Here is a 112,421-nt window from a genome sequence, read left to right on the forward strand (position 1 = left end):
GTGACGCGCTGCCTCGACCTCGACCACGCCTTCCACGACCTGCTCGGCACGGTCCTCGCGGTGGAGCTGCTCGCGCTGTTCACGGTGACGGAGGGCGACGCGGCGGAGGCGGCCGTGCTCCAGGGCGTGGCCTCACGGATCTGGCCGTCGGTGGGGCTGCCGCTGTTCGGTTCGCAGTACTTCGGCGGCCCGCACGCGCTGTGCGAGGCGCGGGCCAGGGAGCGGCTGGGCGACGAGCTGTACGAGGCCCAGCTGCGGGCCGGGGCCCTGCTGCCGCCGGACGCGGCGGTGGCGCGGGCGCTCGGCCGGGGCGGCGCCGCGGCCCCGGGGCCGCGGCGCGGCAGGCGCGCGGCACGGGCCGAAGGACCGGCCCCCCACACGCGCGAACCCGCCGCCTCCCCGACCCGTAAGGGCGGGGAGACGGCGGGCTGAGCCAGGTGAGGCTACGTCCGGATCAGCGGGCGTAGTACTCGACGACGAGCTGCTCGTCGCAGATCACGGGGATCTCCTTGCGGTTCGGCTCGCGGTCCAGGCGGAAGGCCAGGGCCTTCAGGTTGACCTGGAGGTAGCGCGGGGTCTCGCCGTCGGCGGCGAAGCCACCCTCGCGCGCGACCTCGAACAGCGGCTTCTGGCGGCTGCGCTCGCGGACCATGACGACGTCGTCCGGCTTCACACGGAAGGACGGCTTGTCGACCTTGTGGCCGTTGACCTCGATGTGGCCGTGGACGACCATCTGACGGGCCTGGTAGATCGTGCGGGCGATGCCCGAACGCAGGACCAGGGCGTCGAGACGACGCTCCAGCTCGATGACCAGGGCCTCACCGGTCTTGCCCTGGGTCTTGGCGGCACGCTCGTAGGCGCGGACGAGCTGACGCTCGGACACGTCGTACTGCGCGCGCAGACGCTGCTTCTCGAGCAGACGGACCTTGTAGTCCGAGTTCTGCTTGCGGCCGCGGCCGTGCTCGCCCGGCGGGTAGGGGCGGGCCTCGAAGTACTTGACGGCCTTCGGGGTCAGCGCGATGCCGAGGGCACGCGACTTCTTGACCTTGGGGCGGGACTGGTTCGCCATGAACCAAACACCTCTGCTCTTCTGTACGAAATCGGCTTCACCAGGGTTAGGGGAGGTCACATCCGCAGCCCGGGAAACCCGGCGGGCCCCTGAGGGACACACCCGGCAGCCGCTCCTGGGTCTGGGCACTATGTGCAGCACGCGAGTGGCCCACCGACCGCTTCCCCTCGGGGGATGGTGGTGGGCTGCCCGCGACACCTTCGACGGTGCGCGACGCTCCTGGAGATCCCCGCCCGGGGGCCGGATCTCCGGCTGGATGTCCCGCTCTGGTGGTGCCGGTACGGGACCGGACACGGGACTCAGCACTTCGGGGAAGTCTACAGGCTGCTCAGGGCCGCTTGCGACCCAGGTGTTTCCTGGTCCACTCCACCGCGTCCGCGTAGCGCGCCTCAGTGCCGTGGCGGGTGGGGGTGTAGTACGTGCGGTCCTTGAGGGCGTCCGGGGCGTACTGCTGGGGGGCGATGCCCTCGGCCAGGTCGTGCGGGTAGACATAGCCCTGGGCGTGGCCCAGCTTGGCCGCGCCCTTGTAGTGGCCGTCGCGCAGATGGGGCGGGACCGGGCCCGCGTGGCCCTTGCGGACGTCTTCGAGGGCGGCGCCGATCGCCGTCGTCGCCGCGTTCGACTTCGGGGCGAGGGCGAGGGCGATGGTGGCGTGGCTCAGGGTCAGCGCGGCCTCGGGGAAGCCGATCATGGCGACGGCCTGGGCCGCGGCGACGGCGATGGGCAGGGCGTTGGGGTCGGCCAGGCCGATGTCCTCGCTCGCGGAGATCATCAGGCGGCGGGCGATGAACCGGGGGTCCTCGCCCGCCTCGATCATCCGGGCCAGATAGTGCAGGGCCGCGTCCACGTCCGAGCCCCGGATGGACTTGATGAGGGCGCTCGCGACGTCGTAGTGCTGGTCGCCCGCGCGGTCGTACTTCACCGCCGCGCGGTCGACGGACTCCTCCAGGGTCTGGAGCGTGATCTCCTTCTCGCCCTTGGCGAGGGCCGCGCCCGCGCCCGCCTCCAGGGCGGTCAGGGCCCGGCGCGCGTCACCGCCGGCGATCCGCAGGAGGTGCGCCTCGGCCTCCTCGGGCAGGGTGACCGCTCCCCCCAGGCCGCGCTCCTCGGTGAGGGCGCGCCGCAGCAGGCCGCGCAGGTCGTCGTCCGTGAGCGGCTCCAGGGTCAGGAGCAGGGAGCGGGACAGGAGCGGGGAGATCACCGAGAAGTACGGATTCTCGGTGGTCGCCGCGATCAGGGTCACCCAGCGGTTCTCGACGGCGGGGAGCAGGGAGTCCTGCTGGGCCTTGCTGAAGCGGTGGATCTCGTCGAGGAAGAGGACCGTCTCCTTGCCGTGGCCGCCCATGGCCCGGCGGGCGCCGTCGATGACCGCGCGGACCTCCTTGACGCCCGCGGTGATCGCGGACAGCTCCACGAAGCGCTTGTTCGTCGCCTTGGAGACCACGTACGCCAACGTCGTCTTGCCGATGCCGGGCGGGCCCCACAGGAACACCGAGGACGGTCCCGCGGGCCCGCCGCTGCCCTCGCCGACGAGGCGGCGCAGCGGCGAACCGGGCCGCAGCAGATGCTGCTGGCCGACGACTTCGTCGATCGTGCGCGGGCGCATGCGGACGGCCAGAGGACTGCTCGCCGGGTCCTTCTCCTGGCGGTCCTCTGCTGCGGCGGTGAACAGGTCGGGCTCCACGTCGAGAACCCTATGCCACCCCACTGACAATCGGTCCGGGGCCGCCGGTGCGCGGGCTCAGGCCCAGAGGTCGGTGCCCCAGCGCGTGAAGATCAGTACGGCGATCACGCCGACGTGCATGACCGGCAGCGCCCAGGTGAAGTCCTCGAAGAAGCTCTTCAGCCAGCGCGGGGCGGCCAGGAAGCCGTTGCGGACGTTGAAGGACGTCACGTACCAGAACATCAGGATCGTGGCGACCCACGCCAGGCAGCACCACAGGCACAGCGCGTTGATCCGGTACAGCGACTGGAACTGCAGCCACGTGCAGAACCCCACGCCGAACAGCGTGCCCGCGTTGAACGTGAGCCAGTACCACCGCGGGAACCGCGCCCCGGCCAGCAGGCTCATCCCCACGCCGATCACCACGGCGTAGGCCGCGAGCCCCAGCATCGGGTTCGGGAACCCGAACGCCTCCGCCTGGTCGCTCTTCATGATGCTGCCGCAGGCCACCACCGGGTTGATGCTGCATCCGGGCTGGAAGTTCGGGTCCTTCAACAGCTCGAACTTGTCGAGCGTGATGATCCACGAGGCCCACAGCCCCGCCACACCCGTGACCACCAGAAGCAGCGCGAACGCCCGGCTCCCGCCGACGGAACCGGACACGTCCGCACGGTCCTCGCCCGGAGCGGCGCCGTCCTTCACTGACTGCTGCACTGACATCGGTTTGCTCATCACGCCGTTTCCATCGCTCGTGGGTGGCCCGGGGCAGGGTCATTGTGCCGCAAGCTCCTGTGTGTCCACTGTCGGGTGGACATAAGGGGACACCTACGAGGGGGACGGCGTGCTGCGGTGACCATCACGTTGGACTGCGGCACCCGTGACCTTCAGCCGTACGGGCCGTTGAGCACCGCGCTTCCCTTTTCCCTGCTGACGCGGGGGTGATCCGGGCGCCATGAAAAACGCCAACCGGAGGGGAGCGTGCTCCCTGTTGCGGGGCGGGGCCGGAGGGCGCGTCGTCCTCCGGCCCCTCGGCCTCACGCGAGCCGCGTGCGCAGCTCCTCGACGACCGCGTCCAGCGCCACCGCCGTCTGCTCCCCCGTCGCCATCTCCTTCAGCTGGACCACGCCCTCGTCGAGGTCGCGCTCACCCGCGACGATCGCGAACCGCGCGCCGGAGCGGTTGGCCGCCTTCATCGCCGCCTTCAGGCCCTTCCCGCCGTACGAGAAGTCCGCCGCGATCCCGGCCTTGCGCAGCTCGGTGACCTTGCCGAAGAGCACCCGCCTCGCCTCCTCGCCGAGCGGCACCGCGAACACGCTGGTGGCCGCCGGCAGCTCCAGGGAGACGCCCTCCGCCTCCAGGGCGAGCACCGTGCGGTCCACGCCGAGCGCCCAGCCGACGGACGGCAGCGCGGGGCCGCCGATCATCTCGGACAGGCCGTCGTAGCGGCCGCCGCCGCCGACGGCGGACTGCGAGCCGAGGCCGTCGTGGACGAACTCGAAGGTCGTGCGCGTGTAGTAGTCGAGGCCGCGGACCAGCTTCGGGTCGTCCTCGTACACCACGCCCGCCGCCGTCAGGAGCTCGCGCACCTGCTCGTGGTACGCCTTGCAGCCGTCGCACAGGTAGTCGCGCAGGAGCGGGGCGCCGACGAGCTGCTGCTGCACCTCGGGACGCTTGTCGTCCAGGACGCGCAGCGGGTTGATGTCGATGCGGCGGCGCGTCTCCTCGTCCAGGTCGAGCGCGCGCAGGAAGTCCTGGAGCGCGGCGCGGTAGACGGGGCGGCACTCCTTGTCGCCGAGCGAGTTCAGCAGGATGCGGAACTGCTTCAGGCCGAGGGAGCGGTAGGCCTGGTCGGCCAGGATGATCAGCTCGGCGTCGAGCGCCGGGTCCTCGGCACCGATGGCCTCCGCGCCGACCTGCGAGAAGTGGCGGTAGCGGCCCTTCTGCGGGCGCTCGTAGCGGTAGTACGAGCCCGAGTACCAGAGCTTGACCGGGAGGTTGCCCGCCTTGTGCAGGTTGGCCTCCAGGGCGGCGCGCAGCACGGACGCGGTGCCTTCGGGGCGCAGGGCGAGCTTGTCGCCGCCCTTGGTCTCGAAGGCGTACATCTCCTTGGTGACGATGTCCGTGGACTCGCCGACGCCGCGCGCGAACAGCTCGACGTTCTCGAAGCCGGGGGTCTCCACATAGCCGTACCCGGAGTTGCGCAGGGGGGCCGCGATGGCCTCGCGCACCGCCAGATACGTCGCGGAGGCGGGCGGCAGCAGGTCGTACGTGCCCTTGGGGGCCTTGAAGGTGCTCACTTCAGCAGTCTCTCGTCACATTCCTCGTCGGGGTGCGGACGTCGGGTCCGCGCCCCGGCCTTGGCGGTCGGCGGCCACCTGCCGCAGATACGGGTTGGTGGCGCGCTCCTGGCCGATGGTCGTCTGGGGGCCGTGGCCCGAAAGCACCACGGTCGAGTCGTCGAGCGGCAGGCACACCCGGGCCAGCGACTCGAGGATCTCGGGGTGGGAGCCGCCGGGCAGGTCGGTGCGTCCGATGGAGCCGGCGAACAGCAGGTCGCCCGAGAAGAAGACCGACGGGATGTCGGCCGTCTCGGGCATCCTGAAGGTCACCGACCCCCTCGTATGGCCCGGCGCGTGCGCGACGGTGAGGTCGAGCCCGGCGAGGCTGAGGTTCGCCCCGTCCGTCAGCTCCCGCAGGTCGTCGGGCTCCCCGACCGTCAGCTCGCCCATGAGCTGGGCCCCGATGGAGCGGCCGAGGGCCTTCTCCGGGTCGCTCATCATGTACCGGTCCTCGGGGTGGATCCAGGCGGGCACGTCGTGCGCGCCGCAGACCGGGACGACCGAGGCGACGTGGTCGAGGTGGCCGTGGGTGAGGATCACGGCGACGGGCTTGAGCCGATGCTTCTTGAGCGCTTCCTCGACGCCCGGGGCGGCCTCGTGCCCCGGGTCGATGATCACGCACTCCTCGCCTGCGGCGGGGGCGACCAGATAGCAGTTGGTGCCCCAGGCTCCGGCGGGAAACCCGGCAATGAGCACGATCGTCCTTCGTTGTGGTCGTACGGCTGAGTGGCAGCGGAGATTGCGGCGGGTCAGAGCCTACCGGCGCTGCCGATTCCACAGCCAACCCATATACGGTACGGGGCACGCGCGGCCCCTCGTGCCGCGCGCCGACGACAGCAGACCGACAGCGGACGACGTACGTGTGCGTGCGGCACGTGCGCCCTCGCGTACGGCATGCACGAGCGGAATGTACGAGACGACGGATGAGACGTTCGAGGAGTGGGCCCGGTGGTCAGCCAGCAGCAGCGGCGTAAGCAGCTCGCACGGGAGAAGTACTTGCGGCAGCAGCAGCGGCGGGAGGTCGCCCAGCGCCGCCGACGCCTGCGCAACGGAGTCATCGCGGGCGCGCTCGCCCTGGTCGTGGCCGGAGGCGCCGCCTCCTACGCGGCGGGCGCCTTCGACGGCGGCGGCTCCACGAAGGACGACGCCGCGCCGAGCCCGTCGCCCAGCAAGCCCGCCGACCCCTGCCGCAAGGCGGCGCCGGGCAAGGTCAAGCCGCTCAGCTTCAAGAAGGAGCCGGCGCTGACCATCGACAAGTCGGCCGCGTACACGATGAAGCTGGGCACGACGTGCGGCGACATCGACCTCGCCCTGGACGCGGCGAAGGCCCCGCACACCGTCAACTCCTTCAACTTCCTGGTGAACAAGGGGTACTTGGACCACACCGCGTGCCACCGGCTCACCTCGGGCAACGTCAACGTGCTGCAGTGCGGCGACCCCGAGGGCACCGGCCAGGGCACCCCGGGCTACTCGATCCCGGACGAGAACCTGAAGGACAAGCGCCTGAAGGGCAATGTGTACCCGGCGGGTACGGTGGCGATGGCGAACCGCTACAAGGCCGACAAGAAGACGGGTCGTGACACCGGCGGCAGCCAGTTCTTCCTCGTCTACCAGGACAGTCAGCTGCCGCCCGACTACACGCCGTTCGGGACCGTCTCCGCCGCGGGCATGAAGGTCCTGAAGAAGATCGCCGCCGCGGGTGAGAGTTCCGGGCAGGGCGACGGGGCGCCGAACGCGACCGTGGTCATCGACAAGGCGACCGTACGGAAGTCCTGAGGCGGCACCGGAGAAGTCCGGAAGGCGACCCCGTGCGCGTCACGGGCACGGACGGTGAATTTCGCTCGTGCTGGATGCGGACAGCCGCCCCGCCGGTCGCCTATGTTGGCGGTGACGAAACTGTGGACGATGCCGGGGGCCCGTGGCCTTGTGCAGGCATCATGTGGAGGAGGCGCTGTGAGCAGCGACCCGTGGGGCCGCGTCGACGAGACGGGGACCGTGTACGTGCGTACGGCCGACGGCGGCGAGCGAGTGGTCGGTTCGTGGCAGGCAGGATCTCCCGACGAGGCCCTGGCCTATTTCGAGCGCAAGTACGACGGTCTGGTCGTCGAGATCGGACTTCTCGAGCGCCGGGTGCAGACGACCGATCTGTCGGCCAAGGACGCGACGGTCGCCATCGACCACCTGCGGCAGCAGGTCGACGAGGCGCACGCCGTGGGCGATCTGGACGCCCTGAGCAAGCGGCTTGACAAGCTCGTCGCGTCGGTCGACGCGCGCCGTGAGGAGCGCAAGGCCCAGAAGGCCAAGCAGTCGGACGAGGCGCGGCACGCCAAGGAGGCGCTGGTCGCGGAGGCCGAGGAGCTCGCGCAGAGCGAGCAGTGGCGGTCGGCGGGCGAGCGGCTGCGGGCGCTCGTGGACACCTGGAAGGGGCTGCCGCGCCTGGACCGCAAGTCCGACGACGAGCTGTGGCACCGCTTCTCGCACGCCCGCTCGGCGTTCTCCAAGCGCCGCAAGGCCCACTTCGCGCAGCTGGACGCGCAGCGCGAGGAGGCCCGCAAGGCCAAGGAGAAGCTGGTCGCGGAGGCCGAGGCCCTGTCGAACTCGACGGACTGGGGCCCGACGGCGGCGCGTTACCGCGAGCTGATGGCCGACTGGAAGGCGGCGGGCCGTGCCCAGCGCGAGCACGAGGACGACCTGTGGAACCGCTTCCGCGGCGCCCAGGACGTGTTCTTCGCGGCGCGCAGCTCGGTCTTCGCGGAGCGCGACGCGGAGCAGGGCGAGAACCTCAAGCTCAAGGAGGAGCTGGCGGACGAGGCCGAGAAGCTCGTCCCGGTGACGGATCTGAAGGCGGCCCGCGCGGCCTTCCGCTCCATCAACGAGCGCTGGGAGGCCATCGGCCACGTCCCGCGTGACGCCCGGCCCAAGGTCGAGGGCCGGATGCACGCCGTGGAGCGGGCCCTGCAGGAGTCCGAGGAAGCCGAGTGGCGCCGGACCAACCCCGAGGCGCGGGCGCGCGCCGCGGGCCTGACCGGTCAGCTCCAGGCCGCCGTGGACAAGTTGCGGGGCCAGATCGAGGCCGCGCGCACGGCGGGCAACAACTCCAAGGCCGACAAGCTCCAGAAGGAGCTCGACGGCCGCCAGGCGCTGCTGGACCAGGCCCTCAAGGGCCTGGAGGAGTTCGGCGGCTGAGCGGTTCTCCACCGCCTACGTAGAGGGGCTCCCGTACGCGACGTACGGGAGCCCCTCTGCGTGGAGCCCGGTTTCCGGGGGTGCGCTTACGGTCGGCGGGCCGACGTCACGCGGTACACGTCGTACACGCCCTCCACTCCCCTGACCGCCTTCAGGACGTGCCCCAGGTGCTTGGGGTCGCCCATCTCGAAGGTGAAGCGGGAGGTGGCGACGCGGTCGCGGGAGGTCTGGACGGCCGCCGACAGGATGTTCACGTGCTGGTCCGAGAGGATGCGCGTGACGTCCGAGAGCAGGCGCGAGCGGTCCAGGGCCTCGACCTGGATGGCGACGAGGAACACCGAGGACTGCGTGGGCGCCCACTCGACCTCGAGGATGCGCTCGGGCTCACGGGAGAGCGAGTCCACGTTCACACAGTCGCTGCGGTGAACCGATACGCCACTGCCGCGCGTGACGAAGCCGATGATCGGGTCGCCCGGCACCGGCGTACAGCAGCGGGCCAGCTTGACCCACACGTCGTCGACGCCCTTGACGACGACGCCCGGATCCGCGCTGGAGCGGCGCTTGGAGCGGCCCCTGCGGGCGGGCGGCGCGCTCTCGGCGATGTCCTCGTTGGCGGCCTCCTCGCCGCCGAGGGCCTGGACGAGCTTCTGCACCACGCTCTGCGCGGTGACGTGGCCCTCGCCGATCGCGGCGTACAGGGACGAGATGTCGGGGTAGCGCATCTCGTGCGCGAGCGTGACGAGCGAGTCGCCGGTGAGGATGCGCTGGATCGGCAGGTTCTGCTTGCGCATGGCCCGCACGATGGCGTCCTTGCCCTGCTCGATGGCCTCCTCGCGGCGCTCCTTGGAGAACCAGGCCCGGATCTTGTTGCGCGCGCGGGGCGACTTCACGAAGCCGAGCCAGTCGCGGCTGGGGCCCGCGCCCGCGGCCTTGGAGGTGAAGACCTCCACCAGGTCGCCGTTGTCGAGGGTCGATTCGAGCGGCACGAGCCGGCCGTTGACCCGGGCGCCTATGGTGCGGTGGCCGACCTCGGTGTGCACGGCGTAGGAGAAGTCCACGGGAGTGGCACCCGCGGGCAGCGCGATGACGTCGCCCTTGGGGGTGAAGACGAAGACCTCGTTGCGCGACAGGTCGAAGCGCAGGGACTCCAGGAACTCGCCCGGGTCCTCGGTCTCCTTCTGCCAGTCCAGGAGCTGGCGCAGCCACGCCATGTCATTGAGGTGGTCGTCCTTCTTGCCGGACGACTTGGGGGCGTCGGTGCGCACCTTGGAGGCGCCGGCGACGGCCTCCTGCTTGTACTTCCAGTGCGCGGCGATGCCGTACTCGGCGCGGCGGTGCATGTCGAACGTGCGGATCTGCAGCTCGACGGGCTTGCCGTTGGGGCCGATGACCGTCGTGTGCAGCGACTGGTACATGTTGAACTTGGGCATCGCGATGTAGTCCTTGAACCGGCCGGGGACCGGGTTCCATCGCGCGTGCACCGTGCCGAGGGCGGCGTAGCAGTCGCGGACCGTGTCGACGAGGACGCGGATGCCCACCAGGTCGTAGATCTCCGCGAAGTCACGGCCGCGGACGATCATCTTCTGGTAGACGCTGTAGTAGTGCTTCGGGCGGCCGGTGACGGTGGCCTTGATGCGCGCGGAGCGCAGGTCGGTCTGGACCTCGTCGGTCACTATGGCCAGGTACTCGTCGCGCTTGGGGGCGCGCTCGGCGACCAGGCGCACGATCTCGTCGTACATCTTGGGGTAGAGGATCGCGAAGGCGAGGTCCTCCAGCTCCCACTTGATGGTGTTCATGCCCAGGCGGTGCGCCAGCGGAGCGTAGATCTCCAGCGTCTCGCGGGCCTTCTTCTCCTGCTTCTCGCGCTTGAGGTAGCGCATGGTGCGCATGTTGTGCAGGCGGTCGGCGAGCTTGATGACCAGGACGCGGGGGTCCTTGGCCATGGCCACGACCATCTTGCGCACGGTCTCGGCCTGCGCGGCCTCGCCGAACTTGACCTTGTCGAGCTTGGTGACGCCGTCGACGAGGAGGGCGACCTGGTCGCCGAAGTCGCGGCGCAGCTGCTCCAGGCCGTACTCGGTGTCCTCGACGGTGTCGTGGAGGAGGCCCGCCATGAGCGTGGCCGGGTCCATCCCCAGCTCCGCCAGGATCGTGGTGACGGCCAGCGGATGGGTGATGTACGGATCGCCGCTCTTGCGCTTCTGGCCCCGGTGCCAGCGCTCGGCGACCTGGTAGGCCCGCTCGATCTGGCGCAGCGTGGCGGTCTCGATCTTGGGGTCGTTGCTGCGCACTATCCGCAGCAGGGGCTCCAGGACCGGGTTGTACGGGTTGGAGCGCTGTACGCCCAGGCGGGCCAGGCGGGCGCGCACGCGGTTGGAGGAGCCGGAGCGCTCCGGCTTGCCGGTGGCGGGCCGGGCCGCCGCGGGGGGCGGGGCGGGGCGCTCGGGCTGGGGCGCGGTGCGGGGCTGCCGCTCGGCCGCCCGCTCCGGCTTGTCGGCCCCGGCGGCCTGCTCGCTCTGCTCGCCGCGTGCCGGGGTGGCGCCGGGCGTGGTCGTCCCGCCCGGCGCGGGGGCCGCCGGCGCCGTGCCCGGCGCCCGGCGCGCGGACGTGGCGGCGGGCGCCGTGGCCCGCTCGGACTCATCGACGGGCTTGGCGGCGGCAAGTGGCTGGGACTCGTCTGGCAAGAGCGCTCCCTGTGCGCGATCGGGTCCCCCGGTGAGGTCCCGAAGTGCCCATGGTATCGATCCTGGGCCCGCGGCTCGCCCTCGGCCGGTGAGACGGCTCCGTACTGGAGAAACGCCAGAGGCGGGCGCCGGATTCCGCCGGGCCCGCCTCGAGGTCCTGTGGGGCCGCCCGGGCGGCCCCACAGGGTCCTCAGACCGTGAGGAGCGCCTCCAGGGGTGCGCCGTCCAGAGCGGGAACCAGCCGCTCACGGCCGCCCAGGAAGCCCAGCTCCATCAGGACCGCCACACCGGCCACCTCGGCGCCCGCCCGGCGGATGAGCCGCAGCGAGGCCTCGGCGGTGCCGCCGGTGGCCAGGACGTCGTCGATGACCATGACGCGGTCGCCCGCCACGAGGTCCTCGGCGTGCACCTCGATCTCGGCGCTGCCGTACTCCAGGTCGTAGGCCTGGCTGAGCGTGGCTCCGGGGAGCTTGCCCGCCTTGCGGACCGGGATGAAGCCGAGGCCTGCGCGCAGGGCCGCCGGGGCGCCCAGGATGAAGCCGCGGGCCTCCAGGCCGACGATCTTCGTGGCGCCGCTGCGCACGCTCAGGTCGGCGAGCGCGTCGGTGAGCGCCGCGAAGGCCGCCGGGTCGGCGAGCAGCGGCGTGATGTCCTTGAACATCACTCCGGGCGTCGGGTAGTCCGCCACGTCGCGGATGCGGCTGAGCAGCAGTTCCTTGATCTCGGTCATCGGCGTTTCCGTCTCCGTCATCGGCGCTTGCCCGAGGGGCGGCCCCGGCCGCGGTTGCGGACGGGCTGGGCGCGGGGACCCGAGCGCGGACCGACGACCGCGGGGGTGTCCTCGGCGTCCTCGCCGGCCTCGGCGGCGGGCGCCGGGGCCTCCTCGGACTCGCCCTTGGCGGCCGCGGCGCGGCGCTTGGCGAGCACCCGCTTCTTGAGCGCCTTCATCTGCGGGTCGGTCTCCTTGAAGTCCGCGACCAGCGGAGTGGCGATGAAGATCGACGAGTACGCGCCCGCGGCGAGGCCGACGAACAGCGAGAGCGAGATGTCGTTCAGCATGCCCGCGCCGAGGAAGCCGCCGCCGATGAACAGCAGACCGGCCACCGGGAGCAGCGCGACGACCGTGGTGTTGATCGACCGGACCAGGGTGCTGTTGATCGAGCGGTTGGCGACCTCGCTGTAGGTGAAGCGGGTCTGCTTGGCGAGGTCCTTCGACTGTTCCTTGAGGCTGTCGAAGACCACGACCGTGTCGTACAGCGAGTAGCCGAGGATCGTCAGGAGGCCGATGACCGTGCCCGGCGTCACCTCGAAGCCGACGAGGGCGTACACACCCACGGTGATGGTGAGGTCGTGGATGAGCGCGATGAGCGCGGCCAGGGCCATGCGCCACTCGAAGGCGATCGCCAGGTAGATCACCACGAGGATCATGAAGATCGCCAGGCCCTGCCAGGCCTTGTTGGCGATCTGGTCACCCCAGCTGGGACCCACCAGGTCGGCGTTGATGTCGTCCGCCTTCACGTCCAGCTCCTTGGCGAGCTCGGACTTGATGTGGTCGGACTTGTCGGTGTCCACGCCGCTGATCTGGATGCGCAGCGTGTCGTTGCCGAGCCGCTGGGCGATCGCCTGGTGGCCGGAGGCCTCCTCCGCGATCTCCTCGGCCTTGGCGGCGGAGACGCTGGTCTTGGGCGTGTTGAAGACGGCGCCGCCCTCGAACTCGATGCCCATGTGCAGGCCCCGCACCATCAGGGCCACGAAGGCCGTGATGGTGATGAGGATGGAGATGCCGTACCAGATCTTGCGCTTGCCGACGAAGTCGTAGCCGACCTCGCCGCGGTAGAGCCGGGCGCCGAGATTGCCGAGCTTCGACATCTCACGCCTCCTTCGGGTCGACGGGGGCGGCGGGGGCGCTCGCACGGCGTGCGCGGCGCAGCGGCGGAGTGACGCCGAGCCGCTTCGGGTCGAGACCGGACCACTTGTGGCCACCCGCGAAGAACTTCTTGCGGGCCATGATCGTCATCAGCGGCTTGGTGAAGAAGAACACCACCACGACGTCGAGCAGCGTGGTCAGACCCAGCGTGAACGCGAAGCCCTGGACCTTGCCGACGGTGACGACGAAGAGCACCGCGGCGGCGAGGAACGACACGAAGTCCGAGACCAGGATGGTGCGCCGGGCCCGCGGCCAGGCGCGCTCGACGGCGGGTCGCAGCGTACGGCCCTCGCGGATCTCGTCCCTTATGCGCTCGAAGTAGACGATGAAGGAGTCCGCGGTGATGCCGATGGCGACGATCGCGCCACAGACGGCCGGGAGGTTCAGCGCGAACTTAATCGTCGGGCCGAGCAGCGTCATGATCGTGTACGTCAGCGCCGCGGAGACGCCGAGGCTCGCGATGGCGATGAGCGCCAGGCCGCGGTAGTACGCCACCAGGTAGATGATGACGAGCGCGAGGCCGATGGCGCCGGCGATCAGACCGGCGTGCAGCTGCTCGCCGCCGAGGGCCGCGCTGACGGTGGTGACGCTCTGCTCCTTGAAGGTCAGCGGGAGGGCGCCGTAGGACAGGATGTTGGCCAGGTCCTTGGCCTCGTCCTGGTCGAAGCTGCCGGAGATCTCGGCCTGGCCGCCGGTGAGCGCCTGCTGGACGAAGGGCCAGGAGACGACCTCGCCGTCCATGACGATGCCGAACTCGTTCTGCGGGGACTGCTTGCCCGCGAGCTTGCCGGTGATCTCGCCGAACTGCTTGGTGCCGGTCTTGGAGAAGTCCATGGTGACCTTCCAGCCGGCGGCACCCGTGGTGTCGAAGACGGCCTTGGCGTCGTCGACCTCCTTGCCGCTGACCTCGGACGGGCCAAGGATGAACTTGTTCCAGTTGCCGTCGCTGTCCTTGCCGCAGGCCACGACCGGATCGGACGGCTTGACGCCTTCCTTGATCTTCGTGCGGACCTTGGGGTCGGTGCAGTCGAGCTTGGCGAACTGCTCCTGGAGCTTGGCGGAGGGGTCGCCGGTGGGGTCGGGCTTCGGCGTCTCGTCCTTCTTGTCCTGCGGCTTGTCGCTGGACTTGCCGGACGGGGTGGGCTCGTCCTTCAGGCCGTCGGTGACGGAACGGCCCTGGGTCGTGGGCGTCGGGGAGGGAGAGGTGGACTCGTCCTTGGACTTGTCGCCCTTGCCGTCCTTGTCGCCGTCCTTGTCCGTGCCCTTGTCGCCGGCACCCGGGGTCGGGGACGAACCCTGCTTGTCCTTCTTGTCCTTGTCGCCCTTGTCGCCCTTGTCCTTGCCGCCGTCCACCGGAGCACTGGGCTGACGGGCGATGACCGGCCGGAAGAACAGCTGCGCGGTCGTGCCGACCTGCTCGCGCGCCTGCTTGGCGTTCGTGCCCTTGGGGATGTTGACGATGATGTTCTCGGAGCCCTGGGTCTGGACCTCGGCCTCGGAGACACCCAGACCATTGACACGCTTGTTGATGATGTCAACAGCCGTGTTCATGTTGGTCTCGTTGATCGCGTTCTTCTGGCCCGGCTCGTTCTTCGCCTGGAGCGTGATGCTCGTACCACCGGCGAGGTCGATACCGAGGCGGGGCGTGGTGTGCCCGGAGAGGAACATCCCCCCGGTGAGCGCCACCAGGGCGATCAGGATGAAGACCAGGGTGCGACCCGGTTTCCCCTGGGTACCCTGCCTTCTGCCCTTCTTGGGTGCTGCCACCTTCTCGTTCTCCCTGTCCAACCGCCGGCCTGCGGGGTGCTCCCCTGGCCTTCGCTGAGCGGAGGGGGTCCCGGGCGGGCGGCCATGAAGTTGTGTCGAGACGCGGCGCGAAATCACCTGCGGCGGGGGCCGCGGTGCGCGAGCGGGCGCACGTCGGGCCCCCGGCTGTGACTACTTCGCGCCGGACTCGCCGTCGGTCTTCTTCGGCTCTGCGTCTGCGGCCTCGGGGGCCTCGTCGGCCGCGTCCTTCTTGCCGAGGTCGATGCGCGAGTCGTCGGACACGGGCTCGTCGGTCTCGTCGGTCTCGGTGAGGGAGGAGGCGTCGTCCGGCACCACCGGGGTCTCGTCCTCGGGCTCCGCGCCGTGCACGATGCGGTTGTACTCGTCGTCGTCCAGGACGGCGCCGATGGCGTTCTTCGCGTAAACCGCGTGGACGCCGGGGGCCACCTCAAGGAGGACCGAGTCGTCGTGAACCTCCTTGACGGTGGCGTACATGCCTCCGATGGTGCGGATGCCGGTGCCAGGCGTCATGTCGCTGCGCATCTGGGCGGCCGCCTGCTGCTTCTTCTTGGCGGACCGGGTCATCAGGAACATGGCCCCGATGAGCACGATGAACGGGAGGAGGGTCACGATATTCACGGGACGGAGTTTCCTTCGCACGACCGCGTGGTGAGGCGGCCTGATGGATGGGGGTGGGCGGCGCTGCCTATAGAGGCGGCATCGGCGGAGTCTAAGCGAGTCCGCGCCTAACGAACAACGCTCAGCATGGCACCGCAGTTCCTGACCGTGCGACTCTCCGCGCCGTCACCGTCCGTGTCACGTCCCGAACAGGTCCTGTTGGCCACTTCCCGTCGCCCGGCCCGGCGGGGTCAGGCCCAGATGCGCCCAGGCGGCGGGCGTGGCGACGCGGCCGCGGGGGGTGCGGGCGAGCAGGCCCTCGCGCACCAGGAACGGCTCGGCCACCTCCTCGACCGTCTCGCGCTCCTCCCCCACCGCCACGGCCAGTGTGGACAGGCCGACCGGGCCGCCGCCGAAGAGCTTCAGGAGGGCTTCGAGCACCGCGCGGTCGAGGCGGTCGAGGCCGCGCGAGTCGACCTCGTACACCCCGAGGGCGGCGCCCGCGATCTCGCGGTTGATCACGCCGTCCGCCTTGACCTGCGCATAGTCCCGTACGCGGCGCAGCAGGCGGTTGGCGATGCGCGGGGTGCCCCGGGAGCGGCCCGCGATCTCGGCGGCGCCCGCGGTGTCGATCTCCACGTCGAGGAGGTTCGCCGAGCGGTGGATCACCCGCTCCAGCTCGGCCGGTTCGTAGAACTCCATGTGCGCGGTGAAGCCGAAGCGGTCGCGCAGCGGCGGCGGCAGGAGCCCCGCGCGCGTGGTGGCGCCGACCAGGGTGAACGGCGGCAGCTCCAGGGGGATGGCGGTGGCGCCGGGGCCCTTGCCGACGATGACGTCGACGCGGAAGTCCTCCATCGCCATGTACAGCATCTCCTCGGCGGGCCGGGACATGCGGTGGATCTCGTCGAGGAAGAGGACCTCGCCCTCCTGGAGCGAGGACAGGATCGCCGCGAGGTCGCCCGCGTGCTGGATGGCCGGGCCGCTGGTGATGCGGATCGGGGCGCCCATCTCGGCGGCGATGATCATCGACAGGGTGGTCTTGCCGAGGCCGGGGGCGCCGGAGAGCAGCACGTGGTCGGCGGTCGCACCCCGGGCGCGGGCGGCGCGCAGGACCAGGTCGAGCTGCTCCCTGACCTTCTCCTGGCCGATGAACTCGCCCAGGTCCTTGGGGCGCAGGGCGGCCTCGACGGCCTGGTCCTCGCCGTCGGCGACGGCTTCCACCAGCCGCTCGGCGGCGGTCGCGGCCTCGGCGGTCGGGTCGTCCCAGTTCATGCGGTGTGCCTCGCGTAGGTCGTCGAAGGTCGTGCGGCCGTGGTCCGCGCGGGGGCGCGGAGGGCGGGGCCGGGGGCGGCGGATGCGGTCAGCGGGTGCGGTTCAGCGTCTGCAGGGCGGCCTTGAGGAGCTGGCCCACCTGCGGATTCCCCCCGGCGGCCGCGGCCTGCGGGGCGACGGCGGTGACGGCCTCGTCGGCCTCCCGGGTCGCGTACCCGAGGCCGATGAGCGCGGCGTGCAGCTGCTCGCGCCAGCCCTGGGTGACGGGTGTGCCGACGGCGGGGCCGCCGGTGCCGAGGGGCTCGCCGAGGCGGTCCTTCAGCTCCAGGAGCAGCTTCTGGGCGCCCTTCTTGCCGATGCCGGGCACGGCGGTGAGCGCCTTCTCGTCCCCGGTGGAGACCGCGCGGCGCAGGTCGTCGGGGCTGTGCACGGCGAGCATGGCCTGGGCCAGGCGCGGGCCGACTCCGCTGGCGGTCTGGAGCAGCTCGAAGGTCTGCCGCTCGTCGTCGTCGGCGAAGCCGTACAGCGTGAGGGAGTCCTCGCGGACGACCAGGGAGGTGGCGAGCTTGGCGGGCTTGCCGACACGGAGCGTGGACAGCGTGTTGGGCGTGCACTGGACGGCCATGCCGATGCCGCCCACTTCGACCACGGCGGTGTCCGGGGCGAGGGCGGCGACCGGGCCGCTGACGAAGGCGATCATGCCGTACGGCCTTTCCTAGCGTGCAGGGCTTGGGCCTGCTGGAGTCTGTTCTGCGCGGGGGCGCGCCAGATGTGGCAGATGGCGAGGGCGAGGGCGTCGGCGGCGTCGGCGGGCCTGGGCGGCGCGTCGAGCCGGAGCAGCCGCGTCACCATGGCCCCGACCTGGGCCTTGTCGGCCCGGCCCGAGCCGGTCACGGCGGCCTTGACCTCGCTGGGCGTGTGCAGGGCGACCGGGATGCCGCGCCGGGAGGCGCACAGCATGGCGACGGCGCTGGCCTGGGCCGTGCCCATGACCGTCCGCACGTTGTGCTGGCTGAACACGCGCTCCACGGCGAGGACTTCGGGGCTGTGCGCGTCCAGCCAGTGCTCGATGCCCTCCTCGATGGCGACGAGGCGGCTGCCGAGCTCCGCGTCGGCGGGGGTGCGGACGACTCCGACGCCGCGCATCGTCAGCGGGCGGCCCGCGGCGCCCTCGACGACGCCGACACCGCACCGGGTCAGCCCCGGGTCGACCCCCAGTACCCGCACCGCAGCATCCCCCTCAGTCGATCGCCTGTTTGTGCAGGCTATCGGGTGTCGCTGACAAAGCGACGGGCCGACGGGGTGTGTCCCGTCGGCCCGTGTGCCTCGTCCGCTCAGGCGTCGACCTTCTCCATGACCTCGTCGGAGACGTCGAAGTTGGCGAAGACGTTCTGCACGTCGTCGCTGTCCTCCAGCGCGTCGATCAGCTTGAAGATCTTGCGCGCGCCGTCCTCGTCCAGCTCGATCTGCATGGTCGGGACGAAGTTGGCGTCCGCCGAGTCGTAGTCGATCCCGGCCTCCTGGAGGGCGGTGCGGACCGCGACCAGGTCGGTGGCCTCGCTGAGCACCTCGAAGGACTCGCCCAGGTCGTTGACCTCTTCGGCGCCCGCGTCCAGGACGGCGCCCAGGACGTCGTCCTCGGAGAGCTCGCCCTTGGGGACGATCACGACGCCCTTGCGGTTGAACAGGTACGACACGGAGCCCGGGTCGGCCATGGAGCCGCCGTTGCGGGTCATGGCGACGCGGACCTCGGAGGCGGCGCGGTTGCGGTTGTCCGTCAGACACTCGATGAGCACCGCGACGCCGTTCGGGCCGTAGCCCTCGTACATGATCGTCTCGTAGTCGGCGCCGCCTGCCTCGAGGCCCGCGCCGCGCTTGAGCGCGGAGTCGATGTTCTTGTTGGGCACCGACTGCTTCTTGGCCTTCTGCACGGCGTCGAAGAGCGTCGGGTTGCCGTCCAGGTCGGCGCCGCCGGTGCGGGCCGCGACCTCGATGTTCTTGATCAGCTTCGCGAAGAGCTTGCCGCGCTTGGCGTCGATCACGGCCTTCTTGTGCTTCGTCGTAGCCCATTTAGAGTGGCCGGACATCTGCCTGTCTCCTTCGCGTAACCAACCTCGATAACGAACGTCAGAGATCCTACAAGGACCGCCGCCCCTGCTCGGCCCGGACCATGTCCACGAACAGTCCGTGCACCCGGTGGTCGCCCGTCAGCTCCGGGTGGAAGGACGTGGCGAGCGCGTTGCCCTGGCGTACGGCGACGATGTGGCCGCCGTGCTCGGCGAGCACCTCGGTCTCGGCGCCGACCGACTCCACCCACGGGGCGCGGATGAAGACGCCCTCTACAGGGTCGCCCTCGACGTCCTTCATGTCGACCGCGCTCTCGAAGGACTCGTTCTGCCGCCCGAAGGCGTTGCGCCGCACGATCATGTCGATGCCGCCGATCGTCTCCTGGCCCGAGCGCGGGTCGAGGATCTTGTCGGCGAGCATGATCATGCCCGCGCAGGTGCCGTAGACCGGCATCCCGGCACGCACGCGCGCGCGAAGGGGCTCCAGGAGGCCGAAGAGCACGGCCAGTTTGGAGATGGTGGTGGACTCGCCGCCGGGGATGACCAGGCCGTCGACCTCGGCGAGCTCCTCGGGGCGCCGGACCTCCCTGGCCACGGCGTCCGCCGTGGCCAGGGCGATCAAGTGCTCCCGTACGTCGCCCTGGAGGGCCAGGACGCCGATCACGGGTACGTCGTGCGCCATCGGTTACCAGCCGCGGTTCGCGTAGCGCTCGGCCTCGGGCAGGGTGTCGCAGTTGATGCCGACCATGGCCTCGCCGAGGTTGCGGGAGGCGTCCGCGATGACCTTGGGGTCGTCGTAGAAGGTGGTGGCCTTCACGATGGCGGCGGCGCGCTTGGCCGGGTCGCCGGACTTGAAGATGCCGGAGCCCACGAAGACGCCCTCGGCGCCGAGCTGGCGCATCAGCGCGGCGTCGGCCGGGGTGGCGACGCCACCGGCGGAGAACAGCACGACCGGCAGCTTGCCGAGCTCGGCGGTCTCCTTGACCAGCTCGTAGGGGGCGCGCAGCTCCTTGGCGGCGGCGTACAGCTCGTTGTTGTCGAAGCCGCGCAGCTTGGCGATCTCGTTCTTGATCTGGCGCAGGTGGCGCACGGCCTCGACGACGTTGCCGGTGCCGGCCTCGCCCTTGGAGCGGATCATGGCCGCGCCCTCGGCGATGCGGCGCAGGGCCTCGCCCAGGTTGGTGGCGCCGCACACGAAGGGGGTGGTGAAGGCGAACTTGTCGCTGTGGTTGACCTCGTCGGCCGGGGTGAGGACCTCGGACTCGTCGATGTAGTCGACGCCGAGCGACTGCAGGACCTGGGCCTCGACGAAGTGGCCGATGCGGGACTTGGCCATGACCGGGATGGAGACGGCCTCGATGATCTCTTCGATCATGTTCGGGTCGGACATCCGGGCCACGCCGCCGTCCTTGCGGATGTCGGCCGGGACCCGCTCCAGGGCCATGACGGCGACCGCGCCCGCGTCTTCGGCGATCTTCGCCTGCTCGGCGTTGACCACATCCATGATCACGCCGCCCTTGAGCTGCTCGGCCATGCCGCGCTTCACGCGGGCGGTGCCGGTGGCCGTGTTCTCGGCGGTCTGGGCGTTGCTGGAGAGCGTGCTGGACACGGGTTGACCTCACTCGGTGGAGACTCGGTGGAAGGCGAGCTGCTGAGAGCCGCTGACAGCGGGCTGCAGAGCGCTGCGTGTGGCGATTCCGCCGCCTTGAGCAAACGCCTTACGACCAGGCCACAGCAAGGGCCAATGGTGAGGTGGTGGATCGTTTTGCGGACCGCCGATTCGCTCCCGTGACGGCGCTACGACGCTCGGTGACCGGTCCCCCGCTAGGTCGTGGCCCGGTCCGGAAGGGCCAACGGGGGCTCGTCGTCTAGACCGTGGCGAGGCCCCGAGGGCCAGCGGAGGCTGGTCGTCCAGGCCGTGGCGAGGCCCCGGGGGCCACCGGAGGCTGGTCGTCTAGGCCGTGGCCCGGTCCGCGAGGGCCACCGGAGGCTCGTCGTCCATCTCCACCGCCATCGGGAACGGCGCGTGCCCGGCCAGGCGGAACCAGCGCACCTTGCGGTGGCGGCGCAGCGCCCGCGCCGCGCGCACCGCGTCGTTGTGGAAGCGCCGCGCCATCGGCACCCGGCGCACGGCCGCGGCCAGCTCCCGCGTGGCCTCCTCGCCGCCCGGCGCCTCCCGTACCGCCTCGACCTGCTGCGCCTCTCCGAAGACCGCGCGCAACGCCTGGCTCAGCTCGCTCTCGGCGACCTCGCGCTGCTCCTCCTCGGCCTGCCGGGCCGCGTGCGCCGCCTCGTACAGGACGATCGACGCGGCCGGATCGAGCACCCCGGAGGTGGCCAGCTCCTGGGCGACCGAGGCGCGGCGCAGCAGCTGCGCGTCGAGCGCGGCGCGGGCCGCGTCGATGCGCGCGTGCAGTCGGTCGAGACGGCCCGCGGTCCAGCTCAAGTAGAGGCCGATCGCGAACAGGGCGGCCGCGATCCAGATCAAAGTGGAGGTCACAGCGGCCTAGGCTACCGCCGGGGTTCGGCAGTGCCCGAAGGGGCGCGGGGCCCTCAGTCCCGCGCCAGGCCGAACCGGGCCCGCAGGCCCGTGCGGTCGTCCGCCGCGACCGCCGCCGCGCCGTCCGTCACCGTCTCGTACACCGACAGGATGTCCGCGCCGACCGTCGACCAGTCGAAGCGGCGCACGTGCTTGCTGCCCCGTTCGCGCAGCTCCTCGCGGCGCCGGGCGTCGCCGAGGAGGCGTACGGCGGCCTCAGCGAGGGAGTCCGCGTCCTCGTTCGCGAACAGGTCGCCCGCCGCGCCCTGGTCGAGGACCTGCGCGAAGGCGTCGAGGTCGCTGGCGAGCACCGGGGCGCCCGCCGACATCGCCTCGACGAGGATGATGCCGAAGCTCTCCCCGCCCGTGTTCGGCGCGACGTACATGTCGACGCTGCGCAGCAGCCGCGCCTTGTCCTCGTCGCTGACCATGCCGAGGAACTCCACGCGCTCGCGCAGCGCGGCCGGGAGCGAGGCCACGGCCTCCTCCTCGTCACCGCGCCCGGCGACCAGCAGGCGCGCCTGCGGACGCTCCGCGAAGATCCGGGGCAGCGCCCGCATCAGGACCGGCAGGCCCTTGCGGGGCTCGTCGATGCGGCCGATGAAGCCCATCGTCATGCCCTGCCACTCGGGCTTGGGCTCGGCGTCGGCGAAGAAGTCGACGTCCACGCCGTTGGGGATGACCACGGCGTCGCCGCCGAGGTGCTCGACCAGCGTGCGGCGGGCGTACTCGCTGACCGCGATGCGCGCGCTGATCTTCTCCAGGGCCGGCTGCAGGATCGGATACGCCGCGATCATCGCCCGTGAGCGCGGGTTGGACGTGTGGAACGTCGCCACGATCGGGCCCTGCGCCGCCCAGCAGGTCAGCAGGCCGAGCGAGGGCGACGTGGGCTCGTGGATGTGGATGACGTCGAAGGTGCCGTCGTGCAGCCAGCGGCGCACCCGCGCGGCCGACAGGAAGCCGAAGTTGAGCCGCGCCACCGAGCCGTTGTACGGAACCGGCACGGCACGGCCCGCCGACACCACGTACGGCGGCAGGGGGGTCTCGTCGTCCGCCGGGGCGAGGACCGAGACCTCGTGCCCCTGGCGGATGAGGTGCTCCGCCAGATCGCGGATGTGGAACTGGACGCCGCCCGGCACGTCCCAGGAGTACGGGCAGACGATGCCGACCTTCACGGCGTCCCCTCGCCCCGGGGCCCGGCCGCCCCGGGCGGCGCCTTCGCCGGATCCAGGTCCGCGAGCCACAGGCGCTGCAGCATGTGCCAGTCCTGCGGGTGCTCGGCGATGCCCGTGGCGAAGGCGTCGGCGAGGGCCTGGGTCATCGCGGCCGTCTTCTCCGCGCGGGTGCCCGTCCCGGGGACCTCCACGGGCGGGTGGACCCGGCCGCGCATCACCGGCGAGGCGTCGTACCAGAGCGTCACCGGCAGGAGCAGCGCGCCCGTCTGCTGGGCCAGCGCGGCGGGCCCCGCGGGCATCCGCGCGCTCTCCCCGAAGAACGTCACCTCGACGCCGGACGCCGACAGGTCCCGGTCGGCCACGAGGCAGACGAGCCCGCCCGCGCGCAGCCGCCGGGCGAGCGTGCCGAAGGCCGAGCCGCCGGTGTGCGGCAGGACCTCCATGCCCAGGCCGCTGCGGTAGGCCACGAAACGGTCGTACAGGGACTCGGGCTTCTGCCGCTCCTGCACGGTCGTGAACGGCGTCTTCAGCTTCGTGGTGACCCAGGCGCCCGCCAGGTCCCAGTTACCCAGGTGCGGCAGCGCGAGGATGACGCCCCTGCCGCTGTCCAGGCCGTCGGTCAGATGGTGCAGGTCCTGGGGCGCGAAGCCGTTCTTGACGCGGTCCTCGCTCCAGGCCGGAAGCCGGAAGGACTCCATCCAGTAGCGCATGTACGACCGCATGCCCGCCTTGGACAGCTCCGCGAGGCGCTGCGGCGTCGCGTCGGGCACCACGCGCGCGTAGTTGGCCTCCAGGCGCAGCACGCCCTTGCCGCGCCGCTTCCACGCGAGGTCCGCGATGCGGCGCCCCAGGCCCACGGCGGCGGGCTCGGGAAGCTTCTTGACCGTGCTCCAGGCCACCCCGTACAGCGCGTCCGTCAGCTTCTCCGCGGCGCGGCTCATGAAGCGGTCCCGCTCCGCTGGGCGCCGTCCCGCGCGGCCTCGGCGTCCGCCTCCGCGGACTCGCGGCGCACGGTCACCACGCGCTGCACGAGCGTGACGAGGCTGCCGACGGCCACGATCCACAGGGCCACGGGCAGCAGCACGTCGATGCCCGGCACCCCGAACTTGTGCAGTCCGGCGAAGCCCGCGGCGACCAGCGAGATCACCAGGCGCTCGGCGCGCTCCACCAGGCCGTTCACCGCCACGGGGAGGCCGATCGCCTCGCCGCGCGCCTTCGTGTACGACACCACCTGGCCGCTGGCCAGGCAGAAGATCGAGACCGCGCACAGGATGTTGTCGTCACCCGAGCCCGCGTACCAGAGCGCGAAGCCGCCGAAGATCGCGCCGTCGGCGACCCGGTCGAGCGTCGAGTCGAGGAACGCGCCCCAGCGGCTGGAGCGGCCGAGCTGACGCGCCATGTTGCCGTCGACGAGGTCGGAGAAGACGAACAGCGTGATGACGATCGTGCCCCAGAAGAACTCCCCGCGGGGGTAGAAGACCAGCGCTCCCGCCATCACTCCGGCCGTACCGATGAGCGTGACCGTGTCGGGGCTGACCCCGCGACGGATGAGAAACGCGGCGAACGGCGTGAGGACACGCGTGAAAAACGCACGCGCGTACTTGTTCAGCATGGCCTTCCCGAGGGTCGGTGCGCACGGCGGCCCCGTTGGCCACCGGCTGGCCCATCGTAGTCACGCCCCGGACACGGCGGCTCGCCCCCTCACGATCGCGTACGACGTATGGACGCACAGTGACGCAAGTGGAAAGCTCGGAAGCACCGCGGGCGTCGTCGGAGCCGCCCCCGCACGCGGTTCCCGCGTGTCCGCGCTGAAGCCAGCATCCCCGAGGGGGCTGTGCCTCCTCACCACGCACGTAACCGGGAGGCCAAGGCATGGGCGACAAGGCGAACGCACACCCCGGAGCCGCCGGCAGGGCAGCGACGGCCGACCATCCCGCGTCCGTACGGAATGTGGTGCTGGTCGGCCACAGCGGATCGGGCAAGACGACCCTGGTGGAGGCCCTCGCGCTGACCGCGGGGGCGGTGAACCGGGCAGGCCGCGTGGAGGACGGCACGGCGGTCTCCGACTACGACGAGATCGAGCACCGGCAGCAGCGCTCGGTCCAGCTGTCCCTCGTCCCCGTCGAATGGGGTGGCTACAAGATCAACATCCTGGATACCCCCGGCTACGCCGACTTCGTCGGAGAGCTGAGGGCCGGTCTGCGCGCGGCGGACGCGGCCCTCTTCGTCGTCTCGGCGGCCGAGGGCGCCGAGGGCATCACCGGCGCCACCCGCATGGTCTGGGAGGAGTGCGCGGCCGTCGGCATGCCCCGGGCCATCGTCGTCACCCACCTGGAATCCGCCCGCGCGGACTTCACCCAGATGACCCGCACCTGCGCCGAGGCCTTCGGCGCCGACGACCCCGACGCGGTCCTGCCGCTCTACCTGCCGCTGCACGGCGAGACGGGACCCGACGGCCACGCCCCCGTCACCGGACTCATCGGACTGCTGTCCCAGCGCGTGTACGACTACGCGTCGGGCGAACGCAAGGAGTCCGAGCCGGGCGCCGACCAGCTGCCCGCCATCGAGGAGGCGCGCAACAAGCTCATCGAGGGCATCATCTCCGAGAGCGAGGACGAGTCCCTCATGGACCGCTACCTCAGCGGCGAGGAGATCGACTTCAAGACGCTCGTGGACGACCTGGAGCGGGCCGTCGCCCGCGGCATCTTCCACCCGGTGCTCGCCGCCGCCCCCGCCGCCGAGGGCGCCCGCCAGGGCATCGGCACCGTCGAGCTCCTGGAACTGGTCACCGGCGGCTTCCCGACCCCCCTGGAGCACCCCGCGCCCACCGTCACCACCCCCGACGGCAAACCCAGGCCCGCCCTCACCTGCGACCCCGAAGGCCCCCTGGTCGCCGAGGTCGTCAAGACGGCGTCCGACCCCTACGTCGGCCGGATCTCGCTGGTCCGCGTCTTCTCCGGCACCCTCAGGCCCGACGAGACCGTGCACGTCTCCGGGCACGGCCTCGCCGACCGCGGCCACGAGGACCACGACGTCGACGAGCGCGTCGGCGCCCTCTCCGCGCCCTTCGGCAAACAGCAGCGCACCCTCTCCCAGGCCATCGCGGGCGACCTCGCCTGCGTCGCCAAGCTCAACCGCGCGGAGACCGGCGACACCCTCTCCGCCAAGGAGACCCCGCTCCTCATGGAGCCCTGGGACATGCCCGACCCGCTCCTGCCGCTCGCCATCCAGGCCCACAGCAAGGCCGACGAGGACAAGCTCTCCCAGGGCCTGTCCCGCCTCGTCGCCGAGGACCCCACCATGCGGCTCGAACAGAACCAGGACACCCACCAGGTCGTCCTGTGGTGCCTCGGCGAGGCCCACGCCGACGTGGCCCTGGAGCGGCTGCGCAGCCGCTACGGCGTCCAGGTCGACGTCATCCCGCACAAGGTCTCCCTGCGCGAGACCTTCGCGGGCAGGTCCGCCGGACGCGGCCGCCACGTCAAACAGTCCGGCGGCCACGGCCAGTACGCCATCTGCGAGATCGAGGTCGAGCCGCTGCCCGGCGGCAGCGGCATCGAGTTCGTCGACAAGGTCGTCGGCGGGGCCGTGCCCCGGCAGTTCATCCCGTCCGTGGAGAAGGGCGTCCGCGCCCAGGCCGCCAAGGGCGTCGCCGCGGGCTACGCCCTCATCGACGTACGCGTCACGCTCCTCGACGGCAAGGCCCACTCCGTGGACTCCTCCGACGCCGCCTTCCAGACCGCCGGCGCCCTCGCCCTGCGCGAAGCCGCCGCCGGCGCCGCCATCCACCTCCTCGAACCGGTCGCCGACGTCCAGGTCCTCATCTCCGACGAGTACGTGGGCGCCGTCATGAGCGACCTGTCCGGACGCCGCGGCCGCGTCGTCGGCACCGAACAGGCACCCGGCGGACGCACCCTCGTCCGCGCGGAGGTGCCCGAGATCGAGATCGGCCGCTACGCCGTCGACCTCAGGTCCCTGTCCCAGGGCACGGCCCGCTTCAGCCGCCGCTACGCCCGGCACGAACCGATGCCCCCGCAGCTGGCCCAGCGGATCCGCGAACAGGCCCAGGACACCGCGTAGTTGAGCCCCACTGGCCGAATGCCGCCCGCTCCGCCTCCTCCTCGCGGGCGGCATTCGACCGACCCCTGACGGATGTCGGTACGCCCCGATACGCTGATGACCTGATCAACAGCCGTACCGGCCAGGTCAACAGGTGTGCCGGGCCGCACAGTCGGGAAACAACGCAATCGGGAAGGGCCGCGGCGGTCAGCGGCGCGGCGATGGGGGCGGCAGGTGGCGGACGACGCATTCGACTTCAGGCCAGGGGCCCAGGTACCGCTCTCCGGCGCCGCCGGACAGACCGCGGCCACCCACGCCCTGGCCTCCGCGGCATACCGCGACGGCGAAGTCGACGAGATCCTCAAGGCCAACAGCGACTGGCACAAGTCCGTGGTGAAACCGGGCCTGTGGTCCCTGTTCAAGCCGAGCCTCGGCGAAGCCTTCGCCAGAACCGTCCAGGTACGGATGCTCGGCGGCGCCCGCAGCCCCCTCATCCAGGCCTTCGGCATCGACCCCCAGTCGGTCGTCGAGCACTGCCTGGCCGCCACCGGCATCCGCCGCCACCGCGACAGCTGGCTCACCCTCGTCATGGCCGTGTGCGGCCTGCTCTTCCTGCCCGGCCTCTTCGCCTGGCTGCTCGTCTTCACCGCCCGCCGCTGGATCACCAAGCAGAAGGACAAGCGCACCCAGGCGATCGCCACCGCCCTCCTCGTCGCCATCGGCGTCGTCGTGGTCATCCTCCTCGTCAAACTGCCCTTCGGGGGCCTCCTGGCCTGGTATCTGCGCCTGTGCCCCGTCGTCCCCGTGATCGGCTGGTTCTGGGCCAAGCACATAGCCGAAGGCACCGCCAAGGACCTGCGCGAGCGGTGGAGCGCGCTCCTCTCCGGCGGCGGCATCGGCGCGAAGATCCCCGAAGCCGTCCCCGGCAGCCCCGGCGACGCCTCCGCCGAGCGCCTGCGCCAGGGCCTCGCCCGCCTCTCCGCCGAGCAGCAGAGCAACTCCGTCTTCTACGCGGGCCCCAAGGGAATACTGGGCATGGGCACCCGCTGGGGCAGCTGGCAGCTCGCCGAGGAACTCGTCCCCCGCGAGGACGGCAAGGAGATCAACCCCTTCCGCAGCTGGGACGTCGTACGGGCGGTGCACGACCAGCTCCGCATGCTCGAGCGCGGCCCCCTGCACACCGGCGGCTTCACCACCCCGTCGATAAGGCACTGGATCGTCACCCCCGTCGGGGAGAACGCGGGCTCGGTCTCCCGCCCCTCCGGCACCGACGTCGAGGCCTTCCAGATCAAGGGCCACGAAATACAGCGCATCTGCAACGAGCAGCAGTTCGGCAGCGGCGACCGCCACTATCTGGGCGTCCAGTTCACCCTCTGGGACGGCCAGCTCGTCATCACCATGCTGATCACGGTGACCGTGCTGCACGAGACCCTGCGCATCGAAGTCACCGGCCACGCCCTCGGCCCCGTGCACTCGCTGTTCACCAGCAAGCCCTCACCCAAGACCAAGACGGTCAGCAAGACCATCAAATTCTGGGAGACCACCACGCGCAGCCTCCCGCTCGTCGACGCCCAGGAAGTGGTGCGCCTCGCCGTCCGCGCCCCCTTCACGTGGTACCCGCCGATCCTGGACTACCTCGGCGGCAAGCTCGTCCTGCCCGAGCCCTTCGGCCTGCGCCACGCCTGGGCGGACAAGCCCTGGCGGCACCGCTTCATGGCCGACGACGCGCTGCGCGCCGCCACACCGGTCCTGCGCGTCGTCCACACGGCCGCCATCAAGGTCCTGGAGGAGAACGGCGTGAACACCGACCGCTTCAGCGGCCGCGCCACCTTCCTCAGCGGCGCGATCCAGGACCCCATGCCGCGCCAGGCGGACGTGTACGGCGCGTAAGCGCTTCGCTGGAATTGCCACGATGGGCCGTCGGTTGCCCGCCGGTCCATCGTGGCTCGTCGCGCCCACGCGGCGGAGCCGCATGTCGATACCGCCCCGCGCCCCTTCGGGGCGCTGCCCTACACCGCGGGCCACGCCTTCGCGAGCATCGCGCGGGTGTCCGCGAGCAGTTGCGGCAGCACCTTGGTGTGCCCCACGACGGGCATGAAGTTCGTGTCCCCGCCCCAGCGCGGCACGATGTGCTGGTGCAGATGCGCGGCGATCCCCGCGCCCGCGACCGTGCCCTGGTTCATGCCCAGGTTGAAGCCGTGCGCGCCGGACGCCGTGCGCAGCGCGGTCATCGCCTGCTTGGTCAGCTCGGCCAGCTCCAGGGTCTCCGGACCCGTCAGCTCCGTGTAGTCCGCGACGTGCCGGTAGGGGACCGTCATCAGGTGCCCGCCGTTGTACGGGTAGAGGTTGAGCACCGCGTACACGTGCTCGCCCCGTTTGAGGATCAGCCCGTCCTCGTCCGACTTGGCCGGGATGGAGCAGAACGGGCAGCCGTCGTCGGCCCCCGAACCGGTCGGCTTGTTCTCGCCTTGGATGTACGCCATCCGGTGGGGCGTCCACAGGCGCTGGAACGCGTCCTGCGTCCCCACTCCGATCTGCTGCTCCGGCTCACTCGTCATGGTGGTCAGCATATTCGCCGCCGGACACGCCACGAGGGGCGGCCCCGAACGGGACCGCCCCTCGTCGTCGGCCTGTGCCGCGGCCGTGCGTCAGATCTGGGTGCGCTCCTCGACGACCTTCAGGATCTTGGCGATGGCCTCGCCGGCCGGGATGCCGTTCTCCTGCGAGCCGTCGCGGTACCGGAAGGACACCGCGCCCGCGTTCATGTCGTCGTCGCCGACGATCACCATGAACGGCACCTTGGACTTCTGTGCGTTGCGGATCTTCTTCTGCATCCGGTCCGAGGAGGCGTCCACCTCGACCCGCAGCCCGTGCTTCTTCGCCTCCTCCGCGAACTCCTGGAGGTACGGCACGTGCGCGTCACCGACCGGAATCCCCACGGCCTGCACCGGCGCCAGCCACGCCGGGAACGCGCCCGCGTAGTGCTCGAGGAGCACGCCGAAGAACCGCTCGATCGAGCCGAACAGCGCGCGGTGCAGCATGACCGGCTGCTGCTTGGAGCCGTCGGCGGAGGTGTACTCCAGGCCGAAGCGCTTCGGCTGGTTGAAGTCCACCTGGAGGGTCGACATCTGCCAGGACCGGCCGATCGCGTCCTTCGCCTGAACGGAGATCTTCGGCCCGTAGTACGCGGCCCCGCCCGGGTCGGGCACGAGCGGCAGGCCCTGCTTCTCGGCGGCCTGGCGCAGCGCCTCCGTGGCCTCGGCCCAGTCCTCGTCCGAGCCGATGAACTTGTCGGAGTCGTCGCGGGTGGACAGCTCCAGCTCGAACTCGTTCAGACCGTAGTCGCGCAGCAGGTCCAGGACGAAGGTGAGGAGCTTGTCGAGCTCCTCCGCCATCTGCTCCTTGGTGCAGTAGATGTGCGAGTCGTCCTGGGTGAAGCCGCGCGAGCGGGTCAGGCCGTGCACGACGCCCGACTTCTCGTAGCGGTAGACCGTGCCGAACTCGAAGAGCCGCAGGGGCAGCTCGCGGTAGGAGCGGCCGCGCGACTTGAAGATCAGGTTGTGCATCGGGCAGTTCATCGCCTTGAGGCGGTAGTTCTGCTCGTCGAACTCGATCGCCGGGAACATGCCGTCCGCGTAGTGCGGCAGGTGCCCCGAGGTCTCGAAGAGCTTCTCCTTCGAGATGTGCGGGGTGTTCACGAACTCGTAGCCGGAGTCCTCGTGGCGCTTGCGGGAGTAGTCCTCCATCACCTTGCGGATCACGCCGCCCTTGGGGTGGAAGACCGCGAGGCCCGGGCCCAGCTCCTCGGGGAAGGAGAACAGGTCCAGCTCGGCACCAAGCTTGCGGTGATCACGCGCCTCGGCCTCGGCGAGGAACTCCAGGTGCGCCTTCAGCTCGTCCTTGGACGGCCATGCGGTGCCGTAGATGCGCTGGAGCTGCGGGTTCTTCTCGCTGCCGCGCCAGTAGGCGGCGGCGGAGCGCATCAGCTTGAACGCCGGGATCACCCGGGTCGTGGCCAGGTGCGGGCCGCGGCAGAGGTCCTTCCAGCACAGCTCGCCGGTCTTGGCGTCCAGGTTGTCGTAGATGGTCAGCTCGCCCGCGCCCACCTCGGCGTCGGCGCCGTCGGCGGCCTGCGCGGCGTTGCCCTTGAGGCCGATGAGCTCCAGCTTGTACGGCTCGTCGGCGAGCTCGACGCGGGCGTCGTCGTCGGTGGTGACGCGACGGGAGAACTTCTGGCCCCGCTTCTGGATCTCCTGCATCTTCTTCTCGATGCGCTTGAGGTCCTCGGGGGTGAAGGGCTCCTTGACGTCGAAGTCGTAGTAGAAGCCGTCCCGGATGGGCGGGCCGATGCCGAGCTTGGCGTCGGGGAAGAGCTCCTGCACGGCCTGGGCCATGACGTGCGCGGTGGAGTGGCGCAGGATGTTCAGGCCGTCCTCGGAGGAGATCTCGACGGGCTCGACCTCCTCGCCGTCCTTGATCTCGTACGCGAGGTCCTTCAGCTCGCCGCCGACGCGGGCGGCCACGATGGTGCGCTCGCCCGCGAAGAGCTCGGCGGCCGTGGTGCCCGTGGTCACCACGCGCTCTTCCCGCTCGGAATCGCGTTGGATGATCACACGGACGTCTGACACCGGTCTCTCCTGTCTGAGGGGGCTGCGGCAGGTCCTCGCCTGCACGCGCAACGAATCGTACCGAGCCCCGGGGGCCCACCGCGAAACGGTTGGCGGCGGGCGGGGCCCGCTCCCCCGCCCTCAGTCGGTGCTGCACGCCTCCTCGAAGAAGTCGAGGTTCTCCTGGAGCGACTTCAGGAGCCGGTCCCGCTCGGCGTCGTCGACCTGCACCGGCACCACCTGTGTGGCCCCGGTGAGCCTGCGGAAGCCGCCGCGGCTCTCCAGGCGGCCGTGCACCCGGATCGGCAGCCCGACCAGATGGGCATGGCCCGCGATGCGGTACGCCTCCTCGTCGAGGGACATCCGCACGTGCGGGACCTCGGCGCCAGCGAGCACCCGTACCCGCACGGTGCCCGTGCCGCGCGGCCCCGAGCGCCGCATGCGCACCACGGCGCCGGTGATCCGCACCGGCACCGACGGCTCGTCGCGCAGATAGCGGGCCCCGGCCTCGCGCAGGACGGCCAGGTCGCCCGGGGAGAACTCGACGGGCTCGGTGGTGGCCGCGCAGCCCTCGGGCACGCCCGCCGCGGGCGACCACTCGACGTGGACGCGGGCGCCCTCGGTGCCGCGCACCAGGGAGACGATGGCCTCGACCAGCTCGTGGCTGACCCCTGCCTCGACGGCGGTGTCGAAGGCGTCCATGCCGCCGGTGGCCCGCTGGTAGTCGACGGCCTCACGGGCCGCGTAGAGCGCCTGGTGCAGCCGTACGGCCAGCGGCCGGGCCGCGGAGACCGGCACGAAGGCGGTGAGGCGGCGCCCGCCCGGCGCGGGCCCCACGAGGATGTTCTCCAGGGAGGCGGCGGCGGGGCGGCGGTGCCGGGCGCCGTAGTACCCGGCGCGCTCGCGCGCGGCGAGGGCCCCGGCCAGGAGCATCTGCCGGGCGGCGGCGCGCAGCTGCTCCTCGACGGTCCAGGGCGCGGTGCCCGCGGGGCCGCCGGGGACGTCGCGCCACCAGCGGATCTCGTCGCTGGGCACGGCGAGCGACACGAGCACGTCACGGGCCGAGGGCGAGGAGCTGCGGGTGAGGGCGGTGAGGGCCTCGCCGATGAGGTCGTCGCTGTCGGGGAAGGCACGGTTCTCGGGGACGAGGAGGCTGGTGCCGCGGGCGGCGGGGCCCGGCGGGGTCCAGCGGGAGTAGTGTCCTGCGGCGCCGCCGCGGCGGCGCCAGCCGTGCCGGTGGAGGAGGGCGACGAGCACGGCGGGGTCGACGTGGCCGGGGTCGGGCGGCTCGGACCAGACGTCGGGGGCGTCGGGCGCGGCGGGCCCGTCGGCGGAGCGGGGCCGTACGCCGCGGAGTGCGCGGGCGGCGTGCGCGGCGGCCGGGCCGTCGTCGCGTACGGAGGCTGGGTCGTCGATCGGGCGGTGCATCAGGGTCTCCCTCCCGTGCCGACGCGCGTCATGATCTCGCAGAGGGCGCGGTCGTCGAAGATCCGTGCGGTGGGGACGCGGACGGTGGTCCTCCGTCTGCCGGTCACGGGGTGTCCGGCGAGGTTGGTCCAGTAGCAGCAGTGCCGCAGGTCGAGGCGGTCGTGGCCGGCGCGCAGCCAGTCGTCCTGGGACCGGGGCACGAGCATGACGACCAGGATCTTGTGCACCGATACCGGGGTGCGGGCGAGCTTCTCCAGGTGGGCGTTGTCCAGGGTGAAGGAGAAGGCGGGGCCCTTGGGGTGGGGCGGGATCTGGTAGGTGCACTTGAGCTGCACCTTGATGGTGACCTCGTCGTCGACGGTGTGGCCGGGGGCGCTGTGGCTGACGTGCCAGTCGATGCCGTTGTCCGGAAAGGGCTGGGAGAGGGAGCAGCCGGCCGCTGCCGCGACCGCGTGCAGATAGCCCACCTGAAGGGTCTCCATGCAGGCGGTGGTGGCGAGTGTGCCGCGCGGCGGTGCGATCCGCTCGGGCAGCAGCCCGCCCTGTTCGGGCTGCGCGAGCGCCATGTCCTGAAAGCCTTCCGAACCGGTGGAGTACGCGCTTGAGCCGTCAACCACCCGGCTCCGTACCTGTGTTGTCTCCTGAGCGGGTTCGGCGCAAACGGCCCGGGTATCACCTGCGTGAGGCAGGAGCGGAGGTCAACTGCCACATCTGAACGAGGAGTTGCGTCGGGATGACGTGCTGGTACGAGGGGCCCTTGGCCGCATTCGACACGGAGACGACGGGTGTCGACGTGGAGACCGACCGAATAGTGTCGGCCGCCGTCGTCGTGCAGAACGGCGCGGGGGCCCGCCCGCGAGTGACGCGCTGGCTGGTGAATCCGGGGGTGCCGGTGCCTGCGGCGGCGACGGCGGTGCACGGTCTGACCCAGGACCATCTGGAGCGCAACGGCCGCTGGCCGGCGCCGGTGATGGAGGAGATGGGCAGGGAGCTGGCCGAGCAGGGGGCGGCGGGACGGCCGCTCGTGGTGATGAACGCGCCGTTCGATCTGACGCTCCTGGACCGGGAGTTGCGCAGGCACCGCGCTTCGTCGCTCGCGCGCTATGTGGGCGGCTCGCCGCTGTGCGTGCTCGATCCGAGGGTCCTGGACCGGCATCTGGACCGGTACCGCAAGGGCCGGCGCACCCTGTCGGACCTGTGCGAGCTCTACGGGGTGGAGCTCAGCGGCGCCCATGACGCGGCGGCCGACGCGCAGGCGGCGCTGGATCTCGTCCGCGCCCTCGGCCGTCGTTTCTCGGCGCGCCTCGACCGGCTGTCCCCCGCCGAGCTGCATACGTTGCAGGCGGTGTGGCACGCGGCGCAGGCGCGGGGGTTGCAGACGTGGTTCGCGCGCAGCGGGTCGGCGGAGACGGTGGACCCGGCGTGGCCGCTGCGGCCCGAACTGCCCGCGGCCGCTTGAGGCCTGACGGGCCCGGGGCATGAAAAAGCCGGTCCGTCTGTGACGGACCGGCATTCTCCGGGTGGGCGATACTGGGTTCGAACCAGTGACCTCTTCGGTGTGAACGAAGCGCTCTCCCACTGAGCTAATCGCCCGGGAACGCGCTGAACAATACAGGTCCGGGCGCCGATCCTTCAAACCGCCCGTCCGCCCGCCGGCCGGGGCCCCTCAGGGGCGTGCCGTGCGCGGCCCTTCCCGGTCGAGGCGGGCGGCGAGGCCGCGGCCTCCGGCGCGCATCATCAGGGCGTGGTTGAGCAGGAGGAGCGGCCTGCCGGGCACGGCGAGGCGGCGCAGCAGGGGTTTGCGCACGTCGACTTCCTGGTCGTAGCGCGCGCGGGTGCCGCCGTCGGGCGTGGAGGCCAGGGTCCAGCGGGCCCAGCCGTCGAGGTCGCCGGTCATGGTGATGGCGAGGACGCCGCGCTCGGGGTCCCGGCAGCGCTCGCGGGCGGTGATCACCAGGTCGTAGGGCAGGAGCGAGCGGAAGCGCGCGGTGCCGCTGTGGTCGTCGAGGGGGGTGACCTCGCGGACCTGGGGCCACCAGGCGGGGTAGTCCTGGACGCGTTCGAGCGCGGCGTAGACGGCGGCGGGCTCGGCGCGCAGATTCCATAGGCTGCGGAAGCGGTAATGGCACCAGTCCATGGCTTCAAGTCTGCCGCCGGGGGCCGCGATCCGGGTGCCGGTTTCCGACGGGGCGTCAACTCGAAGAAATAGGAAGCAGTTATTCCGGACGGTTCGGTGCGGTCCGCGAATTTCATGAAAGGGCGTCAAATACGACAGTGGCCCGGAGGCTGTTTCCAGCCTCCGGGCCACAATCCCGGGTGGGCGATACTGGGTTCGAACCAGTGACCTCTTCGGTGTGAACGAAGCGCTCTCCCACTGAGCTAATCGCCCGGGCGCAGAGAGAACATTACCCCATGTCAGAGGGTGCTTGTGACCAGCTGACCGAGCACGTGCCCGGCGGGCCCGCGGAGCCCGCCGGGGCGCCGCTCACTGGTCGTTGATCTTCCAGGGCATCTCGAGGCCGTACTTCCAGAGGTAGACCCCGGCGAGGGCTCCGACGATCACCAGGCCGATCACCGTGAGGGTGATGTTGCGGCGGCGCACCTTGGGGTCGAGCGCGCGCTGCGCCGCCTCGGTGACCTTCCGTTTCGTCCAGCGGAGCACCAGCTGCGCCCAGACGAACTCGGTCGCCCAGATCGCCATGCCGCAGAAGATCACCACCCAGCCGGGTCCTGGCAGCGGCAGCATGATGATGCCCACGACCACGACGGCGAGCCCGACGATGAAGACGCCGACCTGCCAGCTCAGGTGCAGTGCGCGGCGCGCCTTGACGAACTCGGGCGCCCGCGACCCGAAGGGCTTCTCGGGCTTGGTCGTGCCCGCCGCGCCCTCGGTCGCCTGGGCCACCGGCGGCTCGTTACTCCCCGTATTCATGCCGCCAAACCCTACCGGACGGAAACCCGTCACCGGAATGGCCGTACGAACCAATCGGACAGGCCGCCATACGAGCCACCTAAAGACACCCAAAACTCTCAGAGGGGTTTACAACGGCACCGTAGGTGGCATGTCGATTTCGCCGACGTGCGAATCCCCGAGCGCACACTGAGCGAAAGGCCTTGGCGCTTATGAACACCACGGTCAGCTGCGAGCTGCACCTGCGCCTCGTTGTGTCGAGCGAGTCCTCACTGCCTGTACCCGCAGGACTGCGGTATGACACGGCCGATCCCTATGCCGTGCACGCCACCTTCCACACCGGAGCCGAGGAGACCGTCGAGTGGGTGTTCGCCCGCGACCTCCTCGCCGAGGGCCTGCACCGGCCCACCGGCACCGGCGACGTCCGTGTCTGGCCGTCCCGCAGCCACGGTCAGGGCGTCGTCTGCATCGCCCTGAGCTCTCCCGAGGGTGAGGCCCTGCTCGAAGCCCCGGCGCGGGCTCTGGAATCGTTCCTGAAGCGGACCGACGCGGCCGTGCCGCCCGGTACCGAACACCGTCACTTCGATCTCGACACGGAGCTCTCGCACATTTTGGCCGAAAGCTAGTCCGGCCCGTCCGGGAGCCGCTCACCGCCGTCCGACTCGGGGAGACGGCGTGGGTACGACAACGACATAGCAGGCACAGCAGACACCGGCGCCGGTGCCGCGGCACTCCGCGGCTCCGGCGCCGTGGCGCGTACGGCGTGAGCCGCTAGCATCGGCCAGCATCAGGCGGGCGCCCGCCCGACCCTCATCAGGCCAGGGAGCGAATCGTGCTGATCACCCATGACACCAGGTGCGCGCTCGACGCCGTGGTCGATCTGGTGAACTCCGCGCCGGACGACCCGGACGACGAGGGCGGTGGCAACGCCGAGGGCCTGGCGGACGTCGCGGCCCTGCACGCGTTCGTGCGCAACCACTCCATCAGTGACGTCGGGGCGCTCACGGAGCGGGACCTGGCGGCCGTGCACCGCGTCCGCAGCCGCTTCGCGGAGGTCTTCGCGGCCACCGAGGCACACCTCGCGGCGTCCCTCCTGAACGAGCTGGTGGCCGCCGCGGGGACGACGCCGCGGCTGACCGATCACGACGGCTACGACTGGCACGTGCACTACTTCGCCCCGGGCGCCTCGGTCGCCGACCACCTGGCGGCGGACTGCGGGATGGCCCTCGCCTTCTTCGTCGTCGCGGGCGAGCAGGAGCGGCTGCGGCGCTGCGAGGCGCCGGACTGCCGCCGCGCCTTCATCGACCTGTCCCGGAACCGCTCGCGCCGCTACTGCGACAGCCGCACCTGCGGCAACCGTCTGCACGTCGCCGCCTACCGGGCCCGGCGCCGGGAGGCCGCGGGCCAGGAGCAGGGCGCGCCGGAGGACGGCGGTCCGGGACAGGGCGAGCTGGAGCGCGAACACCTGGAGCGGGAGCCTCTGGGACGGGGACTACAGCAGGAACAGGTCGTGCAGTGAGGCCATGAGCAGTAGGCAGCCGATCACCGCCAGGAAGATCATCAGCGGGGGCTGGGAGAGGGCGAAGAGGCAGCCTCGCGGCTCGTCGGCGGTTCCGTGCCCGTCGGGCGGGGCGGGTTCGCTCTGTGTGGTGGTGTCCAGCATCTCGCCGTGATGATGGCGCAGCGCGCACACCCGTGCTGACCAACACGCACGATCACAGCGGCAGTTCGCCGCATTCCGTGACCTTGGTGGCCCCGGTGTGGCGTACCTGCGAGCGGTGTCCGTGGATACGCTCGAACCGGCGACCCCACAGGGTGACGCCCGGCGCGCGAGCCGCCCGGCTCAGCCGCCGTGTGTCTGGCTTCGGCTCATATGCCGTGCTTCTTGAGGATGGCCTCGATGTCGCTGAAGTCCTCCGCGGGTGCCGCCGCCTTCCGCGGCTTGGCCGCGGGCCGCGCGCCCGCGCCGAGGGAGGGGGCGGAGGCCGCGGGGGCGACCGCGTCGCGCTGGGCCGCCTTGGCCGCCGCCTTGCGCTCCTTGCGGGTGCCTCCGGAGCGGCGCTCCGCCGAGCGCGTGCCCATGAACAGCAGCCAGGCCGTGCCGAGGACGCCGAAGCCCGCCCAGGCGACCGGGCTGAAGGCGGTCTCGGCGGCCCATTCGACGGCGCCCGTCATGACCAGGCCGAGCGGGACCAGGGCGTAGGCGGCGAGGCGGGCCGCGGCGAGGAAACGCTTGCGGTACGCGGTGACGGCGGCTATGCCAAGGCCGGCCGCGGCTACGGCGGAGCAGATGGTCTCGGCAATCATCCCGGTCCTCCAGGCGTGCGGGTGTGGTGCGGTCGCGCGGGCACGGTGTGGTCACGCTTGTCCCTTCCATCCTGCACCTGGCCGGGGGCTCGTAGCCATGTCGTACGAGGACATCAGGGAGATATCCGGGTCGGCCCTCCTCCCCAGGTGCCGGTCGGCGGGCGGTCGCCTGGGAGACTGTGCGCATGAACGACTCTTCCCCCACCGGCCCCGCCAGCCCCGTCGTCATCGAGGTCTGGTGCGAGCTGCAGTGCCCCGACTGCCGCACCGCCCTGGACGACGTGCGCGCCCTGCGGGAGCGCTACGGCGACCGTGCCGAGCTGCGTCTGCGCCACTTCCCGCTGGAGAAGCACCGGCACTCCTTCGCCGCCGCGCAGGCCGCCGAGGAGGCCGTGGAGCAGGGCAAGGGCTGGGAGTACGTCGAGGCGGTCCTGGCCCGGGTCGAGGACCTGGACCGTAAGGGAGAACCCTTCCTGGTGGAGGTGGCGCGGGAACTCGGCCTGGACGCCGAGGAGTTCGACACCGTCCTGGTGGACGGGCGGCACATCCTGATCGTCGACGCCGACCAGGCCGAGGGCAAGGCCATCGGGGTCACCGGGACGCCGACGTACGTGGTGGGCGGTGAGCGCCTGGACGGCGGCAAGAGCCAGGACGGCCTGCGCGAGCGCGTCGAGGAGATCACCGACCGTCTGCTCGCGCAGGGCTGACGCCGGCCGGCCCCGGCCGCCGGGGCGGGCAGGCACGGCAGGAACGGCGGCCGGGGCGGGCACGGCGGCCGGAGCGCCCGCCCGCGGGGGTCAGAGCAGCGGCTTGTACAGGAAGTACGCGTCCGGTTCGTAGCCGAGCGACTCGTACAGGCGCAGCGCCGGGGTGTTGCCCGCGAACACGTTCAGGCCGATGCGGGTCCCGCCCGCCTCCCGGCACTGCCGTTCGGCGAGGAGCATGAGCGACCGGCCGTGGCCGCGGCCGCGGTGCTCCTCGCGGACCTCGACGTCGTACACGAAGGTCGCGTCGTCGCGGTCGGCGATCCACAGCGTGCCCACCACCGTGTCCGCCTCGGCCAGGACGCTCAGCCGGGTGCCGGGGGTCGCCAGGCCGTCGGGCAGGAGGCGCGCCTGGTCCCGCGCCACCTTGTCGCGGGCCTCGGCCTCGGGGACGCCGCGCTCGATCCAGTCGCGGGCGTAGGCCTCCGTGGCGTGCGCCGTCCAGTCCTGGAACTCCGCGTCCGTCATGGGCCTGGCCCGCACCCCGTCGGGCAGGGCGGGCGGTGTCGGGGGCAGCGGCTTGGACATGCTGCGGTTGCGCTCCACGTAGCCGAGCGCGGTGGCGAGGTCCAGTGCGCCCGGGGCGGCCGCGAGCACCTTGAGCTCGATGCGGGCGCAGCCCCAGCCGCGCGCCACCTCCTCGGCGGCGAGGGCCGCCACCGTGCCGCGGCCGCGGCGGCGGTCCCGCTCGTCGATCCGCAGGTCCAGGATCTCGGCGACGCGCGGGCCGAAGAGGGGGTGCGTGGCCAGCTGGATCCGGCCGACGGGGCGGCTGTTCACGCACACGTCGTACGTGCGTGACTTCGTGCCGTCAGTGCTCTGCTGGAGCGGCCCGGCCGGCCGCAGAGTCGTGGTCATCACGGGAGTTGTACCCATCCCGCGCCCCCGCGTCATCTGTTTTTCCCGTCGGCCGGGCCGGTCCCTCACGGGTCCAGGTCGTCGGCTGCGCGCTCGTCGAAGACCCGCATGGCCTTGGCGGTCACCGGGCCGGGGGCGCCGGGCAGGTCACGGCCGTCGACGCGGTGGACGGCCTGCACGTCACGCAGCGTGGAGGTGAGGAAGACCTCCTCGGCCCGGTCGAGGACGTCGAAGGGCAGGTCGGTCTCGTGCGCGCCGGTCCATTCGACGGCCAGCGCGCGCGTGATGCCCGCGAGGCAGCCGGAGGCCACCGGCGGGGTGTGGATCTCGCCGTCGAGGACGACGAAGACGTTGGACCCCGTGCCCTCGCACAGCCGCCCCACGGTGTTCGCGAACAGTGCCTCGCTCGCGCCCTGTTCGGTGGCGCGGGCGAGCGCGAGCACGTTCTCCGCGTACGAGGTGGTCTTCAGGCCGGTCAGGGCGCCGCGTTCGTTGCGGGTCCACGGGACCGTGATCACGGCGGTGGCATCGGGCCTGCGCCCGGTCTCGCCGAGGGCGACGACGAGGGTCGGGCCGTGGTCGCCGCGGTCGGAGCCGAGCGGGGAGAGGCCGCCGGTGTAGGTGATGCGCAGGCGGCCGAGGGCCATGGGGTTGGCGTCCAGGACGGCGGCGCAGGCCCGGCGGACCTCGTCCAGGTCCGGCTCGGGCAGGCCGAGGCCGCGCGCCGAGCGGGCGAGCCGGTCGAGGTGGCGGGTGAGCGCGAAGGGCCGTCCGGCGACCGCCTTCACCGTCTCGAAGATGCCGTCGCCGACGGTCAGGCCGTGGTCGAGGACGGAGACGCGCGCGGTTTCGAGGTCGTGCAGGCCGCCGTTGAGCCATATCTTCACGAAGGGGTCCCTCCCGTTGGTTCGTACGTTCCCGACGCTACCGCCAGCAGCCGCTCGGCCTTCAGCTCGGTCTCGCGCCACTCCCCCTCGGGGTCGGAGCCCCAGGTGATGCCGGCGCCCGTGCCGAACCGCAGGACGCCGTCGGCGCGGTCGATCCAGAACGTGCGGATGCCGACGGCCAGCTCGCCCGTGCCTCGATCGGCGTCCACCCAGCCGACGCCGCCGCAGTAGGGGCCGCGGGGCGCCGTCTCCAGTGCCTCGATGATCCGCAGGGCGCTGGACTTGGGGGCGCCGGTGACGGAGCCGGGCGGGAAGGCCGCGTCCAGGAGCTCCGGCCAGCCCGCCCCGGGGCGCAGCTCGCCGTGGACGGTGGAGACGAGGTGGACCAGGCCCGGGTGCTTCTCGACGACGCACAGCTCGGGCACGGTCACGGTGCCGGTGGCGCAGACCCGTCCGAGGTCGTTGCGGACGAGGTCCACGATCATCACGTTCTCGGCGTAGTCCTTGTCCAGGAGGTCCGCCTCGGTCCGCCCGGTGCCCTTGATCGGACCCGACGCGACGGCGCCGCCCGTGCGCCGCAGGAACAGCTCGGGCGAGGCGGTGGCGACCTCCACGCCGTGCGCGGGCAGACGAATCGTTCCGGCGTACGGAGCGGGGTTCCCGCGCGCGAGGAGGGCGGTCAGCGCGTCGATGTCGGCGTCGTGCGGGACGGGCGCGGACAGGACCCGGCAGAGGTTCGCCTGGTAGACGTCCCCGGCCGCGATGTGCGCGCGGATCCGGCGTACGCCGTCCGTATACGCGGCGCGGTCGAGGGAGGACGTCCAGTCACCGGCGGCCGGGCCGTGCCAGGCGCCGGGCACCGGGGCGGGCACCGGCTCCTTGCGCACCCGCCCGAAGCGGGCGCACACCAGGCGGCCCTCGAAGTCCGCGCAGACGACCCAGAAGCCGCTGCTGTCCAGGGCGGAAGGGTCGCTGGTCACGTCGCGTAGATCGGTCGCGACAAGGCCGCCGAAGCGGGCCAGGGGAGACAGGTCGTGCACGGCTGCGAGTCTATGACCGGCGCTTCCACGGCGCCCCGGACGCGGGTGACCAGGGCGGCAGCGCAGCACGCTGCGCAAACGCGTTTTTGTACTGGCCCAGGAATCCGCTAGAGTTCAACACGTCGCCGGGACGCGCAAGCGGACCGGGAAAGACAAGCGGACGTAGCTCAGTTGGTAGAGCGCAACCTTGCCAAGGTTGAGGTCGCCAGTTCGAACCTGGTCGTCCGCTCGCAGGAACGCGGGGGATCTTCCCGAAACCCCGTACTCCTGGTGGAGTGGCCGAGAGGCGAGGCAACGGCCTGCAAAGCCGTCTACACGGGTTCAAATCCCGTCTCCACCTCCAAGGACGATTAGCTCAGCGGGAGAGCGCTTCCCTGACACGGAAGAGGTCACTGGTTCAATCCCAGTATCGTCCACTGGAATCTCTGATCATGAGGCCCCCGGGTCTTCGATCACCGAGGTTTCCCCGCGCGATTAGCTCAGCGGGAGAGCGCTTCCCTGACACGGAAGAGGTCACTGGTTCAATCCCAGTATCGCGCACGCAGCACCTACCACCTGCGGGTATACACTCGCTGATGGTCCCGCGCGATTAGCTCAGCGGGAGAGCGCTTCCCTGACACGGAAGAGGTCACTGGTTCAATCCCAGTATCGCGCACCACCTCCACGAAGCCCCCGGCCGTTCCCCGGCCGGGGGCTTCGTCGTGCGTGCGCCTCGGGGTGGACGGCGGCGCTCCCGCCCGGCGCCGGCCCCGTCGGCCCGCGCCGGGCGAGGCCGGGATCAGGAGGAGAACAGCATGTGGCCGAAGCTCTTGTGCCGCTTGTGACCGTGGTGGCCGTGGTGCTCGTGGTGGCCGCCGTGGTGCGGGGTGCCCCAGGCGGGGGCGGGCGCGGCCGGGTAGCCCTGGGGCGTGCCGGGCGGCACGGGCGGGGCCTGGTGGCCGCTCCACTGGCCCTCAAGGCGCGTCAGGGCCTCCAGCTCGCCGTAGTCGAGGAATATCCCGCGGCAGCCGCTGCACTGCTCGATCTGAACGCCGTTGCGGTTGTACGTGTGCATCGCTGCGTGGCACTTGGGACAGTGCATGGGCGGCTCAACTCCTAGCCGGTCGTGACAGGTTCGCCGGATGTCTGCCCGGCTTCGGTGCGTTGCACCCTACTTCGGGCCGATCGGCGCCGGATCGGGAGGGAGGGCGGCCATCCGGCGGCAGGCGTCGACGACGTCCCGCTCCACCTCGTCCAGGTCACGGCCCCCCGCCCGCGCCTTGGTGATCGCGAGCGCGGCCGTCTGCACGGTCAGCGCGCGGGCCGGGACGTCGAGCACGGGCCACGGGTCGCCGTCGGCGGGGACGGCCGGGCCGCCCGCCGCGCGGTAGGCGTCCAGGAACCGCGTCCACTCCCCCGTGCCGAGCAGGCCGCAGGCGTACCAGGCGGCCGGGCGCGCCAGGTCCCAGGCCGGGTCGCCGAGGCCCAGGTCGTCGATGTCGATCAGCAGCCAGCGGCCGTCGGGCGCGCGGACGAGCTGGCCGAGGTGCAGATCGCCGTGGCACAGCGACGGCGGGCCCGGCGGCGGGGCCTCGGCCCGTGCCCAGGGGGGCAGGGCCGCCCAGGCGCCCTCGACGGCGGGGGCGCCCGGGTGCGGGGCCTGTGCGGTGGCCGCGCGCAGACGGGCGACGGCCCGGGCCGCCTTCTCCGGGCCCCGCATGCGGGGCAGGCCGGACGGCAGCCGGGCGGGCGGGGTGCGGTGCAGCCGGGCCAGGAGGGTCGCGACCGCCTCCCAGGGGGCGGCGTCCGGGTCTTCCCGGTCGACGGGCGTGCCGTGCGGCCAGAGCGTGACCAGGCGGCCCTCCAGGAGCGCGGGGCGCGGGTCCAGCGGGGCCAGCAGGGTGTCCGCGAGGGCGGGGAGGGCCGCGGTGGCCAGGCGGGCGGCCAGGGGGCGCTCGGGGGTACCGGGGGCGTGGGCCTTGGCCACGGTGTCGGCGTGCCGGACGACGGTGGCGTCGGGGCGGTCGGCCAGGACGGCGGCGGGCGGGGCGCAGGGGCAGGCGTGCCGGGCGGGGGCGTGGGCCCGTCGCTCGGCGTGGCCTGCCAGGGCGGGGAGGAGGGTCACGGAGGTCCTGGGAGGGTGCGGGTGTGCCGTGAGCGTACGGGGTGGGGCCGCGCGGGCGTGCCCCCGGTCCCGCCCCGCCCTCACGCCGTGGCCAGGGGGCTGCCCCCACCGGGCCCGCCCTGCGGCTCGTATCGACGCTGGTACTGCGCTCGTACGACGCTCGTACGGCGGGGAGGGAAGACCTCGCGCGCTGGGCGGCGAGGGCTCACGTGGGGTGGGGCGAGGAAGCACGCGGCGCGCAGACCGGAGAGAGAGGGCCGTGGAGATCAGGCCGTGGAAAAACCAGGGGAGAAAAGAACAGCCCGCGCAGCTCCCCAGCTGCGCGGGCTGTGTGCCGTCCGCCGCACCCCCGTCCCCACGGGGTTTCATGGCCGGATGTCCCCGCCCGGACCGCTCTTCCGGGCCTGGGGCGCCGCTCAGCGCCCCAGCATCTCGCCCACGGACGACGCTTGTGTGAGCACTGCCTCCCAGCCGCCGAAGGCGACGATCAGCAGCGCTGCCAGGGGGAGGACCATGAGCGTGGCCACCAGCGGGTGGCGCGTTCCGGAAGGCCGGACGCCCAGGGTGGAGAGCCTGCGTCCCCGTGTGCGGATCATGGTCCGCGGCGCGGTGTCCGCCATGGCCGCTCTCCCTTCCTGACTTTGTTGTTGTGCATGGAGGTTCATGGGCAGCGGCGGGTGTCTGACCTCGGGGGACGAGTGCTGCACCCGCCGCTTGACCTCAAATTTAGGCGTGTGGGGCGCGCCGCACGTCATGCCCTCGTATCGATTGGCGGGCCTCCCGGAGGATGACCGCTCGTCACACAAGTACTCCCGTGGGTGGAGATGGAGACCTAGGTCCGTCCTAGGACTCAGGGTCTTCCCTGAAGGGACGTCCGATTCACTCGGAGCTGTCCTCTCTCGGGACGGGCTGCTCGACCAGGGCCAGGACGCGGGTCGCCATGAACCGCGCGGTGCGCACGACGGAGCCGCTGCGGGTGACTTCGCTCACTTCGACCACTCCCCTGCGGACGGCGGTCTCCACACGGCGGCCCGCCCTGCTCGCCACCACTTCGTACGTACGCGTCGTGTCCCCGGCGTCCACGACTATCTCCACACGATCACCCTTCACGGGATCAATCCCCCTTCGACGGTGGGTGGTTGGGGGTGCGGGTGGCGGCGATGAGCCCTGGGCGCGCGCCACCTGACCACTTTTCAAGTTTCGCACCGGGCACTGACAATCGATCGGCCCGTGAGGGCGCGGCCTCTGCACGGCCCGGGCCGTGGAAACGTAAGCTGTGGCTCGTCAGACGGACCGGGCAGCGGGGATGAACATGGCGATGATGCGCCTGAGGCGCGAGGACCCGCGTGTCGTCGGCTCGTTCAGGCTGCACAGGCGGCTGGGCGCCGGCGGGATGGGTGTCGTCTATCTGGGCTCCGACCGTCGCGGGCAGCGTGTGGCGCTGAAGGTGATCCGGCCCGACCTGGCCGAGGACCAGGAGTTCCGTTCGCGCTTCGCGCGGGAGGTCTCGGCCGCCCGGCGCATCCGCGGCGGGTGCACCGCCCGGCTCGTCGCCGCCGATCTGGAGGCCGACCGGCCCTGGTTCGCCACGCAGTACGTGCCCGGTCCCTCGCTGCACGACAAGGTCGCCGCCGAAGGGCCGCTGTCCGCCGCCGAGGTCGCCGTCGTCGGCTCCGCGCTCTCCGAGGGGCTCGTCGCCGTGCACGAGGCCGGTGTGGTGCACCGGGACCTCAAGCCGTCGAACATCCTGCTGTCCCCGAAGGGGCCGCGGATCATCGACTTCGGGATCGCCTGGGCCACCGGCGCCTCGACCCTGACGCACGTCGGCACGGCCGTCGGCTCGCCCGGCTTCCTGGCGCCCGAGCAGGTGCGCGGCGCCGCGGTCACGCCCGCCACGGACGTCTTCGTGCTCGGGGCGACCCTCGCGTACGCGTCGATGGCGGACTCGCCCTTCGGGCACGGCAGTTCCGAGGTCATGCTCTACCGGGTCGTCCACGAGGAGGCCCAGCTGCGCGGCGTGCCGGACGCGCTCGCGCCGCTGCTGCGGGCCTGTCTGGCCAAGGACCCGGAGGAACGTCCCAGCACGCTCCAACTGTCGCTGCGGCTCAAGGAGATCGCGGCCCGCGAGGCGCAGGGCCTCAGCGACGTGCGGCCGCCCGCGCCGCGCCAGGAGCAGCACGAGCGCCCGACGGGCCGCCTCGCCGCCGAGTACGCCGACCAGCGCACGCAGCGCCGCCCGGCGCCGGGCACTCCCCCGCCGCGCACCGGCCCGTCCCGGACGGGTGGCTTCCGCGACGGCGATCCGCGGACGGGCGGCTCGAAGACCGGTGGTGCGCGGACCGGCGGCTCGCGGCCGTCCGCGCCGCGCGGCACCCGGGGCTCCACCGGCAGCAGGCCGGGACCGCGCAGCGGCACCGGGCGGCAGGGGCCGCGCACCACCGGCACGCGGCTGCGGCCCGCCAACCCCCGGCTGCTGCGGCAGCGGCTCTTCGTGTTCGTGGTGGTGACGCTGCTCGTGGCCCTGGGCATCGCGGCCGCGCAGGGGTGCCAGGGGCCCACGCGCGGGCTCGGTGACGTGCGCCAGGAGCAGGGCGTCAGCGACGTACGCCAGCCGCACGGCAGCGGTTCGTGACCGCCGGGGCCGCGGGCCCCCGGCTCTGACGCTCCGGTCCGGGGGCCCGTCGGCGGGTCAGGACGCGGGGCGGCCCGTCGCCACGGCGTAGAAGGCCACCGCGGCCGCCGCGCCCACGTTCAGCGAGTCGACGCCGTGCGCCATCGGGATGCGCACCCATTCGTCGGCGGCGACCAGGGCCTGCCGGGACAGGCCCTCGCCCTCCGCGCCGAGCATCAGCGCGACGCGCTCCATGCGGTGGGGGGCGACCTCGTCGAGGGTCTTGGCCTTCTCGTCGGGGGTCAGGGCGAGCAGGTCGTAACCCGCTTCGCGCACCCCTTCCAGGCCCTTGGGCCAGGAGTCCAGACGGGCGTACGGCACGGAGAAGACCGCGCCCATGGAGACCTTCACGGAACGGCGGTAGAGGGGGTCGGCGCAGTCCGGGGAGAGCAGGACGGCGTCCATGCCGAGGGCGGCGGCCGAGCGGAAGATCGCGCCGATGTTCGTGTGGTCGTTCACGGTCTCCATCACCACCACGCGGCGGTGGGTCCGCAGGAGTTCCCCGGCCGTGGGCAGCGGCTTGCGCTGCATGGAGGCGAGGGCGCCGCGGTGCACGTGGTAGCCGGTGACCCGCTCGGCGAGCTCGGGGCTGACCGCGTAGACCGGGGCGGGCACCTCGTCGATGACGTCGCGCATGACGTCGACCCACTTGGCGGAGAGCAGCATCGACCGCATCTCGTAGCCCGCGAGCTTGGCGCGCCGGATCACCTTCTCGCCCTCGGCGATGAACAGGCCCTCGGCGGGCTCGCGCTTGCGGCGCAGCTCGACGTCGGTCAGGCCGGTGTAGTCGCGCAGGCGCGGGTCGTCCGGGTCCTCGATGGTTTCGATGCTGCTGAGATCGGCCACAGGGTGATACTGCCTTGTCCAGGGAGTGGTGCCAACGGCTGCGGGAGTGTTCCGTTACCGATGGTTACGGTTACGGGTTCCGGGGCTCGTGGTGGGGGGTTTCGCGGCCTGCTTCGGCGTCCGCCGTTCCGGTGGCGGCCACGGCCACCACGTCGCCGACGACGATGACCGCCGGGGGCTTCACCTCGTGGGTGCGCACCGCGTCGGCGACCGTCGCCAGGGTGGCGTCGACGCGGCGCTGGGCGGCCGTCGTGCCCTCCTGGATGAGGGCGACGGGGGTGTCGGCGGGCTTGCCGTGGGCGGTCAGGGCCTCGGCGATCTTGCCGATCTTGTCGACGCCCATGAGGATGACGAGGGTGCCGCGCAGCTTGGCCAGGGCGGGCCAGTCGACGAGGGAGCGCTCGTCGTCGGGGGCCACGTGCCCGCTGACCACGGTGAACTCATGGGCCACACCCCGGTGCGTGACCGGGATGCCCGCGGCGCTCGGCACCGAGATCGAGCTGGAGATGCCGGGGACCACCGTGCAGGGGATGCCCGCTGCGGCCAGGGCCTGGAGCTCCTCCATGCCGCGGCCGAAGACGTAGGGGTCGCCGCCCTTGAGGCGGACCACGGTCCTGCCCTGCTTGGCGTGCTCGATCAGGGCGTTGTTGATGGCCTCCTGGGCCATGAAGCGGCCGTACGGGATCTTCGCCGCGTCGATCACCTCGACGTGCGGGGGCAGCTCGGCGAGCAGGTCGCGCGGGCCCAGGCGGTCGGCGATGACCACGTCCGCCTCGGCCAGGAGCCTACGGCCGCGGACCGTGATCAGGTCCGGGTCGCCGGGGCCGCCGCCGACGAGGGAGACGGCGCCGGTGGGCGGGGTCCCGCCGGTGGGGGCGGAGCCGTGGGCGCGGGCCTGGGCGCGGTGGTGCGGGGCCACGAGGGTGCCGTCGCGCAGGCCCTCCACCACGGCGTCGCGGATGGCGGCGGTGTGGCGGGGGTCGCGTTCCTTGGCGTCCGTGGTGAGGACGGCGACGGTCACGCCCGCGCTGTGGCCGGTGGCCGGGGTCCAGGCGGTGGCCTCGTCGGCGTCGTCGGAGCGGACGCACCAGACGCGGTTCCGCTCCCCCTCGGCCGAGGCCCGGGTGTTGGCCTCGGGGTCGCTGGTGGAGATCAGGGCGTACCAGGCGCCGGTGAGGTCGCCCTCCTCGTACCTGCGCCGGTGCCAGGTGATCTCGCCTCCGGTCGCCATCGCCTCCACCGACGGGGTGGCGGACGGCGAGACGAGGTGGACGTCCGCGCCCGCCGCGATGAGGGCGGGGAGACGGCGCTGGGCCACCTGCCCCGCGCCGAGGACCACGACGCGGCGGCCGGTGAGGCGGAGGCCTACGGGGTAGGCGGGGTGTACGGCCATGGCGGTGCGGCTCCTCGTCGGGGCAGGAGGGTGGGCGCTACTGCTCTGGAGCGGCCCTGACGTGCGGATTTTAGAGGTGGCTTCAGCGTACGGCGGGGGCGGGGCAGGGGCGGGGCGGGCGCCGGGGCCTCCCCGTCGCCCGCTCCGCCCCGGTGCCGCGCTACTTCTCCGTCACGCCCGCCGAGTCGAACGTGGCCACCTCGTGCATCGCCCGTGCCGCGCTCTGGACGATCGGCAGGGCCAGGAGGGCACCGGTGCCCTCGCCCAGGCGGAGGTCCAGGTCCACCAGGGGGCGCAGGCCGAGCTTGTTCAGGGCGGCCACGTGGCCGGGCTCGGCGCTGCGGTGGCCCGCGATGCAGGCGGCGAGGACCTCGGGGGCGATGGCCCGGGCCACCAGGGCGGCCGCGCCCGCGCTGACGCCGTCCAGGATCACCGGGGTGCGCAGGGAGGCGCCGCCGAGGAGCAGGCCGACCATCGCCGCGTGCTCCAGGCCGCCGATGGCCGCGAGGACGCCGATGGGGTCGGCCGGGTCCGGCTGGTGCAGTTCCAGGGCGCGGCGGACGACCTCCACCTTGCGGGCGTGCATCTCGTCGTTGATGCCGGTGCCCCGGCCGGTGACCTCAAGGGGGTCCAGGTCCGTGTAGACGGAGATCAGGGCCGCGGACGCGGTGGTGTTGGCGATGCCCATCTCGCCGGTCAGGAGGGCCTTGTTGCCCGCCGCGACCAGGTCGCGGGCCGTCTCGATGCCGACCTCGACGGCGGCCTTGACCTCGTCGCGGGTCAGGGCCGGGCCCGTGGTCATGTCGGCCGTGCCGGGCCTGATCTTGCGCGGCAGCAGGCCGGGGGTGGCCGGGAGCTCGCTGGCCACGCCGACGTCGATGACGCAGACCTCGGCGCCGACCTGGGTGGCGAAGGCGTTGCAGACCGCGCCGCCGCCCAGGAAGTTGGCGACCATCTGCCCGGTCACCTCCTGCGGCCAGGCCGTGACGCCCTGGGCGTGCACGCCGTGGTCGCCCGCGAAGATCGCGACGGCGGCCGGCTCCGGGATCGGCGGCGGGCACATCCGGGACAGGCCGGACAGCTGCGCGGAGATGATCTCCAGCATGCCCAGCGCCCCCGCGGGCTTGGTCATGCGTTTCTGGCGCTCCCAGGCCTCGCCGAGCGCCTTGGCGTCCAGCGGGCGAATGTTGCCGACGGTCTCGGCGAGCAGGTCGTGCGGGTCCTCGCCGGGCAGCGCGCGGCGGCCGTACGTCTCCTCGTGGACGACCCACGACAGCGGGCGGCGCTTCGACCAGCCCGCCTGCATCAGCTCGGGCTCCTCGGGGAACTCGTCGACGTAGCCGACGCAGAGGTAGGCCACGACCTCCAGGTGCTCCGGCAGGCCCAGGGTGCGGACCATCTCGCGCTCGTCGAAGAAGCTGACCCAGCCGACGCCGAGGCCCTCCGCGCGGGCCGCGAGCCACAGGTTCTCCACCGCGAGCGCGGAGGAGTACGGGGCCATCTGCGGCTGGGTGTGGCGGCCCAGGGTGTGGCGGCCGCCGCGGGTGGGGTCGGCGGTGACGACGATGTTCACCGGGGTGTCGAGGATGGCCTCGATCTTCAGTTCCTTGAACTGCTTGGCGCGGCCCTTGGGCAGCGACTTCGCGTAGGCCTCGCGCTGGCGCTGGGCCAGTTCGTGCATGGTCCTGCGGGTCTCGGCGGAGCGGATGACCACGAAGTCCCAGGGCTGGGAGTGGCCCACGGAGGGCGCGGTGTGGGCCGCCTCCAGGACGCGGAGCAGCACCTCGTGCGGGATGGGGTCGCCGCGGAAGCCGTTGCGGATGTCGCGGCGCTCGCGCATCACGCGCAGGACGGCCTCGCGCTCGGCGTCGGCGTAGCCCGGGGCGGGCGGGTCGAGCGGGGTCACGGGCTCGGCCGGTGCCGCGGCGTCGGCCGGGAGGGGCTCGGCGAGGTCGGAGGCGTCCTGGACCAGCGGGGTGCCCAGGTCCTCGGGGCCCTCCGGGGCGTCGACGAGGTGCTCGGGCAGGCCGGTGGCTTCCCCGGGGCCCGTGGGGGCGGCGAGGTCGGGTGCCGGGGGCCCGTCGGCCGGGGCGGCGGGGTCGGTCGGTTCGGCCGGGTGAGGTGCGTGCATCGGCTCGTCGGGGTCGGTCGTCTCCTGGGCGGGCGGCAGCTGGCCGTCCGCCACGGCGACGGGTGCGGGTGCCGCGGTGGCGGCGGGAGCGGCGGTGGGCCGGTCGCCGTCGCGGGGTGCGGGCACGGTGGGTACGGGCTGCTCCCCGGGCTCGGCGTGCGCCCCGGTGACGGGGGCGGCCTCGGGGGCGGCGGCCTCGGGGACGGGCCACTCCTGCGGCACGGCCTCCTCGGCGTCCGGCAGCTGGGCCGCCGGTACGGGAGCGGGGGACGCGGTGGCGTCCGGTGCGGCCCCCCGGGGCGCGGCGCCCGGGGCCGGGGCGGCGGGCGGCTCCTGCGCGACCGCCTCGTCGGGCTGCTGCGGAGCGAAGTACTCCGGAGGCACGGCGAGCGGTCGCGGGGGCGTCGGCGCCAGGTGCGGGGTGGTCGGCACCGAGCCCTCGACCGGCACGAACTGGCCCAGCGGCGGGGGCACTTGGGCGTCCTGGCCGGGGACGGCCGGGGGCAGCTGCGCGCCTGCCTCGGGCCACGGCTGGGCGGCGTCGGGGGCCTGCGGGGTGACGGCGGCGGCCTCGGGCTGCGCGGCCGCCGGGCCCGGGGACTGCGCGTCGGCGAACGGGACCGGGGCGCCCTGGTCGTCGACGACGGGCAGTGCGTGCGGCACCGGGACGCCCGGCGCGACCCGGACGGTGACGGCTTCGGAGGCGTCGGGCACGCCGTCGGCGACCGGTCCCTCGACGCCGTCCGTGCCCACTGCGGCTGCGCCGGTGGCCTCGCCCGGGGCGTCCGCGGCGTCCTGGCCGGATGCCGCCGCTGCGGGGTCGGGGACGGCGGAATGCGCCGGCGCGTCCGCGCCGGGGGCGTGCGGAACGGCTGCGTCCGGGGGGCCGGGAGCGTCCGGGGCATCGGAGGCGAGGGCAGCGGTTTCGGCGCCTTCCGCCTGCGCGGGGCCCACGATGTGCGCCGACGGCGTCTCCTGCGCGCCCTCGGGCGCCACCGCGTCACCGGCCGCGCCCGATGCCTCGACCGGCTCAGGGACGGCGTCGGCGGCGGACGGCTGGTCGGACACGGGCGTGTTCTCGGGTGCGGGGGTGGCGTCTGTGACGACAGCGGTGTCCGTGCCGTCGGAGGCCTCGGTCACCGCGGAAGCGCTTGAGGCGTCCGTGACGTTGGCGGTGGCCGCGTCCGGGACGTGCGAGGCGTCTGCGATGTCTGTGGCGTGCGAGGTGCTCGGGGCGTCCGTGCTGTCCGTGGCATTCGGGATGCCCGGGGTGCTCGTGGCGTCGGTGCCGTCCGAGGAGTCCGTGACCACCAGGGCCATCGGGGCCCCCGGGGCTGCGGGGGCCATCGAGGCCGGAGAGGCGGTGGGGACAGCCGGGTCACCCGGAGCCCCCGGGGCCTCGGTGACGGCTGGGACGACCGTTTCTGCAGGCGCCCCCTGGGAGTTCTGCGCCGGTACGACCGGGGCCTGCTGGGGCTCCGCGCCCCAGGGCATCGCGCCCTGCGGCGGGATCTCGCCGAGCTGCGGTCCTGGCAGGGCGCCGGTGTCCTCGCGCGGGACGTCCAGGTACTCGGGACCGCTGGTGGGCGGGCCCGGCCGACGTACCGGCACGGCGTTCGGACCGCTGCCCGCGGGGCCTCGGTCGGCGAGCGAGAGCACGGGCCTCGCGGCGCCGTCGGGGACGGCGGGCGCGGCCGGGCCGCGGTGCAGCGGGCGGCGGGAGGTCCCGTGGTGCGAGGCCGGGGTGTGCGCGGGGCCCGAGGGCAGCGGGACGCCGGTCAGGTCGACGGAGCCGCTGTCACGGCCCGCCGTCTCGTGCGGTCCGGGCTGGTGCGCGGCCTGCTCCTGGGCGAAGGGGGCCGGGGCCGCGACGGGCTGCGCCTGGACTGCCTGAACTGCCTGCATCGGGACCTGCGCCTGGTCGGCCTGGGCCTGACCCGCCGGTACCTGCTCCGCCTTGGCCTGATCGACCGCCCCGAGCTGCGCGGCCTGCCCGACGGGCACCGCGACCGCGGCCGCCTGGCCGAACGCCGCGGGGGCGCCCTGTGCCTGCGCGAACTGCGCCGACACCGCGCCCGGCTGGGCGGGCACGCCCGGCGCGCCGCCCTGCGGCACTCCCTGCGGCACTCCCTGCGGCGCCGGCTGGGGCGCGCCCTGGGATCCGGTCGGCGGCTGCTGCGCGATGCCCGGCTGCGCGGCCTGCGCCTCGCTCCACGCGCCCTGGGCACCCGGCATCAGCAGCAGGTCGTCGTCCTCGGCGGGGTGCTCGGAGGGATCGAGGAAGGCGAAGGGGCCCGGCGCGGGGACGCCCGACTGCTCCACCATGCCTGCGCTCTCCGGCAGCCCCTCGCCCGGGACCTGGCCGGTGTCGGTCATGCGTACCCCTCGCCCATCGGTTAGTCCTTCTGTGACCGCCCGTCATCCACAACGAGCTCGCGAGCCGCGCGGCAACGCGCCGCGTTCGGACCACAAGGCATTGTCGCGGTTGCTCCGCCACCGCGGCAGCGTGATCGGCCACGGTCCGCTGTGGACTGCGCCACGTCGCGCGTCCAGCGGTCCCGCCGTACCACACGCACCCCCCAAAACGGGCGAGCTTTCCGGACATTGAGCAAGGAATCGCCGGACACCCGGGTGCGGTACAACGATCGGCCAGCCTACCGCGCACGGCGCGGTAGGAGGGCCGCCAGGGTCACGCGGTGCGGTCGAGGAGCAGCCCGGAGAGCAGGAAGACGACGCTCCGCTTCCGCTCCGTCCAGGCGCGGGTGTCGAGTTCGACGGACTGCAGGAGGGCGCACTCGACGGCGTATCCGTGCTCCGACAGGTTCCGGCCGAGGAGTTCGGCGGCGTCGCGGGTGGGGGCGTGGGTGACGATGCGCTCCGGGCGCCGGTCGGCGGCGGCGGACACCACGGCCGCTCCCCCGCCCCCGACGCGTACGACGTCGGGCTCGGGGAGGCTTTCGAGGACGTGCGGGGCGGTGCCGTGCACGACGTGGGCCGGCACCCCGAAGCGGCGCGCGACGGCCGTGGCCCGGGCGCAGGCGTCCGGGTCGCGGTCCACCGCGATGACGGCGGCGCCGAACCGCGCGGCCTCGGCGGCGAACGCGCCGCTGCCGCAGCCGATGTCCCAGACCAGGTCGCCCACGCGGGGGCCGAGGCGGGCGAGTTGGGCGGCGCGGATGCGGTCGGTCTCGCCCTCGCCGAGCTCGTGCTCACCGCCGTACGCGGCGGCGGGCAGGGCCCAGCCGCGCGGGTCCGTACCGGGGTCGCGGCCCGCGATCCAGCCGCTGTCGTGGGCGACGTGGCCGCCCATGACGATGACGACGTTGGGGTCGCGCCAGGTGTGGTCGGCCGCCTTGTCGGAGGTGACGACGGAGACCCGCTCCCGCGCGGTGCCGAGCTCCTCGCAGACGACGAAGGTGCGGTGGACGCCTTCGAGGAGCAGCCCGAGCTCCGCGGGTCCGGCGCCGGGCGAGGTGAGCACGGCGACCTTGCAGTGCGCGCGGCAGACGTTCACGGCGCGGCGCAGCGTGCGCCGGTGGGCGACCACGACCTGGGCGTCGTCCCAGGGCATGCCGGCGCGGGCGAAGGCCTGGGCGACGGCGGAGACGGCGGGGACGACCTCGACCTCCAGGCCGAACTCCGGGGCGCGCAGGGTGCGGACGACGCCGAAGAAGCCGGGGTCGCCGTCCGCGAGGACGACCGCCGTGCCGCGGTGGGCGGCGATGCGGCGGGCGGCGAGGCCGACGCTGCCGAGGCGGACGCGCTCGGCGGTCGGGGGGACCTCGGGGAGTGCGAGGTGGTGGGCGGCGCCCGCCACGAGTGTCGCGGCGCCAAGGGCGGAGCGTGCCGCGGTGGTCAGTGGCGAGCCGTCCCAGCCGATCACCGTGACCCGGTCGGCCATCGTCGTCTGTCTCCTGGGATCGCGGGTCGTCGGATGGGAGGCCGATGGGTGCGGCCCGGTGGGAGCGTACCTGGTGGTGCGCCACCGGGGACGCCGGTCGGGCACGCACTGCCCGCCGCCGCCGACGCCGAAGCGATGTCGAGCCCGTCCGGCGCTTGAGGACGAGGCCGCAGGCCGATGGGTGCGACCCGGCTGGTGCGCCACCAGGGGGCACTGGTCGAGTGCGCGCTGCCTGCCACCGAGCGGCGGATCGCCGACGACGGTGCCGAAGCCAGATCCAGCCCGTCCGGCGCTTGAGGACGAGGCCGCAGGCCGATGCCCCCGCCCACGCCGCCCGAGGCGCTAGTTCCAGTCGGAGAACGCCGTCAGATGTTCCGGGGCGCCTTCCAGGTCCTCCGGCAGGAGGCTCCACACGATGAGGTCGGTGCGCAGGTCGATCCAGCCGCCGAGGGGGTCGCCGCCGTTTCTGATCCGCGCTATCCAGGCGCCGCGCAGGACGCCCTCGCTGATGCAGCCGATCTTCTGCGCGACCTGCTGCGCGGCGGTGTTGTCGGCGGCGGTGCGCAGCTCGATGCGCTCGAACTTCTGGTCGTGGAAGAGCCACTGGGCGGTGGCGAGCGCGGCCTCGGACGCGTAGCCCTCGCCGCGGGCCCAGGGCGCGGTCACGTAGTTGAGCTCGGTGGAGCGCACCCGCCAGTCCGTGCGGCGCAGCTGGACGGTGCCCACCAGGCGCTGGGTGAGGAACTCGGTGACGGCGAGGGAGATGCCGTGCCCCGCGGCCCGCTCGGCCGGGGCGAGCTCGGTGATCCAGGCGTGCGCGTCCGCCTCGGTGTACGGCTGGGGCGCGGCGGTCCAGGCGGTGACGAGCTCGTCGTTCATCATCTCCGCGTACGCGGGGACGTCGGCCTCGTCGAGAGGGCGCAGCACAAGGCGCTCCGTGCTGATGGAGATGTCGGGAAAACCCGAGGAGCCCCTGGAGGCTGTAGTCATGCGCCGCTCCGTAACCTTCATGGGCCTGTCGCTCCGTGAACCTTCGTGGCCCTGGGGGGCCTTCAGGCCTGCTGAAGTGTTCAGCATGCAGCATGCTGACGGCTCGTCGCACCACGGGGTCCGCTCCGCGTCGCGAAGCGGACCCCGTGGGTGCGGCGCCGGTGCCGACGCGTGTCAGCCCGTCGTGACGGGCAGCACCGACCCCTTGTACTTGTCCTCGATGAACTTCTTCACCTCGGGCGACTTCAGGAGCTCGGCGAGCTTCCTGACCTTCGGGTCGTCCTCGTGGCCCTTCTTCACCGCGAGGACGTTGTTGTACGGGTTGTCCTTCACCGACTCCAGGAGGATGGCGTCCTTCTTGGGGCTCAGGCCCGCCTCGAGCGCGAAGTTGTTGTTGATGACGGCCGCGTCGACGTCCTTCAGGGAGCGCGGCAGCTGCGCGGGCTCCAACGGCTTGATCGTGAGCTTCTTCGGGTTGGCCGCGATGTCCTCGGGGGTGGCGTTCGCGCCCGCGTCCTTCTTGAGCTCGATCACGCCCTTGGAGGCGAGCAGCTGGAGCGCCCGGCCTTCGTTGGTGGTGTCGTTCGGGACGGCGACGACGGCTCCGGAGCGGAGCCGGGTGACGTCGTCGAGGTCCTTGCCGCCGTCGGCGTACACGCCCATCGGCGGCAGGTAGACCTCGGTCACCGGCACCAGGTCCGCCTTCTTGGAGGCGTTGAAGTCCTTCAAGTAGGGGGTGTGCTGGTAGAGGTTGGCGTCGAGGGAGCCCTCCTGGAGGGCGGTGTTCGGCGCGACGTAGTCGGTGAACTCGCGGATCTGGAGGTCGAGGCCCGCCTTCTCCGCCAGGTTCTGCTGGATGTACTCCAGGACCTCACCGGCCGGGGTCGGGGTGGCCCCGACGACGAGCTTGTCGCCGTCGGAGCCGGAACCCGAGCCGCAGGCGGTCAGGCCGAGCGCCAGGGCCAGGGCCCCGGCCGCCACGGCTGTGCCCGGCGTCCGCATGTCAGAACGCCGCGACGACGGCGCCGTCGTACTTCTTCTCGATGAACGCCTTGACCTCGGGCGAGGTGAGGAGCTTCGCGAGCTTCTTCACGCGCGGGTCGTCCTCGTTGCCCTTCTTCACGGCGAGGAAGTTGCCGTAGGGGTTGCCCTTGGCCTTCTCGGCGACGAGGGCGTCCTTGGCGGGGCTGAGGTCGGCCTCCAGGGCGTAGTTGCCGTTGATCACCGCGGCGTCGACGTCCTTGATGGTGCGCGGCAGGGCCGCGGCCTCCAGCTCCTTGAACTTCAGGTCCAGCGGGTTGGACGCGATGTCCTTGGGGGTGGCCTCGAAGCCGACGCCGTCCTTGAGCTTGATGACGCCGTTGTCCGCGAGGAGCTTCAGGGCGCGCGCCTCGTTGGTGGTGTCGTTCGGGACGGCGACCGTCGCGCCCTTCTTCAGGTCGTCGATCTTCTTGATCTTCTTCGAGTAGACGCCCAGCGGCTCCAGGTGCACCGTGCCGTTCGGGACCGGGGCGATGTCCGTCCCGTTCTTCTTGTTGAAGTCGTCCAGGTACGGCTTGTGCTGGAAGTAGTTCGCGAAGACCTCACCCTGCTGCGTCGCCGTGTTCGGCGTGACGTAGTCGGTGAACTCCTTGACCTCCAGGTCGAGGCCCGCCTTCTTCGCCAGGTTCTTCTTGACGAAGTCGAGGATCTGGCCCTGCGGGGTCGGGGTCGCGGCGACGACGAGCGCGCCGTCCTTGTCGCCCGCGGAGTCCTTGTCCGAGCCGCAGGCGGTGAGGCCCAGGGTGAGGGCTCCGGCGGTCAGGACAGCAGCGGTGATCTTGGTGGTGTTACGCACGAAAAGTGCCTTTCTCCATGGGTGGTACACGCCCGCGGCGGTGGTGCGGGGGTGGTGCTGGGCGCCCGCTGGGCGAACTCAGCGAACTCTGGGGACTCAGGAAGCCTTGGCGGGCTCCGCCTCGGCCGTGACGGTCTTCGGGGCCTTGGCGCGGAGCAGCTTCAGACGCGGTGCGGCGCCCGAGTGGCTGCCGCGCCGGTGGAGCCTGCGGGCGGCGTAGTCGCCGACGAACTGGATGATCGAGATGACCACGGCGAGGATGCCGACGGTGATCCACATCAGCTCGGTCTCGAAGCGCTGGTAGCCGTAGCGGACCGCGAGGTCGCCGAGGCCGCCGGCGCCGACGGTGCCGGTGATCGCCGAGTAGCCGATGAGGGCGACGACGGTCGTGGTGGCGCTGGAGATGAGCGACGGCAGCGACTCGGGCACGAGGACCTTGCGGACCACGGTCCAGGTGTTGCCGCCCATCGACTGCACGGCCTCGACCAGGCCGTGGTCGACCTCGCGCACGGCCGTCTCGACCAGGCGGGCGAAGAACGGGATGGCGCTGATCGCGAGCGGCACGATCGCGGCCTCACGGCCGATGGTGGTGCCGACGATGGAGCGCGTGAAGCCCATCAGGGCGACCATGAGGATGATGAACGGCATCGAGCGGCCGATGTTCACGACCTGCCCGATCACCTTGTTCACGACGACGTTCTGCAACAGGCCGCCGCGGTCGGTGAGCACCAGGAGCAGGCCGAGCGGCAGACCGGCGGCGACGGCGATGAGCGCCGACCAGCCGACCATGTAGAGGGTGTCCCAACAGGCCTGCTCCAGCAGGGGCTGCATTTCGTCCCAGGTCACTTGGCACCTTCCTTCACCAGCACGGAGTCCTGCGGTGCGGGCGTGTCGTGCCCGGCGACGTCGACCTGGAGGCCCTGCTCGCGCAGGAAGCCGATGGGCACGACGTTCTCCTCGAAGCGGCCGGGCAGCTCGATGCGCATGCGGCCGACCTGCTTGCCCCCGACGGTGTCCATGGCGGCGCCGAGGATCGAGATGTCGATGTTGTACGTGCGCGACAGCTGGGAGATGACCGGCTGGGTCGCGGCCTCGCCGTGGAAGGTGACGTCGACGACGGTGCGCTGGTCGCCGGTCGCGGCACCGCTGAGCGGGAACAGCGCGGCGGCGAGCTGCGAGCCGGGCGTGGCCAGGAGCTCGCTGACGGTGCCGGACTCCACGATCTGCCCCCGCTCCATCAGGGCGGCGGAGTCGCAGACGGTCTTGACGACGTCCATCTCGTGCGTGATGAGCAGGACGGTCAGGCCGAGCTGCCGGTTGAGGTCGCGAAGGAGCTGGAGGATGGAGCGGGTGGTCTCCGGGTCGAGGGCGCTGGTGGCCTCGTCGGAGAGCAGCACCTTCGGGTCGCCGGCGAGGGCGCGGGCGATGCCGACGCGCTGCTTCTGGCCGCCGGAGAGCTGGGCCGGGTAGGACTTGGCCTTGTCGGCGAGGCCGACGAGGTCGAGCAGGTCGAGCGCCTTGCGGGTGCGCTCCTTGCCGGACAGGCCGAGGATTTCGAGCGGCAGCTCGACGTTGTCCTGCACGGTGCGCGAGGACAGCAGGTTGAAGTGCTGGAAGACCATGCCGATGCGGCTGCGGGCGGCCCGCAGCTCCCGGCCCGCGCGCGGGCCGCGTCCGGCGAGGGCGGTGAGGTCCTGACCCGCCACCGTCACGGTGCCGGAGCTGGGGCGCTCCAGGAGGTTCACGCAGCGGATGAGCGAGGACTTGCCGGCGCCGGACTGGCCGATGACGCCGTACACCTCGCCTTCGCGCACGTGGAGGTCGACTCCGTCGAGGGCGGTTACTTCACGACCGCGTGAGCGGTAGACCTTGGTGAGGCCGGAAGTGGTGATCACTGGGTTTCCGTCACTGTCGAGTGCGCGGCGCATGGTGTCGCCGGGGCACGGGGCATTCGTTCGGAACGCGGCACGGTTCTCGCGGTGGCGGTGGAACCGGAGGACGTGTGCGCGGGGGCGGGCTCTCGCTTCCGTTACGTCGCCTGCGGGCGGAACGTGGGGACGCGGGGCACGGCGGCTTCGCTTCGGGGCGCGAGGCTCGGTGGTACGGGGGCCCTCAGAAGGCGCACATTCGACACATACAACGAGCACCGGGCGTCGTCATCGCCTCGGTCGCAAGGGTGCGGCTGCTCGTCGTGGTCATGCGGACAGTAAAACACGCGGGCGGCGTCGCACCGCCACCGTTGTCCGAATAGCGGACGTCCGATGCCCGCCTGTCGGACGCACGATGTCGCCTCACCGGCCCCTTCGGGCGCGCGGGACGATCTCGACCCCACCCGCCGTGGCCTGCGCCGACACCTCCGAGAGGTCCTTGACGAGGACGTCGGCGGACAGCTCGGCCGCGCGGTGCGTTGTGGTCAACGCCACGGTGGTCATGCCCGCGGCGCGGCCCGCCGTGAGACCCGCGGGGGCGTCCTCGAAGACCACGCAGCGCGCCGGGTCGACGCCGAGGGTCCGCGCGGCGAGCAGGAAGGGCTCCGGGTCGGGCTTGCCGCGGCTGATGTCGTCGGCCGCGATCAGCGTCTTGGGGCGGATGCCCACCTCGTCGAGGCGGGCCTCGGCCAGGCGGCGGGTGGCGGAGGTGACCACGGCCCAGCGCTCGGGCGGCAGCGCGGCGAGCAGGTCGAGGGTGCCGGGCAGCGCGACGACACCGCCCGCGACGTCCGAGACCTCCAGCTCCTCGATCCGCGCGACCGCCGCCGCGACCCGCTCGGCGGGCAGCAGGTCGGCCACGATCTCGGCGGCGGGGCGCCCGTGCAGCTCGACCCGCGCGAAGTCCTCCGCGGTGATGCCGCACTCCCCCGCCCAGCGCGTCCAGCAGCGCGTGACCGACTCCATCGAGGAGATGAGGGTGCCGTCGTTGTCGAACAGGAGCGCTTCGGCCCGCAGGGGCTGGGGTTCGGCCTGGGTGTTCATGGAGATCGACGATACGTGGGCCTCACCCGCCGGGACCCGGGCCCCCGGGGCCGAGCGCATCGGGCCTTTTGGCCCGTAATAGGGTCTCCGCATGCTTGTTGCCCTGACCGTCGCGACCTCCGTGGCCGCGCTCGCGCTCGCGGCCTGGTGCGGCTTCGCCGCCTACCGGGACCAGCCGACGAAGGACTGGCACTTCATCGGCATGGGCGTGGTCACCCTCCTCGCCCTGATCCAGCTGATCGTCGGCATCGTGCAGCTGGCCCGGGGCGAGGACCCGGAGCAGGGCACGACGATCTTCGTGTCGTATCTGATCGGCTCGTTCGCCTGCGTTCCGGCGGCGGGATTCATGTCGCTCGCGGAGCGCACCCGCTGGGGCTCGGCGACCGTCGCCGCGGGCGGCGTGGTCCTCGCCGTGCTCGAAGTGCGCCTGTACGACATCTGGGGAGGCTGAGGTGGCCGTGACCGAATCCGGATCCGGAGAGGCTCCCGAGCGCGGCGGCGGGCCGGAGCGCCAGAAGCTGATCACGGGCCCCGGCATCCTGCTGGTGTGGCTGTACGGCGTGATGGTGGTCGGCGCCGTGTCCCGCTCGGCGGTGCAGATCTCCACCGACTTCGACAAGGCGCCGCTCGCCTACACCCTGTCGGCGCTCGCCGGTGTGGTCTACGGCTTCATCACGTACTCGCTGGTGCGCGGCGGCGAGAGGGCCCGCAGGGCGGCGCTGGTGTGCTGCGCCGCCGAGCTGGCCGGCGTGCTCGGGGTCGGGGCCTGGACCCTGGCGGAGCCGTCCGCGTTCCCGGACGCGACGGTCTGGTCGGACTTCGGCATGGGGTACCTCTTCATCCCCGTGCTGCTCCCGGTGACCGCCCTGTACTGGCTGCGCAAGGCCGGGCGCCCGTAAGCGCCCCGAAGGGGCGCGGGGAACGGCGCGACCAGCCCCAACGCGCCCGCGGACGAAACTACCGCGCGAAGCGCCTAGGCGCTGGCGGCGTAAGCCTCAGCCGCCACCTCCTTGGCAAGGGTCACCACCGTCAGGCGGTCGTCCACGCGCCGCGTGCCCACCGGCGCGTACCCGTGCTTGCGGTACAGCTGGAGGTTGCTCTCGCTGCGGTGCCCGGTGAACAGCTCGAAGCGGCGGGCGGCGCCGCCCTCGCCCAGCCGTCGCTCTATCGCGTCGAGCAGCCGCCCGCCCAGGCCGTGCCGCTGCATCCGGGGGTGGACGACGAGCTTGCCGACGCGCGCCGTGCCCGCCCCGTCGACGCTGGCCCGCACGGAGGCCACGACCTCGGTGCCGAGCCGCGCGACCAGGACGGTGCCCCCGGCCAGCTCCGCCTTGAGGGACTCCAGGGTCTGGGTCAGCGGCTCGATCGAGTAGTCGCCGTACAGCTCGGCCTCGCTCTGGTAGCAGAGGTACTGCAGTTTGAGGATCTGCTCGGCGGCGTCCTGGTCGTCGGCCGCCGCCTCCGAGATGGTCACGCTCATGCCCATGTGCGCATGCCTCCCGCTCACCTGCTCCACCGGTTGTCCCTCACTCCTTTCCCCACGGGCCAGGAGTCGCAACCTCTTGCGCGAGCATTCTGCGCAGGCATCCCAGGCACCGGGAACGTTCTGGCCCCAAAGATCCTTGTGACATTCCCAACTCTCCTGCGATTTCACGGTAAGTGAGGTCCTTGGGCGACAGAAGCGCAGCCAGGAGCCGAGGACACCGTCCGGGGAGCTTGCGGACGGCCGCGTGCAGGATCCGGTGCCGGTCGGCCCGCAGCACGCGCTGCTCGGGCCCGCCCTGGAGGTCGTCGGCCGGTTCGGTGACGTACGGCCGCTCGCGGCGGGCGGCGTGGCGGCTGCGGTGGGCCTCGTCGCGGACGGCGGTGCGCAGCCATCCCGCGGGGTCGGCGAGGGACCCCTTGGCGTCCAGGTGTTCGATCAGGCGCAGCCACACGGCCTGCTCGAGGTCGCCGGGTTCGGCGCCGGAGCCGTGCGCCTCCGCCGAGGCCTCCGCGGCGAGCAGCGGACGCAGGGCGGTGACGAGGTCGGGCGAGAGCGAGGGCGTCATATCCGCGACGACGCGGCCGTTTCGGCGCCGGGTTTCCGAAACGGCCGCGGCTCACTCCAACCGGGAGTTTCCCGTCATCGGTTGACAGTGCCGCCGTCGCGGAAGTCGGCGGCGGCGAGGAGCGCCGTGTCCGCGTTGTCGGAGAAGATCCCGTCGATGCCGGTGGCGAAGTACTTCTTGAACGCGCCGAAGGCGTCGCCGTACGCGTTGGGGTCCGTGCCCTTCTTGAAGTCGGCGGGCAGGAAGGTGTTCTCGTTGCGCATCGTGTACGGGTGCAGGATCAGGTCCTCGGCGTGCGCGTCGCGCACCAGCGTGGTCGGCTCCAGGAGCCTGCCGTCCGGGCCCTTGGGGATGATCAGGTCCAGGGTCGGGCCGATGCCCTTGGCGTACGAGGCCATCCAGCGCAGGCCCTCGGGCTTGATGAGGTCGGCGACGGTGCGCGGGTCGCCCGCCTCGACGAAGTCCCAGGGGCGGGAGTTCGCGGACGACAGCAGGACCACGCCGGGCGCGTCGACGAGCTTGCGCAGACGCTGGATGCTGCTGGGCTCGAAGGACTGCAGGAAGTTCGGCGAGTGCCTGCGGTGGCGGTTGTAGCGGCGCAGGAGCTTGGCGAGGGGCTCTTCGAGGCCGAGGCCCAGCTTGCGGAAGTAGGTGGGGTGCTTGGTCTCGATGTGCAGCCAGACCCGGCGGCCGCGCTCGCGGCCCGCGCGCTCGGCCCAGCGCAGGACCTCCTCCAGGGTGGGGACGTCCCAGCGGCCGTCGTAGAGCGTGTTGCGCTGGCGGGTGCCGGGGATGCGCTCCTTGGCGCGCAGCGTCTTCAGCTCGGCCAGCGTGAAGTCCTCGGTGAACCAGCCGGTGAGCTGGACGCCGTCCACGGACTTCGTGGTCTTGCGGCCCGCGAACTCCGGGTGCGCGGAGACGTCCGTGGTCGCGGTGATGTCGTTCTCGTGACGGCATACGAGATGGCCGTCCTTGGTGGGCACGACGTCCTGCTCGATGACGTCCGCGCCCATGTCCAGGGCGAGTTGGTAGGAGCCGAGCGTGTGCTCGGGCCGGTAGCCGCTGGTGCCGCGGTGCGCGATGACCGTGGGCACCGGCAGCTCGTCGCCGTGGCCGTGCCCGTGGCCCTTCCCGTGGCGGCCCTCGGCTCTCGCCACGCCGGGCGCGCCCGCGACGGCCGCGCCCGCACCGAGGACCGCGGCCCCCAGGACCGCCCGCCGCCCCGGGCTCGTCCCCGTCCGCCGCTCGGCCGTCGCGCCGTATTCCTCGTTCGCCATGAGGGCTCCCTCTTCGTGTACTGCCGTGTGCCGCCTTGCACCTGACAAAGCGGCACCGATCGTAGGTGGCGACAGGTGACGTACGGGAGACCCGGGGTCGAACGTACGGGTGACGCGCGATGGCCGAAGGCCGCGTGGGGCGTGAAGGCGCGCGCGCCCGGCGCGGGGGAACGCCGGGCTTCAAGGCGTCCGGGCCCCGGGGAGGGCTTCCGGACGCGGCCCGCGGGGAGCGTGAGAAGGGCCACTCGGACAAGCGGCGCAGTTCGTACGGCGATACGGTCGTGCTGGTAGGACCCTCGTGGGGCAAGGGGCGCGCAAACTCAGGTCAACTCTGCGTATCGGTCGCATGAACCCGATGTGCGTTCAACGGGGACCCGCGAGTATGGTCCTCACCTGCAGCGACTTGCCGTCGACCCGTTGACACCGGAGGAACCGTTGTCCCGTCTAGCGCTCCTGAAGGCAGTGCTCGGACCGATCTTGCGCCTGACGTTCCGCACGCGGGTAGAAGGTGCCGAGAACATCCCCGGGACCGGTCCCGTCATCCTGGCCGGAAACCATCTGACGTTCATCGACTCGATGATCCTGCCCGTGATCTGTGACCGGCCGGTCTACTTCATCGGCAAGGACGAGTACGTCACGGGCAAGGGCCTCAAGGGCCGCGCGATGGCCTGGTTCTTCACCGGCGTCGGCATGATCCCGGTGGACCGCGACGGCGGCCGGGGCGGCGTGGCCGCCCTGATGACCGGCAAGCGGGTCCTGGACGACGGCCAGATGTTCGGCATCTACCCGGAGGGCACCCGCTCCCCCGACGGCCGCCTCTACCGCGGCCGCACGGGCATCGCCCGGCTCACGCTGATGACGGGCGCGCCCGTGGTGCCGTTCGCCATGATCGGCACGGACAAGCTGCAGCCGGGCGGCAAGGGCCTGCCGCGTCCTGGCCGGGTGACGGTCCGCTTCGGCGAGCCGATGGAGTTCTCGCGCTACGACGGCATGGACCGCGACCGCTATGTGCTGCGCGCGGTGACGGACTCCGTGATGACGGAGGTCATGCGCCTGTCCGGGCAGGAGTACGTGGACATGTACGCCACGAAGGCGAAGGCGGCCTGAACCGGGCCGCGACACGGCGAAGGGCCGCACCCCACGTGGGATGCCGTTGGCGAATTCGGGGCTCTGCGTGACGTCGGCCTTCAAGACCTGGTTGTGGTCTTGAAGGCCGACGTTGTCGTATGGGGTGGGTGTCGATGTCGATGCGTCCGATCGGAGATGGGGAGATCCCCGCGGAGACGGTGCGGGTGGCCCAGGCGGCGTTCCCGAAGGGCAGTCTGGCGATCCGGTTGCGGGATGAGCTGGGGGTGCTGTTCCGGGACGAGCAGTTCGCGGATCTGTTCCCGTCCCGGGGCAAGCCGGCCTGGTCCCCGGGCCGGCTCGCGCTGGTGTCGGTACTCCAGTTCGCCGAGGGGCTGCCCGATCGGCAGGCGGCCCTGGCGGTGCGGGCCCGGATCGACTGGAAATACGCCCTGGGCCTGGAGCTTACCGACCCGGGCTTCGACTACTCCGTACTCAGCGAGTTCCGCACCCGGCTGGTCGAGGCGGAAGCGGGGCAGCAGGTCTTCGACCACGTCCTGGAGTCCGCCCGGAAGGCGGGAATGCTGAAGGCGCCAGGCAGGGCCCGCACCGACTCCACCCACGTACTGGCCGCGATCCGGTCGCTGAACCGGCTGGAGTTCGTCATCGAGACCCTGCGCGCTGCGCTCAACGCACTCGCCGCTGCGGCCCCCAACTGGCTGTCCGCCCACGCTGATCCGGCCTGGTTCGACCGGTATGCCACCCGGCCGGAGGACTACTGGCTGCCCTCCGGCAAGGCCAAGCGGACCGAGTTGGCCGAGCAGACCGGCCGGGACGGCATGCGCCTGCTGGCCGACGTGCACGCCGCCGGGGCGCCCGTGTGGCTGCGCGAGCTGCCCGCCGTCCAGATCCTGCGCCGGGCCTGGGTTCAGCAGTACGTGTTCGATACGGAGGGCGAGGTGCGATGGCGGGACCCAAAAGAGTGCCCGCCGGGTGCTCTTCGCCTGGTCAGCCCCTATGACACCGACGCTCGCGCGAGTGTGAAGCGGGATATCAAGTGGGACGGTTTCAAGGTCCATTTGACCGAGACCTGCGATGCGGACACGTCTCACCTGATCACGAACGTGCTGACGCAGGACGCTACCGTCCAGGACAGCACGGCCACCAACCTGGTCCACGACGCCCTCGCCGCCAGGGACCTTCTGCCCGGCGAGCATCTACTGGACGCTGGCTACATCGACGGACCCCGCATCGTCACCGCCGATCGTCAGTACGGCATCACCCTGACCGGCCCCATCCGCGGCAACACCACTGCCCAGGCCAGCGGCCCCTACAGCCAGAGCGCCTTCGCCATCGACTGGCAGAGCCAGACCGTGACCTGCCCGAACGGCAAGAACGCCACCCAATGGCGGGACAAGATCTCCGATCGTGGCGCCCCCATCATCATCGTCCGGTTCTCACCCGCTGACTGCCGCACTTGCCCCGCGCGCCCCGAGTGCGTGAGCTCACCCCGAGCCGCGAGAAGGGAAATCACCCTGCGGCCCCGGGCCGAACACGAGGCGATCCAACAGGCCCGTGCAGCCCAGGGCACTCCCGAGTGGCGGGAACGCTACGCGGCCCGCAACGGCATCGAGGGCACCCTCTCCCACGCTGTTCACACCGCCGGTCTGCGCCGGTGCCGCTACCGCGGACTCGCCAGAACCCGCCTCCAGCACCAGCTCACCGCAACCGCGATCAACCTTGCCCGCCTCGACGCCCACCTCACCGGAACACCCCTGGCCCGGACCCGCACCAGCCACTTCGCACGACTTCGCCCCGCCGACCAAACGATCGACGGGGCGAAGTAGCAGGACCCCGAATTCGCCAACGGCATCCCACGTGGGGTGCGGCCCTTCGCCGTGTACAGGCGCTTCGCCGTGTACGGGCGCTTCGCCGTGTACGGGCGCTTCGCCGTGTACGGATGCTTCGCCGTGTACGGGCGCTTCGTCAGGCGCTGGCGCTTCGCCGGGTGCGGGCGGCGGTGGCGTCAGGGGTGCTCGACGCCCTCCTCCAGCTTCTGCCCCTTGAGCAGGAACCAGGCCGCGACCGCCGTGGCGAGCAGTACCGCGGCGCCCACGCCCGCGGCGACCCGCAGGCCGTCGACGAAGGCCTCCTGCGCCGCCGACACCAGGGGACCCGCCGTGTGCTCCGGCAGCCCCGCGCTCGCCTCGACGGCGCCGCCGAGGGACTCGTGGGCGGCCGCCGCGGCGTCGGGCGGGGTGCCCGCCGGGGCCGTGAAGTCGCGGTAGACGCCGGTGACGATGGAGCCGAGCAGGGCGATGCCGAGGGCCGCGCCCAGTTCGTACGCCGTCTCCGAGACCGCGGACGCGGCGCCCGCCTGCTCCTTGGGCACGCTGGACAGGATCACGTCGGCGGTCACCGTGAAGGCGAAGCCCGCGCCGACGCCGACCACCAGGAGCGCGGCGCCGAGGAGCGGATAGCCCGTGTGCTGGCTCAGGGTGGTGAGCGCGGCGAGGGCGAGGCCCACCGCCGCGAGCCCGCCCGCGACCACGGAACGCACCGAGAAGCGGCGGGCCACCAGGCCCGCGATCAGACCCGCCGTCACCGCGCCGAGCGCGGCGGGCAGCTCGGCGAGGCCCGCCTCGAACGGCCGCCTGCCCTGCACGAGTTGCAGGAACTGCGACAGGAAGAAGACCAGGCCGGACAGGCCGAGGATGGTCAGCAGGTCGGCCAGGACCGCGGCGGAGAAGCCGCGGTTGCGAAAGAGCCGCATGTCGAGCAGCGGTGCTTCGAGGGTGAGCTGCCGCCGGACGAACCAGGTGAGCGCCGCGACCCCGACGACGCCCGCGGCGAGCACCTCCCAGCCCGCGCCGCCCGCCGCCGCCTCCTTGATCGCGTACACCACGGCGATCATGCCGATGAGCGACAGGGCGACGCTGATCAGGTCCCAGGGGCCGGGTGCGGGGTTCTTCGACTCGGGGAGCAGCTTGATGCCGACGAGGACGAGGACCGCCATCACGGGCAGGTTGATCAGGAAGACCGAGCCCCACCAGAAGTGTTCGAGCAGGAAGCCGCCGACGACCGGGCCGATCGCCGCGCCCGCCGAGGCCATCGCGCCCCACACGCCGACGGCGATGCTGCGCTCGCGCGGGTCGTGGAAGATGTTCCGGATCAGCGCGAGGGTCGAGGGCATCAGGGTGGCGCCCGCGACACCGAGCAGCGCCCGGGCCAGGATCATCAGCTCCGGCGTGGTGGCGTAGGAGTTGAGCACGGACACCGCGCCGAAGGCGACGGCTCCGACGAGCAGCAGCTTCTTGCGGCCGATGCGGTCGCCGAGGCTGCCCATGGACACCAGCAGACCGGCGATCACGAAGGAGTAGACGTCGCCGATCCACAGGAGCTGGGTGCCGGAGGGCTTGAGGTCCTCGCTGATGTACGGCGTCGCGAGGCCGAGGACGGTGGCGTCCACGGCGACGAGCAGGACGGCGAGGACGAGCACGGCCAGGGCCAGCCAGCGGCCGGGCGGCCGGGCCACCTCGGCCGACGGGGTGCGCTGTGCGGTGCGGGTCATGATTCCACTCTCCGTTGTGCTCCGCCGATGAGCAGCTCGGCGATCATGTAGCTGAAGTCCTTGGTCGCGACGCGGCCGTCGAGGACGGCCCAGGCGCCGGAGCTGACGAGGCCGTACAGGGCCTCGGTGAGCCAGACCGGGGTCAGGTCGATGCGGAACTCGCCGCTCTCCTGACCGCGCCGGAACAGCTCGGCCACTCGGGTGTCGATCCGGGACCAGCCCTCGTGCTGGGTCTCGCCCTCGAACAGCGCGTTCTCCGTGACGAGGAACGCGAGCAGTCCCGCGGCGGGCTGGAGCTCCTTGACCAGGCGCCGCAGGGCGTCCGCCGCGCCGCCCGCGTCGAGACGGGCGGCGTCCAGGGCCAGCTCGCACTCCCGCAGACCGAGGTCCTCAAGCGCGCGGACGAGCGCGTCACGGCCGGCGAAGTGACGATGGAGGGTGGCCCGGCTGACACCGGCGGCCTTCGCGACCTCGTCCATGGTCGCGGAGCCCTTGCGGGTGAGCAGGGCGGCGGCACTGCGCAGCACCTGGTCTCGGTCGACAGACATGAGACAACCATAGACCACATGAGACATTTTCGTCTCACGAGAGGCATGGGGGTCTTAGGGCTGGGGTGGAGCCGTGGTCTTTCAGTGCCAGGGCAGCGCGGCCCGCGTGCTCCAGTACGCGGCGGGCTCCTCGGCGAGGGCCTCGACGCGCTCCAGGTCCTGTGCGTCCAGGTCGACGGCCGTGGCGTGCAGGTTCGACACGAGCTGTACGGAGGTGGCGGCGCCGGAGAGCACGACACCGGCCCACGGCCGGCGCAGCACCAGGGCGAGGGCGACCGCGTCGCAGCCGAGCCCGGTCCGCTCGGCGACGGCGCGCAGGGCGGCCGGGGCGTGCTCGCCCGCGAGGCGGCCGTTGGCCATGCCCTCCTTGACCAGGACGGTCAGGCCCGCGTCGTGGGCCTCGGCGAGCGCGGGGCCCGCCGAGGTCTCCAGGGCGTTGTAGGTCGCCTGCACGGTGTGGAAGAGCCGCTCGCCGCCGACGGTCACGTCCAGGGCGGCGCGGATCGCGGCGGCCTGCTGGGGGCCGCTCACGGACAGGCCGACGGTGACGCCCTCGGCGGCGAGGTCCGCGAGCCGCGCGTGCAGCTCCTTGTCGGTGAGCGCCGGGCTCTGGGGCGTGACCGAGTGGATCTGGTAGAGGTCGAGCCGCCCGCCGAGCAGCGCGGCGCTCTCGGCGCGCTGGCGGTCGTACGCGGTGACGCTGTGGTCCTTGACCTCGTGCGCGGCGGCGTCGGTGCGCCAGTCGGCCGTGTAGGTGTAGCCCCACTTGCTGCCGACGACGACGTCGTCGATGTCGGGCCTGCTCGCCAGCCAGTCGGCGAGGAACTCCTCGGAGCGGCCGTAGGAGCGGGCCGCGTCGACGTACCGCACGCCGAGCGCGTAGGCGGCGTCGAGGAGTTCGAGCGCGCGCTCGCGCAGGGCCTCGACGCTGCGGGATCGCGGCAGGTCGGCCTCGCGGCCCAGGGTGATGTAGCCGGGCCGGCCGACGGCGGCCAGGCCGAGGCCGATGTGGGCGGTCGGGGTGGTGGCTTCGGCCAGGCGGGAGAAGGTCATGTGGGGCTCCACGCTTCGGGGGTGGGACGCGGTGAGGGGAGTGCGCGGGCGGCGCACTCCCCTCCGTTCAACGTAGCCCTCCGTGGGCGGGCGGGCCCCGGCGGGGCGCCCCGGGCCCGCTTCGCTAGGCGCTGCGGGCCGTGGCCCACTCGCGCTGGGCGGCCACGTCCTTCTTGATCTCGGCGAGCTGGGCGGCCACCGCCGAGGGCGCGGTGCCGCCGCGGCCGTCGCGGGAGGCGAGGGCGCCCGGCACGTTCAGTACGGTGCGGACCTCGGGGGTCAGCCGCGGGGAGATCTTCGCGAACTGCTCGTCGGTGAGCTGGTCGAGCTCGATGCCGTGCGCCTCGCACTCCTTGACGCACTCCCCCGCGACCTCGTGCGCGACGCGGAACGGCACGCCCTGCTTGACCAGCCACTCGGCGATGTCCGTGGCGAGCGAGAACCCGGCGGGGGCCAGCTCCTCCATGCGCTCGCGGTGGACCGTGAGCGTCGCCATCATGCCGGTGAAGGCGGGCAGCAGGACCTCCAGCTGGTCGCAGGAGTCGAAGACGGGCTCCTTGTCCTCCTGGAGGTCGCGGTTGTACGCGAGCGGGAGCGCCTTGAGGGTGGCCATGAGGCCGGTGAGGTTGCCGATGAGGCGCCCGGACTTGCCCCGGGCCAGCTCGGCGATGTCCGGGTTCTTCTTCTGCGGCATGATCGACGAGCCGGTGGAGAAGGCGTCGTGGAGCGTGACGAAGGAGAATTCCTTCGTGTTCCAGATGATGACCTCCTCGGCGATCCGGGAGAGGTTCACGCCGATCATCGCGGTGATGAAGGCGAACTCGGCGACGAAGTCGCGCGAGGCCGTGCCGTCGATGGAGTTGGCGGCCGAGCCGCGCTCGAAGCCGAGGTCCTCGGCCACCGCCTCCGGGTCGAGGCCGAGCGACTGCCCGGCCAGGGCCCCGGAGCCGTACGCCGACACCGCGGCCCGGCCGTCCCACTGCCGCAGCCGCTCGGCGTCCCGGGCCAGGGACTGGGCGTGCGCGAGGACGTGGTGGGCGAAGAGCACCGGCTGGGCGTGCTGGAGGTGGGTGCGGCCCGGCATGGCGACGTCCGGGTGGGCCTCGGCGAGGCCGATCAGCGCCTCCTGAAGGTCGGTGATCAGACCGCCGACGATCCGGGCGTGGTCCCGCAGGTACATCCGGAAGAGCGTGACCACCTGGTCGTTGCGGGAGCGGCCGGCGCGCAGCTTGCCGCCGAGGTCCGGGCCGAGCCGCTCCAGGAGGCCGCGCTCCAGGGCGGTGTGCACGTCCTCGTCGGCGACGGTGCCCACGAACGCGCCGGACGCCACGTCCGCTTCGAGCCGGTCGAGGCCCGCCAGCATGCGCTCCAGCTCATCGGCGGTGAGCAGGTTCGCCTTGCGCAGTACGCGCGCGTGGGCTCGGGAGCCCGCGATGTCGTACGGCGCGAGGCGCCAGTCGAAGTGCACCGAGGCGGAGAGTTGCGCCAGCGCCTCTGCGGGACCGTCGGCGAACCGTCCTCCCCAGAGGCGGACATCGCCGGTGTTGCTGCTCACGGTTGCTCCTTGGTGTGCGGTGGGCGGGGCGAGGGTCGTCTCCCCCGCCCCGCCCCTTCCCGACTGTGCCTATATGCGGCTCCGCCGCGTGAGGACTCCGCCCCGGACCCCGCTCCTCAAACGCCGGAGGGGCTGATTCGCCTACGCCAGGTCCCGCTTGGCGGCGATCTTCGACGACAGGGCGAAGATGTCGATGAAGCCCTGGGCCTTCGACTGGTCGAAGGTGTCGCCCGTGTCGTACGTCGCCAGGTTGAAGTCGTACAGCGACTGCTCGGACTTCCGGCCGGTGACGACGGCGCGGCCGCCGTGCAGGGTCATCCGGATGTCGCCGCTGACGTGCTGGTTGGCCTCGTTGATGAAGCCGTCGAGGGCCCGCTTGAGCGGGGAGAACCACAGGCCGTCGTAGACCAGCTCGCCCCAGCGCTGCTCGACCTGCCGCTTGTAGCGGGCGAGCTCCCGCTCGACCGTCACGTTCTCCAGCTCCTGGTGGGCGGTGATCAGCGCGATCGCGCCCGGGGCCTCGTACACCTCACGGGACTTGATGCCGACGAGCCGGTCCTCGACCATGTCGATCCGGCCGATGCCCTGGGCGCCCGCCCGCTCGTTGAGCTGCTGGATCGCCTGGAGGACCGTGACGGGCCTGCCGTCGATGGCGACCGGGACGCCCTCCTTGAAGGTGAGCACGACCTCGTCGGCCTCGCGGGGGGTCGCGGGGTTGGAGGTGTACTCGTAGACGTCCTCGATCGGCGCGTTCCAGATGTCCTCCAGGAAGCCCGTCTCGACGGCCCGCCCGAAGACGTTCTGGTCGATGGAGTACGGCGACTTCTTGCTGGTCGCGATCGGCAGGCCCTTGTCCTCGCAGAAGGCGATGGCCTTGTCCCGCGTCATCGCGTAGTCCCGCACGGGGGCGATGCACTTCAGGTCAGGGCCGAGCGCCTGGATGCCGGCCTCGAACCGCACCTGGTCGTTGCCCTTGCCGGTGCAGCCATGGGCCACGATGCCCGCGCCGTGCTTGTTCGCGGCGGCCACCAGGTGCTTGACGATGGTCGGCCGGGAGAGGGCGGAGACCAGCGGATACCGGTCCATGTAGAGGGCGTTGGCCTTGATCGCCGGGAGGCAGTACTCGTCGGCGAACTCGTCCTTGGCGTCCGCGACCTCGGCCTCGACGGCACCACAGGCGAGCGCGCGCTTGCGGATGACGTCCAGGTCCTCGCCGCCCTGGCCGACGTCCACGGCGACGGCGATGACCTCGGCGCCCGTCTCCTCGGCGATCCAGCCGATGGCGACGGAGGTGTCCAGGCCGCCCGAGTAGGCGAGTACGACGCGCTCGGTCACGGGTTTCTCCTCACAGTGCATTCGCTCGCTCAGTGCATTCACTGATATGCATGAGTATGCACTGCGCCGTATGTTTCGTCAATCCAGGGCGCGAAGGGCCGCCGCCCACCCCTCACAACTCCGCCCGGCGGCACAGGACACTCCGTCCGGGCCGAACGGGACACGTGTAGCGACCACATATCGAGACGGGGTTGCGCCCCCGTGGCCGCTGGACGGGCCCCGAGCGGTACCGACCGGGCCGCGCGCCGGGCCGTCACCGTCTTTCCCGTCCTGGTGCTCGCCGCGGGCGCCGTCGGGCTCGCGGCCCCGGACGCCTTCGCGGGCTGGAAGCCGGGCGTGCCGTATCTGCTCGGCGTGGTGATGTTCTGCTCGCCGCTGACCCTGCTGCTCGCGGGCGAGTACCTGCCGGTGGACACCGGCTCGATGGTGACGGACATCCTCAAGACGGTGCTACTGCCCGTCGTCGCGGGCCTGCTGGTGCGGCTGTTCCTCGGCCGGTACGTGGACCGGGCGCTCGGCGCGCTGCCGTGGCTGTCCGCCGCCACCATCGCCGTCATCGTGGCGGTGGTCGTCGCGGGCAGCGCGGCGGCCATCAAGTCGGCCGCCGCGCTCGTGCTGCTCGCGGTGGTGCTGCACAACGGGGCGTCCCTGGCCACCGCCCACTTCGGCCCGCTGGCGGCGCTGCCCGCCGCGGTCTTCTCGGTCTGGCACAACGTGTCGGGCTCGCTGGTGGCGGCGTGGATGGCCCACAGGCACCGGAACAGCCCGACGGACAGCGACCTCTCAAGCCCGTCCGGCGATTGAGGACGAGGCCGCAGGCCGATCAAGCCGAGCCAAGGCCAGGGGCCAGCCTCAGTGCTCGTTGGACGCAAGGCGCAGCAGATGGTCGGCCAGGGCCTGGCCCCCCGTCGCATCCCTGCTGATGAGCATCACCGTGTCGTCGCCCGCGATCGTGCCCAGGATGTCGTGCAGCTCGGCCTGGTCGATCGCGGAGGCCAGGAACTGGGCCGCTCCCGGCGGAGTGCGCAGCACCACGAGGTTGGCGGAGGCCTCGGCGGAGATGAGGAGCTCGCCGGACAGGCGCCGCATCCGCTCCTCCTTGGCCGACTCGCCGAGCGGGGCGCGCGGGGTGCGGAAGCCGCCCTCGCTCGGCACGGCGTAGATGAGGTCGCCCTCGGCGTTGCGGATCTTGACGGCGTTCAGCTCGTCGAGGTCGCGCGAGAGGGTCGCCTGGGTGACGCTCAGGCCGTCGTCGGCCAGGAGCTTCGCCAGCTGGCTCTGCGAGCGCACCGGCTGCCGGTTGAGGATGTCGACGATCCTGCGGTGGCGTGCGGTGCGGGTCTGCGGCACCGCGGGCCCGGCGGACTCCCCTCGCTCGTTGCGCTGCGCATGGCTCATCGTCGTCTCATTCTCCGGATCGTCCGTCCCCGTTCGCCGCGGCCGCGGCCTGGTCGAGGACGCCGGGCAGGGCCCGGAGGAAGGCGTCCACCTCGGTGTCGCCCACGTTCAGGGCCGGCATGAGCCGTACGACATCGGGGGCGGGCGCGTTGACCAGGAAGCCGGCGTCCTGAGCCGCCCGCTGCACCTGCGCGGCCAGCGGCTCGGTGAGCACCATACCCAGCAGGAGGCCCGCGCCCCTGACATGGTCGACCAAGCCGTGCCCCGCTGACTCGATTCCGTCCCGGAGCCGTTCGCCCGCGCGCTGGGTGCGGTCGAGCAGTCCCTCGGCGGCGATCGTGTCGAGCACGGCGAGCCCGGCGGCGCAGGCGACGGGGTTGCCGCCGAAGGTCGTGCCGTGCTGGCCCGGCCGCAGCAGGGCCGCGGCCTCGCCGAAGGCGACGGTGGCGCCGAGCGGCAGACCGCCGCCGAGCCCCTTGGCGAGGGTGACGACGTCGGGGAGCACGTCCTCGTCCGCGAAGTGCGCGAACCAGTGGCCCGTACGGCCGACGCCGGTCTGCACCTCGTCGAGGACGAGGAGGGTGCCGGTGGCGCGGGTGATCTCGCGGGCGGCCCGCAGATAGCCGGCGGGCGGCACGACGACGCCGTTCTCGCCCTGGACCGGCTCGATGATCACGAAGGCCGTGTCCTCGGTGACCGCCGCGCGCAGGGCGTCGGCGTCTCCGTACGGTACGTGCGTCACGTCCCCGGGCAGCGGCAGGAACGGCTGCTGCTTGCCGGGCTGGCCGGTGAGGGCGAGCGCGCCCATCGTGCGGCCGTGGAAACCGCCGTCGGTGGCGACCATGTGCGGCCGGCCCGTCAGCCGGCCGATCTTGAAGGCGCCCTCGTTGGCCTCCGCGCCGGAGTTGCAGAAGTACACGCGGCCGTCGCGGCCGAAGAGCTGGAGCAGCCGCTCGGCGAGCGCGACGGGCGGCTCGGCGACGAAGAGGTTCGAGACGTGGCCGAGCGCGGCGATCTGCCGGGAGACGGCGTCCACCACGGCCGGGTGTCCGTGGCCGAGGGCGTTCACCGCGATGCCGCCGACGAAGTCGACGTACTCCTTGCCGTCCGCGTCCCAGAGCCTGCTGCCCGCGCCGCGCACCAGGGGCAGGCGCGGCGTGCCGTAGTTGTCCATGAGCGCGCCTCGCCAGCGCTCGGTCAGGGACTGGTTGGCGTCGGTGGACGGGGTGGCGGCGGTCATGCCGTGGCTCCCTCGGTCAGCTCGTCGGGCACGACCATCGTGCCGATTCCTTCATCCGTGAAAATCTCAAGCAGGATCGAGTGCTGTACGCGGCCGTCGATGACGCGGGCCGTCTGCACGCCGTTGCGCACCGCGTGCAGACAGCCCTTCATCTTGGGCACCATGCCGCTGGACAGCTCGGGCAGGAGCTTCTCCAGCTCGGCGGCGGTGAGGCGGCTGATCACCTCGTCGCTGCGCGGCCAGTCCTCGTAGAGGCCCTCCACGTCGGTGAGGACCATCAGCGTCTCGGCACCAAGCGCCGCAGCGAGTGCCGCAGCCGCCGTATCAGCATTGACGTTGTAGACATGCCCGGTGTCACCTTCGTCCTGGGAGCGGGCGATCGAGGAGACGACCGGGATGCGGCCGTCGGCGAGGAGCGCCTCGATGGCGCCGGTGTCGATGCCGGTGACCTCGCCGACCCGCCCGATGTCGACGGGCTCGCCGTCGATCAGCGGGCGGTGCCGGGTCGCGGTGATGGTGTGCGCGTCCTCACCGGTCAGCCCCACGGCCAGCGGGCCGTGCTCGTTGAGCAGCCCCACGAGCTCCCGCTGCACCTGCCCGGCGAGGACCATGCGGACGACGTCCATGGCCTCCGGCGTCGTGACGCGCAGGCCCGCCTTGAACTCGCTGACCAGGCCCTGCTTGTCGAGCTGGGCGCTGATCTGCGGGCCACCGCCGTGCACCACGACGGGGCGCAGGCCCGCGTGGTGCAGGAAGACGACGTCCTGGGCGAAGGCCGCCTTGAGGTCGGCGTCCACCATGGCGTTGCCGCCGAACTTGATGACGACGGTCTTGCCGCGGTGCCGGGTCAGCCAGGGCAGCGCCTCGATGAGGGTCTGCGCCTTGGGCAGAGCGGTGTGCTTGCGGGTGCTCATGGGGTGTTCAGGGTCCTCGGGTTCAGGACGGGCCGCCCGGGGCGGGACCGTGCGGTCCCGCCGGGCTCAGGACGAGTAGGCGCTGTTCTCGTGGACGTAGTCGGCGGTGAGGTCGTTGGCCCAGATGACGGCGGACTCGGTGCCGGCGGCCAGGTCGGCGGTGATCCGCACCTCGCGGTAGCGCATGTCGACGAGGTCGCGGTCCTCGCCCACCGAGCCGTTCCGGCAGACCCAGACGTCGTTGATGGCGACGTTCAGCCGGTCGGGCTCGAAGACCGCGCCGGTGGTGCCGATGGCCGACAGGACGCGGCCCCAGTTGGGGTCCTCGCCGTGGAGGGCGCACTTGAGGAGGTTGTTGCGGGCGATGGAGCGGCCCACCTCGACGGCGTCGTCCTCGCTCGCGGCGCCCACGACCTCGATGCGGATGTCCTTGCTGGCGCCCTCGGCGTCGCCGATGAGCTGCCGGGCGAGGTCGTCGCAGACCGCGCGGACGGCCTCGGCGAACTCCGCCTGTCCCGGCGCGACCTCAGCGGCACCGGAGGCCAGGAGCAGCACGGTGTCGTTGGTGGACATGCAGCCGTCGGAGTCGACCCGGTCGAAGGTGAGCCGGGTCGCCTCGCGCAGCGCCTTGTCCAGGTCGGCGGCGGGCAGGTCGGCGTCCGTGGTGAGGACGACCAGCATGGTGGCGAGGCCGGGGGCGAGCATGCCCGCGCCCTTGGCCATGCCGCCGACGGTCCAGCCCGCGCCCTCGAAGACGGCCGTCTTGTGCACGCTGTCGGTCGTCTTGATGGCGATGGCGGCCTTCTCGCCGCCGTGCGGGGACAGGGCGGCCGCGGCCGTCTCGACGCCCGGCAGGAGCTTGTCCATGGGCAGCGTGACGCCGATGAGGCCGGTGGAGGCCACCGCGACCTCGGCCGCGTTCACCCCGAGGACCTCGGCCGCCTTCTCCGCGGTGGCGTGCGTGTCCTGGAAGCCCTTCGGTCCGGTGCAGGCGTTGGCGCCGCCGGAGTTGAGGACGACCGCGGCCACCTGCCCGCCCTTGAGGACCTGCTCGGACCAGAGCACGGGGGCGGCCTTCACGCGGTTGGAGGTGAAGACGCCCGCGGCGGCGAGGCGGGGCCCGTCGTTGACCACGAGGGCCAGGTCCGGGTTGCCGTTCTCCTTGATCCCTGCGGCGATGCCCGCCGCCTGGAATCCCTTGGCTGCCGTGACACTCACGGTGCGACTCCGATCGTAGAAAGCCCCAGCTCCTCCGGGAGCCCCAGGGCGATGTTCATGCTCTGCACCGCGCCGCCCGCGGTGCCCTTGCTGAGGTTGTCGATGGCGCTGATCACGATCACGCGGCCGGAGCCCGGGTCGTGGGCGACCTGGACGTGCACGGCGTTGGAGCCGTATACGGACGCGGTGGCGGGCCACTGGCCCTCCGGGAGCAGCCGCACGAACGGCTCGTCGGCGAACGCCTTCTCGTACGCGGCGCGCACGCCCTCCGCGGTGACGCCCGGCCTGGCCTTGGCGCTGCACGTGGCGAGGATGCCGCGCGGCATGGGCGCGAGGGTGGGCGTGAAGGAGACCGACACCCGGGTGCCCGCCGCCGCGCTGAGGTTCTGGATCATCTCGGGGGTGTGCCGGTGCACGCCGCCGACGCCGTACGGCGACATGGAGCCCATGACCTCGGAGCCGAGGAGGTGGGGCTTGGGCGCCTTGCCCGCGCCCGAGGTGCCGGAGGCCGCGACGATCACCGCCTCGTCCTCCACGAGCCCCGCCGCGTACGCCGGGAACAGCGCGAGCGAGACCGCCGTCGGGTAGCAGCCCGGCACGGCGATGCGCTTGGTGCCCGCGAGGGCGGCGCGGGCGCCCGGCAGCTCCGGCAGGCCGTACGGCCAGGTGCCCGCGTGCTCGCTGCCGTAGAACTTCTCCCAGTCCGCGGCGTCCTTGAGGCGGAAGTCCGCGCCCATGTCCACCACGAGCACGTCCGGGCCGAGCTGCTCGGCGACCGCGGCGGACTGGCCGTGCGGCAGCGCGAGGAAGACGACGTCGTGCCCGGCGAGGGACTCGGCGGTGGTCGGCTCCAGGACGCGCTCGGCGAGCGGCGTCAGGTGCGGCTGGAGGGCACCGAGCGGCTGGCCCGCGTTCGAGTTGGCGGTGAGGGTGCCGATCTCGACCTCGGGGTGCGTGAGCAGCGTGCGCAGCAGTTCCCCGCCCGCGTATCCGCTCGCCCCCGCCACCGCAGCGCGTACCGTCATGACTCCTCCTCGTGAATGGCATGAATATACAAGCTATTGCAGATCTATGCAATGGAGATCTTGTGCCGCCCGGTCTCCCGGGCGGCACCGGTGTCCGGTGGCCAAGACACGACCGCCCCGGTCGGCGGTTGCCGACCGGGGCGAGCGGTGCTTGCCTCATGACACCTGGCAGGCGGGCGTCGTTACGCGAGCGACGCGATGGCCTCGTTGAACGTGGCCGACGGGCGCATGACGGCCGCGGCCTTGGCGGCGTCCGGCTGGTAGTAGCCGCCGATGTCGGCCGGGGAGCCCTGGACGGCGAGCAGCTCGTCCACGATGCGCTGCTCCTGCTCGGTCAGCGTCTTGGCGAGCGGGCCGAAGGCCTCGGCGAGCTGGGCGTCGTCGGTCTGCTTGGCCAGCTCCTGGGCCCAGTACAGGGACAGGTAGAAGTGGCTGCCGCGGTTGTCGATGCCGCCCAGCCTGCGGCTCGGCGACTTGTCCTCCTCCAGGAAGGAGGCCGTGGCGCGGTCCAGGGTGTCCGCGAGGACCTGGGCCCGGGCGTTGCCCGTGGTCTGCGCCAGGTGCTCGAAGGAGACCGCGAGCGCGAGGAACTCACCGAGGCTGTCCCAGCGCAGGTAGTTCTCCTTGACCAGCTGCTGGACGTGCTTCGGGGCGGAGCCGCCGGCGCCGGTCTCGAACAGGCCGCCGCCGTTCATCAGCGGGACCACCGAGAGCATCTTGGCGCTGGTGCCGAGCTCCAGGATCGGGAACAGGTCGGTCAGGTAGTCACGCAGCACGTTGCCGGTGACGGAGATCGTGTTGAGGCCCTGGCGGATGCGCTCCACCGACAGCTTGGTGGCCTCGACCGGGGACAGGATCTTCAGGTCCAGGCCCTCGGTGTCGAACTCCGGCAGGTACGCCTGGACCTTGGCGATCAGGTTGGCGTCGTGCGCGCGGGTCTCGTCCAGCCAGAACACGGCCGGGTCGCCGGTGGCGCGGGCGCGGGTGACGGCCAGCTTCACCCAGTCCTTGATCGGCGCGTCCTTGGTCTGGCAGGCGCGGAAGATGTCGCCCTCGGAGACCGGCTGCTCGATGAGGACGGTGCCCTCGGCGTCGACCAGGCGGACCGTGCCGGCGGCGGCGATCTCGAAGGTCTTGTCGTGGGAGCCGTACTCCTCGGCCTTCTGCGCCATCAGGCCGACGTTCGGGACCGAGCCCATGGTGGCCGGGTCGTAGGCGCCGTGGGCGCGGCAGTCGTCGATGGCGACCTGGTAGACGCCCGCGTAGGAGGAGTCCGGGATGACGGCGAGGGTGTCGGCCTCGGCGCCGTCCTTGTCCCACATGTGGCCCGAGGTGCGGATCATGGCCGGCATCGAGGCGTCGACGATGACGTCGGACGGCACGTGCAGGTTGGTGATGCCGCGGTCGGAGTCGACCATCGCCAGGTCCGGGCCCTCGGCCAGCTCGGCCTCGAAGGACGCCTTGATCTCGGCGCCGTTCGCCAGCGCCTCCAGGCCCTTGTAGATGCCGCCGAGGCCGTCGTTCGGGCTCAGGCCCGCGGCCGCGAGGTCGGCGCCGAAGGCCGCGAAGGTCTTCGGGAAGAAGGCGCGCACGACGTGGCCGAAGACGATCGGGTCGGAGACCTTCATCATCGTCGCCTTGAGGTGCACGGAGAACAGCACGCCCTCGGCCTTGGCGCGGGCGACCTGGGCGGTCAGGAACTCGCGCAGCGCGGCCACGCGCATCACGGAGGCGTCGACGACCTCGCCCTCGAGCACCGGGACGGACTCGCGCAGGACGGTGGTGGTGCCGTCGGCGGCGACCAGCTCGATCTTGAGCGCGCCGGCCTTCTCGATCACCACGGACTTCTCCGTCGACCGGAAGTCGTTCTCACCCATGGTGGCGACGTTGGTCTTGGAGTCGGCCGTCCAGGCGCCCATGCGGTGCGGGTGCGCCTTGGCGTAGTTCTTGACCGACGCGGGGGCGCGGCGGTCGGAGTTGCCCTCGCGCAGGACCGGGTTGACCGCGGAGCCCTTGACCTTGTCGTAGCGGGCGCGGATGTCGCGCTCCTCGTCGGTCTTGGGGTCGTCCGGGTAGTCCGGCAGCGCGTAGCCCTGCTCCTGCAGCTCGGCCACGGCGGCCTTGAGCTGCGGGATCGACGCCGAGATGTTCGGCAGCTTGATGATGTTGGCCTGCGGCGTCTTGGCCAGCTCGCCGAGCTCGGCCAGCGCGTCCTCGATGCGCTGGCTCGGCTCCAGGCGCTCCGGGAAGCTCGCGATGATCCGGCCCGCCAGGGAGATGTCACGGGTCTCGACGCGGACACCGGCCGTCGAGGCGTACGCCTGGATCACGGGCAGGAACGAATGCGTCGCGAGGGCGGGGGCCTCGTCAGTGTGTGTGTAGATGATGGTCGAGTCAGTCACCGGGTGCTCCGCTCCACGTCTGCAACATTGCTCGACATCAAGATATCTCGTGGGCGCGCCGGTCCCGACAGGGCCCTGGCCGAGCGGCGGATACCGGACACGCGCGGGACCGGGCCGGGGGCGGGGCGTGCCGGGTCAGGGAGGCGGGGTCGGGGCCCAGACCCCCGCCGCCGTGCCCTCGCGCACGTGCTTCTCGTACGCCATGACCTTGCCGTGGATGATCTCCAGGGCGGCGTCGAGTTCCGCCCTGCGCGTACGGACGGCGCGCTCGTGCTCCTGGAGCAGGGCGAGCCGCTCCGGCTCGTTGCCCGGCCCGGAGCGGACGAGGCGGGCGAAGCGCTTGAGGGTCGCGATCGGCATCCCGGACTCGCGCAGCCGGTTGCACAGCAGGAGCCACTCCACGTCGGCGGGCTCGTACACGCGCCGCCCGCCACCGGTGCGCGGCACCGGCCGCAGGAACAGCTCCTCGCGCTCGAAGAACCGCAGCGCGTGCACGCTGACCCCGGTCGCCTCGGCGACCTGCCCGATGGACATCCCCTCGGCGCGCTGCGCCACCTTCGCCCTCCGCGGGTGCTCGGCTTGATCCGGATCACGGCTCTCGATCCGGATCGCAGTGCTCGAACCAGAGCACGGTCCTTGATCTAGATCGCAGTCTAGGTCCTAGCGTTCCCGCCATGACGACCACGACAGCAGAGCAGCGCAGGATCGGTTCCGGGCACGGCGCGTGGAGCACCGCCGACGACGTCCTGAAGGGCATCTCCCTGGAGGGCAGGACCGCGATCGTCACCGGCGGCTACTCCGGCCTCGGTCTGGCGGCGACCCGGGCGCTTGCCCGCGCCGGTGCCCGGGTGCTCGTCCCCGCGCGCAGGCCCCGGGCGGCCACGGCGGCCCTCGACGGCGTGCCCGGCACGGAGGTGGCCGCCCTGGACCTCGCCGACCTGGAGAGCGTGCGCGCCTTCGCCGACCGGGTCCTGGACGCGGGGCGCGCCGTCGACCTGCTGATCGCGGGCGCGGGCGTCATGGCCTGCCCCGAGACCCGGGTGGGCCCCGGCTGGGAGGCGCACTTCGCGGTCAACCACCTGGGCCACTACGCCCTGGTCAACCGGCTCGCCCCGGCGCTGACGCCAGGGCGGGCCCGGGTCGTGGCGGTGGCCTCCTCGGGGCACTTCCTGTCCGGTGTCCGCTGGCACGACCCGCACTTCCACGAGGGCTACGACCGCTGGCTCGCGTACGCGCAGTCGAAGACCGCCAACGCGCTGTTCGCCCTGCACCTGGACCGGCTCGCCGGGCCCCGGGGGCCGCGCGCCTTCGCCGTGCACCCGGGCAGCGTCCTCACCCCGCTGCAGCGGCACGTGCCGCGCGAGGAGCAGCTCGCCCAGGGCTGGTTCGGTCCTGACGGCACTCCGGCGGAGGGCTTCAAGTCCCCGGCGCAGGGCGCGGCGACGGCCGTGTGGGCCGCCACCTCGCCGCTGCTCGCGGACCACGGCGGCGCCTACTGCCAGGACTGCGACGTCGCCGAGCCCGCCACCACCGACGACATGCTGATCGGCGGGGTCAAGCCCTGGGTCAGGGACCCGGAGGCGGCGGCCCGGCTGTGGCAGCTGTCCGCCGAACTCACCGGCGTGGACCACTTCGCGCGGCGCGCGCCGTCGGGCAGGTGACGTCCTCGCGCGGCAGGCCGCCCCCGCCCAGATAGGCGTTCACGGCCCGGTCGGCGCACGGCACCGGGTCGAGTCCGTCGACCGCGCGGCCGTAGACGCCGTGCCCGCGGATGTCCGCCGTGACCATGCGGGAGCCGCGCAGCGCCCGGTGCATGGCGAGCGCGTCGCGGTACGGGGTGTGGTCGCGCCGGGCCTGGAGCAGCAGGACGGGCACGTCGTTGCCGATGGTGACGGCGGGCTCGCGCGGCGGCTCGGGGAAGTACGCGCAGGGCGCGGTCATGCCGTTCACGAACGGCCCGAAGACGGGCTCGGTGGCGCGGCTGCGCTGGCTGTTCCTCCAGTACGTCGCCGGTGAGCCGGGCCAGCCACCGGCGGGCCAGCCGCCGTCGCCGCACATGAAGAGCACGCCGCCGAGCATGCCGTCCGCGAGCTCGGGCGACTTCAACAGCGCGATCATGCGGGCGAGTTCGGGCCCCGGCTCCACGGGACGGCCGTGCGAGGCGGCGACCAGGTCCCGGACGACGGCCGCCGCCGTCGGGTCGTTCTCGCCCTGGACGAGGGGCTGTTTGAGGATCATCCGCAGCAGCGGCGCGTTCAGGCGCAGCCCGTCGACGCGCGGCGGCCGCCGCTCGGCGCGGGCGAGCAGCGCCTCCACCCGGTGGCGGACCGCGGCGGCCGTGCGGCCCAGGTGGTAGGTGCCGTCGCGGCGGGCCGTCCACGCCGCCCACTCGTCCAGGGCCGCCTCGGCGGGCCTGCCGGAGCGCTGGAACTGCTCGTACTGCGTGGCGGCCGGGTCGGTGACGGAGTCGACGACGAAGCGGTCCACGCGGCGCGGGAACAGCTGCGCGTAGGTGGCGCCCAGGTCGGCGCCGTACGACACGCCGTAGTACGAGAGGCGGCGCTCGCCGAGGGCCGCGCGGATCACGTCCATGTCGCGGGCGACGTTGCGCGAGGAGGCGTGCGGGAGGAGCCGGGCGTTGTCGCCGCGCGCGTGGCAGCGGCGGGCGTCCTCGCGGGCGGCGGCCAGGGACTCCTCGAAGTCCCTGCGCGGCGTGGTGGTCGGCCCCGGCTCGGCGGGTTTGCGGGCCGGGTCGCAGGTCAGCGGGCTGCTCTCGCCGAGGAAGCGCGGGTCGAAGCCGATGAGGTCGTAGGCGCCCGCCACCCGCTCCAGGGCCGGGCGCAGGGCGAGGGTGTAGGCGAGGCCGGTGCCGCCGGGCCCGCCCGGGTTGGACAGCAGGACGCCGCGCCGCCGGTCCGCCGGGACCTCGGCCCGGATGCGGGAGACCGCGATGCGCAGGGTGCGGCCCCCGGGGTCGGCGTAGTCGAGCGGCACGGTGACGTGGGTGCACCGGGCGCCCGCCGCCCGCAGCTCCTTCTGCGCGGGTGAGCAGGCGCCCCAGGTCAGGTGCTGGTTCTCGTAGGCGGCGAGGGCGGCTGTGCCGGTGGGGTGCGGCGACCTGGCGGCGGCGGGCACACCGCCCGCGAGCAGGACGGCGAGCCCGAGGCCCGCCGTGGTGAAGGTGACGGCACGCATGACGCTCCGGGGTGTGGCGAGGAGGGGCAGGACGGTCCGCGAACGCCGATCACGCTACGAACGCGCGCACCGGACGGCCATCCGGCCAGCCCCAGCCCCGGCCCTGCGGCCACCCGGAGCGACGACAGGGGGGCGGGCCCCAGCCGGGCGGCGCTTGCGTCGGGGCGCGCTTGCGTCGGGGCGCGCTTGCGTCGGGGCGCGCTTGCGTTGGAGCGCGCTTGCGTTGGAGCGCGCTTGCGTTGGAGCGCGCTCCAACTCCTACTGTCACGGCCGTGATCACCGCACCGCGGGGATCCGCGCAGACCACCGCACCACCTGGAGGTACGACATGACCGGCCTGCCCACCCGCACGCTCGGCGCGCTGACCGTCTCGGCGCAGGGACTCGGCTGCATGGGGATGAGCCACGGCTACGGCACGTCGGACGACGCCCAGTCGATCGCCACGCTGCACCGCGCCCTCGACCTCGGCGTCACCCTGTTCGACACCGCCGACTACTACGGCGCCGGGCACAACGAGGAGCTGCTCGGCCGCGCCCTGTCCGGCGCGCGCCGCGAGCGGGCCGTGATCGCCACGAAGTTCGGCTTCGCCAACCGGCTCGGCGAGCCCCCGCTGATCCGCGGCGACGCCGCGTACGTGCGGCAGGCCTGCGACGCCTCGCTCGCCCGGCTCGGCGTCGACCACATCGACCTGTACTACCAGCACCGCGTCGACCCGAACGTGCCGATCGAGGAGACCGTCGGCGCGATGGCCGACCTGGTCGCGGCGGGCAAGGTGCGCCACCTCGGCCTGTCCGAGGCGAGCGCGGGGACGATCCGGCGCGCGCACGCCGTGCACCCGATCGCGGCGCTGCAGAGCGAGTGGTCGCTGTGGACCCGCGACCTGGAGGAGGAGACGGCGCCGGTGTGCCGGGAGCTGGGCATCGGCCTCGTGCCGTTCTCGCCGCTCGGCCGCGGCTTCCTGACGGGCCGGGTCACCTCGGTCGCGGACCTGGAGGCGAACGACGTACGCCGCTCGCAGCCGCGCTTCGCCGACGGCAATCTGGAGCGCAACCTCGCCATCGTCGACGCCCTGACGGCGCTCGCCGCCGAGAAGGGCGTCACGGCGGGCCAGCTCGCCCTGGCCTGGGTGCAGCACCGGGGCGCCGACGTGGTGCCGATCCCGGGCACGCGCCGCGAGACGTATCTGCGGGAGAACCTCGCGGCCGCCACGATCGAGCTGTCCGCCGACGACCTCGCCGCGATCGACGCGGCGGCCCCCGCGGACGGCGTCGCGGGGACCCGGTACGACGCGGTGAGCCTCACCGTCGTCGACCGCTAGGGCGGCAGCCCGGCCGGGCGGATCCGGGCGCGGGCCGCGTACGCTGCGGACATGCCCTTCCCCGTGCCCGACGCCCTCGCCCATCTCGCCGGCGAGTGGCGCGTGGAGCGGACCGTACGGGACTTCGCCGCGGGCGCGGACGGACCGGTGGAGGGCCGCTTCAGCGGCACGACCCGGTTCACGCCGCTGACCGGTGCGGCCGCGCGGGACGGCGGTCTGCTGCACCACGAGTCCGGCACGTTCACCTGGCGGGGCACCCCGCGCCCCGCCGAGCGCACGCTGCGCTTCCTGCCGGGCGAGCCCGCGGGCACCGTGCTCGTGCACTTCGCCGACGGGCGCTTCTTCCACGGCCTGGACCTGCGCACCGGCCGCCACACCGCCGACCACCCGTGCGCGGCGGACCGCTACCGGGGCGACTTCACGGTGGCCGACGCGGACTCCTGGCAGACGTGCTGGCGGGTCCGGGGCCCGGCCAAGGACCTGCTCCTGACGACGGACTACGCCCGCGTGCGCTGAGCCCGCGCTCAGCCGGTCACCTCGTCGCACGCCTGCGCGAGGCGACGCACGCCTTCGGCGATCTCGGCCGTCCCCGCGAGGGCGGCGAAGCTGAGGCGGATGTGCCCGGCGGGAGGCTCCGCCGCGAAGTAGGGGCGCCCGGGGGCGACCGCGACCCCGGCGCGCAACGCGGCCACCGCCAGGGCGAGTTCGTCGGTGCCGTCGGGAAGCCGCAGCCACAGGTGGTAGCCGCCCGCGGGGACGTGCGGCAGGGCGAGCGCGGGCAGCCGCAGCCGCAGCGCGGTCACCAGGGCGTCCCTGCGCTCCTTCAACTCCCCCGCCACGGCCCGCAGATGGCGGGGCCAGGCCGGGGAGCCGACGAGTTCGAGCGCGGCCTCCTGCAGCGGCCTCGGCACGAAGAAGTGGTCGACGACCTGGATGGTGCGCAGCCGCTCCAGGACGGGGCCGCGCGCGACGAGCGCGCTGACCCGGAAGCTCGGCGAGGTGGCCTTGGTGAGCGAGCACACGTGCACGACGACGCCGTCCCGGTCCTCGGACGCCAGCGGCCTCGGCAGCGGCCCCGCGTCCTCGTGCACGAGGCGGCGCACGAAGTCGTCCTCGACGACGAAGGCCCCGGCGGCGCGGGCGATCCGCAACACCTCGGGGCGGCGCTCGGCGGACAGCACGGCGCCGGTGGGGTTCTGGAACAGCGGCTGGCAGACGAACACCCGCGCGCCGGTCGCCTCGAACGCGGCGGCGAGCAGGTCGGGGCGCACCCCGTCGGTGTCCACCGGCACCGGCACCGGCCTGAGCCCGGCGGCCCGCGCGATCGCGAGCAGCCCCGGGTACGTGGGCGATTCGATGAGCACCGGCGCGCCGGGCGGGGCGAGCGCCCGCAGCGCGGTGGTCAGGGCGCTCTGCCCGCCCGCGGTGATCAGGACCTCGGCCGCGGTGATCGCGCCGCCGATGCCGCGCGCGAACCACTCGCGCAGCTCGGGCAGGCCCTCGACCGGCGGCCGCTCCCAGGCGCCGGGGCGCCGCCCGGCCCGGGCTAGGGCGGCGGCCATCGCGCGCTCGGGCTGGAGCGAGGGGTGCAGATAGCCGCCGTTGAACTCGATGACGCCCGGGCCCGGCGCGGCGAGCGTGGCGAGCACCCCGGAGGCGTCCACCGAGCGCGGCACGACATCGGCCGTGGCGTCGGCGCTCAGGGACACCTCCTGCCACGAGGTGTCACCCACCGGGACGGCGGCGCCCGGCGCCTCTGCCCGGAAGGCACCGGCGCCGGGCCGGGTGACGACCAGGCCCTCGGCGGCGAGCTGGGCGAGGGCGCGCGACACGGTCACCGGGCTCACCCGGAACCGCTCGACCAGGGCCCGACTGGAAGGCAGCTTTCCACCTGGAGAGTAGCGGTCCAGCTCATTTCGCAGCTGATACGCCAACTCACCCACACTGCTACGCTGTTGCATGAGAGCACAGGATAGCGCTACTGAACGACAGGGGATAGCGGTCCCGCCCTCCGCCTCCCCGGCGGCCCGGGCGACCGCGCGGCCGCAGGTCCCGCAGGCGGCTCCCGTATCCCGCCGGGTCGGCACGCTCCAGGCCGCCCTCGGCGTCACCGCGTTCTCGCTCACGTTCCCCTCCACCGCCTGGGGCCTCGAAGGGATCGGCCCCTGGAGCTTCGTCGCCCTGCGCTGTGTGCTGAGCGCCCTCGTCGCGGGCGCCTGTCTGCTCGCGCTGCGCGTGCCGCCGCCCCGGCGCGCCGACTGGCCCGGCCTCGCCGTCGTCGCGGCCGGCACGGTGATCGGCTTCCCCCTGCTCACGACGCTCGCCCTCCAGACGTCGAGCACCGCGCACGCGGCCGTCGTCGTCGGACTGCTGCCCCTGACCACGGCCGTGTTCTCCGTCCTTCGCACCGGCGCCCGGCCCTCGCGCGCCTTCTGGGCGGCGGCGCTCGCGGGCGCCGCCGCCGTGGTCGGGTTCACCATCCAGCAGAGCGGCGGCGCCCTGACGACCGCCGATCTGTATCTGTTCGGCGCGCTGGTGGTCTGCGCCGCCGGCTACACCGAGGGCGGCCGTCTGGCCCGGCACATGCCGGGCTGGCAGGTCATCGGCTGGGCGCTCGTCCTGTGTCTGCCGCTCGGCGTCCTCTGGGCGGCGCTCGCCCTGCCGCACGAGTCGTTCGCGCTCACCGCGCACAGCACGGCGGGCCTGCTGTACGCGGCGATCGGCTCGCAGTTCCTCGGCCTGGTCGTCTGGTACCGGGGCATGGCCGTGATCGGCATCCCCAAGGCCAGCCAGCTCCAGCTCGCCCAGCCCCTGCTCACGCTCGTCTGGTCGGTGTTCCTGCTCGGCGAGGCGCTGACCCCGGCCGCGCCGCTCACGGCCGTCGCCGTCCTGGTGTGCATCGCCGCCACCCAACGGGCGCGCGGGTAGGCGCCAACCGGGGCCACCGGTCGTACACTGTCCGCCACGCACCGCCACCAACAGCGACGCGGACGAGGAGGTCACTCCCCATGCAAGCATCCGTGGGCGACCGGCTGCTGATCCACGGCAGGATCGTGGGACAGCACGACCGGAATGCGGAAGTCATCGAGGTCCTCGGAGCGGACGGCGGCCCGCCGTACCGCGTGCGGTTCGAGGACGGTCACGAGACAGTGATGTCCCCGGGCCCCGACACGGTCGTGCGCCCCTTCGCCGCCAACGACTAGCCGCACGCCCCTTCGGCCCGCGGCCGCTAGGGGGCGGGGTACGTGTAGTGGTCGTCGACAACGCGCCGCATCGCGCCGATCCTGTCGGCGACCACGTGCTTCGCCGAGTAGAACACGTGCCCGCGCACCCGCGGGAAGTCCTTCGCGTACGTGAGGTGGCGGGACAGCTCGGTCGGGTCCTGCCAGGGCGCGGGCTGCGCCGGGTCGCCCGCCTTGTACAGCGCCTCCCCCACGTACAGGCGCACGCCCGTCCCCCGGGCGACCTCGTCCCACCAGGGCACCAGCTTCGCGTAGTCGGCGGCGGGCAGGCCGATGTGCCAGTAGAGCTGCGGACAGATGTAGTCCAGCCAGCGCTTGCGCACCCAGCCGCGGGTGTCGGCGTACAGGTCGTCGTAGGTCTGCACGCCCGCCCGCGTGTCCGATCCCGTGGGGTCGGTGGCCGCGTTGCGCCAGACGCCGAAGGGGCTGATCCCGAACTGCGTGCCCGGGCGGACCTTCTTGATCCGGGTGCCCATCTCGCGCACGAGGCGGTCGATGTTGTCCCGCCGCCACGCGGCCCGGTCGGGGAAGGCGCCGCCGTAGCGCGCGAAGGCGTCGTCGTCGTCGAAGACCTGGCCCGCCACCGGATACGGGTAGAAGTAGTCGTCCCAGTGCACGGCGTCGAGGCGGTAGCGGCGCACCGCGTCGAGCATCGCCTGCTGCACGAACCGCCGCACCTCGGGCAGGCCGGGGTTGTAGAACAGCTTCCCGCCGTACGGCACCACCCACTCGGGGTGCACGCGCGCGGGGTGGGTCGGCACGAGGCGGGAGGGGTCGGCGTGCATGGCGATCCGGAACGGGTTGAACCAGGCGTGCAGCTCCAGGCCGCGGTAGTGCGCCTCGCGCACGGCGGTGCCCAGCGGGTCCCAGCCCGGGTCCTTGCCCTGGGTGCCGGTGAGGTACTCCGACCACGGCTCGTACGTCGAGGGCCAGAACGCGTCGGCCGTCGGGCGCACCTGGAGGACCACCGCGTTCAGCCTGCGGCGCACCGCCTCGTCGAGGTAGGCGATCAGCTCCGCGCGCTGCTGGTCCGGTGACAGGCCCGGCTTGGAGGGCCAGTCGATGTTCACCACCGTCGCCACCCACATGCCCCGCATCTCGCGCCCCCTGCGTCTGGAGTCCGCCCCCGCGGCCGCGTCCCCGGCTGTCGCGAGCCCCGCGGCCACCGATGCCGCCGCCACGGTGAAGGCCCGACGTGACATACGCCTCATGTTCCCGTCCCCTGATGCTCGAAATCCCCGGACAAGCCCTGGCCGTTCGGGGACAGCATGCCCGACCCGGGCGGCCGCGCACCGCGACGCGCGGAGTAACGTTCACCGGCGAGGCAGGGACCGGTACCGCACGGGGGACCTGCCGCCCCTGTAGATGAGCGAAAGGCACGAGGTGACCGACTCTATGGCCGACATTGCGCGCGTCGGAGTGGTGGGCTGTGGCCAGATGGGCGCCGGGATCGCAGAGGTCTGCGCCCGCTCCGGCCTGGACGTGAAGGTCGCGGAGACCACCGGAGAGGCCCTGGAGATCGGCCGCACGCGGCTGTACAACTCCCTGTCCAAGGCGGCCGAGCGCGGCAAGATCTCGGAGGAGGAGCGGGACGAGACGATCGCGCGGCTCAGCTTCACCACGGATCTGGGCGAATTCGCCGACCGCGACCTCGTCATCGAGGCCGTCGTGGAGAACGAGCAGGTCAAGACCGAGATCTTCCAGGTGCTCGACCAGGTGGTGACGCGCCAGGACGCGATCCTCGCCTCCAACACCTCCTCGATCCCCCTGGTGAAGCTGGCCGTGGCCACGTCCCGGCCCGACCAGGTCATCGGCATCCACTTCTTCAACCCGGCCCCCGTGCAGCAGCTCGTCGAGCTGATTCCGGCGCTGACCACGTCGGAGGGCACGCTCAGCCGGGCGCAGCTGTTCACGGAGAAGGTGCTCGGCAAGCACGCCATCCGCGCCCAGGACCGCTCCGGGTTCGTCGTGAACGCGCTCCTCATCCCGTATCTGCTCTCCGCGATCCGGATGTTCGAGTCGGGCATCGCCAGCCGCGAGGACATCGACAACGGCATGGAGATGGGCTGCGCCCACCCGATGGGCCCGCTCAAGCTGGCCGACCTCATCGGCCTCGACACGGTCGCCTCGGTCGCCGACTCGATGTACACGGAGTACAAGGAGCCCCTGTACGCCGCTCCCCCGCTCCTCCAGCGCATGGTCGACGCGGGCCGCCTCGGCCGCAAGTCGGGCTCGGGCTTCTACCCGTACGACTGACCCGGGTCCGGCCCGCCCGGCGTACGGGTGGGCGCTCGCGGCATCTGGATCGGTGGGCTCCGCTAGCGACTACGCTGCGTTGCTGAATTCAAGTCAATTTCCGGCCAGTTCACGGGCCCGGCACTCGCTGAGTGCCGGGCCCGTACCGTTCACACACCGTGTGCGCGGTGGGCTCGCATATGCCCTGCGCACACTCTCCCGCCGCGACGACCAGGCGAGTTGACTTTCCGCTGCGTACAGGGGGGATGTGACCCCACTACTGAGAGGAGCGGAGTCGTGACCACCGACCCCGAGCGTCCCGTGGTCCCGGAAGAACTCGCAGAGTTACGTCGGGGCTTGGACGTGGGTCTCGCCCGCGTCGACGGACAGCTCGCGTTACTCACCCAGCGCGACGTTCAGCACACCAAGGACCAGGACGACCTGTCCGTACGGATCGCGGCCCTGGAACACACCCGTTGGCCACTGCCCGCCCTCGCCGCGCTCACCGCGGTCGGTGCGCTGGTCGTGGCGGTCTGGCAGGCCCTCGGACACTAGGCCAGGGCCGCGTCCGAGCGGTCAGCGCGCGTCCTCGCCGAGGCGCAGATGGTGCAGCAGGAGGAGCGCCGCCGCCATGTTGGCGGCCGGGACCTCGCCGCGCGCCACCATGTCGGGAACGAGCTTGAGCGGCACCCACTCGCGTCGGTCCGACTCGAAGTCGTCCTCGGGGTGGCCGATGTAGGTCCCCTCGTCCGACCAGTAGATGTGGTGCCGGGCGTCCGTGAGCCCGTTGGACGGCTCGACGCTCATCAGGTGCCGCAGGGGCCCCGGCCGCCAGCCGGTCTCCTCCTCCATCTCACGCGCCGCCGCGACGGCGATGTCCTCTCCGTCCTCCACCACCCCCGCCGCGAGCTCCCAGCCCCAGCTGTCGGTGATGAAGCGGTGCCGCCACAGGAGCAGCACCTCGTTGGCCTCGTTGACCACCGTGGCGATGGCCACCGGACGGAGCCTTATCAGGAAGTGGTCGAGGTGCCGGCCGTCCGGCAGCTCGACGTCTGCGAGATTGACGGTGAACCATCGGTTTCCATACACAGTCTGTTCGCTCTGTTTCGTCCACTGCACGGTTCTGCCACCTTCCGCCGAGTAGATGGCAATATCGCAGCAGGAGGGTGGGAGAGCACTCGGCGCACGGCGGAGCGACGTAGCACGTGTCAGGCGTCGTTCCGCCCCCGCGCCCCCGATGTCACGACGTCACGGCGTCACGGAGAACCGCGCCGCACTGCGCCCCCGCTCCTCACAGCGGCACCCGCAGCGCTCCGTCGATCAGCTCGGCGGCCTCGGAGGTGCCCGCGCAGTCGCTGCGGACCAGGTACTCGCGCACCGCGCGCAGCCGGTCGCGCAGGCGCTGGGACTCCATCCCGCGCGCCTGCTCCGCCATCTCCACCGCCGTGGCCACCGCCTCGTCGGTGTTGCCCTGGCGCAGCTCGATCTGGCTGAGCATGGCGAGCCGGTGCACCCGGCCCCGGTCGTGCGCCGGGGTGTCCACCGCGGCGGCGGCGTGTTCCCGCGCCGCCGCGAGATCGCCGAGGCTGAGCAGCGCCTCCGCCACCTGCACATTGACCAGGCCCGGCTGGACATAGCCCGTCTCGTCCGGCTCCCGGCCGCGCCGGATGCGCTCGGCGGCCACCTCGGCCCGCCGGATGCAGGACAGCGCGCTGCTGCCGTCGCCCAGGTGGGCGTACGCCTTGGCCTGCATCGCGTACAGATCGGACGCGAGGGCGGGCGTGATGTCCCGGCCCGCGGCGCGCAGCGCGGCCTCCGCGAAGGCCACCGCCTGGCGGAACTCGCGCATGAACAGGGACTGGTTGACGAGCAGCGCGATCACGTACGCGCCGAGCCCCCGGTCCCCGCTGGCCTTCGCCAGGCGCAGCGCCTGGTGGAAGTAGCGCTGAGCGAGGCCGTGCGCGTCCGAGTCGTAGGCGCAGATGCCCGCTATCGCCACCAGGCCGCCGGTCGCGCGGTGCAGCTGACGCCCCATCGCGTCGGTGTAGCTGCCGCGGAGCAGCGGCGCCGCCTCCGCGTTGAGGAAGCCGACGATGCGGGTGCGGGTCGCGATGCCACCGGTCTTGCGGTACATCTGCTCGTAGTGCGTACGGGCCGCGCGCAGCATCTCCAGGTCCGCGATGCTCACCGGGTGGCGGCCGCCGCGCGAGACGTCCGTGTCCTCGGGCGGGTTCTCCCACTCCCACACCGGCATCACGGCGGGCGTCCCGGTCACCGCGGGCGCGCCGAGCAGATGCGGGCGCTGCTGCTCGTCCGACCGCCACAGCGCCGTCGCCCGCTCGACGAACCCGGAGAGCGTGGAGGCCATCGTGCCCCCGCGCAGGGCCGGGCCGCCGGGCACGCCGAGGCCGATGTCGTCGAGCGTGACGGTGCGCTGCAACCGCGCGGCGAGCACCTCGCAGATCAGGTCGGGCACCTGGCCGCGCGGGCGCTGGCCCTTCAACCAGCGGGCCACGGCGGTGTGTTCGTATCTCAGGGAGAGGCCGCGGGCCTTGCCCGCCTGGTTCACATGGGCGGCCAGGCCCGCGTGCGAGATGCCGGCTTCGTCGAGGATCGCGTCGAGCAGGGTGTTGGGCTGCATGGATGCCCCTCCGGTGGCTCGGTGCGCCCAGCCTAGTGGAGCGCCCTTCACACGGGGTGTGAACGGAGTGCTCGCATCCGGGGGGCACGCGCTCTGCCGCACGGGGCGCGCGGTCGGTTGACTGAGGGTCCTCACCAGGAGGCGGCCGGGCCGTCGGCTCCCCCCTCACTCAGCGCGGCGGCCCCTTTTCGGCGCCGTCCGTTCGTCCGTCGTCTGCCCGGCAGTTCCGCGACGGCGCGGACGGCGCGGGCCGCACCACACCGGGCGGTGTTCAGCTCATGGTGCGGGCGCACCGCCCGGTCTCCGTCTGCTGCCGGGGGACCCTCTTGCGGTCGTTGCGCAGCACGAGCAGCGCCGCGTCGTCGGACGGGAGGCGGCCGATGTGCCGCAGGAGCCGGGCGTACACGGACTGGATCACCTGCTGCGGCGACACCGGCTGGGTCCTTGCCGCCTCGCCGAGCACGGCCTGGAGCGGGAAGAACCGCCCGGAGCCGTCGCGCGCGTCCTCCACGCCGTCCGTGTGCAGCACCAGGGCGTCGCCCGGCAGCAGCCTGCCGCAGAGCTGCACGGGCAGTTCGGCGGGCAGCGGGAAGGGGCCGAGCGGCGGCAGCGGCTCGCCGCCGGAGAGCAGCTGGGCGCGGCCGCGCAGCCGGTAGGGCCACGGGTGGCCGCAGTTGAGGGCCCACACCTCCCCGTCCCGGCCGATCTCCACCAGGAGGACGGTCACGAACTCCTCGGCGACCGGGCTGTCCGGCGCCGCCGCGCCGCTCGCCGGGTGCTCGGCGCGGGAGCGCTCCCGCAAGTGCCGGGCCAGGGCCCGCTCCAGGCGCCGCAGCACCTGCGGCAGTTCGGGCTCGTCGTGGGCGGCCTCGCGGAAGCTGCCGAGCACCGCGGCGACGGTGCCGATCGCGGCGAGGCCGTGGCCGCGTACGTCGCCCATGACGAGGCGGACGCCGTGGTCGGTGGCGGCGACCTCGTACAGATCGCCGCCGACGGAGGCCCCCAGCGAGGCGGAGAGGCGGCCCGCGGCCAGGGCGAGCCCGTCGACGCGCGGCGGCAGCGGCCGGAGCAGGACGTTCTGCGCGGCGCCCGCGACCTCGCGGATCTGCCGCAACTCCCGGATCAGCGCGCGCCGCACCTGGAATATGAGTCCCGTGCCGACGGCGAAGAAGACGGCGCTGGTGACGATCCGCGCCCCCAGGCCGTGCTGCTGCGCGAGCGGACAGACCAGTTTGTACGTGATGGCGACGGCGCCCCACACCGTCGGCAGGCCGAGCCCGAGCGCCCGCCGCAGCCGACGGCGGCACGGCCGCTCGAACGCCGCTGACGGACGCTCGTCGCAGCCCTCGCCGGAACCGCGGGCCCGCCGCCGCGGTCCGCGCCGGGTCCCGGCGCCGCGGCGGGGCGTACGAGGCTTGATACGGATCATGCCGACGGCCCCCCTAAGGCCCGGTTCAGCGTGCGGGCCGTGTACGGGAGCCGGTCCCCACGGCCGGATTGATTCTGTCGACCGGATGGCCGGATCGGGTCAGATCACCGGCAGTTGTCACTCAAACGAGTGAGCGGTCTCGGGGTGTCCCCGGAGACGCCGGAGGGGGCGCATCCGCTTTCGCGGACACGCCCCCTCAGCAGCACCTCTGTGCGCCGGGCCGGTACTAGGCCCCGCGCAGCACCGCGCCGGTCGTCTCGGCGGCGCGCGCCACCGCCGCGTCACGGGCGGCCGAGGCCTCCTCGACCGTCAGCGTGCGGTCGGGGGCGCGGAAGCGCAGCGCGTACGCGAGCGACTTCTTGCCCTCGCCCAGCTGCTCGCCGGTGAAGACGTCGAACAGGCGGATGTCCTCGAGGAGTTCACCCGCGCCGTCGCGCAGATACGCCTCGACGACGGCCGCGGGCACGTCCTGGTCGACGACCAGGGCGACGTCCTGCGTGGCCACCGGGAAGGTCGAGATGCGCGGCGCCCGCAGCGGGCCCTCGCCCGCCTCCTGGAGCAGGTCCAGGTCCAGCTCCATCGCGCAGGTGCGGGCGGGCAGGCCGAGCGCCTTGGTGACGCGCGGGTGCAGCTCGCCCGCGTGACCGATGGAGACCAGGTCGCCCTGCTCGCCGTTCGGCCCCTCGGCGCTGTCCAGGAACACCAGGAGCTCGGCGCAGCGGCCCGGGTGCCAGGGGCCGTACTGGCCCTGCTGGACGATGAGTTCGGCACCGGCCTCGCGGGCCAGGGTGCGCGCCGCCTCGACGGCGTCCGCCCAGTCGGCAGGACGGCCCTTGCCCCACCAGCCGGACCGCTCACGGGCGCCCGCGAGCACGACCGCGGCGTGCCGCGGCTGCTCGGGCAGGGCGCTGTTGAGTGCGGCGATCTCCTCGTCCGTGGGACGCCGGCCCGCGGGCAGGTCCGCCGGCACGCCCGCCGAGCCGGAGGCGTGGGGGTGGAAGACCAGACCGGTCTCGAACAGGGCCAGGTCGTGGCTGCCCCGCCCGTCGTTGCGGCGCAGCGCGGCGAGGAGGCCGGGGAGCAGCGTCGTACGGAGCGCGGGCTCCTCGTCCGACAACGGGTTGACGAGCTTGACGACGCGGCGGTTCGGGTCGTCGGCGTCCAGGCCGAGCTGGTCGAAGACCTGCTCGCTCACGAACGGGTAGTTCGGCGCCTCGACGTAACCGGCGCCCGCGAGCGCGCGACCGATCCTGCGGTGCAGCCGCTGCCGCCCGGTCAGACCGCGCCCGGCCGGGGGCTTCGGCAGCGTCGAGGGCAGGTTCTCGTACCCCTCGAGGCGGATGACCTCCTCGGCGAGGTCGTTGACCTCGGCGAGGTCGGGGCGCCACGACGGCACGGTGACGGTCAGGACGTCCTGGCCGTACACGTCACAGCCGACCTGCTGGAGGCGGCGCACGACCGTCTCGCGGCCGTACGCGACACCCGCGACGCGGTCCGGGTGGTCGGCGGGCATCGTGATGGTGTGCGGCGCGGAGGGCGCGATGACCTCCGTGACGCCCGCCTCCGCGGTGCCGCCCGCGAGCAGCACGAGGAGGTCGACGGTGCGCTGCGCGGCGGCGGACGCGGCCTGCGGGTCGACGCCCCGCTCGAAGCGCCGGGCCGCCTCGGAGGACAGCTTGTGGCGACGGGCGGTGCGGGCCACCGTGACCGCGTCGAAGTGCGCGGCCTCGATGACGACGTCGGTGGTGCCCTCTTCCTCGGCGTGGTCGGCGATCTCCGTGTTGGCGCCGCCCATGACACCGGCGAGGCCGATGGGGCCGCGCTCGTCGGTGATCACCAGGTCCTCGGCGTCGAGCACGCGCCGGGTGCCGTCGAGGGTGGTGAACTTCTCGCCCTGCTCGGCGCGGCGGACGCCGATGGTGCCCTGGACGCGGGAGCGGTCGTAGGCGTGCAGCGGCTGGCCGAGCTCCAGCATCACGTAGTTGGTGACGTCGACGGCCAGCGAGATCGGGCGCATGCCCGCCTTCTGCAGGCGGCGCTGGAGCCAGATCGGCGAGCGGGCGTCGGGGCTGAGGCCGGTGACGGTGCGCGCGGTGAAGCGGTCGCAGCCGGCCGGGTCGCTGACCTGCACCGGGTACCCGAACGAGTTCGGGGCCGGGACGTCGAGCAGCGCCGGGTCGCGCAGCGGCAGGCCGTACGCGGTGGCCGTCTCGCGGGCGACGCCGCGCAGCGACAGGCAGTAGCCGCGGTCGGGCGTGACGGCGATGTCCAGGACCTCGTCGACGAGTTCGAGCAGCTCGATGGCGTCGGTGCCGGCCTCGTGCTCGGGCGGGAGCACGATGATGCCGCCGCTGCCGTCGTCGCCCATGCCCAGCTCGTCGCCGGAGCAGATCATGCCGTGCGACGTCTTGCCGTACGTCTTGCGCGCGGAGATCGCGAAGCCGCCGGGCAGCTCGGCGCCCGGCAGGACCACGACGACCTTGTCGCCGACGGCGAAGTTCCGGGCGCCGCAGACGATCTCCTGCGGCTCACCCGTGCCGTTGGCCGTGCCGACGTCCACGGTGCAGAAGCGGATGGGCTTCTTGAAGCCCTCCAGCTCCTCGATGGTGAGGACCTTGCCGACGACGAGCGGGCCCTTCAGGCCCGCGCCGAGCTGCTCGACGGACTCGACTTCGAGGCCCGCGGAAATCAGCTTGGCCTGCACGTCGCGGCCGGTCTCGGTGGCGGGGAGGTCGACGTACTCCCGCAGCCAGGAAAGCGGGATGCGCATCAGATCTCCGTCCCGAACGGCCGGGTGAAGCGGACGTCACCCTCGACCATGTCTCGCATGTCTTCGACGTTGTGGCGGAACATCAGCATCCGCTCGATGCCGAACCCGAAGGCGAATCCGCTGTACTTCTCGGGGTCCACACCGCAGGCGGCGAGCACCTTCGGGTTGACCATGCCGCAGCCGCCGAGCTCGATCCAGCCCTCGGAGGAGCAGGTGCGGCAGGGGCGGTCGGCGTTGCCCACGGACTCGCCGCGGCACACGTAGCAGACCATGTCCATCTCGGCGGACGGCTCGGTGAACGGGAAGAAGTTCGGCCGCAGGCGCGTCTTCATGCCCTCGCCGCCGAACAGCTCCTGCACCATGTGGTCCAGGGTGCCCTTGAGGTCCGCCATGGTCAGGCCCTCGTCCACGGCGAGCAGCTCGACCTGGTGGAAGACCGGGGTGTGGGTGGCGTCCAGCTCGTCGGTGCGGTACACGCGGCCGGGGCAGATCACGTAGACCGGCGGCTCGCGGTCGATGAGCGAGCGGATCTGCACGGGCGAGGTGTGCGTGCGCAGCACGACGCCGGAGTCGGCGGAGCCGGAGCCGCCGACGGACGCGCCCTCGACGAAGAAGGTGTCCTGCTCACCGCGGGCCGGGTGGTCCGGGCCGATGTTCAGGGCGTCGAAGTTGAACCACTCGGCCTCGACCTCGGGGCCCTCCGCGACCGCGTAGCCCATGGCGACGAAGATGTCCTCGATGCGCTCGGACAGCGTGGTCAGCGGGTGCCGGGCGCCGGCCGGGACGCGGTCGTGGGGCAGCGTGACGTCCACCGCCTCCTCGACCAGGACGCGGGCGTCGCGCTCGGCCTCCAGCTCGGTCTGGCGGGCGGCGAGCGCCTTGTTCACGGCGCCGCGGGCCATGCCCACGCGCTTGCCCGCCTCGGCCTTGGCCTGCGGAGGCAGCGCGCCGATCTCGCGGTTGGCGAGGGCGAGCGGCGAGGTGCCGCCGCAGTGCGCGGTCTTCGCCTCCTGGAGCTGGTCGAGGTCGGCGGCGGCCGCGAAGGCGGCGAGCGCCTCGTCCCGCACGCGCTCGATCTCTTCAGGTTTCAGTGCCTCGACCTCGACAGGGTCGTACGACTTGTTCGGTGCCGACATCTCTTCCCGTGCTTCCGGTTGGCTGGCGGATGGTCCCCGTCAACGAGTCGGAGACGAGTTGTCCCGAAAATGGGGACACAAAGGTGCCAACGACCGAGTCTAACGGGGTGGTGGTGAACGGATGCGCCCGCGGGCTGCTCAGGGCGTCCTCACTGGAGGTACGCCGGAGCCCCCACGGGCAACGTAAATCGGAACTGGGCGCCGCCGCTCGCCGCGCGGCCGACGGTGATCGTGCCGCCGTGTGCCTCGACGATGCCCTTCACGATGTACAACCCCAGTCCCGTCCCGCCGCGTTTGCTGCCCCGCCAGAAGCGGGTGAACACCCGGCCCATCGACTCCTCCGGAATGCCGGAACCCTCGTCGCTGACGGTGACCGCGGTGTCGGTCGCTCCCCGCACCCGCAGGGACGGCGAGGGCGCCACGTCGATGGTGACAGTTCCCTCGCCGTGGCGCACCGCGTTTTCCAGCAGGTTGCTGAGCACCTGGTCGATCTTGTCCGGGTCGGCCCACAGGTCGGGCAGCGGCTGCTGGAGGCGGACGAGGAAGCGGTCCGCGTCCTGTCCCGCGGCGACGTGGGCCTGGATGTGGCGCCCGACGGCGGCCCCGATGTCGACGGGCTGGCGGCGCAGCTCCAGGCGGCCCGAGTCGATGCGCGAGATGTCGAGGAGCTCGGCGATCAGCCGGGTCACCCGGTTCGCGTCGGCGTCGACGGTCTCCAGCATCAGCCGCTTCTGGTCGTCGGTGAACCGCTCCCACTTGGCGAGCAGCGTGGCGGTGAAGCCCTTCACGGACGTCAGCGGGGAGCGCAGCTCGTGGGCGACCGTCGCGATCAGCTCGGCGTGGCTGCGCTCGGTGCGCCGCCGGGCCTCGGTGTCGCGCAGCGAGACGACGAGGCGGCTCAGCGGGCCCTTCGGCCGCGACCGTACGTAACGGGCGGAGACGAGCACTTCCCGGCCGCCGGGCAGCAGCAGATTGCGCTCGGGCTGGGCGACGCGCGTGACGAGGCCTCCGTAGGGGTCGGTCACCTGCCACCACCGGCGCCCTTCGAGGTCCTCCAGGGGCAGGGCGCTCTCGATGCGGATGCCGAGCGCGTCGGCGGCGCGCACGGCGGTGATGCGCGCCGCGGCGGCGTTGAAGCAGATGACGCGCCCGCTCTCGTCGGCGACGACGAGGCCGTCGGGCAGGTCGTCCGGGTCGATGCCGAGCTCTCCGAGACCGGGCCCCGCCGGGCCCGCGTGGCCCGCGGGAGGGCACAGGATGCCCCGCACTCCCGGTGCTCTGCTCGTGCCGACGCTCATTCCCCTTATCCCCGCCTCTCGGAGCTGGCGCAGTGGGCCCCCGAGCCCGACACACTACTAGCCGGGGGTGACGGAGCGGCACCCTCCGGCGGCACGCTGTGCACGGGCGGACGCATAGAGGCATACGGCTGCCGCGGTCGCGAGGTTCAGGCTCTCCGCGCTGCCGTGGATCGGAACGCGCACCACGGCGTCGGCGAGTGCGCGGGTCTCCTCCGGCAGCCCCCAGGCCTCGTTGCCGAAGATCCAGGCGGTCTCGGTGCCCATGGTGCCCTGGTCGAGCTCGGCGTCCAGGTCGTGCTCGCCCGCGCCGTCCGCGGCCAGGACGCGTACGCCCGCCGCCTTCAGGCCGCGTACGGCCTGCTCGACGGGGACGCCCACGGCCACCGGCAGATGGAAGTGCGAGCCGACGGAGGCGCGCACCGCCTTGGGGTTGTACAGGTCCACCGACGCGTCGGTGAGCACCACCGCGTCGGCGCCCGCGGCGTCCGCGCAGCGCAGCACGGTGCCCGCGTTCCCGGGGTCGCGTACGTGCGCGAGCACGGCCACCAGCTTGGGGCGGCCGGCGAGGATCTCCTCGAACGGCACGTCGAGGAAGCGGCACACCCCGACGAGCCCCTGCGGCGTGACGGTGGTCGAGATGTCGGCGATCACGCTCTCGTCGGCGAGGTGCACCCGCGCCCCGGCGGCGCGCGCGTCCGCCACGATGTCCGCGTACCGCTCGGCGGCCTCGACGGTCGTGAACAGCTCCACGAGCGTGGCCTCGCCGCCGCCGCGGTGCCCGGCCGCCTCCCGCACCGCCTGCGGACCCTCCGCGAGGAAGAGCCGCTCCTTCCCCCGGAAGTTCCGCTTGCCAAGCCGCCGCGCGCCACTGACGCGCGGCGAACGCGGGGAGATCAGTTCGGGACCGTGTGCCATCGAGTCGCTTTCCGGTGTACGGGGTCGGGAGGAGGAAGGGGCGAACGCGACTGGACCCGCAGGCTCAGAGCGCCTGCGGGTCCAGTCACGGTTCGAGCTCAGTGCGACGTCACGCGGCCTTGGGGGCGTTGACGTCCGAAGGCAGCGCCTTCTGGGCGACCTCGACGAGCGCCGCGAAGGCGTTGGCGTCGTTGACGGCCAGCTCGGCCAGGATCTTGCGGTCCACCTCGATGTTGGCGGCCTTCAGACCCTGGATGAAGCGGTTGTAGGTGATGCCGTTGGCGCGGGCAGCGGCGTTGATGCGCTGGATCCACAGCTGACGGAAGTCGCCCTTGCGCTTCTTGCGGTCGTTGTAGTTGTAGACGAGGGAGTGGGTGACCTGCTCCTTCGCCTTGCGGTACAGACGCGACCGCTGGCCGCGGTAGCCGCTGGCCTGCTCGAGGATCGCCCGACGCTTCTTGTGCGCGTTGACTGCGCGCTTGACGCGTGCCACTTGTTAACTCCTTGTAGCGGGGCCGTGGTGGTCGTCACACGGCCCGATTCGACTGATGTCCCGGTCCTGGCGTCACGTGACCCCCGTCACCGGGGGTCGCGACGTCACTTGCCGAGAAGCTTCTTGATCTTCTTGGCGTCGCCCGGGGCCATCTCGGCGTTGCCGGTGAGGCGACGCGTCAGACGGGACGACTTGTGCTCGAGCAGGTGGCGCTTGCCGGCGCGCTCGCGGAGCACCTTGCCGGAGCCGGTGATCTTGAAGCGCTTGCTGGCACCGCTGTGCGTCTTGTTCTTCGGCATAGCGCCGTTCTCTCCTCGTCAGTGGCGCTCCGATGCCCGGTCGCGAAACCGGGCATCCGGGAGCGTCATGTGTTCGGTTGGCATCCCTGGACTCGCGTCCGGGGATCAGGCCTCGGCGGGGGCCTCGGCCGGGGCCTCGGCGGGAGCCTCGGAAAGCTCGCCCTCGGCGGCGTTCTGCGACTTGCCGGGGTTGGCCTTCGCGTCCGCCTTGCGGGCCGCCTGGGCCTCACGGGCCTCGGCCATCGCCTCGGTCTTCTTCTTGTGCGGACCGAGGACCATGATCATGTTGCGGCCGTCCTGCTTCGGGTTCGACTCGATGAACCCGAGGTCCTGGACGTCCTCGGCGAGGCGCTGCAGCAGTCGGTAGCCGAGCTCCGGCCGGGACTGCTCGCGACCACGGAACATGATCGTGATCTTGACCTTGTCGCCCTGCTTGAGGAACCGGACGACGTGACCCTTCTTGGTGTCGTAGTCGTGCGGGTCGATCTTCGGCCGGAGCTTCATCTCCTTGATGACCGTGTGCGCCTGGTTCTTGCGCGCTTCACGGGCCTTCATGGCCGACTCGTACTTGAACTTCCCGTAGTCCATGAGCTTGCACACGGGCGGACGGGCGTTCGCCGCGACCTCGACCAGGTCCAGGTCGTACTCCTGCGCAAGCTCCAGGGCCTTGGCAAGCGGGACAATCCCGACCTGCTCGCCGCTGGGACCGACAAGTCGCACCTCGGGAACGCGAATCCGGTCGTTGATGCGGGGCTCGGCGCTGATGGATCCTCCTCGGTAGCACCACGCGACGGTCTGGCGGACAGCCGCGTAACGTCTGTTTTCTCGACCAACCCGCCGGAGGCACAAAAAATGCCCCGGCTGATCACAGCGGGGCTCCACACAACTACCGGAGCACCTCCGTGGTGATCACGGGGCGCATCGGGCGGGCCTGCACGCTCGGTGCGGTCCGCCTGACCGGTGACCCGCCGCTCGGGGAGCGGCCAGGTGGGAGTTCGGAGCCTCCACTTGTGGGCCGGATCCCTCGTCGTACGTGGGCGTCCGGCCGGTCGTCACCCAAGGTTAGCAGCTCCCGGGGGGTGGGGCTAACGGCTCGCGGGCGGCTCTAGGGTGTGGGACATGAGTGACACAAGCCCCACGCCATCGCCGACCCCTTCGGCCGCCTCCGCCGAGAGCCCCGACTTCGACGCCATGACCCGCGACATCGCGGACGTGCCCGCGGTCGAGGTGATCACGACGGTCGCGGTGCACCTGATGAGCGCGGCGGCGGTGAACCTGGGCCTGGCCGAGGAGGGCGAGACCCACAAGGACCTGGACGAGGCCCGCAAGCTCATCCAGGCCCTGGCCGGTCTGCTGGACGCGAGCGCGACGGAGGTCAGCTCCTTCCACGCGGCCCCGCTGCGGGACGGCCTGAAGTCGCTGCAGCTGGCGTTCCGCGAGTCCTCCGTGGTGCCGGACGCGCCGGGGCAGGGTCCTGGCGAGAAGTACACGGGTCCGGTGTTCGGCTAGCCGTCAGCGTACGTAGAGGGGCTCGCCCGGTGGCGTCGCCTCGGCCGGCAGCAGTGCCAGGTCGAGGCCGCGCACCAGGCGGGCCCTCAGTGTTTCGTCGGCGGCGAGGGCCCCGGCCAGGCGCCGGGCGGTCTCGGCCGGGGCGGCGCCCGGGGCGAGGACCAGGGCGAGGGTGCCGTCGGCCGTGCCCGGGCCGAGGTGGGCGCGGAGCACGGCGGGCTCGGCCGCGACCGCGGTGCGGACGGCCTCGCGCACGGCCGGGTCGGTGAGCGCGTCGGCGCTGTGGCGGCCCTCGGCGAGGGCGATGAGCGCGGCGCGGTTCAGCTCGTAGGGGACGGGGCCCGCGAGGTCGAGGACGATCGTGTCGGCCTTCTCGTGGGCGGCCGCCCGCAGGGCCTGGTGCAGCGGTACGGCGACGGGGCGGGCTCCCGGGTCCCACAGGGCGAGGGCCTCGGTGGAGGTGAAGGCGGGCAGGGCGGTGCGCTTGCCCGCCTTGAGCGTGGGCACCGCCATGTCGCTCGTCTTCTCCCGGCGCAGGCCGTTCTCGTCCTCCTCGACCTCGCCGAGCACGGCCACGACGGGCACGAGGAGCCTGGCGTTCGCCAGGGCCTTCAGGACCGGGCCGTGGGCGGTTCGGTCCTGGGACCACGCCTCCAGGGCCGCGCGCAGCTCCGGAGCCGCGGAGCCGTCGTCGTCGGAGAAGCCGGGGTCGGGGATGTTCTTTGTCTGCACGCCGTCGACACTAGCCCGCCGCTTCGCGGCGGGAGTCGCCCACCCACCCGCCCGTTCCCCGGCACCGCGAGGCGCGGCCCGGGAAGCGCTGCTCAGCGGCGGCGCGGGCGCCCTCGCCAGAGGTACGCGGCCGCCGCGAGCAGGGCCACGCCAGCGGCTCCGGCCACGGGGCCCAGCCAGCCCGAGGACGCGCCGTCGTCCGGCTCCTCGTCGGGGCCCGGTCCGAAGTACTTCTTGGCGTACGTCCCGCCGTGGGCCCTGGTCCGCAGGGAGTCCGGCTTCAGTCCGGCGGCGCGGCCGAGGGCGGCCACGGGGTCGATGAGGCCGAAGCCGCGGGAGTCGTCGCGGCCGCCCGCGGGGGCGTCCTGGGCGGTGTCCTGGAGGAGCCGCTTGACCTGCGCCGGGGAGAGGCCGGGCCGGGCGGCCCGGATCAGGGCGACGGCGCCGGAGACGAAGGCGGAGGCGGCGCTGGTGCCCCAGCCCTCGTAGTACTTGCGGTCGGGGTCGGCGATGACGATGTCGTCGCCGGGGGCGCTGACGGTGGCGTACCAGCGGCGGGTGGAGAAGGAGGCCCGCGCCCCGTTCTCGTCGACGGCCGTCGCGACGATCACGCCCGGGTAGGCGGCGGGGTAGGAGACGTGGTCGCCGCGCTCGCCGCCGTTGCCCGCCGACGCGACGACGACGGCGCCCTTCTTGAGGGCGTACTGGACGGCGGCGTCCTCGCTGGGCTCGGGGTGGGCGGACTTGGAGTCGTCGCCGAGGGAGAGGTTGATGACGTCGGCGCCGTGGTCGGCGGCCCAGCGGATGCCTTCGGCGAGGGCGTTGCCGCGGGACTGGCGTGCCTTCCTGCGGGCCGGGTCGCCGTCCTCCAGGATCACGCGCACCGGCAGGATCCGGGCGCCGGGGGCGATGCCGAGCACGCCGTCGCCGCGGCCCTCGCCGTGGCCGTGCCCGGCGATGATCCCGGCCATGGCGGTGCCGTGCCGGGCCCAGGTCCGGTCGCCGCGCCGGGCGCCGAAGCCCACCATGTCCCTGCCGGGCAGGACGCTGCCCCTGAGGTCGGGGTGGGAGCCGTCGACCCCGGTGTCGAGGACGGCCACGGTGACGCCCTCACCCTTGGTGGTGCGCCAGGCCTGACCGGTGCCCATGGCGTCGAGGGCCCACTGCTGGGCGCGGATCCCGTCGTCGGCGCGGGCGGGGGCGGCGGGCAGCAGCGCGAGGGCTCCGGCGAGGGCGGCGGCGGCCGGCGCGTGCCACCGCGTCGGCCGCTCCCGGCCCGGCGTGTCCTGGGGGCTCACGGTGCCTTGCGGGCCCGGGGTGCCCTGCGGGTTCGGCGTGCTCATCAGGAGTTCTCCGGGGCCGCGGTGGCGGTCTTGCGCAGGCTGCGCTCGACGCGGTCGGCGATGCCCTTGGCGTCGTGGCCGAGTCCCGCCTGGGCGGGGGCGGAGGCGGCGCCCGCCTTCATGGCGTCGGCGGCGGGTTCGGGCTCGGTGACGGCACGGCCGTCGGCGAACCCGGAGACGGCGTAGGCGACGACGGGCGCGTCGGGCAGGACCGACAGGGTCCAGGTGGCCCGCTGCGCGTCCCCGAAGGACGCGGCGGGGGTGCCCGGAGCGGCGTACGCGCGGGGCATCAGATCGGTGCGCCGGTCCAGGCCCTCCTGCCCGAAGCGGGTGCGCAGCGCGTGCATGGCGTCGGCGTCCGCCGTGGTGAACAGCAGGCCCACGGTGGTGAGGTGGCTCTTGGTGGCGTCGGTGTAGGTGGCGCGCAGCAGGCGCTGGCAGCCCACGGGGGCGAGCGCCTTGCGCAGCAGCGGGTCGAAGGCCTTGGCGCAGCCGCTGTCGGGGGCGACGGCCACGCGGTTCCAGACCCGGTCGGCGCCGCCGGGGCCCGCGCCCCCGCCCTTGATGGCGGGCGGGAACAGGGCGTCGACGGGCAGGCTGTGCCACAGCGCCCCCGCGGTGGCGTAGGCGGAGCGGGAGCTGCCCGCCGCGTCGGACTCGCCGGTCAGCCAACTCCCGGTCACCGCACCGCCGATGAGCCCCAGCCCGAGGACGGCACAGGCCGCGGCGGCGGCCGCGCGGGGCCGCCGCCAGGCCGCGACGGGGCGCGGCCGGGCGGTGGTGTCGTCGTACAGCGCGGGCCGCGCGAAGAACACGAACGGCCGGTGCGCGGCGGGACGCGGCGGGTGCGCCGGGGCGGCGGGCGGCGCGTCCGGGAGGCGGGCGGAGGCGGGCGGGGGCGGGGCGTCCTCGACGCCGGGCGCGGAGGGGGACACGGGGCCTGCGGTGGCGCGGCTCGGCCCGGCGGGACCCTCGTCGCCCGCTTCGCCCGTCCCGGAACCCGTCCCGACATCCGTGCCGGTGCCCACCTCGGCCGCCTCCGCCTCGACGGCCGCGACCCGGTCGCGCGCGGCCCTGTCAGGCGCCGCCCGGTCGAAGGGCGCGAGCAAGTCCGCCACCGCGGCCTCGTGTTCGGGCGGGAGCGAGGGAGCGAAGGGGGGCGTGAGGGCGTCCGGGGACTGGCGCGGGGGGACTACCGCAGGGGGGCGTGCGTCGGGGAAACGGGCGCTCGCCGGGGGCGGGGGCGGCTCCGCCGTGGCACGGGGTGCAGCTGGGGCGGAGGCCGGGGCCGGAGCGGACACCGGGGCCGAAGCGGACGCCGGGGGGGCGGGCTCGCCGGGAGTGGGTGGGGCGCTGTCGGGCTCGGTCGGCAGCCGTGGTGGCGTACCGGAACGTGGGGGGACGGGGGGCCGTCGCGCCTCCGTGCTCATGCACCCCCCGTTCCGTCGCGTCGCGCGCTCCCTGCGTGCGCGTCACTTTACGGGTTGACATGAGCCCCACGGGAACCCAGTCCAGGCCACCGGGTGATCTGCCCGGAACGTCCCCCTACCCTCGGGTAGCCGTGTCTGGCAGGCTGCGCCCATGACAGGCGGAGCCGCTGACTTCACCGGAGACAGGACCGCGGACCGGGCCCGTTACGACCGGGCCACGGCACATCTCGACGCGCCGCTCGCGCTCGTCGACCTGACCGCGTTCGACGCCAACGCCGACGACTTGACGCGCCGGGCGGGCGGGAAGCCCGTCCGGGTCGCGAGCAAGTCGGTGCGGTGCCGGGCCCTGCTGGAACGGGTCCTCGCTCGGGACGGGTTCGCGGGGATCATGTCGTTCACGCTCGCGGAGTCGCTGTGGCTGGCGCGCTCCGGCTTCGACGACGTCCTGCTCGCGTACCCCTCGGCGGACCGTGCCGCCTTCGCCGAGCTCGCGGCCGACCCGAAACTGGCGGCGGCCGTGACGGTGATGGTCGACGACCCGGCGCAGCTGCGGCTGATCGAGGAGGCGCGCGGCGACGGGCGCGAAGTGGTGCGCGTGTGCCTGGAGTTGGACACCTCCCTGCGGCTGCTCGGCGGGCGGGTGCGGATCGGCACGCAGCGCTCCCCGCTGCACGAGCCCACCCAGGTCGCCGCCCTCGCCCGGGCGATCGCGCGCAGGCCGGGCTTCCGGCTCGTCGGCGTCATGGCGTACGAGGGGCACGTCGCGGGGGTCGGGGACGCCGTCGCGGGGCACCCCGCCAAGTCCCGGGCGGTGCGGCTCATGCAGTCGGCCGCGCGCCGGGAGCTGGCGGACCGGCGCGCGGCGACGATCCGGGCGGTGCGGGACGCCGTGCCCGACCTGGAGTTCGTGAACGGCGGCGGCACCGGCAGCGTGCAGCACACGGCGGCCGAGGACGTGGTCACGGAGGTGGCGGCCGGATCGGGCCTGTACGTGCCGCGTCTGTTCGACAACTACACGTCGTTCAGCGGGCGTCCGGCGGCCCTCTTCGCCCAGCCGGTCGTCCGCAGGCCGGGCCGGGGCGTGGTGACGGTGCTCGGCGGCGGCTATCCGGCGTCGGGGGTCGCCGGCGCGGACCGGTCGCCGGTGCCGTATCTGCCCCAGGGTCTGCGCTACACCGTCCAGGAGGGCGCGGGCGAGGTGCAGACGCCGCTGCTCGGGTCCGCCGCGGACGATCTGCGGATCGGTGACAAGGTGTGGTTCCGGCACGCCAAGGCCGGTGAGCTGTGCGAGCGGTTCGCGGAGCTGCACCTGGTCGTGGGCGACCGGGTGACGGAGACGGTGCCGACGTACCGGGGCGAGGGCCACACCTTCCTGTGAAGCCGTGCCGCGGTGCGGCCCGGGTCACGGCGTCGGGCCCACGCTGCTGCCCACTCCCCCGCCGGTGGCGCTGTCGCCGATGGGCCTGATCCCGTCGACGAGCTCGTCGATGTCGGACAGCGGGGGCGCGCCGTCCGCCGCGTCGATGCTGACGCGGACGATGACCATGGCCTCGGAGCCGGTGCTGGAGGGGAACGCGAGGGACTGCACGTAGCCGCCGGGTCCCTTCTCGGTGTGGACGCGCCACCGGACGAAGTAGCCGCCGCGGCCCGCGACCGCGACGGTGCCGCTCTTGACCCGGGCGTGCCGGGTGATGCCGCCGAACGGCTCGCGGTCGAGCGCGTCGTGGTCGTACGCGGCGTCGGCGGCGTCCTTGATGTCGCGCCTGGCGAGCTTCTCCGGCGAGCGCTCGTCGGTGCCGGTCACCGTCCGCGTGGTGATCGTGCCGTGGCGGCAGAAGCCGGGGTCGCCGGGGCAGTCGTAGGTGTTCGGGGTCTGCAGGGTCAGCTCGTCGCCGACGGTGTGGTCGGCCTTCTCCCAGCCGTCGGGCACGGGCAGCGTGATGCCGTTGAGCTCGTCGGTGAGGGTGTCCGGGTCCTCGGTGGCGGAGGCGGACGCGGTGGGAGAGGCGGACGTGGGGGTCGGCTCGTCCGGCGCCTGGGCGGTGGGCGCGGGTCCGGCCGTGGGGTCGCCGTCGTCGTCCTGGAGGACCAGGAAGCCGGTGACGATCGAGGCGACGAGGACCGCCCCGGCCGCGCCGAGCGCCACGGCCCTGGCGCGGCGCCCGCCGGTGCGCGCGGGCACCGGCCGCACCACGGTGGCGGCGAGCCCCGGCCGCGCCCGGCCCAGGTGGACCGTGGCCTCGGGCGTGCGCCGGTGCTCGGTCCACGCGGACCCGTCCCACCAGCGCTCGACGGCGGGTCGGGACGGGTCCGGGTACCAGCCGGGCGGGGGCGACATGCTCATCCCGGCACTCTAGGACGTGGCGCGCCGGCCGGTACAACCAGCCGGTCACGCGGTCAGTGGACGGTGTCCCGCTGGTCGGGGACCACGGAGCCGTCCTCGCGCAGGACGGGGCCCTTGCGCCCGTCGGGCTCGTTGTACGCGGCGGTCGCGCACGGGTAGGTGCCCGGCTTCTGCGGCAGCGGCTCGATGAACATGGGGTTCACGACCCAGCGGCCGTCGGCGTTGTCGTACGCGCGGCACATGAACTCGCCCTTGTTGCGGTTCAGCACGAGGTGCGCGCCGGTGGCGTCGCCGACGAACGTCACGTCGGTGTCGGCGTCGCCGCCGCCGACCGCGATGCGCCGGCTCCAGCGCTGCTTGTCCCAGGCCTTCTTGCCCTTGACCTTGTAGATCTCCTGGTTGATGAAGCAGCGCTTGCCGTCGATGTACGGGATGACGTCGCCCTTGTTGGCGCCGACGCCGCCGCAGCCCTGGTTCCAGGTGGTGATGCGGCCCTCGCGGTCCAGGACGGAGCGGATCGCGATGGTGTGCTCGCGGTCGATGCCGACGCCGCGCGACCACACCTCGGCGACGGGCTCGGAGCCCGCGGAGACGATGTAGACGTCGAATCCGGCCTTCTTCAGGGTGCGGATCAGGTCGCGCTGCTGGTCGTAGTAGCGCGCGTAGCCGGGCACGGTGTGGCTGCCGATGGTGCGGGTGGTGCCGACGGGCGCGGCGAGGGCCTCGGTGCGGGCCTTCTTCGCGTACGTCTCCACCTCCTTGACGGTGTGTCCCGCGAAGAGCTGGGGCACCCAGGCGTACTGGGGGACGGTGCGGCGGTGGTGCCAGGTCCCGGCGAAGGCGGCGGCGCCGCTCATCGTGGTGCCGTCCTCGCGGATCTGGAGGATCTCGTCGGCGCAGGCGGTGTTGGTGGACGTGGGCAGCGGCCCGCCGACGGGCACCGCGGTGCCGCAGGCCTTGGTGAGGGCGCGGTGGCCCGCGGCCGTCATCCACTTGCTGGAGGACTTCCAGCTCTTGGGGCGCAGGATCTTGTCGTGCCGCAGCGCCCAGCTGATGGTGGCGTCGGTGACGTCGTTCTTGACGACGGTGTTGTCCCAGTCGAAGGCGGCGACGGGCCGCTTCTGGCCGTGGCCGAGGTGCGGGTTGGAGCAGGTGCCCCGCTCGTCGATGACCTGCTGCAGCCGGGCGCGGTTGTCGCCGTACCAGGTGAGCTTCTTCGAGAGCTGGGGACAGTGGGCGCCGGTGTGCGACGCGGGCGCGGCCGTGGCGGCGGCAGCGGGAAGCGTGACGGGCCCGGCCACCAGGGTGGCGGCCGAGGCCAGCGTCAGCGCCAGAATGTTTCTGTTACGCATGTGCGTGGACGGTACAGCAGTCCTACGAGGTCGTTGAACCCCCGTACACCGTGTCCTGTTGGTCCCTGATGACCGATCCGTCCGCGCGGCGCACCGGGGCCTTCGTGCCGTCCCGGCCGGTGTAGCCGGTGGTGGCGCACGGATAGGGCGCGGGCTGCTTGCCCTTGGGCTCGATGAACATGGGGTTGATCAGCCAGCGCCGGTCGCCGTTGTCGTAGGCGCGGCACATCAGCTCGGTCTTGTTGCGGTTCAGGACGAGCCGGAGGCCGGTGGCGTCGCGCAGGAAGGACACGTCGGTGTCGGAGTCGCCCGCGGCGAACACCTGGCGCTTCGCGGCCGGTTGGACCTTCTCGGCGGCCTTGCCGCGCACGCCGAGGATCCGCTCGTTGATGGCGCAGCGCTTGCCGTCGATGTACGTGATCATCGAGTCGGCGCCGTCCGCGACGGAGCCGCAGCCCTTGAGGCGGGCGGTGAGGCGGCCCTCGCGCGTGACGTTGCGGATGCCGAGGGTGTGCCGGGCGTCGAGGCCGACGCCCTTCGCCCAGACCTCGGCGACCGGCTCGGGCGAGGCGGAGACGACGTAGGTGTCGAACCCGGCCTTCTTGAGGGTGCGGATCAGATCGCGCTGCTGGTCGTAGTAGCGGGCCCAGCCGGTGACCTTGCCGCTGCCGACGCGCTGCTCGGTGCCGATGGGCGCGGCGAGGTTCTCCTTGCGCGCCGCGGCCGCGAAGTCCTTGACCCGGGCGGGGCTCCAGCCGCGCAGGAGCTGGGCGAGCCAGGCGTACTGGGGCTCCATGCGGCGGTGGTCGAAGCCCGCGAAGGCCTCCTTGCCGGTGGTCGTGGCGCCCTCGCCGTACACGGCGGCGATCTCGTCGGCGCAGGCGGTGCGCGTGCGCGTGGGCAGGGTGGGGCCGGTGGCCGGGCAGGCCGCGGCCAGGGCCGTGGCGGCGGGCGCGGTGAGATAGCGGCTCGTGGTGCGCCAGTCGCCGCGCTCGGGGGTGCGTATCTTGTCGTGGCGCAGCATCCAGAACATGGTGGCGTCGCCCACGTCGTTCTTGATGACCGTGTTGTCCCAGTCGAAGACGGCGAGGGGCTTGTCGTGCCTGCCGTAGCCGTCGCCGCAGCGGCCGAAGGTGTCGAGGAGGCGCTGGAGGCGGTCCTTGTTGTCGCCGTACCAGCCCTTCGAGACGGTGAGGGCGGGGCACTTCGCGGCGGCGGTGCCGTGCGCGGCGCGGGGGGCCGGGGCGGCCTGGGCGGTGGTGGCGAGGCCGGTCCCGGCGACGGCGAGGGCGGCGGCCGCCGCGTACAAGGGATGCTTGATCTTCATGAACACGGTGCCTGTCTACGCAGGTCAGCCGGGCGTCGCACGACGCCCGGCTGATCGGTGGGTGGCCTCTGGGTGAACTACTGGGGCGTGACGTACGCCCCGGAGATGCCGCCGTCGACGAGGAAGTCCGTGGCGTTCACGAACGCGGAGTCGTCGCTGGCGAGGAAGGCGACCGCGGCGGCGATCTCCTGGGCCTCGGCGAAGCGGCCCACCGGGATGTGCACCAGGCGGCGCGCGGCGCGCTCGGGGTCCTTGGCGAACAGCTCCTGGAGCAGCGGGGTGTTCACCGGGCCCGGGCACAGCGCGTTCACGCGGATGCCCTCGCGGGCGAACTGCACGCCGAGCTCGCGGGACATCGCGAGCACGCCGCCCTTGGACGCGGTGTACGAGATCTGCGAGGTCGCGGCGCCCATCCGGGCCACGAAGGAGGCCGTGTTGATGATGGAGCCCCTGCCCTGGCGCCGCATGTAGGGGATGGCGGCCTTGCAGCACAGGAACACGGAGGTGAGGTTGACCTCCTGGACGCGCTTCCAGGCCTCCAGGCCGGTGTCCAGGATGGAGTCGTCGTCGGGCGGCGAGATCCCCGCGTTGTTGAAGGCGATGTCGACCGAGCCGTAGGTGTCGTACGCCGTCTTGAACAGCGCCTCGACCTGCTCGGCGTCGGTGACGTCGACCTTCACGTACGTCCCGCCGACCTCCTCGGCGGCCTTCTTGCCCGCGGTGTCGTCGATGTCGCCGCACACCACGTGC

Annotated in this window: 103 protein-coding genes, 7 tRNA genes and 1 pseudogene (2 of these 111 cut by a window edge); 29 read left to right on the top strand and 82 right to left on the bottom strand. The window is 72.6% G+C overall.

Features of this window, described 5'->3' with window-relative positions; genetic code table 11:
- Positions 1-432, top strand: the end of a protein-coding gene (locus C9F11_RS07945) for an AAA family ATPase (RefSeq protein ID WP_249401639.1). 1,806 nt of this gene lie to the left of the window's left edge; the window shows 432 of its 2,238 coding nt (coding positions 1,807-2,238); its start codon lies beyond the left edge, outside the window; its stop codon occupies positions 430-432.
- A 22-nt stretch (positions 433-454) separates the two neighbouring features.
- Here C9F11_RS07945 and rpsD read toward each other — a convergent pair whose 3' ends face one another.
- The 5 genes from rpsD to C9F11_RS07970 form a co-directional block, all read right to left on the bottom strand.
- On the bottom strand, positions 455-1,069 hold the full coding sequence (rpsD, locus tag C9F11_RS07950; RefSeq protein WP_138958578.1) for a 30S ribosomal protein S4: 615 nt from the start codon (positions 1,067-1,069) through the stop codon (positions 455-457).
- Positions 1,070-1,397: 328 nt separating this feature from the next.
- Positions 1,398-2,753 carry a replication-associated recombination protein A gene (locus C9F11_RS07955; protein ID WP_138958579.1) on the bottom strand — a complete coding sequence of 452 codons (1,356 nt, stop codon included), beginning with the start codon at positions 2,751-2,753 and terminating at the stop codon, positions 1,398-1,400.
- Positions 2,754-2,810: 57 nt separating this feature from the next.
- Entirely contained in the window at positions 2,811-3,452 is a 642-nt protein-coding gene (locus tag C9F11_RS07960; RefSeq protein ID WP_138958580.1) for a vitamin K epoxide reductase family protein, read from the bottom strand.
- 314 nt (positions 3,453-3,766) lie between these two features.
- On the bottom strand, positions 3,767-5,029 hold the full coding sequence (gene hisS / locus C9F11_RS07965) for a histidine--tRNA ligase (RefSeq protein WP_138958581.1): 1,263 nt from the start codon (positions 5,027-5,029) through the stop codon (positions 3,767-3,769).
- A gap of 15 nt (positions 5,030-5,044) precedes the next feature.
- The gene (locus C9F11_RS07970) at positions 5,045-5,767 is read right to left on the bottom strand and encodes an MBL fold metallo-hydrolase (RefSeq protein WP_138958582.1); all 723 of its coding nucleotides are present in this window, start codon (positions 5,765-5,767) and stop codon (positions 5,045-5,047) included.
- 252 nt (positions 5,768-6,019) lie between these two features.
- Between C9F11_RS07970 and C9F11_RS07975 the strand changes: the two genes are divergently transcribed.
- Together C9F11_RS07975 and C9F11_RS07980 are read left to right on the top strand one after the other, a co-directional pair.
- Positions 6,020-6,847 carry a peptidylprolyl isomerase gene (locus C9F11_RS07975; protein ID WP_138958583.1) on the top strand — a complete coding sequence of 276 codons (828 nt, stop codon included), beginning with the start codon at positions 6,020-6,022 and terminating at the stop codon, positions 6,845-6,847.
- Between the two features lie 177 nt (positions 6,848-7,024).
- On the top strand, positions 7,025-8,257 hold the full coding sequence (locus C9F11_RS07980) for a DUF349 domain-containing protein (protein ID WP_138958584.1): 1,233 nt from the start codon (positions 7,025-7,027) through the stop codon (positions 8,255-8,257).
- 86 nt (positions 8,258-8,343) lie between these two features.
- Here C9F11_RS07980 and C9F11_RS07985 read toward each other — a convergent pair whose 3' ends face one another.
- The 15 genes from C9F11_RS07985 to pgsA form a co-directional block, all read right to left on the bottom strand.
- Positions 8,344-10,941: a bifunctional (p)ppGpp synthetase/guanosine-3',5'-bis(diphosphate) 3'-pyrophosphohydrolase gene (locus C9F11_RS07985; protein ID WP_138958585.1), complete on the bottom strand. Its 2,598-nt coding sequence runs from the start codon at positions 10,939-10,941 to the stop codon at positions 8,344-8,346.
- 190 nt (positions 10,942-11,131) lie between these two features.
- On the bottom strand, positions 11,132-11,671 hold the full coding sequence (locus C9F11_RS07990) for an adenine phosphoribosyltransferase (protein ID WP_171075670.1): 540 nt from the start codon (positions 11,669-11,671) through the stop codon (positions 11,132-11,134).
- A 17-nt stretch (positions 11,672-11,688) separates the two neighbouring features.
- Positions 11,689-12,810, bottom strand: coding sequence for a protein translocase subunit SecF (gene secF, locus C9F11_RS07995; protein WP_138958587.1), 1,122 nt, complete (start codon positions 12,808-12,810; stop codon positions 11,689-11,691).
- Between the two features lies 1 nt (position 12,811).
- Positions 12,812-14,635 (bottom strand): protein translocase subunit SecD, encoded by a 1,824-nt coding sequence (secD, locus tag C9F11_RS08000; protein ID WP_138958588.1) that lies wholly within the window; start codon positions 14,633-14,635, stop codon positions 12,812-12,814.
- Between the two features lie 171 nt (positions 14,636-14,806).
- Positions 14,807-15,274: a preprotein translocase subunit YajC gene (yajC, locus tag C9F11_RS08005; RefSeq protein WP_138958589.1), complete on the bottom strand. Its 468-nt coding sequence runs from the start codon at positions 15,272-15,274 to the stop codon at positions 14,807-14,809.
- Between the two features lie 177 nt (positions 15,275-15,451).
- A complete protein-coding gene (ruvB, locus tag C9F11_RS08010) occupies positions 15,452-16,525 on the bottom strand; it encodes a Holliday junction branch migration DNA helicase RuvB (RefSeq protein WP_138958590.1) in 1,074 nt (357 codons plus the stop codon).
- 88 nt (positions 16,526-16,613) lie between these two features.
- The gene (gene ruvA, locus C9F11_RS08015; protein WP_138958591.1) at positions 16,614-17,225 is read right to left on the bottom strand and encodes a Holliday junction branch migration protein RuvA; all 612 of its coding nucleotides are present in this window, start codon (positions 17,223-17,225) and stop codon (positions 16,614-16,616) included.
- The gene (gene ruvC, locus C9F11_RS08020; RefSeq protein WP_138958592.1) at positions 17,222-17,752 is read right to left on the bottom strand and encodes a crossover junction endodeoxyribonuclease RuvC; all 531 of its coding nucleotides are present in this window, start codon (positions 17,750-17,752) and stop codon (positions 17,222-17,224) included. Before ruvC ends, ruvA begins: the two co-directional genes overlap by 4 nt.
- Positions 17,753-17,859: 107 nt before the next feature.
- Entirely contained in the window at positions 17,860-18,612 is a 753-nt protein-coding gene (locus C9F11_RS08025) for a YebC/PmpR family DNA-binding transcriptional regulator (protein WP_030681062.1), read from the bottom strand.
- A 49-nt stretch (positions 18,613-18,661) separates the two neighbouring features.
- A complete protein-coding gene (gene pdxT / locus C9F11_RS08030; protein ID WP_138958593.1) occupies positions 18,662-19,273 on the bottom strand; it encodes a pyridoxal 5'-phosphate synthase glutaminase subunit PdxT in 612 nt (203 codons plus the stop codon).
- Between the two features lie 3 nt (positions 19,274-19,276).
- Positions 19,277-20,125 carry a pyridoxal 5'-phosphate synthase lyase subunit PdxS gene (pdxS, locus tag C9F11_RS08035; RefSeq protein WP_216678465.1) on the bottom strand — a complete coding sequence of 283 codons (849 nt, stop codon included), beginning with the start codon at positions 20,123-20,125 and terminating at the stop codon, positions 19,277-19,279.
- A 420-nt stretch (positions 20,126-20,545) separates the two neighbouring features.
- Positions 20,546-21,091 (bottom strand): hypothetical protein, encoded by a 546-nt coding sequence (locus tag C9F11_RS08040; protein WP_138958595.1) that lies wholly within the window; start codon positions 21,089-21,091, stop codon positions 20,546-20,548.
- A gap of 53 nt (positions 21,092-21,144) precedes the next feature.
- Positions 21,145-22,305, bottom strand: a complete 1,161-nt coding sequence (locus C9F11_RS08045) for a glycosyltransferase family 4 protein (RefSeq protein ID WP_138958596.1) — start codon at positions 22,303-22,305, stop codon at positions 21,145-21,147.
- Positions 22,302-23,246, bottom strand: coding sequence for a phosphatidylinositol mannoside acyltransferase (locus tag C9F11_RS08050; protein ID WP_138958597.1), 945 nt, complete (start codon positions 23,244-23,246; stop codon positions 22,302-22,304). Before C9F11_RS08050 ends, C9F11_RS08045 begins: the two co-directional genes overlap by 4 nt.
- Positions 23,243-23,917 carry a phosphatidylinositol phosphate synthase gene (gene pgsA / locus C9F11_RS08055; protein ID WP_138958598.1) on the bottom strand — a complete coding sequence of 225 codons (675 nt, stop codon included), beginning with the start codon at positions 23,915-23,917 and terminating at the stop codon, positions 23,243-23,245. Before pgsA ends, C9F11_RS08050 begins: the two co-directional genes overlap by 4 nt.
- Before the next feature lie 260 nt (positions 23,918-24,177).
- On the opposite strand from pgsA, the gene C9F11_RS08060 reads away from it, so the two are divergent.
- Positions 24,178-26,385, top strand: coding sequence for an elongation factor G-like protein EF-G2 (locus C9F11_RS08060; RefSeq protein ID WP_138958599.1), 2,208 nt, complete (start codon positions 24,178-24,180; stop codon positions 26,383-26,385).
- 213 nt (positions 26,386-26,598) lie between these two features.
- Positions 26,599-28,254 carry a hypothetical protein gene (locus C9F11_RS08065; RefSeq protein ID WP_138958600.1) on the top strand — a complete coding sequence of 552 codons (1,656 nt, stop codon included), beginning with the start codon at positions 26,599-26,601 and terminating at the stop codon, positions 28,252-28,254.
- A 119-nt stretch (positions 28,255-28,373) separates the two neighbouring features.
- Here the strand turns inward: C9F11_RS08065 and C9F11_RS08070 are convergent, their stop codons facing one another.
- The 4 genes from C9F11_RS08070 to C9F11_RS08085 form a co-directional block, all read right to left on the bottom strand.
- Positions 28,374-28,934, bottom strand: coding sequence for an HIT domain-containing protein (locus tag C9F11_RS08070; protein ID WP_138958601.1), 561 nt, complete (start codon positions 28,932-28,934; stop codon positions 28,374-28,376).
- 78 nt (positions 28,935-29,012) lie between these two features.
- Positions 29,013-30,992, bottom strand: a complete 1,980-nt coding sequence (thrS, locus tag C9F11_RS08075; RefSeq protein WP_138958602.1) for a threonine--tRNA ligase — start codon at positions 30,990-30,992, stop codon at positions 29,013-29,015.
- Positions 30,993-31,112: 120 nt separating this feature from the next.
- A complete protein-coding gene (locus tag C9F11_RS08080; RefSeq protein WP_249401640.1) occupies positions 31,113-32,399 on the bottom strand; it encodes a hypothetical protein in 1,287 nt (428 codons plus the stop codon).
- Positions 32,399-32,965 (bottom strand): DUF4365 domain-containing protein, encoded by a 567-nt coding sequence (locus tag C9F11_RS08085; protein WP_138958603.1) that lies wholly within the window; start codon positions 32,963-32,965, stop codon positions 32,399-32,401. Before C9F11_RS08085 ends, C9F11_RS08080 begins: the two co-directional genes overlap by 1 nt.
- A gap of 167 nt (positions 32,966-33,132) precedes the next feature.
- Here C9F11_RS08085 and C9F11_RS08090 point away from each other — a divergent pair, with 167 nt between their 5' ends.
- Entirely contained in the window at positions 33,133-33,858 is a 726-nt protein-coding gene (locus C9F11_RS08090; protein ID WP_138958604.1) for a 3'-5' exonuclease, read from the top strand.
- Between the two features lie 62 nt (positions 33,859-33,920).
- Here the strand turns inward: C9F11_RS08090 and C9F11_RS08095 are convergent.
- The 4 genes from C9F11_RS08095 to C9F11_RS08110 all read right to left on the bottom strand — a co-directional run bounded on the left by C9F11_RS08095 (position 33,921) and on the right by C9F11_RS08110 (position 35,331).
- A tRNA-Val gene (locus C9F11_RS08095) sits at positions 33,921-33,992 on the bottom strand.
- 73 nt (positions 33,993-34,065) lie between these two features.
- Positions 34,066-34,536, bottom strand: a complete 471-nt coding sequence (locus C9F11_RS08100) for an SRPBCC family protein (protein ID WP_138958605.1) — start codon at positions 34,534-34,536, stop codon at positions 34,066-34,068.
- Positions 34,537-34,716: 180 nt separating this feature from the next.
- A tRNA-Val gene (locus C9F11_RS08105) sits at positions 34,717-34,788 on the bottom strand.
- A 96-nt stretch (positions 34,789-34,884) separates the two neighbouring features.
- A complete protein-coding gene (locus C9F11_RS08110; RefSeq protein ID WP_138958606.1) occupies positions 34,885-35,331 on the bottom strand; it encodes a TIGR02611 family protein in 447 nt (148 codons plus the stop codon).
- Positions 35,332-35,522: 191 nt separating this feature from the next.
- On the opposite strand from C9F11_RS08110, the gene C9F11_RS08115 reads away from it, so the two are divergent.
- Both C9F11_RS08115 and C9F11_RS08120 read left to right on the top strand, forming a co-directional pair.
- Entirely contained in the window at positions 35,523-35,936 is a 414-nt protein-coding gene (locus C9F11_RS08115; RefSeq protein ID WP_003959770.1) for an SsgA family sporulation/cell division regulator, read from the top strand.
- 206 nt (positions 35,937-36,142) lie between these two features.
- A pseudogene (locus tag C9F11_RS08120) lies at positions 36,143-36,715 on the top strand (CGNR zinc finger domain-containing protein); the annotation flags it as partial.
- Between the two features lie 87 nt (positions 36,716-36,802).
- Here the strand turns inward: C9F11_RS08120 and C9F11_RS47295 are convergent.
- Both C9F11_RS47295 and C9F11_RS08125 read right to left on the bottom strand, forming a co-directional pair.
- Positions 36,803-36,973, bottom strand: a complete 171-nt coding sequence (locus tag C9F11_RS47295) for a hypothetical protein (RefSeq protein WP_170316395.1) — start codon at positions 36,971-36,973, stop codon at positions 36,803-36,805.
- Positions 36,974-37,179: 206 nt separating this feature from the next.
- Entirely contained in the window at positions 37,180-37,617 is a 438-nt protein-coding gene (locus C9F11_RS08125) for a hypothetical protein (protein WP_138958608.1), read from the bottom strand.
- Between the two features lie 185 nt (positions 37,618-37,802).
- Between C9F11_RS08125 and C9F11_RS08130 the strand changes: the two genes are divergently transcribed.
- A complete protein-coding gene (locus C9F11_RS08130) occupies positions 37,803-38,324 on the top strand; it encodes a DsbA family protein (protein WP_138958609.1) in 522 nt (173 codons plus the stop codon).
- A gap of 90 nt (positions 38,325-38,414) precedes the next feature.
- Here the strand turns inward: C9F11_RS08130 and C9F11_RS08135 are convergent, their stop codons facing one another.
- The 3 genes from C9F11_RS08135 to C9F11_RS08145 form a co-directional block, all read right to left on the bottom strand.
- Positions 38,415-39,239, bottom strand: a complete 825-nt coding sequence (locus tag C9F11_RS08135; protein WP_138958610.1) for a GNAT family N-acetyltransferase — start codon at positions 39,237-39,239, stop codon at positions 38,415-38,417.
- Between the two features lie 65 nt (positions 39,240-39,304).
- Positions 39,305-40,126 (bottom strand): aminodeoxychorismate lyase, encoded by an 822-nt coding sequence (locus tag C9F11_RS08140; protein ID WP_138958611.1) that lies wholly within the window; start codon positions 40,124-40,126, stop codon positions 39,305-39,307.
- Positions 40,123-41,166 carry a chorismate-binding protein gene (locus C9F11_RS08145; protein WP_138958612.1) on the bottom strand — a complete coding sequence of 348 codons (1,044 nt, stop codon included), beginning with the start codon at positions 41,164-41,166 and terminating at the stop codon, positions 40,123-40,125. Before C9F11_RS08145 ends, C9F11_RS08140 begins: the two co-directional genes overlap by 4 nt.
- A 156-nt stretch (positions 41,167-41,322) precedes the next feature.
- Here C9F11_RS08145 and C9F11_RS08150 point away from each other — a divergent pair.
- From C9F11_RS08150 to C9F11_RS08170, 5 genes are all read left to right on the top strand, one after another.
- A tRNA-Gly gene (locus tag C9F11_RS08150) sits at positions 41,323-41,395 on the top strand.
- 40 nt (positions 41,396-41,435) lie between these two features.
- Positions 41,436-41,509: transfer RNA gene (locus C9F11_RS08155), tRNA-Cys, on the top strand.
- Position 41,510: 1 nt separating this feature from the next.
- A tRNA-Val gene (locus C9F11_RS08160) sits at positions 41,511-41,582 on the top strand.
- Positions 41,583-41,634: 52 nt separating this feature from the next.
- Positions 41,635-41,706 (top strand) — tRNA-Val (locus C9F11_RS08165).
- A gap of 43 nt (positions 41,707-41,749) precedes the next feature.
- Positions 41,750-41,824, top strand: a tRNA-Val gene (locus C9F11_RS08170).
- 120 nt (positions 41,825-41,944) lie between these two features.
- On the opposite strand, the gene C9F11_RS08175 is transcribed toward C9F11_RS08170, so the two are convergent.
- The 4 genes from C9F11_RS08175 to C9F11_RS08190 form a co-directional block, all read right to left on the bottom strand.
- Positions 41,945-42,247, bottom strand: coding sequence for a zf-TFIIB domain-containing protein (locus C9F11_RS08175; RefSeq protein ID WP_138958613.1), 303 nt, complete (start codon positions 42,245-42,247; stop codon positions 41,945-41,947).
- 69 nt (positions 42,248-42,316) lie between these two features.
- Positions 42,317-43,252, bottom strand: a complete 936-nt coding sequence (locus C9F11_RS08180) for an aminoglycoside phosphotransferase family protein (protein ID WP_249402150.1) — start codon at positions 43,250-43,252, stop codon at positions 42,317-42,319.
- Between the two features lie 434 nt (positions 43,253-43,686).
- On the bottom strand, positions 43,687-43,890 hold the full coding sequence (locus C9F11_RS08185) for a hypothetical protein (protein WP_138958615.1): 204 nt from the start codon (positions 43,888-43,890) through the stop codon (positions 43,687-43,689).
- Between the two features lie 259 nt (positions 43,891-44,149).
- Positions 44,150-44,380, bottom strand: a complete 231-nt coding sequence (locus C9F11_RS08190; RefSeq protein WP_138958616.1) for a hypothetical protein — start codon at positions 44,378-44,380, stop codon at positions 44,150-44,152.
- A 196-nt stretch (positions 44,381-44,576) separates the two neighbouring features.
- Here C9F11_RS08190 and C9F11_RS08195 point away from each other — a divergent pair, with 196 nt between their 5' ends.
- On the top strand, positions 44,577-45,902 hold the full coding sequence (locus tag C9F11_RS08195) for a serine/threonine-protein kinase (protein ID WP_171076065.1): 1,326 nt from the start codon (positions 44,577-44,579) through the stop codon (positions 45,900-45,902).
- Positions 45,903-45,959: 57 nt separating this feature from the next.
- Here the strand turns inward: C9F11_RS08195 and C9F11_RS08200 are convergent, their stop codons facing one another.
- From C9F11_RS08200 to C9F11_RS08245, 10 genes are all read right to left on the bottom strand, one after another.
- Positions 45,960-46,787, bottom strand: coding sequence for an RNA methyltransferase (locus tag C9F11_RS08200; RefSeq protein ID WP_138958618.1), 828 nt, complete (start codon positions 46,785-46,787; stop codon positions 45,960-45,962).
- A 70-nt stretch (positions 46,788-46,857) separates the two neighbouring features.
- Positions 46,858-48,180: a uroporphyrinogen-III C-methyltransferase gene (cobA, locus tag C9F11_RS08205; protein WP_138958619.1), complete on the bottom strand. Its 1,323-nt coding sequence runs from the start codon at positions 48,178-48,180 to the stop codon at positions 46,858-46,860.
- 160 nt (positions 48,181-48,340) lie between these two features.
- Entirely contained in the window at positions 48,341-52,687 is a 4,347-nt protein-coding gene (cobT, locus tag C9F11_RS08210; protein ID WP_138958620.1) for a nicotinate-nucleotide--dimethylbenzimidazole phosphoribosyltransferase, read from the bottom strand.
- Between the two features lie 313 nt (positions 52,688-53,000).
- Complete coding sequence (cbiE, locus tag C9F11_RS08215) at positions 53,001-54,212, bottom strand: precorrin-6y C5,15-methyltransferase (decarboxylating) subunit CbiE (RefSeq protein ID WP_138958621.1); 1,212 nt, start codon at positions 54,210-54,212, stop codon at positions 53,001-53,003.
- 342 nt (positions 54,213-54,554) lie between these two features.
- Positions 54,555-55,202, bottom strand: coding sequence for a GNAT family N-acetyltransferase (locus tag C9F11_RS08220; protein ID WP_249401641.1), 648 nt, complete (start codon positions 55,200-55,202; stop codon positions 54,555-54,557).
- A gap of 174 nt (positions 55,203-55,376) precedes the next feature.
- Positions 55,377-56,204, bottom strand: a complete 828-nt coding sequence (locus tag C9F11_RS08225) for a MetQ/NlpA family ABC transporter substrate-binding protein (RefSeq protein WP_138958623.1) — start codon at positions 56,202-56,204, stop codon at positions 55,377-55,379.
- Between the two features lies 1 nt (position 56,205).
- The gene (locus C9F11_RS08230; RefSeq protein WP_138958624.1) at positions 56,206-57,039 is read right to left on the bottom strand and encodes a MetQ/NlpA family ABC transporter substrate-binding protein; all 834 of its coding nucleotides are present in this window, start codon (positions 57,037-57,039) and stop codon (positions 56,206-56,208) included.
- 96 nt (positions 57,040-57,135) lie between these two features.
- A complete protein-coding gene (locus C9F11_RS08235) occupies positions 57,136-57,885 on the bottom strand; it encodes a methionine ABC transporter permease (RefSeq protein ID WP_138958625.1) in 750 nt (249 codons plus the stop codon).
- Entirely contained in the window at positions 57,882-58,934 is a 1,053-nt protein-coding gene (locus C9F11_RS08240) for an ATP-binding cassette domain-containing protein (RefSeq protein ID WP_138958626.1), read from the bottom strand. Before C9F11_RS08240 ends, C9F11_RS08235 begins: the two co-directional genes overlap by 4 nt.
- A gap of 396 nt (positions 58,935-59,330) precedes the next feature.
- Entirely contained in the window at positions 59,331-60,011 is a 681-nt protein-coding gene (locus tag C9F11_RS08245) for an HAD family hydrolase (protein WP_138958627.1), read from the bottom strand.
- A gap of 91 nt (positions 60,012-60,102) precedes the next feature.
- Here C9F11_RS08245 and C9F11_RS08250 point away from each other — a divergent pair, with 91 nt between their 5' ends.
- On the top strand, positions 60,103-60,462 hold the full coding sequence (locus C9F11_RS08250; protein ID WP_138958628.1) for a hypothetical protein: 360 nt from the start codon (positions 60,103-60,105) through the stop codon (positions 60,460-60,462).
- A 7-nt stretch (positions 60,463-60,469) separates the two neighbouring features.
- Positions 60,470-60,910, top strand: a complete 441-nt coding sequence (locus C9F11_RS08255) for a hypothetical protein (protein ID WP_138966234.1) — start codon at positions 60,470-60,472, stop codon at positions 60,908-60,910.
- Between the two features lie 74 nt (positions 60,911-60,984).
- Here the strand turns inward: C9F11_RS08255 and C9F11_RS08260 are convergent, their stop codons facing one another.
- The 3 genes from C9F11_RS08260 to C9F11_RS08270 form a co-directional block, all read right to left on the bottom strand.
- The gene (locus C9F11_RS08260) at positions 60,985-61,497 is read right to left on the bottom strand and encodes a GNAT family N-acetyltransferase (RefSeq protein WP_138958629.1); all 513 of its coding nucleotides are present in this window, start codon (positions 61,495-61,497) and stop codon (positions 60,985-60,987) included.
- Positions 61,498-61,537: 40 nt separating this feature from the next.
- Positions 61,538-62,062 (bottom strand): sigma-70 family RNA polymerase sigma factor, encoded by a 525-nt coding sequence (locus C9F11_RS08265; RefSeq protein WP_138958630.1) that lies wholly within the window; start codon positions 62,060-62,062, stop codon positions 61,538-61,540.
- 74 nt (positions 62,063-62,136) lie between these two features.
- Positions 62,137-63,339 (bottom strand): glycerophosphodiester phosphodiesterase, encoded by a 1,203-nt coding sequence (locus C9F11_RS08270; RefSeq protein ID WP_138958631.1) that lies wholly within the window; start codon positions 63,337-63,339, stop codon positions 62,137-62,139.
- Positions 63,340-63,801: 462 nt separating this feature from the next.
- Here C9F11_RS08270 and C9F11_RS08275 point away from each other — a divergent pair, with 462 nt between their 5' ends.
- Positions 63,802-64,446 carry a lysophospholipid acyltransferase family protein gene (locus C9F11_RS08275; RefSeq protein ID WP_242715647.1) on the top strand — a complete coding sequence of 215 codons (645 nt, stop codon included), beginning with the start codon at positions 63,802-63,804 and terminating at the stop codon, positions 64,444-64,446.
- Between the two features lie 134 nt (positions 64,447-64,580).
- Positions 64,581-66,251, top strand: coding sequence for an IS1182 family transposase (locus C9F11_RS08280; RefSeq protein ID WP_138958190.1), 1,671 nt, complete (start codon positions 64,581-64,583; stop codon positions 66,249-66,251).
- Positions 66,252-66,430: 179 nt separating this feature from the next.
- Here C9F11_RS08280 and C9F11_RS08285 read toward each other — a convergent pair whose 3' ends face one another.
- From C9F11_RS08285 to C9F11_RS08305, 5 genes are all read right to left on the bottom strand, one after another.
- Positions 66,431-67,975, bottom strand: a complete 1,545-nt coding sequence (locus C9F11_RS08285; protein ID WP_138958633.1) for an MFS transporter — start codon at positions 67,973-67,975, stop codon at positions 66,431-66,433.
- A complete protein-coding gene (locus C9F11_RS08290; RefSeq protein ID WP_249401642.1) occupies positions 67,972-68,523 on the bottom strand; it encodes a TetR/AcrR family transcriptional regulator in 552 nt (183 codons plus the stop codon). Before C9F11_RS08290 ends, C9F11_RS08285 begins: the two co-directional genes overlap by 4 nt.
- Before the next feature lie 81 nt (positions 68,524-68,604).
- Complete coding sequence (locus C9F11_RS08295) at positions 68,605-69,576, bottom strand: aldo/keto reductase (protein WP_138958635.1); 972 nt, start codon at positions 69,574-69,576, stop codon at positions 68,605-68,607.
- 124 nt (positions 69,577-69,700) lie between these two features.
- A complete protein-coding gene (gene argH / locus C9F11_RS08300) occupies positions 69,701-71,131 on the bottom strand; it encodes an argininosuccinate lyase (protein ID WP_138958636.1) in 1,431 nt (476 codons plus the stop codon).
- Positions 71,132-71,272: 141 nt separating this feature from the next.
- Positions 71,273-72,466, bottom strand: a complete 1,194-nt coding sequence (locus tag C9F11_RS08305) for an argininosuccinate synthase (RefSeq protein WP_138958637.1) — start codon at positions 72,464-72,466, stop codon at positions 71,273-71,275.
- A gap of 201 nt (positions 72,467-72,667) precedes the next feature.
- Here C9F11_RS08305 and C9F11_RS08310 point away from each other — a divergent pair, with 201 nt between their 5' ends.
- Complete coding sequence (locus tag C9F11_RS08310; protein WP_249401643.1) at positions 72,668-73,270, top strand: hypothetical protein; 603 nt, start codon at positions 72,668-72,670, stop codon at positions 73,268-73,270.
- 48 nt (positions 73,271-73,318) lie between these two features.
- Here the strand turns inward: C9F11_RS08310 and C9F11_RS08315 are convergent, their stop codons facing one another.
- From C9F11_RS08315 to C9F11_RS08345, 7 genes are all read right to left on the bottom strand, one after another.
- On the bottom strand, positions 73,319-73,864 hold the full coding sequence (locus tag C9F11_RS08315) for an arginine repressor (protein ID WP_030680925.1): 546 nt from the start codon (positions 73,862-73,864) through the stop codon (positions 73,319-73,321).
- 7 nt (positions 73,865-73,871) lie between these two features.
- Positions 73,872-75,104 (bottom strand): acetylornithine transaminase, encoded by a 1,233-nt coding sequence (locus C9F11_RS08320; protein WP_138958639.1) that lies wholly within the window; start codon positions 75,102-75,104, stop codon positions 73,872-73,874.
- Positions 75,101-76,018 (bottom strand): acetylglutamate kinase, encoded by a 918-nt coding sequence (gene argB / locus C9F11_RS08325; protein WP_138958640.1) that lies wholly within the window; start codon positions 76,016-76,018, stop codon positions 75,101-75,103. Before argB ends, C9F11_RS08320 begins: the two co-directional genes overlap by 4 nt.
- A gap of 66 nt (positions 76,019-76,084) precedes the next feature.
- Positions 76,085-77,236 (bottom strand): bifunctional glutamate N-acetyltransferase/amino-acid acetyltransferase ArgJ, encoded by a 1,152-nt coding sequence (gene argJ / locus C9F11_RS08330; protein ID WP_138958641.1) that lies wholly within the window; start codon positions 77,234-77,236, stop codon positions 76,085-76,087.
- On the bottom strand, positions 77,233-78,261 hold the full coding sequence (gene argC / locus C9F11_RS08335) for an N-acetyl-gamma-glutamyl-phosphate reductase (RefSeq protein WP_138958642.1): 1,029 nt from the start codon (positions 78,259-78,261) through the stop codon (positions 77,233-77,235). The genes argJ and argC overlap by 4 nt, the downstream gene beginning before the upstream one ends.
- A 182-nt stretch (positions 78,262-78,443) precedes the next feature.
- The gene (locus C9F11_RS08340; RefSeq protein WP_138958643.1) at positions 78,444-80,663 is read right to left on the bottom strand and encodes an NADP-dependent isocitrate dehydrogenase; all 2,220 of its coding nucleotides are present in this window, start codon (positions 80,661-80,663) and stop codon (positions 78,444-78,446) included.
- Positions 80,664-80,798: 135 nt separating this feature from the next.
- A complete protein-coding gene (locus C9F11_RS08345) occupies positions 80,799-81,197 on the bottom strand; it encodes a MerR family transcriptional regulator (protein WP_138966236.1) in 399 nt (132 codons plus the stop codon).
- 140 nt (positions 81,198-81,337) lie between these two features.
- Here C9F11_RS08345 and C9F11_RS08350 point away from each other — a divergent pair, with 140 nt between their 5' ends.
- The gene (locus C9F11_RS08350) at positions 81,338-82,324 is read left to right on the top strand and encodes an oxidoreductase (protein ID WP_138958644.1); all 987 of its coding nucleotides are present in this window, start codon (positions 81,338-81,340) and stop codon (positions 82,322-82,324) included.
- Here C9F11_RS08350 and C9F11_RS08355 read toward each other — a convergent pair.
- Positions 82,278-83,858: an alpha/beta hydrolase gene (locus C9F11_RS08355; RefSeq protein ID WP_138958645.1), complete on the bottom strand. Its 1,581-nt coding sequence runs from the start codon at positions 83,856-83,858 to the stop codon at positions 82,278-82,280. The genes C9F11_RS08350 and C9F11_RS08355 overlap by 47 nt on opposite strands.
- 328 nt (positions 83,859-84,186) lie before the next feature.
- Between C9F11_RS08355 and C9F11_RS08360 the strand changes: the two genes are divergently transcribed.
- Both C9F11_RS08360 and C9F11_RS08365 read left to right on the top strand, forming a co-directional pair.
- Positions 84,187-85,176, top strand: a complete 990-nt coding sequence (locus tag C9F11_RS08360; protein ID WP_138958646.1) for an aldo/keto reductase — start codon at positions 84,187-84,189, stop codon at positions 85,174-85,176.
- Between the two features lie 51 nt (positions 85,177-85,227).
- Positions 85,228-85,692 carry a DUF6314 family protein gene (locus C9F11_RS08365; protein WP_138958647.1) on the top strand — a complete coding sequence of 155 codons (465 nt, stop codon included), beginning with the start codon at positions 85,228-85,230 and terminating at the stop codon, positions 85,690-85,692.
- Between the two features lie 8 nt (positions 85,693-85,700).
- Here C9F11_RS08365 and C9F11_RS08370 read toward each other — a convergent pair whose 3' ends face one another.
- The gene (locus C9F11_RS08370; protein ID WP_138958648.1) at positions 85,701-87,137 is read right to left on the bottom strand and encodes a PLP-dependent aminotransferase family protein; all 1,437 of its coding nucleotides are present in this window, start codon (positions 87,135-87,137) and stop codon (positions 85,701-85,703) included.
- On the opposite strand from C9F11_RS08370, the gene C9F11_RS08375 reads away from it, so the two are divergent.
- Positions 87,136-88,104, top strand: coding sequence for a DMT family transporter (locus C9F11_RS08375; protein WP_138958649.1), 969 nt, complete (start codon positions 87,136-87,138; stop codon positions 88,102-88,104). The two genes, C9F11_RS08370 and C9F11_RS08375, sit on opposite strands and share 2 nt — an antisense overlap.
- Before the next feature lie 80 nt (positions 88,105-88,184).
- Entirely contained in the window at positions 88,185-88,379 is a 195-nt protein-coding gene (locus C9F11_RS08380) for a DUF1918 domain-containing protein (protein WP_138958650.1), read from the top strand.
- 26 nt (positions 88,380-88,405) lie between these two features.
- On the opposite strand, the gene C9F11_RS08385 is transcribed toward C9F11_RS08380, so the two are convergent.
- Positions 88,406-89,629, bottom strand: coding sequence for a family 10 glycosylhydrolase (locus C9F11_RS08385; RefSeq protein WP_138958651.1), 1,224 nt, complete (start codon positions 89,627-89,629; stop codon positions 88,406-88,408).
- A 184-nt stretch (positions 89,630-89,813) separates the two neighbouring features.
- On the opposite strand from C9F11_RS08385, the gene C9F11_RS08390 reads away from it, so the two are divergent.
- Positions 89,814-90,674, top strand: a complete 861-nt coding sequence (locus C9F11_RS08390; RefSeq protein WP_171075672.1) for a 3-hydroxybutyryl-CoA dehydrogenase — start codon at positions 89,814-89,816, stop codon at positions 90,672-90,674.
- A 276-nt stretch (positions 90,675-90,950) separates the two neighbouring features.
- Positions 90,951-91,208: a hypothetical protein gene (locus C9F11_RS08395; RefSeq protein WP_138958653.1), complete on the top strand. Its 258-nt coding sequence runs from the start codon at positions 90,951-90,953 to the stop codon at positions 91,206-91,208.
- Between the two features lie 21 nt (positions 91,209-91,229).
- On the opposite strand, the gene C9F11_RS08400 is transcribed toward C9F11_RS08395, so the two are convergent.
- The 10 genes from C9F11_RS08400 to infC all read right to left on the bottom strand — a co-directional run bounded on the left by C9F11_RS08400 (position 91,230) and on the right by infC (position 102,399).
- Positions 91,230-91,772, bottom strand: coding sequence for an NUDIX hydrolase (locus C9F11_RS08400; protein ID WP_138958654.1), 543 nt, complete (start codon positions 91,770-91,772; stop codon positions 91,230-91,232).
- A gap of 172 nt (positions 91,773-91,944) precedes the next feature.
- Positions 91,945-93,294: a transcriptional regulator gene (locus C9F11_RS08405; RefSeq protein ID WP_138958655.1), complete on the bottom strand. Its 1,350-nt coding sequence runs from the start codon at positions 93,292-93,294 to the stop codon at positions 91,945-91,947.
- 271 nt (positions 93,295-93,565) lie between these two features.
- Positions 93,566-94,555: a PP2C family protein-serine/threonine phosphatase gene (locus C9F11_RS08410; RefSeq protein WP_249402151.1), complete on the bottom strand. Its 990-nt coding sequence runs from the start codon at positions 94,553-94,555 to the stop codon at positions 93,566-93,568.
- 394 nt (positions 94,556-94,949) lie between these two features.
- A complete protein-coding gene (gene pheT, locus C9F11_RS08415) occupies positions 94,950-97,493 on the bottom strand; it encodes a phenylalanine--tRNA ligase subunit beta (RefSeq protein WP_138958657.1) in 2,544 nt (847 codons plus the stop codon).
- On the bottom strand, positions 97,493-98,629 hold the full coding sequence (pheS, locus tag C9F11_RS08420) for a phenylalanine--tRNA ligase subunit alpha (RefSeq protein ID WP_138958658.1): 1,137 nt from the start codon (positions 98,627-98,629) through the stop codon (positions 97,493-97,495). Before pheS ends, pheT begins: the two co-directional genes overlap by 1 nt.
- Before the next feature lie 149 nt (positions 98,630-98,778).
- A complete protein-coding gene (locus tag C9F11_RS08425; RefSeq protein ID WP_138958659.1) occupies positions 98,779-99,927 on the bottom strand; it encodes an ATP-binding protein in 1,149 nt (382 codons plus the stop codon).
- A 57-nt stretch (positions 99,928-99,984) separates the two neighbouring features.
- Positions 99,985-100,842 carry an RNA methyltransferase gene (locus C9F11_RS08430; protein ID WP_138958660.1) on the bottom strand — a complete coding sequence of 286 codons (858 nt, stop codon included), beginning with the start codon at positions 100,840-100,842 and terminating at the stop codon, positions 99,985-99,987.
- 109 nt (positions 100,843-100,951) lie between these two features.
- The gene (gene rplT, locus C9F11_RS08435; protein ID WP_016642495.1) at positions 100,952-101,335 is read right to left on the bottom strand and encodes a 50S ribosomal protein L20; all 384 of its coding nucleotides are present in this window, start codon (positions 101,333-101,335) and stop codon (positions 100,952-100,954) included.
- A 104-nt stretch (positions 101,336-101,439) separates the two neighbouring features.
- Entirely contained in the window at positions 101,440-101,634 is a 195-nt protein-coding gene (gene rpmI / locus C9F11_RS08440; RefSeq protein WP_030560333.1) for a 50S ribosomal protein L35, read from the bottom strand.
- A 105-nt stretch (positions 101,635-101,739) separates the two neighbouring features.
- Entirely contained in the window at positions 101,740-102,399 is a 660-nt protein-coding gene (infC, locus tag C9F11_RS08445) for a translation initiation factor IF-3 (protein WP_078868995.1), read from the bottom strand.
- Positions 102,400-102,753: 354 nt separating this feature from the next.
- Between infC and C9F11_RS08450 the strand changes: the two genes are divergently transcribed.
- Complete coding sequence (locus tag C9F11_RS08450) at positions 102,754-103,143, top strand: DUF1844 domain-containing protein (protein ID WP_138958661.1); 390 nt, start codon at positions 102,754-102,756, stop codon at positions 103,141-103,143.
- 3 nt (positions 103,144-103,146) lie between these two features.
- Here C9F11_RS08450 and C9F11_RS08455 read toward each other — a convergent pair whose 3' ends face one another.
- The 3 genes from C9F11_RS08455 to C9F11_RS08465 form a co-directional block, all read right to left on the bottom strand.
- Positions 103,147-103,875: an SseB family protein gene (locus C9F11_RS08455; protein ID WP_138958662.1), complete on the bottom strand. Its 729-nt coding sequence runs from the start codon at positions 103,873-103,875 to the stop codon at positions 103,147-103,149.
- 92 nt (positions 103,876-103,967) lie between these two features.
- Positions 103,968-105,218, bottom strand: a complete 1,251-nt coding sequence (gene mycP / locus C9F11_RS08460; protein WP_138958663.1) for a type VII secretion-associated serine protease mycosin — start codon at positions 105,216-105,218, stop codon at positions 103,968-103,970.
- Positions 105,218-106,336: a hypothetical protein gene (locus C9F11_RS08465; RefSeq protein ID WP_249401644.1), complete on the bottom strand. Its 1,119-nt coding sequence runs from the start codon at positions 106,334-106,336 to the stop codon at positions 105,218-105,220. The genes mycP and C9F11_RS08465 overlap by 1 nt, the downstream gene beginning before the upstream one ends.
- Before the next feature lie 463 nt (positions 106,337-106,799).
- Here C9F11_RS08465 and C9F11_RS08470 point away from each other — a divergent pair, with 463 nt between their 5' ends.
- Positions 106,800-108,026: an amino acid deaminase/aldolase gene (locus C9F11_RS08470; protein WP_138958664.1), complete on the top strand. Its 1,227-nt coding sequence runs from the start codon at positions 106,800-106,802 to the stop codon at positions 108,024-108,026.
- A 24-nt stretch (positions 108,027-108,050) separates the two neighbouring features.
- On the opposite strand, the gene C9F11_RS08475 is transcribed toward C9F11_RS08470, so the two are convergent.
- The 4 genes from C9F11_RS08475 to C9F11_RS08490 all read right to left on the bottom strand — a co-directional run.
- Positions 108,051-108,992: a DUF2510 domain-containing protein gene (locus tag C9F11_RS08475; RefSeq protein ID WP_138958665.1), complete on the bottom strand. Its 942-nt coding sequence runs from the start codon at positions 108,990-108,992 to the stop codon at positions 108,051-108,053.
- 53 nt (positions 108,993-109,045) lie between these two features.
- A complete protein-coding gene (locus tag C9F11_RS08480; protein ID WP_171075673.1) occupies positions 109,046-110,344 on the bottom strand; it encodes a haloacid dehalogenase-like hydrolase in 1,299 nt (432 codons plus the stop codon).
- A gap of 22 nt (positions 110,345-110,366) precedes the next feature.
- The gene (locus C9F11_RS08485; RefSeq protein ID WP_138958666.1) at positions 110,367-111,671 is read right to left on the bottom strand and encodes a haloacid dehalogenase-like hydrolase; all 1,305 of its coding nucleotides are present in this window, start codon (positions 111,669-111,671) and stop codon (positions 110,367-110,369) included.
- 77 nt (positions 111,672-111,748) lie between these two features.
- Positions 111,749-112,421 carry the 3' portion of a 3-oxoacyl-ACP reductase gene (locus tag C9F11_RS08490; protein ID WP_138958667.1) on the bottom strand. It continues 110 nt past the right edge of the window, so 673 of the gene's 783 nt are visible here — the last part of the coding sequence; its start codon lies beyond the right edge, outside the window; its stop codon occupies positions 111,749-111,751.

The sequence above is a fragment of the Streptomyces sp. YIM 121038 genome (assembly GCF_006088715.1).
Taxonomy (GTDB): domain Bacteria; phylum Actinomycetota; class Actinomycetes; order Streptomycetales; family Streptomycetaceae; genus Streptomyces.

What these genes read in the sequence shown, in the direction of transcription:
- rpsD (WP_138958578.1), bottom strand. Translation starts at nt 1,069, where the DNA reads ATGGCGAACCAGTCCCGCCCCAAGGTCAAGAAGTCGCGTGCCCTCGGC.
- C9F11_RS07960 (WP_138958580.1), bottom strand. Translation starts at nt 3,452, where the DNA reads ATGTCAGTGCAGCAGTCAGTGAAGGACGGCGCCGCTCCGGGCGAGGAC.
- C9F11_RS07990 (WP_171075670.1), bottom strand. Translation starts at nt 11,671, where the DNA reads ATGACCGAGATCAAGGAACTGCTGCTCAGCCGCATCCGCGACGTGGCG.
- secF (WP_138958587.1), bottom strand. Translation starts at nt 12,810, where the DNA reads ATGTCGAAGCTCGGCAATCTCGGCGCCCGGCTCTACCGCGGCGAGGTC.
- ruvB (WP_138958590.1), bottom strand. Translation starts at nt 16,525, where the DNA reads ATGAACTGGGACGACCCGACCGCCGAGGCCGCGACCGCCGCCGAGCGG.
- ruvA (WP_138958591.1), bottom strand. Translation starts at nt 17,225, where the DNA reads ATGATCGCCTTCGTCAGCGGCCCGGTCGCCGCCCTCGCCCCGGACACC.
- C9F11_RS08025 (WP_030681062.1), bottom strand. Translation starts at nt 18,612, where the DNA reads ATGTCCGGCCACTCTAAATGGGCTACGACGAAGCACAAGAAGGCCGTG.
- pdxT (WP_138958593.1), bottom strand. Translation starts at nt 19,273, where the DNA reads ATGGCGCACGACGTACCCGTGATCGGCGTCCTGGCCCTCCAGGGCGAC.
- pdxS (WP_216678465.1), bottom strand. Translation starts at nt 20,125, where the DNA reads ATGGCCGAGCAGCTCAAGGGCGGCGTGATCATGGATGTGGTCAACGCC.
- C9F11_RS08050 (WP_138958597.1), bottom strand. Translation starts at nt 23,246, where the DNA reads ATGAGCCGCGCCGCGGAGAAGCTGACGGACGCGCTGTACGGGGTGGCC.
- pgsA (WP_138958598.1), bottom strand. Translation starts at nt 23,917, where the DNA reads ATGCTGAACAAGTACGCGCGTGCGTTTTTCACGCGTGTCCTCACGCCG.
- C9F11_RS08060 (WP_138958599.1), top strand. Translation starts at nt 24,178, where the DNA reads ATGGGCGACAAGGCGAACGCACACCCCGGAGCCGCCGGCAGGGCAGCG.
- C9F11_RS08070 (WP_138958601.1), bottom strand. Translation starts at nt 28,934, where the DNA reads ATGCTGACCACCATGACGAGTGAGCCGGAGCAGCAGATCGGAGTGGGG.
- C9F11_RS08080 (WP_249401640.1), bottom strand. Translation starts at nt 32,399, where the DNA reads ATGCACCGCCCGATCGACGACCCAGCCTCCGTACGCGACGACGGCCCG.
- C9F11_RS08085 (WP_138958603.1), bottom strand. Translation starts at nt 32,965, where the DNA reads ATGGCGCTCGCGCAGCCCGAACAGGGCGGGCTGCTGCCCGAGCGGATC.
- C9F11_RS08090 (WP_138958604.1), top strand. Translation starts at nt 33,133, where the DNA reads ATGACGTGCTGGTACGAGGGGCCCTTGGCCGCATTCGACACGGAGACG.
- C9F11_RS08100 (WP_138958605.1), bottom strand. Translation starts at nt 34,536, where the DNA reads ATGGACTGGTGCCATTACCGCTTCCGCAGCCTATGGAATCTGCGCGCC.
- C9F11_RS08110 (WP_138958606.1), bottom strand. Translation starts at nt 35,331, where the DNA reads ATGAATACGGGGAGTAACGAGCCGCCGGTGGCCCAGGCGACCGAGGGC.
- C9F11_RS08115 (WP_003959770.1), top strand. Translation starts at nt 35,523, where the DNA reads ATGAACACCACGGTCAGCTGCGAGCTGCACCTGCGCCTCGTTGTGTCG.
- C9F11_RS47295 (WP_170316395.1), bottom strand. Translation starts at nt 36,973, where the DNA reads ATGCTGGACACCACCACACAGAGCGAACCCGCCCCGCCCGACGGGCAC.
- C9F11_RS08125 (WP_138958608.1), bottom strand. Translation starts at nt 37,617, where the DNA reads ATGATTGCCGAGACCATCTGCTCCGCCGTAGCCGCGGCCGGCCTTGGC.
- C9F11_RS08130 (WP_138958609.1), top strand. Translation starts at nt 37,803, where the DNA reads ATGAACGACTCTTCCCCCACCGGCCCCGCCAGCCCCGTCGTCATCGAG.
- C9F11_RS08135 (WP_138958610.1), bottom strand. Translation starts at nt 39,239, where the DNA reads ATGACCACGACTCTGCGGCCGGCCGGGCCGCTCCAGCAGAGCACTGAC.
- C9F11_RS08175 (WP_138958613.1), bottom strand. Translation starts at nt 42,247, where the DNA reads ATGCACTGTCCCAAGTGCCACGCAGCGATGCACACGTACAACCGCAAC.
- C9F11_RS08185 (WP_138958615.1), bottom strand. Translation starts at nt 43,890, where the DNA reads ATGGCGGACACCGCGCCGCGGACCATGATCCGCACACGGGGACGCAGG.
- C9F11_RS08195 (WP_171076065.1), top strand. Translation starts at nt 44,577, where the DNA reads ATGAACATGGCGATGATGCGCCTGAGGCGCGAGGACCCGCGTGTCGTC.
- cobA (WP_138958619.1), bottom strand. Translation starts at nt 48,180, where the DNA reads ATGGCCGTACACCCCGCCTACCCCGTAGGCCTCCGCCTCACCGGCCGC.
- cobT (WP_138958620.1), bottom strand. Translation starts at nt 52,687, where the DNA reads ATGACCGACACCGGCCAGGTCCCGGGCGAGGGGCTGCCGGAGAGCGCA.
- cbiE (WP_138958621.1), bottom strand. Translation starts at nt 54,212, where the DNA reads ATGGCCGACCGGGTCACGGTGATCGGCTGGGACGGCTCGCCACTGACC.
- C9F11_RS08220 (WP_249401641.1), bottom strand. Translation starts at nt 55,202, where the DNA reads ATGACTACAGCCTCCAGGGGCTCCTCGGGTTTTCCCGACATCTCCATC.
- C9F11_RS08225 (WP_138958623.1), bottom strand. Translation starts at nt 56,204, where the DNA reads ATGCGGACGCCGGGCACAGCCGTGGCGGCCGGGGCCCTGGCCCTGGCG.
- C9F11_RS08245 (WP_138958627.1), bottom strand. Translation starts at nt 60,011, where the DNA reads ATGAACACCCAGGCCGAACCCCAGCCCCTGCGGGCCGAAGCGCTCCTG.
- C9F11_RS08250 (WP_138958628.1), top strand. Translation starts at nt 60,103, where the DNA reads ATGCTTGTTGCCCTGACCGTCGCGACCTCCGTGGCCGCGCTCGCGCTC.
- C9F11_RS08260 (WP_138958629.1), bottom strand. Translation starts at nt 61,497, where the DNA reads ATGGGCATGAGCGTGACCATCTCGGAGGCGGCGGCCGACGACCAGGAC.
- C9F11_RS08265 (WP_138958630.1), bottom strand. Translation starts at nt 62,062, where the DNA reads ATGACGCCCTCGCTCTCGCCCGACCTCGTCACCGCCCTGCGTCCGCTG.
- C9F11_RS08270 (WP_138958631.1), bottom strand. Translation starts at nt 63,339, where the DNA reads ATGGCGAACGAGGAATACGGCGCGACGGCCGAGCGGCGGACGGGGACG.
- C9F11_RS08280 (WP_138958190.1), top strand. Translation starts at nt 64,581, where the DNA reads ATGTCGATGCGTCCGATCGGAGATGGGGAGATCCCCGCGGAGACGGTG.
- C9F11_RS08285 (WP_138958633.1), bottom strand. Translation starts at nt 67,975, where the DNA reads ATGACCCGCACCGCACAGCGCACCCCGTCGGCCGAGGTGGCCCGGCCG.
- C9F11_RS08290 (WP_249401642.1), bottom strand. Translation starts at nt 68,523, where the DNA reads ATGTCTGTCGACCGAGACCAGGTGCTGCGCAGTGCCGCCGCCCTGCTC.
- C9F11_RS08295 (WP_138958635.1), bottom strand. Translation starts at nt 69,576, where the DNA reads ATGACCTTCTCCCGCCTGGCCGAAGCCACCACCCCGACCGCCCACATC.
- C9F11_RS08315 (WP_030680925.1), bottom strand. Translation starts at nt 73,864, where the DNA reads ATGAGCCATGCGCAGCGCAACGAGCGAGGGGAGTCCGCCGGGCCCGCG.
- C9F11_RS08320 (WP_138958639.1), bottom strand. Translation starts at nt 75,104, where the DNA reads ATGACCGCCGCCACCCCGTCCACCGACGCCAACCAGTCCCTGACCGAG.
- argB (WP_138958640.1), bottom strand. Translation starts at nt 76,018, where the DNA reads ATGAGCACCCGCAAGCACACCGCTCTGCCCAAGGCGCAGACCCTCATC.
- argC (WP_138958642.1), bottom strand. Translation starts at nt 78,261, where the DNA reads ATGACGGTACGCGCTGCGGTGGCGGGGGCGAGCGGATACGCGGGCGGG.
- C9F11_RS08345 (WP_138966236.1), bottom strand. Translation starts at nt 81,197, where the DNA reads ATGTCCATCGGGCAGGTCGCCGAGGCGACCGGGGTCAGCGTGCACGCG.
- C9F11_RS08350 (WP_138958644.1), top strand. Translation starts at nt 81,338, where the DNA reads ATGACGACCACGACAGCAGAGCAGCGCAGGATCGGTTCCGGGCACGGC.
- C9F11_RS08355 (WP_138958645.1), bottom strand. Translation starts at nt 83,858, where the DNA reads ATGCGTGCCGTCACCTTCACCACGGCGGGCCTCGGGCTCGCCGTCCTG.
- C9F11_RS08360 (WP_138958646.1), top strand. Translation starts at nt 84,187, where the DNA reads ATGACCGGCCTGCCCACCCGCACGCTCGGCGCGCTGACCGTCTCGGCG.
- C9F11_RS08365 (WP_138958647.1), top strand. Translation starts at nt 85,228, where the DNA reads ATGCCCTTCCCCGTGCCCGACGCCCTCGCCCATCTCGCCGGCGAGTGG.
- C9F11_RS08375 (WP_138958649.1), top strand. Translation starts at nt 87,136, where the DNA reads ATGAGAGCACAGGATAGCGCTACTGAACGACAGGGGATAGCGGTCCCG.
- C9F11_RS08370 (WP_138958648.1), bottom strand. Translation starts at nt 87,137, where the DNA reads ATGCAACAGCGTAGCAGTGTGGGTGAGTTGGCGTATCAGCTGCGAAAT.
- C9F11_RS08380 (WP_138958650.1), top strand. Translation starts at nt 88,185, where the DNA reads ATGCAAGCATCCGTGGGCGACCGGCTGCTGATCCACGGCAGGATCGTG.
- C9F11_RS08385 (WP_138958651.1), bottom strand. Translation starts at nt 89,629, where the DNA reads ATGAGGCGTATGTCACGTCGGGCCTTCACCGTGGCGGCGGCATCGGTG.
- C9F11_RS08390 (WP_171075672.1), top strand. Translation starts at nt 89,814, where the DNA reads ATGGCCGACATTGCGCGCGTCGGAGTGGTGGGCTGTGGCCAGATGGGC.
- C9F11_RS08405 (WP_138958655.1), bottom strand. Translation starts at nt 93,294, where the DNA reads ATGCAGCCCAACACCCTGCTCGACGCGATCCTCGACGAAGCCGGCATC.
- pheT (WP_138958657.1), bottom strand. Translation starts at nt 97,493, where the DNA reads ATGCGCATCCCGCTTTCCTGGCTGCGGGAGTACGTCGACCTCCCCGCC.
- pheS (WP_138958658.1), bottom strand. Translation starts at nt 98,629, where the DNA reads ATGTCGGCACCGAACAAGTCGTACGACCCTGTCGAGGTCGAGGCACTG.
- C9F11_RS08425 (WP_138958659.1), bottom strand. Translation starts at nt 99,927, where the DNA reads ATGAGCGTCGGCACGAGCAGAGCACCGGGAGTGCGGGGCATCCTGTGC.
- C9F11_RS08430 (WP_138958660.1), bottom strand. Translation starts at nt 100,842, where the DNA reads ATGGCACACGGTCCCGAACTGATCTCCCCGCGTTCGCCGCGCGTCAGT.
- rpmI (WP_030560333.1), bottom strand. Translation starts at nt 101,634, where the DNA reads ATGCCGAAGAACAAGACGCACAGCGGTGCCAGCAAGCGCTTCAAGATC.
- C9F11_RS08450 (WP_138958661.1), top strand. Translation starts at nt 102,754, where the DNA reads ATGAGTGACACAAGCCCCACGCCATCGCCGACCCCTTCGGCCGCCTCC.
- mycP (WP_138958663.1), bottom strand. Translation starts at nt 105,218, where the DNA reads ATGAGCACGCCGAACCCGCAGGGCACCCCGGGCCCGCAAGGCACCGTG.
- C9F11_RS08470 (WP_138958664.1), top strand. Translation starts at nt 106,800, where the DNA reads ATGACAGGCGGAGCCGCTGACTTCACCGGAGACAGGACCGCGGACCGG.
- C9F11_RS08475 (WP_138958665.1), bottom strand. Translation starts at nt 108,992, where the DNA reads ATGAGCATGTCGCCCCCGCCCGGCTGGTACCCGGACCCGTCCCGACCC.
- C9F11_RS08480 (WP_171075673.1), bottom strand. Translation starts at nt 110,344, where the DNA reads ATGCGTAACAGAAACATTCTGGCGCTGACGCTGGCCTCGGCCGCCACC.
- C9F11_RS08485 (WP_138958666.1), bottom strand. Translation starts at nt 111,671, where the DNA reads ATGAAGATCAAGCATCCCTTGTACGCGGCGGCCGCCGCCCTCGCCGTC.